The sequence below is a fragment of the Pseudomonas weihenstephanensis genome (genome assembly GCF_016812185.1).
Lineage (GTDB): Bacteria > Pseudomonadota > Gammaproteobacteria > Pseudomonadales > Pseudomonadaceae > Aquipseudomonas > Aquipseudomonas weihenstephanensis.
Genome location: NZ_JAAEBV010000002.1, coordinates 453,326 through 566,309, shown reverse-complemented (window position 1 = coordinate 566,309; position 112,984 = coordinate 453,326). Strand labels below are relative to the sequence as shown.

The 112,984-nt window shown below is 58.4% G+C and carries 108 protein-coding genes and 1 pseudogene (2 of these 109 cut by a window edge); 64 read left to right on the top strand and 45 right to left on the bottom strand.

The genetic code is table 11. The annotated features are described in order from the left end of the window. Window positions 1-358: the 5' end (the start) of an NADPH:quinone reductase gene (locus GYN01_RS10070; protein ID WP_048402117.1), read on the bottom strand. 620 nt of this gene lie to the left of the window's left edge; only the first 358 of its 978 coding nucleotides appear in the window; its start codon is at window positions 356-358; its stop codon lies off the left edge, out of view. Between the two features lie 161 nt (window positions 359-519). On the opposite strand from GYN01_RS10070, the gene hemF reads away from it, so the two are divergent. From hemF to betT, 6 genes are all read left to right on the top strand, one after another. Next, the gene (gene hemF / locus GYN01_RS10065; protein ID WP_048363791.1) at window positions 520-1,434 is read left to right on the top strand and encodes an oxygen-dependent coproporphyrinogen oxidase; all 915 of its coding nucleotides are present in this window, start codon (window positions 520-522) and stop codon (window positions 1,432-1,434) included. Between the two features lie 22 nt (window positions 1,435-1,456). Continuing rightward, window positions 1,457-2,278, top strand: a complete 822-nt coding sequence (gene aroE / locus GYN01_RS10060) for a shikimate dehydrogenase (protein WP_048402116.1) — start codon at window positions 1,457-1,459, stop codon at window positions 2,276-2,278. Between the two features lie 89 nt (window positions 2,279-2,367). Beyond that, window positions 2,368-2,694 (top strand): DOPA 4,5-dioxygenase family protein, encoded by a 327-nt coding sequence (locus GYN01_RS10055; protein WP_048363793.1) that lies wholly within the window; start codon window positions 2,368-2,370, stop codon window positions 2,692-2,694. 412 nt (window positions 2,695-3,106) lie between these two features. Continuing rightward, window positions 3,107-3,313, top strand: coding sequence for a lipid II-degrading bacteriocin (locus tag GYN01_RS22665; protein WP_157395885.1), 207 nt, complete (start codon window positions 3,107-3,109; stop codon window positions 3,311-3,313). 169 nt (window positions 3,314-3,482) lie between these two features. Then, on the top strand, window positions 3,483-3,899 hold the full coding sequence (locus GYN01_RS10045) for a hypothetical protein (RefSeq protein WP_048363794.1): 417 nt from the start codon (window positions 3,483-3,485) through the stop codon (window positions 3,897-3,899). Between the two features lie 391 nt (window positions 3,900-4,290). Then, window positions 4,291-6,294 carry a choline transporter BetT gene (betT, locus tag GYN01_RS10040; RefSeq protein ID WP_048402114.1) on the top strand — a complete coding sequence of 668 codons (2,004 nt, stop codon included), beginning with the start codon at window positions 4,291-4,293 and terminating at the stop codon, window positions 6,292-6,294. A gap of 234 nt (window positions 6,295-6,528) precedes the next feature. Here the strand turns inward: betT and GYN01_RS10035 are convergent, their stop codons facing one another. Beyond that, window positions 6,529-7,173, bottom strand: a complete 645-nt coding sequence (locus GYN01_RS10035) for an HAD family hydrolase (RefSeq protein ID WP_048363796.1) — start codon at window positions 7,171-7,173, stop codon at window positions 6,529-6,531. 22 nt (window positions 7,174-7,195) lie between these two features. Further along, window positions 7,196-7,744: a gamma carbonic anhydrase family protein gene (locus GYN01_RS10030; protein ID WP_048363797.1), complete on the bottom strand. Its 549-nt coding sequence runs from the start codon at window positions 7,742-7,744 to the stop codon at window positions 7,196-7,198. A gap of 102 nt (window positions 7,745-7,846) precedes the next feature. Here GYN01_RS10030 and prlC point away from each other — a divergent pair, with 102 nt between their 5' ends. Together prlC and GYN01_RS10020 are read left to right on the top strand one after the other, a co-directional pair. Further along, complete coding sequence (gene prlC / locus GYN01_RS10025) at window positions 7,847-9,898, top strand: oligopeptidase A (RefSeq protein WP_048402140.1); 2,052 nt, start codon at window positions 7,847-7,849, stop codon at window positions 9,896-9,898. Next, window positions 9,895-10,173: a YheV family putative zinc ribbon protein gene (locus GYN01_RS10020; protein ID WP_048363798.1), complete on the top strand. Its 279-nt coding sequence runs from the start codon at window positions 9,895-9,897 to the stop codon at window positions 10,171-10,173. Before prlC ends, GYN01_RS10020 begins: the two co-directional genes overlap by 4 nt. A gap of 54 nt (window positions 10,174-10,227) precedes the next feature. On the opposite strand, the gene GYN01_RS10015 is transcribed toward GYN01_RS10020, so the two are convergent. The 7 genes from GYN01_RS10015 to oscA all read right to left on the bottom strand — a co-directional run bounded on the left by GYN01_RS10015 (window position 10,228) and on the right by oscA (window position 15,486). Next, window positions 10,228-10,728, bottom strand: a complete 501-nt coding sequence (locus tag GYN01_RS10015) for a hypothetical protein (protein WP_048402112.1) — start codon at window positions 10,726-10,728, stop codon at window positions 10,228-10,230. Between the two features lie 30 nt (window positions 10,729-10,758). After that, on the bottom strand, window positions 10,759-11,196 hold the full coding sequence (locus GYN01_RS10010; RefSeq protein ID WP_048402111.1) for a hypothetical protein: 438 nt from the start codon (window positions 11,194-11,196) through the stop codon (window positions 10,759-10,761). A gap of 238 nt (window positions 11,197-11,434) precedes the next feature. After that, complete coding sequence (locus tag GYN01_RS10005; protein ID WP_048363801.1) at window positions 11,435-12,424, bottom strand: sulfate/molybdate ABC transporter ATP-binding protein; 990 nt, start codon at window positions 12,422-12,424, stop codon at window positions 11,435-11,437. Between the two features lie 3 nt (window positions 12,425-12,427). Then, entirely contained in the window at window positions 12,428-13,300 is an 873-nt protein-coding gene (gene cysW, locus GYN01_RS10000) for a sulfate ABC transporter permease subunit CysW (protein WP_048363802.1), read from the bottom strand. 13 nt (window positions 13,301-13,313) lie between these two features. Beyond that, window positions 13,314-14,132: a sulfate ABC transporter permease subunit CysT gene (gene cysT / locus GYN01_RS09995; RefSeq protein ID WP_048363803.1), complete on the bottom strand. Its 819-nt coding sequence runs from the start codon at window positions 14,130-14,132 to the stop codon at window positions 13,314-13,316. A gap of 91 nt (window positions 14,133-14,223) precedes the next feature. Then, window positions 14,224-15,237, bottom strand: a complete 1,014-nt coding sequence (locus GYN01_RS09990) for a sulfate ABC transporter substrate-binding protein (RefSeq protein ID WP_048402110.1) — start codon at window positions 15,235-15,237, stop codon at window positions 14,224-14,226. Window positions 15,238-15,303: 66 nt separating this feature from the next. Next, window positions 15,304-15,486, bottom strand: coding sequence for a sulfur starvation response protein OscA (gene oscA / locus GYN01_RS09985; RefSeq protein ID WP_047278876.1), 183 nt, complete (start codon window positions 15,484-15,486; stop codon window positions 15,304-15,306). Window positions 15,487-15,887: 401 nt separating this feature from the next. On the opposite strand from oscA, the gene GYN01_RS09980 reads away from it, so the two are divergent. Both GYN01_RS09980 and GYN01_RS09975 read left to right on the top strand, forming a co-directional pair. After that, the gene (locus GYN01_RS09980; RefSeq protein ID WP_203306967.1) at window positions 15,888-16,157 is read left to right on the top strand and encodes a TIGR02647 family protein; all 270 of its coding nucleotides are present in this window, start codon (window positions 15,888-15,890) and stop codon (window positions 16,155-16,157) included. A gap of 183 nt (window positions 16,158-16,340) precedes the next feature. Then, window positions 16,341-19,190, top strand: a complete 2,850-nt coding sequence (locus tag GYN01_RS09975; RefSeq protein ID WP_203306966.1) for a class I adenylate cyclase — start codon at window positions 16,341-16,343, stop codon at window positions 19,188-19,190. Window positions 19,191-19,193: 3 nt separating this feature from the next. Here the strand turns inward: GYN01_RS09975 and rnk are convergent, their stop codons facing one another. From rnk to cyaY, 3 genes are all read right to left on the bottom strand, one after another. Beyond that, the gene (gene rnk / locus GYN01_RS09970) at window positions 19,194-19,607 is read right to left on the bottom strand and encodes a nucleoside diphosphate kinase regulator (protein ID WP_048363807.1); all 414 of its coding nucleotides are present in this window, start codon (window positions 19,605-19,607) and stop codon (window positions 19,194-19,196) included. Window positions 19,608-19,761: 154 nt separating this feature from the next. After that, a complete protein-coding gene (locus tag GYN01_RS09965; protein ID WP_048363808.1) occupies window positions 19,762-19,980 on the bottom strand; it encodes a DUF1289 domain-containing protein in 219 nt (72 codons plus the stop codon). A 2-nt stretch (window positions 19,981-19,982) separates the two neighbouring features. Continuing rightward, on the bottom strand, window positions 19,983-20,315 hold the full coding sequence (cyaY, locus tag GYN01_RS09960) for an iron donor protein CyaY (protein WP_203306965.1): 333 nt from the start codon (window positions 20,313-20,315) through the stop codon (window positions 19,983-19,985). Between the two features lie 203 nt (window positions 20,316-20,518). Between cyaY and lptM the strand changes: the two genes are divergently transcribed. Genes lptM through GYN01_RS09930 form a run of 6 tightly spaced genes read left to right on the top strand, consistent with a single transcriptional unit; the run spans window position 20,519 to window position 25,087 of the window. Continuing rightward, window positions 20,519-20,674 carry an LPS translocon maturation chaperone LptM gene (gene lptM / locus GYN01_RS09955; protein WP_048363810.1) on the top strand — a complete coding sequence of 52 codons (156 nt, stop codon included), beginning with the start codon at window positions 20,519-20,521 and terminating at the stop codon, window positions 20,672-20,674. Window positions 20,675-20,683: 9 nt separating this feature from the next. Then, window positions 20,684-21,931, top strand: a complete 1,248-nt coding sequence (gene lysA, locus GYN01_RS09950) for a diaminopimelate decarboxylase (RefSeq protein WP_048363811.1) — start codon at window positions 20,684-20,686, stop codon at window positions 21,929-21,931. A gap of 4 nt (window positions 21,932-21,935) precedes the next feature. Then, on the top strand, window positions 21,936-22,766 hold the full coding sequence (gene dapF / locus GYN01_RS09945) for a diaminopimelate epimerase (RefSeq protein WP_203306964.1): 831 nt from the start codon (window positions 21,936-21,938) through the stop codon (window positions 22,764-22,766). 13 nt (window positions 22,767-22,779) lie between these two features. Then, window positions 22,780-23,496, top strand: coding sequence for a DUF484 family protein (locus tag GYN01_RS09940; RefSeq protein ID WP_048363813.1), 717 nt, complete (start codon window positions 22,780-22,782; stop codon window positions 23,494-23,496). 2 nt (window positions 23,497-23,498) lie between these two features. After that, a complete protein-coding gene (gene xerC, locus GYN01_RS09935) occupies window positions 23,499-24,395 on the top strand; it encodes a tyrosine recombinase XerC (protein ID WP_048363814.1) in 897 nt (298 codons plus the stop codon). After that, entirely contained in the window at window positions 24,392-25,087 is a 696-nt protein-coding gene (locus GYN01_RS09930; RefSeq protein ID WP_048363815.1) for an HAD family hydrolase, read from the top strand. Before xerC ends, GYN01_RS09930 begins: the two co-directional genes overlap by 4 nt. A 127-nt stretch (window positions 25,088-25,214) precedes the next feature. Here GYN01_RS09930 and sutA read toward each other — a convergent pair whose 3' ends face one another. The 3 genes from sutA to glnK form a co-directional block, all read right to left on the bottom strand. Beyond that, complete coding sequence (gene sutA / locus GYN01_RS09925) at window positions 25,215-25,541, bottom strand: transcriptional regulator SutA (protein ID WP_203306963.1); 327 nt, start codon at window positions 25,539-25,541, stop codon at window positions 25,215-25,217. A gap of 469 nt (window positions 25,542-26,010) precedes the next feature. After that, window positions 26,011-27,348 (bottom strand): ammonium transporter, encoded by a 1,338-nt coding sequence (locus GYN01_RS09920; protein ID WP_048363817.1) that lies wholly within the window; start codon window positions 27,346-27,348, stop codon window positions 26,011-26,013. Between the two features lie 33 nt (window positions 27,349-27,381). After that, window positions 27,382-27,720, bottom strand: coding sequence for a P-II family nitrogen regulator (glnK, locus tag GYN01_RS09915; protein ID WP_002555808.1), 339 nt, complete (start codon window positions 27,718-27,720; stop codon window positions 27,382-27,384). Between the two features lie 415 nt (window positions 27,721-28,135). Here glnK and GYN01_RS09910 point away from each other — a divergent pair, with 415 nt between their 5' ends. From GYN01_RS09910 to GYN01_RS09900, 3 genes are all read left to right on the top strand, one after another. Then, a complete protein-coding gene (locus GYN01_RS09910; protein ID WP_048363818.1) occupies window positions 28,136-28,396 on the top strand; it encodes an accessory factor UbiK family protein in 261 nt (86 codons plus the stop codon). A gap of 239 nt (window positions 28,397-28,635) precedes the next feature. Beyond that, a complete protein-coding gene (locus GYN01_RS09905; protein ID WP_203306962.1) occupies window positions 28,636-32,631 on the top strand; it encodes a DUF8038 domain-containing protein in 3,996 nt (1,331 codons plus the stop codon). A 106-nt stretch (window positions 32,632-32,737) separates the two neighbouring features. Continuing rightward, window positions 32,738-34,231, top strand: a complete 1,494-nt coding sequence (locus GYN01_RS09900; RefSeq protein ID WP_203306961.1) for a YifB family Mg chelatase-like AAA ATPase — start codon at window positions 32,738-32,740, stop codon at window positions 34,229-34,231. Window positions 34,232-34,698: 467 nt separating this feature from the next. On the opposite strand, the gene tssD is transcribed toward GYN01_RS09900, so the two are convergent. After that, window positions 34,699-35,199 carry a type VI secretion system tube protein TssD gene (tssD, locus tag GYN01_RS09895; RefSeq protein ID WP_203306960.1) on the bottom strand — a complete coding sequence of 167 codons (501 nt, stop codon included), beginning with the start codon at window positions 35,197-35,199 and terminating at the stop codon, window positions 34,699-34,701. Between the two features lie 257 nt (window positions 35,200-35,456). On the opposite strand from tssD, the gene GYN01_RS09890 reads away from it, so the two are divergent. The 11 genes from GYN01_RS09890 (at window position 35,457) to GYN01_RS09840 (ending at window position 51,747) form a co-directional block, all read left to right on the top strand. Continuing rightward, a complete protein-coding gene (locus tag GYN01_RS09890; protein WP_203306959.1) occupies window positions 35,457-36,866 on the top strand; it encodes an SrfA family protein in 1,410 nt (469 codons plus the stop codon). A gap of 18 nt (window positions 36,867-36,884) precedes the next feature. Continuing rightward, on the top strand, window positions 36,885-39,956 hold the full coding sequence (locus tag GYN01_RS09885) for a virulence factor SrfB (protein WP_203306958.1): 3,072 nt from the start codon (window positions 36,885-36,887) through the stop codon (window positions 39,954-39,956). After that, a complete protein-coding gene (locus tag GYN01_RS09880) occupies window positions 39,953-42,667 on the top strand; it encodes a virulence factor SrfC family protein (RefSeq protein WP_203306957.1) in 2,715 nt (904 codons plus the stop codon). Before GYN01_RS09885 ends, GYN01_RS09880 begins: the two co-directional genes overlap by 4 nt. Before the next feature lie 3 nt (window positions 42,668-42,670). Then, on the top strand, window positions 42,671-43,726 hold the full coding sequence (locus GYN01_RS09875; RefSeq protein ID WP_203306956.1) for a flagellar basal body-associated FliL family protein: 1,056 nt from the start codon (window positions 42,671-42,673) through the stop codon (window positions 43,724-43,726). Beyond that, complete coding sequence (locus GYN01_RS09870; protein WP_203306955.1) at window positions 43,723-45,711, top strand: vWA domain-containing protein; 1,989 nt, start codon at window positions 43,723-43,725, stop codon at window positions 45,709-45,711. Before GYN01_RS09875 ends, GYN01_RS09870 begins: the two co-directional genes overlap by 4 nt. Window positions 45,712-45,721: 10 nt before the next feature. After that, window positions 45,722-46,426: an ABC transporter ATP-binding protein gene (locus tag GYN01_RS09865; protein ID WP_203306954.1), complete on the top strand. Its 705-nt coding sequence runs from the start codon at window positions 45,722-45,724 to the stop codon at window positions 46,424-46,426. Next, on the top strand, window positions 46,410-47,633 hold the full coding sequence (locus GYN01_RS09860; RefSeq protein WP_048363829.1) for an ABC transporter permease: 1,224 nt from the start codon (window positions 46,410-46,412) through the stop codon (window positions 47,631-47,633). Before GYN01_RS09865 ends, GYN01_RS09860 begins: the two co-directional genes overlap by 17 nt. Then, window positions 47,623-49,170 carry a formylglycine-generating enzyme family protein gene (locus GYN01_RS09855; protein ID WP_203306953.1) on the top strand — a complete coding sequence of 516 codons (1,548 nt, stop codon included), beginning with the start codon at window positions 47,623-47,625 and terminating at the stop codon, window positions 49,168-49,170. Before GYN01_RS09860 ends, GYN01_RS09855 begins: the two co-directional genes overlap by 11 nt. A gap of 32 nt (window positions 49,171-49,202) precedes the next feature. After that, window positions 49,203-49,937 carry a hypothetical protein gene (locus tag GYN01_RS09850; RefSeq protein ID WP_048363831.1) on the top strand — a complete coding sequence of 245 codons (735 nt, stop codon included), beginning with the start codon at window positions 49,203-49,205 and terminating at the stop codon, window positions 49,935-49,937. 4 nt (window positions 49,938-49,941) lie between these two features. Then, window positions 49,942-50,445, top strand: coding sequence for a lipoprotein (locus GYN01_RS09845; RefSeq protein ID WP_048363832.1), 504 nt, complete (start codon window positions 49,942-49,944; stop codon window positions 50,443-50,445). Window positions 50,446-50,508: 63 nt separating this feature from the next. Then, window positions 50,509-51,747: a vWA domain-containing protein gene (locus tag GYN01_RS09840; protein ID WP_203306952.1), complete on the top strand. Its 1,239-nt coding sequence runs from the start codon at window positions 50,509-50,511 to the stop codon at window positions 51,745-51,747. 71 nt (window positions 51,748-51,818) lie between these two features. On the opposite strand, the gene GYN01_RS09835 is transcribed toward GYN01_RS09840, so the two are convergent. Beyond that, a complete protein-coding gene (locus GYN01_RS09835; protein WP_048363834.1) occupies window positions 51,819-52,739 on the bottom strand; it encodes a LysR substrate-binding domain-containing protein in 921 nt (306 codons plus the stop codon). Between the two features lie 152 nt (window positions 52,740-52,891). Here GYN01_RS09835 and GYN01_RS09830 point away from each other — a divergent pair, with 152 nt between their 5' ends. After that, window positions 52,892-54,277 (top strand): NorM family multidrug efflux MATE transporter, encoded by a 1,386-nt coding sequence (locus GYN01_RS09830; RefSeq protein ID WP_048363835.1) that lies wholly within the window; start codon window positions 52,892-52,894, stop codon window positions 54,275-54,277. A 29-nt stretch (window positions 54,278-54,306) separates the two neighbouring features. Here GYN01_RS09830 and GYN01_RS09825 read toward each other — a convergent pair whose 3' ends face one another. After that, the gene (locus tag GYN01_RS09825; RefSeq protein WP_203306951.1) at window positions 54,307-55,986 is read right to left on the bottom strand and encodes a putative bifunctional diguanylate cyclase/phosphodiesterase; all 1,680 of its coding nucleotides are present in this window, start codon (window positions 55,984-55,986) and stop codon (window positions 54,307-54,309) included. Between the two features lie 263 nt (window positions 55,987-56,249). Here GYN01_RS09825 and rep point away from each other — a divergent pair, with 263 nt between their 5' ends. Continuing rightward, complete coding sequence (gene rep / locus GYN01_RS09820; protein ID WP_048363837.1) at window positions 56,250-58,259, top strand: DNA helicase Rep; 2,010 nt, start codon at window positions 56,250-56,252, stop codon at window positions 58,257-58,259. Window positions 58,260-58,316: 57 nt separating this feature from the next. Then, complete coding sequence (locus tag GYN01_RS09815; RefSeq protein WP_048363838.1) at window positions 58,317-58,889, top strand: xanthine phosphoribosyltransferase; 573 nt, start codon at window positions 58,317-58,319, stop codon at window positions 58,887-58,889. A 62-nt stretch (window positions 58,890-58,951) separates the two neighbouring features. Here the strand turns inward: GYN01_RS09815 and GYN01_RS09810 are convergent, their stop codons facing one another. The 7 genes from GYN01_RS09810 to dadA form a co-directional block, all read right to left on the bottom strand. Next, a complete protein-coding gene (locus GYN01_RS09810; protein ID WP_048363839.1) occupies window positions 58,952-60,874 on the bottom strand; it encodes an acetyl-CoA hydrolase/transferase C-terminal domain-containing protein in 1,923 nt (640 codons plus the stop codon). A 105-nt stretch (window positions 60,875-60,979) separates the two neighbouring features. Then, window positions 60,980-61,744: an S-type pyocin domain-containing protein gene (locus GYN01_RS22565; RefSeq protein WP_338053152.1), complete on the bottom strand. Its 765-nt coding sequence runs from the start codon at window positions 61,742-61,744 to the stop codon at window positions 60,980-60,982. Between the two features lie 295 nt (window positions 61,745-62,039). After that, entirely contained in the window at window positions 62,040-62,453 is a 414-nt protein-coding gene (locus GYN01_RS09800) for a c-type cytochrome (RefSeq protein ID WP_048363840.1), read from the bottom strand. A gap of 181 nt (window positions 62,454-62,634) precedes the next feature. After that, the gene (locus tag GYN01_RS09795; RefSeq protein WP_048363841.1) at window positions 62,635-63,183 is read right to left on the bottom strand and encodes a cupin domain-containing protein; all 549 of its coding nucleotides are present in this window, start codon (window positions 63,181-63,183) and stop codon (window positions 62,635-62,637) included. Between the two features lie 127 nt (window positions 63,184-63,310). Beyond that, window positions 63,311-64,384, bottom strand: coding sequence for an alanine racemase (alr, locus tag GYN01_RS09790; protein WP_048402085.1), 1,074 nt, complete (start codon window positions 64,382-64,384; stop codon window positions 63,311-63,313). Window positions 64,385-64,482: 98 nt separating this feature from the next. Continuing rightward, window positions 64,483-64,836, bottom strand: a complete 354-nt coding sequence (locus GYN01_RS09785) for a RidA family protein (protein ID WP_048363843.1) — start codon at window positions 64,834-64,836, stop codon at window positions 64,483-64,485. After that, window positions 64,808-66,109, bottom strand: coding sequence for a D-amino acid dehydrogenase (gene dadA, locus GYN01_RS09780; protein WP_048363844.1), 1,302 nt, complete (start codon window positions 66,107-66,109; stop codon window positions 64,808-64,810). Before dadA ends, GYN01_RS09785 begins: the two co-directional genes overlap by 29 nt. A 156-nt stretch (window positions 66,110-66,265) precedes the next feature. On the opposite strand from dadA, the gene GYN01_RS09775 reads away from it, so the two are divergent. After that, window positions 66,266-66,754, top strand: coding sequence for an Lrp/AsnC ligand binding domain-containing protein (locus tag GYN01_RS09775; protein WP_019828215.1), 489 nt, complete (start codon window positions 66,266-66,268; stop codon window positions 66,752-66,754). 124 nt (window positions 66,755-66,878) lie between these two features. Here GYN01_RS09775 and GYN01_RS09770 read toward each other — a convergent pair whose 3' ends face one another. Beyond that, a complete protein-coding gene (locus tag GYN01_RS09770; protein WP_048363845.1) occupies window positions 66,879-67,232 on the bottom strand; it encodes a YkgJ family cysteine cluster protein in 354 nt (117 codons plus the stop codon). Window positions 67,233-67,379: 147 nt separating this feature from the next. Between GYN01_RS09770 and GYN01_RS09765 the strand changes: the two genes are divergently transcribed. Then, window positions 67,380-68,681 (top strand): NAD(P)/FAD-dependent oxidoreductase, encoded by a 1,302-nt coding sequence (locus GYN01_RS09765; protein ID WP_048402084.1) that lies wholly within the window; start codon window positions 67,380-67,382, stop codon window positions 68,679-68,681. Between the two features lie 45 nt (window positions 68,682-68,726). Here the strand turns inward: GYN01_RS09765 and GYN01_RS09760 are convergent, their stop codons facing one another. After that, entirely contained in the window at window positions 68,727-68,960 is a 234-nt protein-coding gene (locus GYN01_RS09760) for a DUF1127 domain-containing protein (protein ID WP_203306950.1), read from the bottom strand. 179 nt (window positions 68,961-69,139) lie between these two features. Here GYN01_RS09760 and GYN01_RS09755 point away from each other — a divergent pair, with 179 nt between their 5' ends. Both GYN01_RS09755 and GYN01_RS09750 read left to right on the top strand, forming a co-directional pair. Continuing rightward, window positions 69,140-70,561, top strand: coding sequence for an aminotransferase-like domain-containing protein (locus GYN01_RS09755; protein WP_048363848.1), 1,422 nt, complete (start codon window positions 69,140-69,142; stop codon window positions 70,559-70,561). A gap of 58 nt (window positions 70,562-70,619) precedes the next feature. After that, the gene (locus GYN01_RS09750; RefSeq protein WP_203306949.1) at window positions 70,620-72,146 is read left to right on the top strand and encodes a phospholipase D family protein; all 1,527 of its coding nucleotides are present in this window, start codon (window positions 70,620-70,622) and stop codon (window positions 72,144-72,146) included. Between the two features lie 8 nt (window positions 72,147-72,154). On the opposite strand, the gene GYN01_RS09745 is transcribed toward GYN01_RS09750, so the two are convergent. Together GYN01_RS09745 and GYN01_RS09740 are read right to left on the bottom strand one after the other, a co-directional pair. Next, a complete protein-coding gene (locus GYN01_RS09745; RefSeq protein WP_048363850.1) occupies window positions 72,155-73,300 on the bottom strand; it encodes an MFS transporter in 1,146 nt (381 codons plus the stop codon). 173 nt (window positions 73,301-73,473) lie between these two features. Next, entirely contained in the window at window positions 73,474-74,967 is a 1,494-nt protein-coding gene (locus tag GYN01_RS09740; protein ID WP_059765913.1) for an aldehyde dehydrogenase, read from the bottom strand. Window positions 74,968-75,204: 237 nt separating this feature from the next. Between GYN01_RS09740 and GYN01_RS09735 the strand changes: the two genes are divergently transcribed. Both GYN01_RS09735 and GYN01_RS09730 read left to right on the top strand, forming a co-directional pair. Beyond that, a complete protein-coding gene (locus tag GYN01_RS09735) occupies window positions 75,205-75,567 on the top strand; it encodes a cupin domain-containing protein (RefSeq protein ID WP_048363852.1) in 363 nt (120 codons plus the stop codon). A 217-nt stretch (window positions 75,568-75,784) separates the two neighbouring features. After that, window positions 75,785-76,078 carry an I78 family peptidase inhibitor gene (locus GYN01_RS09730; RefSeq protein WP_203306948.1) on the top strand — a complete coding sequence of 98 codons (294 nt, stop codon included), beginning with the start codon at window positions 75,785-75,787 and terminating at the stop codon, window positions 76,076-76,078. A gap of 466 nt (window positions 76,079-76,544) precedes the next feature. Here GYN01_RS09730 and rpmG read toward each other — a convergent pair whose 3' ends face one another. Then, on the bottom strand, window positions 76,545-76,700 hold the full coding sequence (gene rpmG / locus GYN01_RS09725; protein ID WP_003437824.1) for a 50S ribosomal protein L33: 156 nt from the start codon (window positions 76,698-76,700) through the stop codon (window positions 76,545-76,547). 11 nt (window positions 76,701-76,711) lie between these two features. Further along, window positions 76,712-76,945 (bottom strand): 50S ribosomal protein L28, encoded by a 234-nt coding sequence (gene rpmB / locus GYN01_RS09720; RefSeq protein ID WP_019410280.1) that lies wholly within the window; start codon window positions 76,943-76,945, stop codon window positions 76,712-76,714. 515 nt (window positions 76,946-77,460) lie between these two features. Between rpmB and GYN01_RS09715 the strand changes: the two genes are divergently transcribed. Then, a complete protein-coding gene (locus GYN01_RS09715) occupies window positions 77,461-79,047 on the top strand; it encodes an ABC transporter substrate-binding protein (protein ID WP_203306947.1) in 1,587 nt (528 codons plus the stop codon). Between the two features lie 3 nt (window positions 79,048-79,050). Here the strand turns inward: GYN01_RS09715 and radC are convergent, their stop codons facing one another. Then, window positions 79,051-79,725 carry a RadC family protein gene (radC, locus tag GYN01_RS09710; RefSeq protein ID WP_048363855.1) on the bottom strand — a complete coding sequence of 225 codons (675 nt, stop codon included), beginning with the start codon at window positions 79,723-79,725 and terminating at the stop codon, window positions 79,051-79,053. Window positions 79,726-79,848: 123 nt separating this feature from the next. On the opposite strand from radC, the gene coaBC reads away from it, so the two are divergent. The 4 genes and pseudogenes from coaBC (at window position 79,849) to argB (ending at window position 84,151) form a co-directional block, all read left to right on the top strand. Continuing rightward, window positions 79,849-81,057 (top strand): bifunctional phosphopantothenoylcysteine decarboxylase/phosphopantothenate--cysteine ligase CoaBC, encoded by a 1,209-nt coding sequence (gene coaBC / locus GYN01_RS09705; protein WP_048363856.1) that lies wholly within the window; start codon window positions 79,849-79,851, stop codon window positions 81,055-81,057. Between the two features lie 5 nt (window positions 81,058-81,062). Continuing rightward, window positions 81,063-81,518: a dUTP diphosphatase gene (gene dut, locus GYN01_RS09700; RefSeq protein ID WP_048363857.1), complete on the top strand. Its 456-nt coding sequence runs from the start codon at window positions 81,063-81,065 to the stop codon at window positions 81,516-81,518. Between the two features lie 316 nt (window positions 81,519-81,834). Beyond that, window positions 81,835-83,220: pseudogene (locus GYN01_RS09695) on the top strand (phosphomannomutase/phosphoglucomutase); the annotation flags it as partial. A 25-nt stretch (window positions 83,221-83,245) separates the two neighbouring features. Next, window positions 83,246-84,151: an acetylglutamate kinase gene (argB, locus tag GYN01_RS09690; RefSeq protein WP_048363859.1), complete on the top strand. Its 906-nt coding sequence runs from the start codon at window positions 83,246-83,248 to the stop codon at window positions 84,149-84,151. Between the two features lie 60 nt (window positions 84,152-84,211). Here argB and pyrE read toward each other — a convergent pair whose 3' ends face one another. Beyond that, entirely contained in the window at window positions 84,212-84,853 is a 642-nt protein-coding gene (gene pyrE / locus GYN01_RS09685) for an orotate phosphoribosyltransferase (RefSeq protein WP_048363860.1), read from the bottom strand. Window positions 84,854-84,935: 82 nt separating this feature from the next. Here pyrE and GYN01_RS09680 point away from each other — a divergent pair, with 82 nt between their 5' ends. Beyond that, window positions 84,936-85,715 carry an exodeoxyribonuclease III gene (locus tag GYN01_RS09680; RefSeq protein WP_047278759.1) on the top strand — a complete coding sequence of 260 codons (780 nt, stop codon included), beginning with the start codon at window positions 84,936-84,938 and terminating at the stop codon, window positions 85,713-85,715. Window positions 85,716-85,789: 74 nt separating this feature from the next. Here the strand turns inward: GYN01_RS09680 and GYN01_RS09675 are convergent, their stop codons facing one another. Both GYN01_RS09675 and rph read right to left on the bottom strand, forming a co-directional pair. Next, window positions 85,790-86,164: a DUF4870 domain-containing protein gene (locus tag GYN01_RS09675; RefSeq protein WP_048363861.1), complete on the bottom strand. Its 375-nt coding sequence runs from the start codon at window positions 86,162-86,164 to the stop codon at window positions 85,790-85,792. Between the two features lie 35 nt (window positions 86,165-86,199). Continuing rightward, the gene (gene rph, locus GYN01_RS09670) at window positions 86,200-86,922 is read right to left on the bottom strand and encodes a ribonuclease PH (RefSeq protein WP_048363862.1); all 723 of its coding nucleotides are present in this window, start codon (window positions 86,920-86,922) and stop codon (window positions 86,200-86,202) included. Window positions 86,923-87,168: 246 nt separating this feature from the next. Between rph and GYN01_RS09665 the strand changes: the two genes are divergently transcribed. From GYN01_RS09665 to GYN01_RS09640, 6 genes are all read left to right on the top strand, one after another. After that, complete coding sequence (locus GYN01_RS09665) at window positions 87,169-88,032, top strand: YicC/YloC family endoribonuclease (RefSeq protein ID WP_048363863.1); 864 nt, start codon at window positions 87,169-87,171, stop codon at window positions 88,030-88,032. 13 nt (window positions 88,033-88,045) lie between these two features. Next, a complete protein-coding gene (gene gmk / locus GYN01_RS09660) occupies window positions 88,046-88,666 on the top strand; it encodes a guanylate kinase (RefSeq protein WP_048363864.1) in 621 nt (206 codons plus the stop codon). A 168-nt stretch (window positions 88,667-88,834) separates the two neighbouring features. Beyond that, window positions 88,835-89,098, top strand: a complete 264-nt coding sequence (rpoZ, locus tag GYN01_RS09655; protein ID WP_016782707.1) for a DNA-directed RNA polymerase subunit omega — start codon at window positions 88,835-88,837, stop codon at window positions 89,096-89,098. Window positions 89,099-89,158: 60 nt separating this feature from the next. Beyond that, on the top strand, window positions 89,159-91,264 hold the full coding sequence (spoT, locus tag GYN01_RS09650) for a bifunctional GTP diphosphokinase/guanosine-3',5'-bis pyrophosphate 3'-pyrophosphohydrolase (protein ID WP_048363865.1): 2,106 nt from the start codon (window positions 89,159-89,161) through the stop codon (window positions 91,262-91,264). 33 nt (window positions 91,265-91,297) lie between these two features. Beyond that, window positions 91,298-91,678 carry a RidA family protein gene (locus GYN01_RS09645; protein WP_019828190.1) on the top strand — a complete coding sequence of 127 codons (381 nt, stop codon included), beginning with the start codon at window positions 91,298-91,300 and terminating at the stop codon, window positions 91,676-91,678. Window positions 91,679-91,745: 67 nt separating this feature from the next. Next, window positions 91,746-92,489 (top strand): hypothetical protein, encoded by a 744-nt coding sequence (locus GYN01_RS09640; RefSeq protein ID WP_203306945.1) that lies wholly within the window; start codon window positions 91,746-91,748, stop codon window positions 92,487-92,489. 72 nt (window positions 92,490-92,561) lie between these two features. On the opposite strand, the gene GYN01_RS09635 is transcribed toward GYN01_RS09640, so the two are convergent. Next, on the bottom strand, window positions 92,562-93,431 hold the full coding sequence (locus GYN01_RS09635) for an SDR family oxidoreductase (RefSeq protein WP_048402076.1): 870 nt from the start codon (window positions 93,429-93,431) through the stop codon (window positions 92,562-92,564). A gap of 184 nt (window positions 93,432-93,615) precedes the next feature. On the opposite strand from GYN01_RS09635, the gene exbB reads away from it, so the two are divergent. From exbB to GYN01_RS09605, 6 genes are all read left to right on the top strand, one after another. Continuing rightward, window positions 93,616-94,608 carry a tonB-system energizer ExbB gene (exbB, locus tag GYN01_RS09630; protein ID WP_048363868.1) on the top strand — a complete coding sequence of 331 codons (993 nt, stop codon included), beginning with the start codon at window positions 93,616-93,618 and terminating at the stop codon, window positions 94,606-94,608. A gap of 6 nt (window positions 94,609-94,614) precedes the next feature. Next, on the top strand, window positions 94,615-95,043 hold the full coding sequence (gene exbD / locus GYN01_RS09625; RefSeq protein WP_048363869.1) for a TonB system transport protein ExbD: 429 nt from the start codon (window positions 94,615-94,617) through the stop codon (window positions 95,041-95,043). After that, window positions 95,040-95,786, top strand: a complete 747-nt coding sequence (locus GYN01_RS09620; RefSeq protein WP_048363870.1) for a TonB family protein — start codon at window positions 95,040-95,042, stop codon at window positions 95,784-95,786. The genes exbD and GYN01_RS09620 overlap by 4 nt, the downstream gene beginning before the upstream one ends. 162 nt (window positions 95,787-95,948) lie before the next feature. After that, the gene (locus tag GYN01_RS09615) at window positions 95,949-96,869 is read left to right on the top strand and encodes a hydrogen peroxide-inducible genes activator (protein ID WP_048363871.1); all 921 of its coding nucleotides are present in this window, start codon (window positions 95,949-95,951) and stop codon (window positions 96,867-96,869) included. A gap of 8 nt (window positions 96,870-96,877) precedes the next feature. Beyond that, complete coding sequence (gene recG / locus GYN01_RS09610) at window positions 96,878-98,953, top strand: ATP-dependent DNA helicase RecG (protein WP_048363872.1); 2,076 nt, start codon at window positions 96,878-96,880, stop codon at window positions 98,951-98,953. Window positions 98,954-99,032: 79 nt separating this feature from the next. After that, a complete protein-coding gene (locus tag GYN01_RS09605) occupies window positions 99,033-100,433 on the top strand; it encodes an aminoacyl-tRNA deacylase and HDOD domain-containing protein (protein ID WP_203306944.1) in 1,401 nt (466 codons plus the stop codon). Window positions 100,434-100,523: 90 nt separating this feature from the next. Here the strand turns inward: GYN01_RS09605 and GYN01_RS09600 are convergent, their stop codons facing one another. The 4 genes from GYN01_RS09600 to GYN01_RS09585 form a co-directional block, all read right to left on the bottom strand. Continuing rightward, complete coding sequence (locus GYN01_RS09600; RefSeq protein WP_048363874.1) at window positions 100,524-100,904, bottom strand: hypothetical protein; 381 nt, start codon at window positions 100,902-100,904, stop codon at window positions 100,524-100,526. Window positions 100,905-101,111: 207 nt separating this feature from the next. After that, window positions 101,112-101,387 (bottom strand): HU family DNA-binding protein, encoded by a 276-nt coding sequence (locus GYN01_RS09595; protein WP_048363875.1) that lies wholly within the window; start codon window positions 101,385-101,387, stop codon window positions 101,112-101,114. 189 nt (window positions 101,388-101,576) lie between these two features. Continuing rightward, window positions 101,577-102,725 carry an FAD-dependent oxidoreductase gene (locus GYN01_RS09590; RefSeq protein ID WP_048402074.1) on the bottom strand — a complete coding sequence of 383 codons (1,149 nt, stop codon included), beginning with the start codon at window positions 102,723-102,725 and terminating at the stop codon, window positions 101,577-101,579. A gap of 34 nt (window positions 102,726-102,759) precedes the next feature. After that, entirely contained in the window at window positions 102,760-102,927 is a 168-nt protein-coding gene (locus GYN01_RS09585) for a rubredoxin (RefSeq protein ID WP_003437744.1), read from the bottom strand. A gap of 212 nt (window positions 102,928-103,139) precedes the next feature. On the opposite strand from GYN01_RS09585, the gene GYN01_RS09580 reads away from it, so the two are divergent. Together GYN01_RS09580 and ubiA are read left to right on the top strand one after the other, a co-directional pair. Beyond that, window positions 103,140-103,694, top strand: coding sequence for a chorismate--pyruvate lyase family protein (locus GYN01_RS09580; RefSeq protein WP_173427006.1), 555 nt, complete (start codon window positions 103,140-103,142; stop codon window positions 103,692-103,694). Continuing rightward, complete coding sequence (gene ubiA / locus GYN01_RS09575) at window positions 103,694-104,584, top strand: 4-hydroxybenzoate octaprenyltransferase (protein ID WP_203306943.1); 891 nt, start codon at window positions 103,694-103,696, stop codon at window positions 104,582-104,584. The genes GYN01_RS09580 and ubiA overlap by 1 nt, the downstream gene beginning before the upstream one ends. Before the next feature lie 30 nt (window positions 104,585-104,614). Here the strand turns inward: ubiA and GYN01_RS09570 are convergent, their stop codons facing one another. Both GYN01_RS09570 and GYN01_RS09565 read right to left on the bottom strand, forming a co-directional pair. After that, window positions 104,615-106,996: a penicillin acylase family protein gene (locus GYN01_RS09570; RefSeq protein WP_203306942.1), complete on the bottom strand. Its 2,382-nt coding sequence runs from the start codon at window positions 106,994-106,996 to the stop codon at window positions 104,615-104,617. Window positions 106,997-107,026: 30 nt separating this feature from the next. Continuing rightward, a complete protein-coding gene (locus tag GYN01_RS09565) occupies window positions 107,027-107,611 on the bottom strand; it encodes a DUF6436 domain-containing protein (RefSeq protein ID WP_203306941.1) in 585 nt (194 codons plus the stop codon). A gap of 109 nt (window positions 107,612-107,720) precedes the next feature. Here GYN01_RS09565 and bipL point away from each other — a divergent pair, with 109 nt between their 5' ends. Further along, window positions 107,721-108,668: a phospholipase BipL gene (bipL, locus tag GYN01_RS09560; protein ID WP_048402070.1), complete on the top strand. Its 948-nt coding sequence runs from the start codon at window positions 107,721-107,723 to the stop codon at window positions 108,666-108,668. Window positions 108,669-108,700: 32 nt separating this feature from the next. Here the strand turns inward: bipL and GYN01_RS09555 are convergent, their stop codons facing one another. Beyond that, window positions 108,701-109,453 (bottom strand): DUF2059 domain-containing protein, encoded by a 753-nt coding sequence (locus GYN01_RS09555; protein WP_048363882.1) that lies wholly within the window; start codon window positions 109,451-109,453, stop codon window positions 108,701-108,703. A gap of 151 nt (window positions 109,454-109,604) precedes the next feature. Here GYN01_RS09555 and GYN01_RS09550 point away from each other — a divergent pair, with 151 nt between their 5' ends. The 3 genes from GYN01_RS09550 (at window position 109,605) to GYN01_RS09540 (ending at window position 111,531) form a co-directional block, all read left to right on the top strand. Next, window positions 109,605-110,240: a 2OG-Fe(II) oxygenase gene (locus GYN01_RS09550; RefSeq protein WP_048363883.1), complete on the top strand. Its 636-nt coding sequence runs from the start codon at window positions 109,605-109,607 to the stop codon at window positions 110,238-110,240. Continuing rightward, on the top strand, window positions 110,237-110,737 hold the full coding sequence (locus GYN01_RS09545; RefSeq protein ID WP_203306940.1) for a 2-thiouracil desulfurase family protein: 501 nt from the start codon (window positions 110,237-110,239) through the stop codon (window positions 110,735-110,737). Before GYN01_RS09550 ends, GYN01_RS09545 begins: the two co-directional genes overlap by 4 nt. Window positions 110,738-110,799: 62 nt before the next feature. Then, on the top strand, window positions 110,800-111,531 hold the full coding sequence (locus tag GYN01_RS09540; RefSeq protein ID WP_048363885.1) for a carbonic anhydrase: 732 nt from the start codon (window positions 110,800-110,802) through the stop codon (window positions 111,529-111,531). A 15-nt stretch (window positions 111,532-111,546) separates the two neighbouring features. Here GYN01_RS09540 and GYN01_RS09535 read toward each other — a convergent pair whose 3' ends face one another. After that, the gene (locus GYN01_RS09535; RefSeq protein WP_048402067.1) at window positions 111,547-112,182 is read right to left on the bottom strand and encodes a hypothetical protein; all 636 of its coding nucleotides are present in this window, start codon (window positions 112,180-112,182) and stop codon (window positions 111,547-111,549) included. Window positions 112,183-112,513: 331 nt separating this feature from the next. Here GYN01_RS09535 and coxB point away from each other — a divergent pair, with 331 nt between their 5' ends. After that, window positions 112,514-112,984 carry the start of a cytochrome c oxidase subunit II gene (gene coxB, locus GYN01_RS09530; protein ID WP_048363887.1) on the top strand. It continues 657 nt past the right edge of the window, so 471 of the gene's 1,128 nt are visible here — the first part of the coding sequence; its start codon is at window positions 112,514-112,516; its stop codon lies off the right edge, out of view.

The following is a 112,984-nucleotide window of genomic DNA, read 5'->3' as shown; positions in this document are numbered from 1 at the left end:
CTGCTGCTTGCTCAAACGAAATATCGTCGGGTAGCTTCACCACATTTGCGGCGGGCAGCACGTGCAATTCGCTGTACGCCCCCAGTGGGCCGGTGCCATAGGCCACGCGGTCGCCTACTTTGACGTTGTGCACGTCGCTGCCGACCGCGTCGACAACGCCTGCGCCCTCGTTGCCCAGCCCGGACGGCAGTTCAGGCAGCGGGTAGAGGCCGCCACGGTAATAGGTATCGATGAAATTGAGACCGATGGCCTGGTTGCGCACCCGCACCTGTTGCGGGCCCGGCGCGGCGGGTGAGTAGTCAACAAACTCAAGCACTTCTGGGCCGCCGTGGGCCCGAAACTGAATACGTTTAGCCATCTGCACTGTCCTCGCTGATTTCACGAAGGCTACATCCAACGCTTAAGCGTGATCTTCGTCAACTGCGATGAGGCCGGGGGCGGTGTTATGCTAGCCGCCCTTTGCCGCCGGCCCCGCTCTGACGAAGTGCCGCGTAGCTTTGACCTATTCAAGGTGATGTCATGACTACCCGCACCGAGGCTGTAAAAGCCTACTTGCTCGACCTTCAAGACCGCATTTGCAACGCGCTGCAAACCGAAGACGGCGGCACCCGCTTCGTGGAAGACGCTTGGCAGCGTCCGGCAGGCGGTGGCGGTCGGACCCGTGTGATTGAAAACGGCCATGTGATCGAAAAAGGCGGCGTCAACTTTTCCCACGTCTTTGGCAGCGGCTTGCCACCCTCGGCCAGCGCTCACCGCCCTGAGCTGGCAGGCCGTGGTTTCGAAGCGCTGGGCGTGTCGTTGGTGATCCATCCGCACAACCCGCATGTGCCAACGTCCCACGCCAACGTGCGTTTTTTCATCGCTGAAAAAGAAGGCGAAGAGCCGGTCTGGTGGTTTGGCGGTGGCTTCGATCTGACGCCCTACTACGCCGTTGAAGAAGACTGCGTGCACTGGCACCGCATTGCCGAGCAGGCTTGCGCGCCGTTCGGTGCCGATGTCTACCCGCGCTACAAAGCCTGGTGCGACACCTACTTTCACATCAAGCACCGCAACGAGCCGCGCGGCATCGGCGGCCTGTTCTTTGATGACTTGAACGAGTGGGATTTCGACACCTGCTTCGCTTTCATTCGTGCCATTGGCGATGCCTACATCGATGCCTACCTGCCGATCATTCAGCGCCGCAAAAACGACGAATACACCGCCCAGCAGCGCGAATTCCAGGAGTTCCGCCGCGGCCGCTACGTGGAGTTCAACCTGGTCTACGACCGTGGCACCTTGTTTGGCTTGCAGTCCGGTGGCCGTACCGAATCGATCCTGATGTCGTTGCCACCTCAAGTGCGCTGGGGTTACGACTGGAAGGCCGAGCCGGGCAGCCCCGAAGCGCGTCTGACCGATTACTTTTTGCAAGACCGCGACTGGTTGGCCAACGCCTGACATTGCCCGAGGAGCTTGCCTGATGGACCGTTACGTCGTTTTTGGTAACCCGATCGCCCATAGCAAATCGCCGGTGCTGCACCGCTTATTTGCCGAGCAAACCGGTCAGGCCATGCAGTACGACACCCTGCTCGCACCGCTGGATGATTTCACAGGCTGCGCCACCGCGTTTTTCAAAGATGGGCGTGGCGCCAATATCACGGTGCCATTCAAGGAAGAGGCCTACCGCCTGGCCACGCAACTGACCGCGCGCGCGCAGCGGGCCGGTGCGGTGAATACCTTGAGCAAGCTGGCCGATGGCAACGTGTTGGGCGACAACACCGACGGCGCAGGCTTGGTGCGCGACCTGACGGTCAACGCGGGCTTTAGCCTCAAAGGCAAACGCATTCTGATATTGGGCGCGGGTGGCGCGGTGCGGGGTGCGCTGGAGCCATTGCTGGCTGAACAACCGGCCTCGCTCATTATTGCCAACCGTACCGTCGAAAAAGCGGAAGTGCTGGCCGAGCTGTTCAGCGACCTGGGACCGGTCTCGGCCAGTGGTTATGACTGGTTGGCTGAGTCGGTGGACGTGATCATCAATGCCACTTCGGCCAGCCTGGCAGGGGAGTTGCCGCCCATTGCCAGCAGCTTGATCGAGCCAGGCAAAACCCTGTGCTACGACATGATGTATGGCAAAGAACCAACACCTTTCTGTGTGTGGGCCGGCGCGCACGGCGCGGGCACGGTCATGGACGGGCTGGGCATGTTGGCAGAGCAGGCGGCAGAGGCCTTTTACCTGTGGCGTGGCGTACGCCCGGACACCGCACCTGCGTTGGCGCACTTGCGCAAATTGTTGGCCAACTAAACCGGTAGCCGCCAGCGCAGGCGGCGTTTGCTTATTACGACGGCTATGGCGCCGGACGCAGCCTGCGGTTACGGCGGTTGGAGGTTTTTATGCAGCGCATCAAGGGTTACCACGCTCACCTATATTTCGATGCCTCGACCCTCGATCAGGCACGCGCCCTGGCCGAAGAAGCGACCCAGCTATTTAACGTGCAGATGGGCCGGGTCCACCAACGCCCGGTTGGCCCGCACCCGGACTGGAGCTGCCAACTTGCGTTTGGCCCTGAACTGATCGGCGTGGTCTTACCGTGGCTGGCGCTTAATCGGCGTGGATTAGTGGTTTTTCTGCACCCCGATACTGGAAATGACCTGCTGGATCACACGGAACATGCGATCTGGATGGGGGCGATTCGGCCGCTGGATTTGTCTGTTTTTTGAACGCGAACGCAGGCCCTGTGGCGCATAAGTTTGAGTAGATTATTTAAATCGGGATGCGTCTGACAAAAAGTTGGGCTCCTTCCTTATGGTTGTATTTCGTCGTTGAGTCTAGATTTAATAATCTTAGGTAAATATATACGGTTATTAAATGAGCACAACATTGCCTGCTATCGATGTTACGGCTTACCCTGAATGTAATTCTGGAGGCCACTATTCACCGTCGGCCCACGTCTAAATTGTGGGCAAAGTTTCCCCCAGGCAGGTCAGATCCGGTTGCTATGTCGCTGGAGTCTAGAATTCAAAACTCTTCAAAATTTGACTGTATTGCTATTTTTGAAGGGTTTGTGAAACGCAACGGTTGGAGCGTTTATTCAAAAGTCGAATTAAAGGCTTGAGCTGCTGCTGATCAACTGTGTGCCAACAGGTAAACAAAAAATCCAGCGCTGGTTGGTTATTCAATGGAGAGATTTGCGCACTCAACGATAGAGATGATGCGAATCCGTCGAACCCTCGTAATGGGGTGGGCGAAACGCTTGCTTCTATTCTTGGCAAGGTAATGCGATATGACGACACGATAGAAGTGCCAGGCGAGATCCCCATAAACAGGGTGGGTCAATGATTAATATCTGTGACGCTGGAGAGGATAGTTTCAGCGGTTATGCCTTGCTTAAGGCGTTTATTTTTAGCGAAAGGGTGGAGCGGTGTCAGTCTAATATTTGAATAGGCAGCATGTCGTAAATCAACCAAAAGGCCAGACTGCAACTCGTTGAAAAAAATCGAGGTGTTCGATGAGTCGTTCCAAGTTTTTGTTGGCGTCTATTGTTTTTTTTATATTGGCCTGCTTTAGTTTGCACTTGGCCAGCGGTGATATATCCGAGAATCCTTCGAATGTGTTAGAGACGACGGGTGTTCCTGCGCCAGTAATTTACGTTGCAATAATGCTAGGCGTCGGGCTTCTTGCGGTGTTGATGGCAGGTGTGGGAGTGCTGATTTCCACTCAGCTGTCCACGTCCTCCTACCGTTTAAAAATAGCGGTATTTATCATGTTTAATAGCTGGCTGGTGCTGGCTTCGTTGCTGGGTATTTTAATAATCGCTGGGTATGTGCTCGATACATTTTTCAGTGTGGTGGGCGTTGTGCTTTATGCGCTTGTTATCGGTCTTGTGTGGGTGTCGGTACCGAGACGAGTCTACATCCTCAAATAGTGGCGTTGATCGTCGGATTTCTACCGGCACCTATTCCTGATTAAACGCTTCGAAATTGACTGTTTTTCGATCAGTTTCTTGGTGTGAGGATTTTTTTTGAATTTTTTTTCAACGCTGAAATCCAGCCGCTTCTCCCAGCGCCCTCATGGCGCTGATAGCCCCTTGTAGCAACGGCTGAACGTTGATCATGGCCATGTGTCATACCATGCCATGAGCTAACGTATTAGACGTGAAGCCGTGGGCAGCGATTAGTTCTAAAAGGCCATCCATGTTTAACTTGAATACTCGTTCAACTTAAAACGGTGGTCCGCTGCCCGCTCATAACAGGAGGCTAACCTTTGCCGAATCCGCTCTTTTTGCCCGCGTTTTACCTCTATAAGGTGCACATCCAATGAGTGTACCCATGACGTCTGAGACGTCCTCGATCCGCATGAACCCGCCCGTGTTTTACTTCGCAGCGATCTTTATTCTGATCTTTGGCGTGGTAGTGATTTGCATGCCCGCGGAGGCCGGTAAATGGCTGCTGGCTGCGCAAAACTGGGCGGCCAATACGGTCGGCTGGTATTACATGCTAGCGATGACCCTGTATCTGATCTTCGTGGTCGTCACCGCCTTGTCCGGCTACGGCAAGATCAAGCTCGGTGCCGACCACGACGAACCTGAGTTCAGTTACCTGTCCTGGGCGGGGATGCTGTTCGCCGCTGGGATCAGCATCACGCTGTTTTTCTTTTGTGTGTCCGAACCGCTGACCCACATGCTCAATCCGCCTCAAGGCCCGGCCGGTAATGCCGAGGCCGCGCGCCAGGGCATGCAGTTGCTGTTCTTGCACTGGGGTTTGCATGGCTGGGGCGTGTTTGCGTTTGTCGGCATGGCGCTGGCGTACTTCGCGTATCGCCACAACCTGCCGCTGGCGCTGCGTTCGGCGCTGTACCCGCTGATCGGTAAACGAATCAACGGCCCTATCGGCTACGCGGTAGACGGCTTCGGCATCATCGCGACCGTGTTCGGTCTGGGTGCCGACATGGGCTTTGGGGTGTTGCACCTCAACTCCGGCCTCGACTATCTGTTCGGCATGCCGCATACCCAATGGGTGCAGGTGGGTCTGATCACGTTGATGATGGGCGCGGCCATTCTGGTGGCCATCGCCGGGGTCGACAAAGGCGTGCGGGTGATGTCGGACATCAACATGCTGCTGGCCTGTGCGCTGCTGCTGTTTGTGTTGTTCGCAGGGCCGACCCAACATTTGCTCAACACCCTGGTGCAAAACATCGGTGACTACCTGGGCGCATTGCCGACCAAGAGTTTCGATGTGTACGCCTACGACAAACCGAGCGACTGGCTGGGTGGCTGGACCGTGTTTTACTGGGCCTGGTGGATCGCATGGTCGCCGTTTGTAGGTTTGTTCATTGCGCGTATTTCCCGGGGCCGCACCATCCGTGAGTTCGTGTTCGGCGTGCTGCTGATCCCGCTGGGCTTTACCCTGGCGTGGATGTCGATTTTCGGTAACAGCGCCATCGACCAAGTGCTCAACCACGGCATGGTAGCCCTCGGTCAGTCGGCCATCGACGACCCGTCGCGCACCTTGTACCTGCTGTTGGAAACTTACCCGTGGAGCAAAACCGTGATCGCCGTGACGGTGTTCATCAGTTTTGTGTTCTTCGTCACCTCGGCCGACTCCGGCACCGTGGTGCTGTCTACCCTCTCGGCGCGAGGTAATAACGCTGACGAAGACGGTCCGAAATGGCTGCGGGTGTTCTGGGGTGCAATGACGGCGCTGATCACCAGTGCGCTGTTATTTTCGGGCAGCATTGATGCGCTCAAGTCGGCGGTGGTGCTGACATCGTTGCCGTTCTCGCTGATTTTGTTGCTGATGATGTGGGGCCTGCACAAAGCGTTCTATCTGGAATCGCAGAAGCAAATTGCGCAGATGCATTCCTTGGCACCGGTCTCGGCCTCGCGCCGTGGGCGTGGCGGTTGGCGACAACGCCTCAGCCAAGCCGTGCACTTCCCGTCGCGTGACGAGGTGTACCGCTTTATGGACTCCACGGTGCGCCCGGCGATTGAAGAAGTGAGCGCGGTGTTCCGTGAAAAAGGCCTGAACGTTGTCACCCAGCCGGACCCGGCCAATGACAACGTGAGCCTGGAGATCGGTCACGGTGAAGAGCACCCGTTCATCTATCAGGTGCAGATGCGTGGCTATTTCACGCCGTCCTTCGCCCGTGGCGGGTTTGGCAAAAAAGAGCAACTGCGTAACCGCCGTTACTACCGCGCTGAAGTGCACTTGAGTGAAGGCAGCCAGGACTACGACCTGACCGGCTACACCAAAGAGCAAATCATCAACGACATCCTCGACCAGTACGAACGCCACATGCAGTTCCTGCATCTGGTGCGCTGATTGAAACAAGCCCGCCCGCAATGGGCGGGCTTGTTTTCGCAGGGGTTGTGCTGGCGGTACGCGCGGTGCGTGCGCTAAGAGCTGCTGCATCAATTGACCTGCGAAGGGCCTTATCAGCCGCCGGTGCGTGAGCAGATCCGGAATTTGCCGCTGGCGTTTATGGCGTGCTGATACACCTGTCTCGCAGGCTGTGATCTTTAACGATCAAAAGATCGCAGCCTGCGGGGTGTTGTGTCACTTGAAGGCTTGGTGCAACTGCGCCAGCGTGTCGAAGTGGTATTTGGGGGCGAACGCGTTCAGCTCTTCAAAGCTGCCAAAACCATAGCCCACTGCGGCGGCATCCAGGCCGTTGTCCCGCGCCCCGATCAGGTCGTGTTTGCGGTCGCCGATCATCAAGGTTTGCGCCGGGTCCAGCCCCTGTTCGTGCATCAGATGAGCAATCAGCTCGACCTTGTTGGTGCGGGTGCCGTCCAGTTCGCTGCCGTAAATCACCTTGAAGTGCTGTGCGAAGCCAAAGTGACGGGCGATTTCACGGGCATAGACGTGCGGCTTCGAGGTGGCGATAAAGAGCTGCCGACCCTGCGCCACCAGCTCTTGCAGCAACGGCGTGACGCCCTCGAACACTTCGTTTTCATACAGCCCGGTCACCGCGAAACGCTCGCGGTAGAACCCCATCGCTTCCCACGCTTGTGCCTCGTTAAAACCATAGGTGGCCATGAACTGTTGCAGCAATGGCGGGCCGATGAAGTGTTCGAGTTGGGTCAGGTCAGGTTCGTCGATCCCCATTTTGCTCAGGCCATACTGGATCGAGCGGGTGATGCCTTCGCGCGGGTCAGTCAGGGTGCCGTCGAGGTCGAACAATACGTTTGGGTAATGCATGCAAGGCTCCTAAAAAGTGGGCTTAAAGCGGCAGGTGGTAGCCTTCGGCCAAGTGCTGGTCTTTGAGTTTTACGTAGTTACCCGCGCTGTAGGTGAAGAAGGCTTGCTCTTTTTCGGTCAGTTCGCGCACCTGCCTGACCGGGCTGCCGACATACAGAAAGCCACTGGCCAGACGCTTGCCCGGTGGTACCAGGCTGCCCGCGCCGACAATCACGTTGTCTTCAATCACGGCGCCGTCCATCACGATGCTGCCCATGCCGATCAAAACGCGGCTGCCCACGGTACAGCCATGCAGCATGACTTTGTGCGCGATGGTCACATCGTCACCCATCAGCAAGGGGAAGCCCTGGGGGTTGAACGGCCCGGCGTGGGTGATGTGCAACACGCAGCCGTCCTGCACGCTGGTGCGCGCCCCGATGCGGATGCGGTGCATGTCGCCACGGATCACGGTCAACGGCCAGACGGAGCTGTCGGCACCGATCTCGACATCGCCGATGACCACGGCCGAACGGTCGACGAAGGCGCGCTCGCCCAATGAAGGTGTGTGCTGCTGGAACGGACGGATGGACACAAATAGCTTCCTTCTTTAGCAGTAATAGCGGGGCAGAGTGCTGCGCAGAGCGTCGATTGTAATTAAGATGGCCCAATGTTTCTTCCAGCCAAGGTGCCAAACGTGAGCGAGAACAACCCTCTATTGCAGCCCTACGACCTGCCGCCGTTCTCGGCGATCCGTCCTGAGCACGTACAGCCGGCCATCGAGCAGATCCTCGCCGACAACCGCGCCGGCATTGAAGCAATTCTTAAACAACAAGGCCACAACCCGACCTGGGAAGGCCTGGTGTTGGCGATGGATGAGCTGAACGACCGCCTGGGCGCCGCCTGGAGCCCGGTCAGCCACCTCAACGCAGTGTGTAACAACGCTGAACTGCGTGCCGCCTACGAGGCGTGTTTGCCTGCATTGAGCGCCTATTCCACCGAAATGGGCCAGAACCGTGCGCTGTTCCAGGCTTTCGACGCGTTGGCGCACAGCCCGCAGGTGGCCGAGTTTGATCACGCGCAAAAAACCATTCTTGAGCACTCGCTGCGTGACTTCCGTCTGTCGGGCATCGACCTGCCCGCCGAGAAGCAAAAACGCTACGCCGAGGTGCAGAGCAAACTGTCCGAGCTGGGCAGTACGTTCTCCAACCAATTGCTCGACGCCACCCAAGCGTGGACCAAGCACATTACGGACGAAGCCGCACTGGCTGGCCTGACAGAGTCGGCCAAGGCGCAAATGGCCGCAGCAGCCCAGGCCAAAGGCCTCGATGGCTGGCTGATTACCCTCGAATTCCCCAGCTACTACCCGGTGATGACCTACGCCGAGGACCGCGCCCTGCGCGAAGAAGTCTACGCGGCGTATTGCACCCGTGCGTCGGACCAAGGCCCGAATGCCGGTCAGTTCGATAACGGCCCGGTGATGGAACAAATCCTCGACCTGCGTCAGGAACTGGCTCAATTGCTGGGCTTCGGCAGCTTTGCCGAGCTGAGCCTGGCCACCAAAATGGCCGAGACGCCGGATCAGGTTCTGACCTTCCTGCGCGATCTGGCCAAGCGCAGCAAGCCGTTCGCCGAGCGCGACCTTGAGCAGTTGCAAGCCTATGCCGCCGAACAAGGCTGCCCGCAGCTTAAAAGCTGGGACAGCGGCTTTTATGGCGAGAAACTGCGCGAGCAGCGTTACAGCGTGTCGCAAGAGGCCCTACGCGCTTACTTCCCCATCGACACCGTGCTCAAAGGCCTGTTCGACATCGTGCATACGTTGTACGGCATCGACATTGTTGAAACCAAGGGCTTCGACACCTGGCACCCGGATGTACGGCTGTTCGAAATCAAAGAAAACGGCCAGCACATCGGGCGCTTCTTCTTTGACTTGTACGCCCGCGCCAACAAGCGTGGCGGTGCGTGGATGGACGGCGCCCGCGACCGTCGTCGCACGGCGGCGGGTGTGCTGCAAAGCCCGGTGGCCAACCTGGTGTGCAACTTCACGCCTGCAGTTTCCGGTAAACCTGCACTGTTGACGCACGACGAAGTAACCACCCTGTTCCATGAGTTCGGGCACGGCTTGCACCACATGCTCACCGAAATCGAACACGCGGGCGTGTCGGGCATCAATGGCGTGGCGTGGGACGCGGTCGAGTTGCCGAGCCAGTTCATGGAAAACTGGTGCTGGGAGCCTGAAGGTCTGGCGCTGATTTCCGGTCATTACGAAACCGGTGAAGCGTTGCCACAAGACTTGCTGCAAAAAATGCTCGCCGCCAAAAACTTCCAGTCCGGGCTGATGATGGTTCGCCAACTGGAGTTTTCGCTGTTCGACTTCGAACTGCACGCCACCCACGGTGACGGCCGCACTGTGGCGCAGGTGCTTGAAGGCATTCGCGACGAAGTGTCGGTGATGCGTCCACCGTCCTACAACCGCTTCCCTAACAGCTTCGCGCACATCTTTGCCGGGGGTTACGCGGCCGGTTACTACAGCTACAAGTGGGCCGAAGTGCTGTCGGCGGACGCGTTCTCGCGTTTTGAAGAAGAAGGTGTGTTCAACCCGCACACCGGCAAGGCATTCCGTCAGGCTATTCTGGCCCGTGGTGGCTCAAAGGCACCCATGGAGCTGTTCAAGGACTTCCGTGGCCGTGAGCCGTCGATTGACGCATTGTTGCGTCACAGCGGCCTGACCGAAGGCGCGTCAGCATGAGTGATGCACCGGTGAACGTGACCAAAAAACGCTTTATCGCCGGGGCTGTGTGCCCGGCGTGCAGCGAGCCTGACAAGCTGATGATGTGGAATGAAGACGAGGTGCCGCACCGCGAGTGCGTGGCGTGCGGCTACTCGGACACGTTGAATGAGCAAGGTTTGTCGATACCCAAAGAACTGGGTACGCGGGTGAATGTTTCAGCGCTGAAAAAAACCCCGGACCCTAAAGTGCAGGCGGTGCAGTTTTACCCGAACCCGAAGCTGAAAAAACCTTAGTTCCTCCGCCCATTGAGCACAGTGATGCGGTGTTGCACAGACACCGCATCACCCTCATGAGGTGTGAGTGTGGTGGCCTGGCTCTGATGCCAAATCGTCCTGCAAGAGATTAAATTGACCTGTTGCTTTTTTCTCAGTGCTGTCGATCGTGAACGTTGCTTCGAAGGTGGCTTCTACAGTGCCTGCCGAGGGGTCAAGCTTCACTTTCAGCGTGGCACTGTCGGCCTTGTGTTGGCGAACAGTGTGGTACTGCGGTGGCGGTGGTATCGAGTAAGAATAGGAGGCATACAACCCGTCACTGAGTTGGTAACTGCGCTCCAGTGGTTCATTGTTTATATACGGAATCATGAATAAGAAGCCGACATAGTTATCGGTGACGACTTCGCCTATTGAACCGGAGAACACCCACAGCGGTTTGTCTCCCGTGCCCCAGTCACTCAAATAGAAAGTGTGGGCTGTGGCGCGAATGTTCCCCTCATCAAATGCCCATTCAAAATTACCTTCATGGTTATGGGAGTGGGACGTTTTTGGAATTAAAACAATGTGTTCGGACATGGTTTATTTCCTCTGCGTGAGCATGATCAATTATTTGGCCAGTTCGAAAACCCTTGAAATATCAAGCTCCCCATTTGTCACTTTGTATTCATTTTGTTGGCCAGCAACAAAATTGAAGGTCGCCTGGAAATGGTGCCGTTCAGGCGTGATAACCACCTTGATATCGACTTTACCTTCGGTGGCCCTTGTTGTTACCTCCTCATACCGAATGTCCATCTGGACATCCTGATTCGCCTGGGCCAAGTCATAAACGCGATTCGCTATGCCCTTTTTTATCCACAGAAAAATGGTGCTATCGGGTTTACTGCTCACGCCAGACATACGGTAGTGCGAGAAGCTGGGGTTATATAAGTGCGTGACTGAATCCGAACTAAAGGTGTAAGAGGTGCCGTCCACGGTCATGTTGGCCTTTACACTGCCTGTGGCAGGTAGACGAACCGTTGAATCATCATCTTGCTCAGTGTTCATCAAGTGGCGCCTTTGTGACAGTCAATGAGTCGGCACGCGGATAACAGCGCGATGACCACAGGGTATTAACAGAGCGCCGCTTTGCCTACTGTCAATATTGACAGGGGTTAAGGCGTGATGACCAAAGGGTGATAAGTGCACGGGTTTAAACAGTGAATGACGTCTGTTCACCGGCGAGCTGTTCAATAAAAAGGCCTGAGCGTCGTAAGACGTCAGGCCTGTTTGTCACTGCCGACGATTACACGCTGGCGTGTTTTTGCCACACCTTAGGCTTGAAGAACAACGTCTCGCCCCGCACCAAGTCGGTGAGGCTGTCGTGGTCTTTAACCACTTCCACTTCGATCAGCTCGCTCTGACCCTCAACTTTCAACGTCACCCGGGTGGTCGCGCCCAATGGGCGAATGTCGCGTACCTGCGCGGCGTGATGGTCCTCTATCTCATGACGTGACAACGACACCTCATGCGGGCGGAACAGCACATGTTGGTCCTCACCAATGTGCAGGCGGTTAGAGTCACCCAGGAAGTGGTACACAAAATCGCTGGCCGGATGTTCGTACACATCCCCCGGTGAGCCGATTTGCTCGATCACGCCCTTGTTCATCACCACGATGCGGTCGGCCACTTCCATCGCCTCTTCCTGGTCGTGGGTCACGAACACTGAGGTTAGGTTGATGTCTTCGTGCAGGCGCGCCAACCAGCGGCGCAGCTCTTTACGGACCTTGGCATCGAGGGCGCCGAACGGTTCGTCCAGCAGCAGCACTTTAGGCTCTACGGCCAAGGCGCGAGCCAGGGCAATACGCTGGCGCTGCCCGCCCGAAAGCTGCTCGGGGTAGCGATCCGACAGCCAGTCCAGTTGCACCATGTTCAGCAGTTCGTGGACTTTTTCGGCAATGCGCGTTTCGCTTGGGCGTTCTTTTTTCGGCTTCATGCGCAGGCCGAACGCAACGTTGTCAAACACCGTCATGTGGCGAAACAGCGCGTAATGCTGGAACACAAAACCGACGTTGCGATCGCGCACGTCGTGGCCGGAGACGTCTTCGCCGTGGAACACGATGTTGCCTTCGTCCGGGGTTTCGAGGCCGGCGATGATGCGCAGCAAGGTGGTTTTGCCACAGCCCGAAGGGCCAAGCAGGGCCACCAGCTCGCCGCTCTGGATGTCCAGGTTGATGCTGTTCAGCGCCTTGAAGGCATTGAAGTTCTTGCTGACGTTACGGACTTCGATCGACATGGTTTATTCCTCCGCGGCGCTGGCGCGCAGGCGGTTAATACGGGATTCGCTCCACTGCTTGAGCAGCAGGATGAAGAGCGCCAGGATCAGCAACAGGGTGGCCACAGCAAAGGCGGCGACGTGGTTGTATTCGTTGTAGAGGATCTCGACGTGCAGCGGCAGGGTGTTGGTCACCCCACGAATGTGCCCGGACACCACCGACACTGCACCGAATTCACCCATCGCCCGCGCCGTACACAGCACGACGCCGTAGATCAGGCCCCATTTGATGTTGGGCACGGTGACGTGCCAGAACATCTGCCAACCGTTGGCACCCAGCAGGCGTGCAGCCTCTTCTTCCTGGGTGCCCTGCTCTTGCATCAGCGGGATCAGTTCACGGGCCACGAAAGGCACGGTGACGAAGATCGTGGCGAGTACGATGCCCGGTAACGCAAAGACGATTTGAATGTCGTGGTCTTGCAGCCAAGGGCCAATAAAACCCTGCGCGCCAAACATCAATACGTAGACCAGACCTGCAATCACCGGTGACACCGAAAATGGCAGGTCGATCAGGGTCACGAGGATGCTTTTGCCGCGAAAGCTGTATTTGCTCACGCACCACGCCGCGCTGACGCCGAACACCACGTTGAGTGGCACCGAAATGACCACGGCGATGATGGTCAGCTTCAAGGCCGACAGGGCATCGGGTTCAAGGATCGCGTCGAAGAACGCCCCGAAACCCAGTTTCAGGCCTTGGGACACTACGATCAGCAACGGCAGCAGCAGAAACACGGTGAAAAACAACCAGCCGAAACCGATCAGCAGGCGGCGTGAGCGCGGGCTGCCACGGCGCGCCGCGTTGGCGACCGAGGACGTGCTCGAAATGGAGTTGGACATGGTCAGGCCTCCTTCACGGTTTTTCGATGCGGCGCTGAATCAGGTTGATCAGCAGCAGCAAAATGAAGGAAACCACCAGCATCATCACGCCAATGGCGGTAGCGCCGGTGTAGTCGTATTGGTCGAGTTTGACCATGATCAGTAACGGCAGGATTTCTGTTTTCATTGGCATGTTGCCCGCAATGAAAATCACCGAGCCGTACTCGCCGACGCCACGGGCAAAGGCCAGCGCAAAACCGGTCAACCAGGCAGGTAGCAGGGCGGGCACCAGAATGTAGCGGAACACTTGCAGCGGCTTGGCGCCGAGGCAGGCGGCGGCTTCTTCGATTTCACGCGGGATGTCTGCCAGTACCGGTTGCACGGTGCGCACCACAAACGGCAGCGTGACGAAGGTCAGCGCCAGGGTGATACCCATCGGGGTGTAGGCGATTTTAAAGCCCAGGTCGGCAGCAAACTGGCCGATCCAGCCATTGGGGGCGTAGAGCGCCGTCAAAGCAATCCCGGCCACGGCGGTCGGCAAGGCGAAAGGAAGGTCGATCATCGCGTCGATCACTTTGCGCCCTGGGAAGGTGTAACGCACCAGGACCCAGGCCAGCACGGTGCCGATGATGCCGTTGATCAGCGCCGCGACAAAGGCGGTGCCGAAGCTCAACTTGAGCGCGGCCAGCACGCGAGGTGCGCTGATGATGGCCCAAAACTGGTCCCAGGTCAGTTGCGCGGCATGTACGAACATGGCGGCCAGCGGGATCAGCACAATCAGACTGAGGTACACCAAGGTGTAGCCCAGTGTCAGCCCGAAGCCGGGTATGACGGGGGAGATACGACGCGACATAAAAGTCCTTGTTTAACGCACGAAGCCCGCAAACCAATTGCGGGCTTAATGTTCTAGCTTTCAGCGATGCCTAATGGCCCCGCCCCACAAGTTATTGCGCCTGGTAGATCTGGTCGAACACGCCACCGTCATTGAAGAATTTCGGTTGAGCAGTCTTCCAGCCGCCGAAGTCTTTGTCGATAGTGACAAGGTCCAGCTTGGGAAACTGTTGGGCGTATTTGGCCGCGACCTTTTCATCACGCGGGCGGTAGAAATTTTTGGCAGCAATTTCTTGTCCGGCCGGGCTGTACAGGTGTTCGAGGTACGCTTTAGCGATCTCGCCATTGCCCTTTTTGTCGGCGTTTTTGTCGACCACGGCCACAGGAGGCTCCGCCAGAATCGACAGTGAAGGCACGACAATGTCGAACTTGTCAGCGCCGCCGTCTTCTTTCAGCGCCAGGAACGCTTCGTTTTCCCACGCGAGCAATACGTCCCCCTGACCGTTGTTGACGAAGGTAATGGTCGAACCGCGTGCGCCGGTGTCCAGCACCGGGACGTGTTTGAACAGGGTTTGTACGTAGGCTTTGGCCTTGGCTTCGTCGCCACCGTTAGCCTTGAGGCCATAAGCGTAGGCCGCGAGGAAGTTCCAGCGCGCGCCGCCGCTGGTTTTGGGGTTCGGGGTAATCACCGATACGCCGTCTTTGGTCAGGTCGCCCCAGTCCTTGATGCCTTTGGGGTTGCCCTTGCGCACCAGGAACACGATGGTTGAGGTGTACGGGGTGCTGGCCTCCGGCAGGCGGGTTTGCCAGTTTTCCGGGAGCGAGCCTTTGTTCAGTTTGGCGATTTCGTCGATGTCACCGGCCAGCGCCAGGGTCACAACATCAGCACGCAGGCCATCAATCACGCCACGCGCTTGCTTGCCCGAACCGCCGTGTGATTGCTGAATTTTGACGGTGTCGCCCGGATGACTTTGCTTCCAGAAGTTGGAGAATTCGGCGTTGTAATCCTGATACAGCTCACGGGTTGGATCGTAAGAGACGTTCAACAACTCGTAATCTTTGGCCACAGCGGAGCCAGCAAAAATGGCACTGGCCAGCGCGGCCAAAGCGTAACGGCGTAGGGACATAGGTGAGGCTCCAAAACAGCGTGTGTTTTTAGTTGTTATAGGCGGCTCAAATGAGCGCTACGGGGTTCAGCTATTTTTTTGACCGGGGTTTTGCAGGCGGAATTTTTCTTTACGTTCGATCTGAACCACTTGTGCGTTGTGCACTGTGATTTCAACGGCACCGAAGCGCAGGTCTCGTAGCGCGCTCTGGATTTCCCGCAGAATGGTGGCTTCGTCCTGGCCGTCAACGCTACGCAGAGATGCGCTCATGGTGGTGCTCCTGAAAATAGGGGGTGCCGAGGGGGTGCTGGCATGAAGGCAATAGTAGTGAGGCGCGATTATTCTTAAAAATACTATTTAAGAATGTTTATATAACTGAAATGTCATTTTTCATCTGGCTCGCTCGTCGCTGCCCAGGCGCGCAGGCTGCGATCGGCGGCAAAGCGGTTGTAAATCAAACCGTTGGGAAGTGGGCGAGGGGTTCAGAGAGCAGGGTCAAGTGAGACTTGGCACGGTGTCGCAGCCTGCGTGCCTGGGCAGCGACTACAGGTTGCGTCTAGGCTCTCAATGCCCCGCAGGTCCACCATGGCGAGAACTGCCACTGGACAGACCGCCTAAGTAAGCTCACCTTAGAGCCGTTGTCGTCTCTTCCTGCATAGTCTGGAGTCCTTATGTCGTTTACCCCTGAATTGGTTGCCGAACTGGAAGTCCTTGCACTGTTTGATCTGAACAGCACTCAAGAGGGTCTGAAAGTCCATCAAGATGCTGACAAGAACCTGATTGCAGCCGCCAAACGCCTCCACGAAAAAGACCTCATCACTCAAGCTGACGGCGGTTACCTCACCAGTCTGGGGCGTGATGCTGTCGAGCATGTACAAACGCTGTTGTCCATTCTGACCTCCAAGCCTTTTGCTGCCGTTCGACTGGCAGAGCTTGCCTGACGCCACTGATCGCCCACGGAATTGCTCTGCTCATGAATGATTCCGCGGGCATACCTTCTGAGTAAGCAAAAAATCTGACGCCAAAAGAGCTTTCCTCCTAAGGTTTTTCGCCCTCTCGCTGTAGACTCCTTCCTACGTTGCCTCCCTCCTCTTTCTCGCCTGGCGAGCCGGTTTGAGTTCGATATGACGCGCACCCAGGAAATTCAGATCAATCTGAATGAAGGTATAGATCGGCAGACACTCACTCATTTGCGCGAGAGGTTTCTGCGCGTCAATCAGGGTCGACTGCTGCGCGCACTGGAAGGTTTGACCCCGCGTCAGCAAACGGTTTTAAGCCTGCTGCCTCTTTTTTTCCATGTGAACCATCCCTTATTGCCCGGTTATGTGTCCGGTAGCACCCCTGCCGGGGTGGCCGGTTATGAGCCAGACACACTCAGCCTGGCCGAAGCCCAGCGCCTGACCCGCTCCTTTTCATATAAAGCGCGCACGCCCACGACGGCGTTGCCGATTCATGGCCTGTTTTTGATGGGCAGCCTCGGCACGCTGGCCCAGACCGATCAGAGTGATATGGATGTGTGGGTCTGTCATGGGCCTGACCTTGGCGAGTCGGCGCTCGATGAGTTGCGTAAAAAATGCCAATTGCTGGAGGCATGGGCGGCGGGGCTGGGGGCGGATGCGCATTTCTTTTTGATTGACGGGCCACGCTTTGCGCTCGGTGAGCGTGATGCCCGCTTAAGCACGGATGACTGCGGTACGACGCAGCATTACTTGCTGCTGGATGAGTTTTATCGCACCGCCATCTGGCTCGCGGGCCGTACGCCAATGTGGTGGTGGGTGCCCGCGTGTGAAGAATCACACTACGCGCAATTCACTCACACGTTGCTCTCCAAGCGCTTTATTCGAGCCGATGAGGCCGTCGATCTTGGGCATTTGGCGCGCATTCCGCCGGGGGAGTTCGTCGGTGCTGGCTTGTGGCAGTTGTTCAAAGGCATTGAGTCACCCTACAAGTCGGTGCTCAAGCTGCTGCTGATTGAAGTGTATGCCAGCGAACACCCGAAGGTTGAGTGCCTGAGTCTGCGTTTTAAGCAGTCGGTGTACGCCAATCAGTTAGACCTCGATGAGCTGGACCCTTACGTGGTGGTGTACCGGCGCATTGAGCAGTACCTCAAGGCGCGTGGGGATGTGGATCGGCTGGAGCTGGTGCGCCGCAGTTTGTACCTGAAAGTGAACCGTAAGCTGACCGCCAGCATCGCCCAGCGCGGCACACAGTGGCAGCGCCAGTTACTGGCGCGATTGACCAGAGAATGGGGCTGGGACCAGCGCCAATTGGCGTGGCTCGACAGTCGTCCCGTGTGGAAGGCCGAGCAGGCCATTCATGAGCGCCGGGCGTTGGTGCATGAGTTGAATTACAGCTATCGGTTTTTAAGCCAGTTTGCCCGTGATGAACAGGCGGCAGGCTTGACCAATAAGCGTGACTTGAATGTGTTGGGCCGCCGGTTGTATGCCGCGTTTGAGCGTAAGGCGGGCAAGGTTGATCACATCAACCCGGGTATCGCGCCCAACCTGGCGCAAGACCTGCTGACGCTGGTGCACTCCCCCAATAAAAAAGAACCCGGTGAGCACCATTGGGGGGTGTATCGCGGCAATCTGGCGGTGCATGAGTGGGAACATACGCCCGCCATCCGGCGCAGCCCTGCACTGCTGGAGTTGCTTGCCTGGTGCCATCGCAATGGGGTGATCGACAGCAGCACCCGCTTGGCGTTGAACCCGGGCAGTACGGATGTTACTGAATATGAGTTGTTTAACCTGTTGGGCTGCTTGCAGCAGTTGATCGCCTTACCGCTGGCAGCGGTCGATGAAACGCAATTGCTGCGGCCCAGCATCCCGGCGCAGGTGCTGATCGTGGTTAACGTCGGGATTGACCCACTCAAGCACCACCGGGAAATGAACATCGTGATGACTACCGAGCGTACCGACTCGCTGAGTTATGCCGGGGTGCGCGAAAACCTGGTGCTGACGCTGGATCAAGTTACGCTCAACAGCTGGAATGAAGTGATCGTCAGCCGGTTCGACGGCGAGCATGCATTGTTCGACTGCCTGACCGATTACCTCAACGCCCAGCCGCACGGGCGTGAGACGCCTGAGTTGCGGGTGCGCTGTGTGTGCCATAACCGTGCGCAATTTATCGCGCATCGGGTGGAGGGCGTCTTCAACACGGCGCAAGCCTTGCGTTTGAGCGGGCGCGCCGTGAGTTATGTGGTGCAAGTGGAGCAGCGTTTTCACGTCATGGAGCTGGCGAGGGGCGAAGTGCGCCATGTGGCGTTGGCCGACAGCGCCGCGCTGGTGGGGTATTTGAGCCAAAGCGTGCCGGCTTATCGGGCTGTGCATCTGGATGCGATGGCATTGGGCGAGCATGACCTTGGGTTGATGCTGCCCAAAGCAAAACCTGGCGCGATTCAGGTGTTTTACCGGCTCAATGACGGGCGTGCCGAGTTGACCGTGCTGGATGAGTGCAATGTGGTGTGGCAGCAAACAGTCCCTTTCCATGACGAATTGAGCTTGTTGGTGCCGCTGCAACGGTTCGTGCAAGCGTTGTTGTTTCGCCGTGAAGCCTGCCAACCGCTTGAGGACAACAACCCAGCTGCTGCACTTGAAGTGTTGTATTACCAGTTATTGCCTTCAGGCACTGGCCGTGCGCGTAGCATCGAAGCCCGGCGCGCACCGGTCAGCCCGGCGAACAGCGCCTACTACGAGGTGCAGGCGATCATCGGCAAGGGCGCTCATGGTGGGCAATGGGTCACGTTGTATTGCAATCAGCGTGAGTTCAGCCAAATGGACCATGGCGATCAGCTGTATGGCGCGGTGGCGCGGGAGATTATCGGGCAGCGCCGCGAAACCGAGCGCTACCGCTGTTACATCACTGATCTGGATTTGTCGGGGCTGTTGGGCGAAAGCCACAGCCCGAGCCATTTATACCTGCGCTACAAGGCGGATCTGGAGCAGGCGCTCAACGAGGCGCTGGCGCAGGTCTGAGGCTTAGGCCGGGAAAGGGCCGCCGTCTTTGGGTTGGTCTTCAACAGCCAGCAGTTCCATCTTCAGGGTTTTACCGCCCGGTGCTGGCCAATCGATGTGCTGACCGACTTGCAAGCCCAGCAAGGCGCTGCCCACCGGCGCGAGGATCGAAATTTTGCCTTCGTCCGCGTTGGCGTCCTTGGGGTAAACCAGCGTCAGGTGGTAATCCTTGCCGCTGCTCTGTTCGCGGCAGTGCACGCGCGAGTTCATGGTGACGACATCGGCGGGCACTTCATCGTGGCCCACGAGGGTTTCGGCGCGATCAAGTTCGTCTTGCAGGGCAATAACGCCCGGCAACGTGTCATCCAGTTTGTCGATCAGTTGCTCAAGACGTTGCACGTCCAGGCGAGTGAGCGTGATGGCGGGTGAAGTGGTCATGACCTGGCAGACTCCTTTTTTCTGCACGAAAAAGCAAAACCCCGCCAGAAAATGGCGGGGTTTTGACCAACCTCGTTAGTGCGAGGCGAACCCGGACACTACCACAGCAAAATAAATACACAAGCCAGAGGCGGTCGCTGAGACTCGCTCGCACCTATAGCTGAATGTGGTCTTGGCGTTGCCGGGCCTGTTCACAGATGACCCGGCGCCGCTGGTCGTCAGCCGAGCGCCACTCACGGATGTCTTCGACATGGCGAAAGCAGCCCAGGCAGACTTTTTGTTCATCCAGCCGGCAGGTGCTGATGCAAGGCGACGGCACTGCCGGACTGACGTTGCTGTAGAGCGGTTTTGCGGGTTTAGCAGGAGCAGTCACGTTTAGATCTCGTCAAAATCCAGCTCGACGCCGGTGTGTTCCTTGGTCAGGCGCTGAACCATTTCACTTAATAGTTCATCAGAACTGTCGCATTTCCAGCGTGACTCTTCTTCGTCGTACTCGAAGTGAAAGCCACCTGCGCGTGCAGCCAGCCAGAGCTGTCGTAGCGGTTCCTGGCGGCTGAAAATCAGTTGCGGGCCGCCTTCAAACTTGACCGTCAGTACACCGGCCGAGTTCTCAAGGTCCAGGTCCAGACCGCTCTCATCAAAAACGTCTTCCAGGTTTTGCTGGGTTGCATCGACCAGATCGTGGAAACGGGCTTCAGTCAAACTCATGGTGGAACCTCGTAATGTCTAGTCATGCTCGGAGCTCGCAAGATACGGGCGCTCCAGACCGATTGCAAACCCCAACTGAGCGCGGGTCACAGCACCACTGATTATCTACACAGGCGGTTTTGCCCGACCGCTCTGGCGCATAGGCAAGCTGGTAGGTGCTCGGTATACTCGGGCGCAATTAATGCTTTTCAAAGGATTTCGCCATGAAGCGCCTGATCTCTTCTATTGCTGCACTGGTTGCGGTTGCTTGCCTTGTTTCTGCCTGTGGTCAAAAAGGCCCGCTGTATCTGCCAGACGACAGCCAGTCCCCTGATGACCAAGCGAAGTCGTCGCAATCGCAAGCGCACAAGCACCAATAAGGGAACACCATGGACGCTTTTAACTACCGGGACGGCGAGTTATTCGCCGAAGGTGTCGCGCTGACGGCCATTGCCGAGCGTTTTGGTACACCGACTTACGTCTATTCCCGGGCGCACATCGAGGCGCAATACAACGCTTTCGCCGATGCTTTGCAGGGCATGCCGCACTTGGTGTGTTTTGCAGTAAAAGCCAACTCCAACCTGGGTGTGCTCAATGTCCTGGCGCGTGTGGGCGCCGGTTTTGACATCGTGTCCCGCGGCGAACTGGAACGTGTGCTGGCGGCGGGCGGTTCGGCCGACAAAATCGTATTTTCGGGTGTCGGCAAGACCCGCGATGACATGCGCCGCGCGCTCGAAGTGGGCGTGCACTGCTTCAATGTCGAGTCCACCGACGAGCTTGAACGTTTGCAAATGGTTGCTGCCGAAATGGGCGTGCGCGCGCCGATCTCGCTGCGCGTTAACCCGGATGTCGATGCCGGCACTCACCCGTACATTTCCACCGGCCTCAAAGAAAACAAATTCGGTATTGCCATTGCGGATGCCGAAGATGTGTACATCCGCGCCGCGCAATTGCCCAACCTTGAAGTGATCGGCGTCGATTGCCATATCGGTTCGCAATTGACCACGCTCGATCCGTTTATCGACGCGCTCGACCGCCTGCTGGCACTGATCGACCGCTTGAGCGATTGCGGCATTTACCTGCGCCACATTGACCTGGGTGGCGGCCTGGGCGTGCGTTATCGCGACGAAGAGCCACCGTTGGCCGCCGATTACATCAAGGCGGTGCGCGAGCGTATCGAAGGCCGTGAGCTGGCGCTGGTGTTTGAGCCGGGGCGCTTCATCGTCGCTAACGCAGGCGTGCTGTTAACGCAGGTCGAATACCTCAAGCACACCGAACACAAAGACTTCGCCATTGTCGATGCGGCGATGAACGACTTGATCCGCCCGGCGCTGTATCAAGCCTGGATGGACGTGACCGCGGTTCGCCCGCGTGACACCGCAACCCGTGCCTACGACATCGTGGGTCCGATCTGCGAGACCGGTGACTTCCTGGCCAAAGACCGCCCGTTGGCGCTGGCCGAAGGTGACCTGCTGGCAGTGCATTCGGCCGGGGCTTATGGCTTTGTCATGAGTTCGAACTACAACACCCGTGGTCGTGCTGCCGAGGTTCTGGTGGACGGCGATCAGGCGTTGGAAGTGCGTCGTCGCGAGACCGTTGCCGAGTTGTTTGCTGGCGAAAGCCTGCTGGCGGAGTGAACCCATGTTGCTGCGTTTTACCAAAATGCACGGCCTGGGCAATGACTTCATGGTTCTCGACCTGGTCAGCCAGCACGCGCACATCCTGCCCAAGCACGCCAAGCAATGGGGTGACCGGCACACAGGCGTCGGCTTCGATCAATTACTGATCGTTGAAGCGCCCAGCAACCCGGAGGTGGATTTCCGTTATCGGATCTTCAACTCCGACGGTTGCGAAGTGGAGCAGTGCGGTAACGGTGCGCGCTGCTTTGCGCGTTTCGTGCTCGACAAGCGCCTGACCACCAAGCGCCAGATCAAGGTCGAAACCAAAAGCGGCATCATTGAACTGAACGTGCGCAGTGACGGGCAAATCAGCGTCGACATGGGCCCGCCGCGTCTGGTGCCGGCCGACATCCCGTTTGTGGCCGATGCGCAGGCGTTGAGCTATGACGTGGACGTTGACGGCCAGACCGTGCAATTGGCCGCCGTCTCAATGGGCAACCCGCATGCGGTGTTGCGCGTCGACGACATCAATGCCGCGCCCGTGCACGAATTGGGCCCCAAAATCGAACATCACCCGCGCTTCCCGGCCCGGGTCAACGTCGGCTTTCTTCACGTCATTGATCGTCATCGCGCGCAATTGCGTGTGTGGGAACGTGGCGCCGGGGAAACCCAGGCCTGCGGCACCGGCGCCTGCGCGGCAGCGGTGGCCGCGATCAGCCAGGGCTGGATGCATTCGCCCGTGACGCTGGACCTGCCCGGTGGTCGCCTGACCATTGAATGGGAAGGCCCGGGGCGCTCGGTGATCATGACCGGCCCGGCGATGCGTGTTTACGAAGGACAAGTCCGTTTATGAGCGAGCGCATACGATGACCGACCAGCCACAGCCAGCAGACCTCGACATTCTTGATCAAAGCCCTGAGGCTGCGGCCGTGGCGGCCTACCTCCAGGCGCATCCAGACTTCTTCAGCCAGCGTGAAGAGTTGTTGCTGACGCAGCGCATTCCTCACCAGCGCGGCGATACGGTGTCGCTGGTCGAGCGCCAACTGGAACTGTTGCGCGGTCGCAATATCGAGATGCGCCATCGTTTATCGCAGTTGATGGACGTGGCCCGCGACAACGACCGGCTCTTCGAAAAAACCCGTCGCCTGAACCTGGCGTTGATGGATGCCACCAGCCTTGAAGACTTAGTGATCGCCGTCGAAGACAGTTTGCGTCAGGACTTTCAGGTGCCTTTCGTAAGCCTAGTGCTGTTTGGCGACAACCCGATGCCGGTTGGCCGTTGGGTGAACAGTGCCGACGCCCAGCGCGCCTTGGGTGGCTTGCTGACCGAAGGCAAGGCGGTGAGCGGCAGCTTGCGTGAGCACGAGCTGGACTTCCTGTTTGGTGAAGAGCAGCGCAAACAAATCGGCTCGACCGCGGTGGTCGCACTCAATCATCTGGGCTTGCATGGCGTTCTGGCGGTTGCCAGCCGCGACCCGCAGCATTACAAAAGCTCGGTAGGCACCTTGTTCCTCAGCTACGTCGCGCAAGTGCTCGGCCGTGTGTTACCGCGCTTTACCAACGCCCTGCGCTCGGTGCGCTAGGCATGGAACGGCAACTGGACGCTTACTGCACCCACCTGCGCAGTGAGCGCCAAGTGTCGCCTCACACGCTTGAAGCCTACCGCCGTGACTTGGGCAAGGTGTTGGCGTTTTGCAATAAAGAATCAATCTCCAGTTGGTCAGCACTGGATATCCAGCGCCTGCGCCAGTTGGTGTCCCGCCTGCATCAGCAAGGGCAGTCTTCACCCAGCATTGCGCGGCTGCTGTCGGCGGTGCGCGGGCTTTATCACTACCTCAACCGCGAAGGCCTGTGCGACCACGACCCGGCCAATGGCCTGGCACCGCCCAAGGGTGAACGCCGCCTGCCCAAAACCCTCGACACCGATCGTGCCTTGCAACTGCTGGAAGGCGCGGTGGAGGAGGATTTTCTGGCATTGCGTGATCAGGCCATTCTGGAGTTGTTTTACTCCTCCGGGCTGCGCTTGTCGGAGCTGACAGGTCTGAATATGGATCAACTGGATTTGGCTGACGGGCTGGTGCAAGTGTTGGGCAAGGGCAGCAAGACGCGTGTGCTGCCGGTCGGTAAAAAGGCCCGCGAGGCCTTGCATGCCTGGTTACCCCTGCGGGCCTTGGCCAACCCGCATGACGACGCGGTGTTTATCAGCCAGCGTGGTCGACGGCTTGGGCCGCGCGCGATTCAAATGCGGGTCAAGGCTGCGGGTGAGCGTGAGTTGGGACAAAACCTGCACCCGCACATGCTGCGCCATTCCTTTGCCAGCCATTTGCTAGAGTCCTCTCAGGATTTGCGGGCGGTGCAAGAACTGCTCGGGCATTCGGACATCAAAACGACGCAGATCTATACCCATCTGGACTTCCAGCATCTGGCTTCGGTCTACGACAGCGCCCACCCGCGGGCCAAACGCAGTAAGGGCAGTGAATGACAATTGAACTGGTTACCTTCGATCTTGACGACACCTTGTGGGACACCGCGCCGGTGATCGTACGGGCCGAAACGGTATTGGGTGAATGGCTCGCCGCCAATGCACCAAAATTGGGCGTCATTGAAGCTGTGCACTTTCAAGCCCTGCGGGAGCGGATTTTGGGCGCGCAGCCGCAGTTAAAGCACCGTATCAGTGCGCTGCGCCGTCGGGTGTTGTTTCACGCGCTGCACGAGGCGGGTTACCCGCAGGCGGATGCGCAGGCGTTGGCAGATCAAGCCTTTGAGGTCTTCCTTGAGGCGCGGCATGCGCTTGAGGTGTTCGCCCAAGTTGAACCGACCTTGAGCGCGTTGGCCCGCGATTACGCGTTGGGCGTGGTCACCAATGGCAATGCGGACGTCCGCCGTATAGGCCTGGGGCACCACTTTAAATTTGTGCTCTGTGCCGAGGACATTGGCATTGCCAAGCCCGATGCACGGTTGTTCCATGAAGCATTGTCGCGAGGCGGCGTGGCAGCCCATGCGGCCGTGCACGTGGGTGATCACCCGGGCGATGATATTGCCGGTGCGCAGCAGGCAGGTTTGCGCGCGGTGTGGTTCAACCCTGGCGGCAAGTCGTGGGACGGTGATAAGCGCCCGGATGCCGAAATTGGCTGTTTGAGCGAGTTGGCACAGGTGCTCAACCACCTGAAGTGAACGCCTTGCAAGGCTATTGTCGTCACTCGTCAGCGGTTACATGTCAGGTGCCCGCCAGGAAACGCTTCTCGCGCTCACAAAAAAGCCCGCAGCGACGGCGGGCTTTTTTCAAGCAAGCATCACACCCTTAGATAGGGCGGCTGCCGTACTTGTTATCAGGCTTCTTGGGCGGGTCTGCCACCACATTGGCCTCAACTTCCTGCACTTTGCCGCCACGGGAAAGAAACTCCTCCATGGCGCGAGCCAGAGCATCACGCTCTTTATTTTTGGCTTCTACGCTGGGCAGGTCATCAACGGACACCGCAGCCTTGGATTTACTCTTGGCGGCCGGAACCGGTGCATCTTCGCCACCGTCGTCGTCAGCCACGTCATCCGCAGCAACTTCCAGACCTTCTTCGGTTTCGTCTTCGTCACCTACTTCGAGGTCATCATTTTCCAGATCATCGTCGCTCATGTTCTACCCCATGACTTACGTAAAGCAGATTAGTTATAGACCAGCTACGGCCACTGTCGACTGCCGCTGGTGCAAAAGTAGCCCTGGATTACCCGGGGCTTACGCCTCGACGCCTTTGACGGCGGTAGGACTTTACAAGTGCCGTTGTAAGCATGGCGCTCGTTATATAAACACCTTGCCAAGTGTCCAATTAATAACTTGCAACACTGGCCTTGAAGGCATGTGGAGATGCTCCGTGCCTTCGTCGTTCGTGGGGCGTTTTACTTCGCCCTTCGGCGCGCATTCTAGCGTGCTCAAGGAAAAAGCAAAGCAGCTAATAGTCGAGTTGTGCTGTAAGTCTTCGTCGCCTATTTCATCGTAGAACTGATCTCTCCTTAACGGTGTAGGAAAAATCATTCTCTTGGTGCGAATACCGCCACATTTCAGGCAAAAAAATACCCGGCATGCCGGGTATTTTTTTCAAAGATTTTTACAAGTTGTAGCCACGCTCGTTGTGTTGCGCGAGGTCGAGGCCAACGGCCTCTTCTTCTTCCGTTACGCGCAGACCCATCACAGCATCCAGCACTTTGAGAATGACGAAGGTGACGATTGCGGTGTAGATCACCGTGAAGGCGACCCCTTTGCACTGGATCCAGACTTGGGCTGCGATGTCGGTCACGGCCCCGAAGCCGCCCAGTGCGGGCGCTGCGAACACACCCGTAAGGATCGCGCCGACAATACCGCCCACACCGTGGACACCAAAGGCGTCCAGCGAATCGTCATAACCCAGCTTGCGTTTGAGGCTAGTGGCGCAGAAAAAGCAGATCACACCAGAGGCCAAGCCGATCACGATTGAACCCATTGGGCCGACAGTGCCCGCTGCCGGGGTGATGGCCACCAGGCCCGCGACCACGCCTGACGCGATGCCCAGTGCGCTTGGCTTGCCGTGGGTGATCCACTCGGCAAACATCCAGCCCAGTGCGGCGGCGGCGGTGGCGATTTGGGTCACGAGCATTGCCATGCCCGCCGTGCCGTTCGCTGCGGCAGCAGAGCCTGCGTTGAAACCGAACCAGCCGATCCACAGCATTGCAGCGCCGACCAGGGTGTAACCGAGGTTGTGCGGCGCCATTGGGGTGGTCGGGTAGCCTTTACGCTTGCCCAGCACGATGCACGCTACAAGGCCGGCAACACCTGCGTTGATGTGCACCACCGTGCCACCCGCGAAATCGAGTACACCCCAATCCCACATCAGGCCGCCGTTGCCGCTCCACACCATGTGTGCAATGGGCGCATACACCAGGGTGAACCACACACCCATGAAAATCAGCATGGCCGAGAACTTCATGCGCTCAGCAAACGCCCCGACGATCAGCGCTGGCGTGATGATGGCGAACGTCATCTGGAAGGTGATAAACACAGCTTCGGGAAACAGTGCGGTGGGCGAGGTCAGGCTGGCCGGCGTGACACCCGCGAGGAAGGCTTTGCCGAACCCGCCGATGAACGAGTTGAAGTTGGTGACGCCCTGCTCCATACCGGTGGTGTCGAACGTGATGCTGTAGCCATAAATGACCCACAGGATGCTGATCAGGCCGGTAATGGCGAAGCACTGCATCATCACAGAAAGAAGGTTTTTGGAGCGCACCATGCCGCCGTAGAACAGCGCCAGGCCGGGAATGGTCATAAACAGCACCAAAGCCGTTGCAGTCAGCATCCAGGCGGTGTCGCCGGAGTTGAGGGCTGGCGCAGCCACTTCGTCTGCCGCCATGGCCAGGCCAGGCATTACGACAGACAGCAGGGCTGCGAGCCCTGCGAATTTACGCAGAGTCATAGTGTTTTCTCCTGGGGCGTTGGGTTTGGCGGCTTAGATGGCGTCGGTATCGGTTTCGCCGGTACGGATGCGGATAGCCTGTTCCAGATTGACCACGAAAATCTTGCCATCACCGATCTTGCCGGTGTTGGCAGCCTTGGTTATCGCCTCGATAACCCGGTCAAGATCTTTGTCGTCGATGGCGACATCAATCTTCACCTTTGGCAGAAAATCGACCACGTACTCCGCGCCACGGTACAGCTCGGTGTGGCCTTTCTGCCGGCCGAAGCCTTTGACCTCAGTAACGGTAATGCCCTGTACGCCGATCTCGGACAGCGACTCGCGCACGTCGTCTAACTTGAACGGTTTGATAATGGCGGTGACTAGCTTCATGAAACTTCTCCCGAATTGGTGGACTTGCCCCAGGAAAACAAACCCGGGCCAAGTCTAAGCGCAGTGTCTGGCTTTGTAACGCGCCGTCAGCCTTCTTCAGGCCGCACTGCGCGAGTAAATCGCTGGCGACGAAAACATGCCTTGAACCACTTGGCGCACTGCCTTCGTCACAGCGACTGCATCAGTGCATGAGTCATAGGCGTCTAAGCAGAAACCTTGCCATGTCTAGAAATTTCAGCAATTACAGGTGGTTAGAGACACTAGGTGGCGTTTGGCCTGTTTATAGGCGGGTTTTGCGCACAAAAACAGTGCGCGTGCGGCGCAGCCAGTGCTCAAAAATGTGCAGCGGCCCCTGCGCCGTGAGCGTCGAAACCCCGTGATACACTCGCCGCCATCAGTTTTAAGGACCTTATCCATGCTCGCGCCCAAAGATTTTCTCGATGCCCTGAGTGGCCATGCATCACGTTTATTCAGCGGCGACACCGCGCTGCCGCGCAACGAAATCGAAAGCCAGTTCAAAGCGCTGCTGCAAAGTGGCTTCAGCAAACTCGACTTGGTAAGCCGTGAAGAATTTGACAGCCAAATGGTTGTCTTGGCCCGTACTCGGGCGCGTCTTGAAAGCCTGGAAGCGAAAGTCGCAGAGCTGGAAGCCCGCTTGCTGCCACCCGCGCAGTAACACCCAGGTGCAGGCGGTCTATTGGATCCTTGCGCGCTGCACGCTCTAAACCCTGCTTAGCGAGAAAGGTGACGCCCGTCCCTGTTCTCAAGCAGGTCAGCCCGGAGTCAGGAAAAAGCCAGTAGCGTTTGTCTGGCATGCGGTTCGGAACCGTCGTGAGTCTATTGGGTACACAGGATTACACCGCAAGGGCTAGCGCCCATTACCGCGGCGTCCTGTGAACCCATTCAGAGCTACTCATGACTATCACCTTCGCGCACTTTCGTCCCTCATCTCAGTTGCCAGAACATGCGGTTCCTAAGCGCCCTGAACTGAGTAAACCAAGTGCTGGCGAGGTAAAGAGCGGTTTGGCAGTGTCGCGTTTACCCACGTTTGGTAGCACTCGAACAAGTGGCAGCAGTCGTCAAGTTGAGTTTGACGTACTAACGCCACGCTCAGCAGATACAGCCCGAAGCGTGACTCCACAGGTGTCAGAGGAGGCTGAGCCTCAACGGCCTTTGGTCCGCAGGCCTCGAGCGGTCAATCCCCAGAGCACCACGCCGGTATTGGTTGAAGCCACGCTGGACGATCCCCGCAAGCGTGGCGACAGCCAAATGGCTGCCCTTGTTGCGCAAGCGCTGCGCGTTGGCGAAAGCACCGGACACCTTCCAGAGCGTATTGACAATATTGTGCCGACCTCGACATTTGGTCAGTGGTGGGCGCATTTGCATCAGGCCGTGCAGTCTCCGGCTTTTTTGCATTGGGCCGCCGCGCAGAAGCTGGATTTGTCAAAACCCATTCAGTTGTACCCCAACACCGAACCGCCTCAACAGGATTACATAGCAGGCATGGTCGCCGGTGAGCGCACCTTGTTTGTAGCCTCGGACCGTGGCAATCGATGGACCCTGGAGCCTATTCTGCAAGCCGCTAGAATTATCAGCCCGACCGTGGGTACGACGAATCTGTTTGAGTCACCCACTCTTAGTACGTCAGCTCCCTACAAGGTCGTGGCAAACTTTTATAGTGAAAGGATTGACCCGCAACCCCCAGAGGACATGGGGAGTCGCGCGGAACAACTCGAACAGGTCAAAGCGTTTGTGCATCTCCCGCCCACAGATCCCATGCGCTCTAGTGCGGCGCGATCCGAAAAGGCGCTTGAAGAGGCACGCAGCAAACTGATCGAAAACCATGACGCGCACCAGCTCTACGTTCAATTGGCGGACATCATCAAGCGAAGCGAGGAGCGTGCCACTGCGTTCAAACGGCGTTCGGCATTGCCTGTGAGTGACAGTGAACACATTCCACCAGCGCAGCTTGAAAACCAACTTTCGCAAGCCATTCTCAGCGACGTCAGCGGCGCGAGCATCACACTACATCCCGATTCGCCTTGGCGGGCATTGCACACAGACTCCACCATGACGCTGGACAGATTCATTTCTGAGAACGGTTGGTTAGCGCCCAGCAGTCACGATGCACTGACCAGCCTTGCTCAGGTTCTGACCCAGCCGTTACTCGCCACACCGCCACACGGTAATTTCGGCGGTGCATTGTGCTGGTCCATTCCGTTGAGCGACGAAGATCAAAGCCGTGTACTGGCCGCCATTACCCAGAACGGTCTGGGTTTGGGGGGCCTGCCGAGCGATGAACAAGGTGTACTGAGCTATCTGACGCGCAACCTGGAACTGACGGCAGACGAGCGTCAAAATCCGCGAGCGGTCATCCAGGCTCTTTTGGCCACGCCCAAGGCTCAAGCGCTTGGGTTGGCCCTGGAGAGAAAATTCAAAGGCTTCAGCACCCCGGACAGTATTAATGACTGGGTGCTGGCCGCGCTGGGCGCCTCCCTTGAACGGCCCAGCGTCGCGATAAGCGCGTTGAACCCTGTCAGGACGGGTGTTGCGGGTTTTAATCTGGCGTCAGAGGAGCACTGGGGCAAACCCCCGGCGACGGTTGTCAAAGGTCTGACTAACCACTTGATTGCCAACAGGTCCATAAGCGCTGTCATGGCGCCCGCTGCCGCGCACTTGTTGCTGTCTCGCAAGGCACCGGAGTTTTTGGTCAGGGACATTCCGTCCCAAGTGGTTTATGGGTCGCATACCTGGATGAACTTCACCACCGCCGTTGCGCGTATCGAAGCCCAAGCGCCAGGCGCATCCTCCCTCATGACATTTGCCCAAGTGCTAACCCACGCAACAACAAGTCCGATCACGGCTCGAGAACAAATGATGGACTACGCCGCACAGCGTGATGCACTGGTTGATTGGGGGGTGGTCAACGGTTTTATGCCCGCAAGTGCAGAGGATGTTTATACCGATGTTCAAATGAGTAACGTCTCTCAGGCCTTCAATAACCAAGTTACGGAATTAAGTGCTGCGTCCTGGGTGTATGCGACCCCTTTGCCCGAGCGCAAGAAAATGGCGTTGCGGGTATTAACATTAGCCTTCGGTGATCGCATTCCGTTTGAGAAAAAATGCATCACGACCGTTCCTCCTCAGCGTAATTTTCCAGGGCCTTATTCGGTCCTTGATCTCTACTTACAAGAAAGATTCAATGGAGCGCATTGGTTCTCATCCAGCGAAGATGTTCCAATCCGCGGGATCAAGCACCATAGCGGAAAACTGCCTGACATCAATAAATACTTCTCGGCTTATTTGGCCGCTTTTTTCACAGCGATGGAGAAAGGGATTGCAGCTCAAGTTAAAAGTTTGATAAGTAATCTGCCCCTTGAAGATCGAAAAAATATTGAAGCAGGAAAATTAACAGTCATTAAAGAAACCACGGTAGGCACCACCCATGGGGGGTGGAGGGTGCAAGAAACCACGGTACCGAATGCATTACTCCTTCGAACTCTGCGCGAGGGCGTTACTCATACCTATGAAATAAAGATACGGGACAATACGGTCAGTAAACGCAATGAGTTAAATGCGCTGGCGTTAGGCGCTCAATTTACCAGCCATAGCCATGGCAGTGTCAGTGGGCGTGTTCGCACATCGCCTACCCTAGATGCTGTTACACCTTCGGGTGCCTGGTCAGCGAAGCTAACCGATGAAAAGAAAGGCACGGCGCTCGTCAACATGTTTACCCATGAGCGCGCGCAGTACATCGCTGCTGCCATGGTAGAAAATGTGGGCATCAGGCGCCTGGCTGCCGAAGCCCGGGGCCTTACAACGTTCGAAACTGAAGTGCCTTTCCACAAGAAAGTGAGGGAGTTCCTTCTAAATCTTATCCCGCTGCGGTCTGCCATCCAGAACTTCAGGCAAGGCAATATAGGAGAAGGGGTGGTTGATTTAACACTGGACGTCTTCTGCTTTGCAATGGGGCTTGGGGTGGCGGCTAAAGGTGCGAAGGCGCTTCATGTGGGTCTTTCCACTGCCAGTAAAGTTGCGCACAGTGTCAGAGTGCTCGGCCGTGTTGCCGTCAGCACGCTAAACCCCTTGAGTGGGGTCGATGATTTGGCGCGTGGAATCATAAAAGGGGGCGCTAAAGCATTAAGGACCCTCGGGCACGGCCTAAATAAAATGCGGGGTGTCGACCTCGCCTCAATTATACGAAAGCCGGGAATTGCGCAAGGCGCCTACAGGGCGGCCAGTGCCAGCGAAGAGATAAAGCTGCTGGCAAAGCTCGATGAAAAAACCGGCCGCTGGTATGCCATCCACCCCCGTACCAAAACGCCGTTTGGGCTGCCACTGGAAAACTTTAAACCCAACGTCTTTTCCAGCAGTGAGCTTAAAAAAAGTATTGATACGTTATATTCAAGTTTTGGAAAGACGCCTCCGATTGATATTTGCTATGCCACCGCATTGCTCACCGCTCAAGCGGATAAAAAAATAACAGCGTCGGTCTTCAAGGCCCTGATCGTGGACACTATGAATGGTGTGTCCCCTGCGTTTTATCAGCGCATGAATATTAACTCAGGCACGTTGAAAAACGCCTTTAATATTGCCGACATCAATGAATCCGGCCTCCTCTCGTTCGTCAGTAAAAATGGATACAACAAAGATAAGATCACGCATATGGCCTATCTTCACAAAGCCAGTGACAACCAGACGTACTTGTATCATTCCAACTCACATATATTGGACAAGTATTTGGGGGGCATAGAAAACCTCCCTTCAACGGCCGGTAAAGCCAATGTGTACACGCTGGATGTGCAAAGACAGCGTGGATTGCAACAGTTTATGGAAGAAGGTGCAGGGTCTACGGTCGCTTTTACTCCTGCGAGCATTCTGAATGCGCGGGTACTGGCGCCCGCCGCTTAGACACCGTTGGATCCGGGTGCATATTCACATCCCGTATCCATTCAAATGCTCCCCCTGCGCCTCAACACGTGCAGGATGCGTTTTTTGCGCACTCAAGGAATGAGTCATGTCACTGGCAATTGTTCACAGCCGCGCCCAAGTGGGCGTCGAGGCACCCGTTGTGACGGTGGAAGCGCATTTGGCCAATGGATTACCGGCGCTGACCTTGGTCGGGCTGCCAGAAACAGCCGTCAAGGAAAGCAAAGACCGAGTGCGCAGCGCGATCCTTAATTCAGGTTTTGAATTCCCGGCGCGTCGCATCACCTTAAATCTGGCGCCCGCTGACCTGCCCAAGGACGGCGGGCGTTTTGATTTGGCCATCGCATTGGGCATTTTGGCCGCCAGCGGGCAGTTGCCAGCGGGGGCGTTGGAGCACGTTGAAGTGCTGGGGGAGCTGGCGTTATCCGGCGCGATTCGCCCGGTACAAGGCGTATTGCCGGCGGCATTGGCGGCGCGGGCTGCCGGTCGCGCATTGATGGTGCCGCTCATCAACGCCGAGGAAGCGTGCATGGCCTGCGGGTTGACGGTGATTGCGGTGGAGCACTTGTTGCAGGTGGTGGCACATTTTACGGGTCGTGCAGTGATGGCGCCTTACGTTGCCAGTGGTCTGTTGCACGAGAGCCAACCCTACCCGGACTTGAGCGACGTGCAAGGCCAACTGTCAGCCAAACGCGCGTTGCTGGTGGCGGCGGCGGGCAGGCATAACCTACTGTTCACAGGCCCGCCTGGCACCGGCAAAACGTTGTTGGCCAGTCGCTTGCCCGGTTTGCTACCGCCGCTGGATGAACAAGAAGCACTGGAAGTGGCGGCCATACAATCGGTGGCCAGTCACATGCCGTTGAGGTGTTGGCCGCAGCGCCCGTTTCGTCAACCCCACCATTCCGCTTCCGGGCCTGCGCTGGTGGGGGGTGGGTCCAAACCGCAGCCTGGAGAGATTACGCTGGCTCACCACGGGGTGCTGTTCCTTGATGAACTGCCCGAATTCGATCGCAAAGTACTCGAAGTGTTAAGAGAACCGATGGAGTCGGGTTTTATCGTGATAGCCCGCGCGCGGGATCGCATGCGCTTCCCGGCCCGCTTTCAACTGGTGGCGGCCATGAACCCGTGCCCCTGTGGCTACCTTGGCGAACCTACGGGCCGCTGCCGTTGCACACCGGAGCAAATCCAGCGCTATCGCAACAAACTCTCCGGCCCCTTGCTCGATCGCATTGACCTGCACCTGACCGTGGCACGAGAAACCACCTTGCTCAACCCTCCCCCTCAAGACGGTGGTACCACGGCCAAGGCAGCGGCGTGGGTCGCCTTGGCGCGTGAGCGGCAGTTGCAGCGTCAGGGCTGCGCCAATGCCTTTCTCGATTTGCCTGGTGTACGCAGCCATTGCCAATTGAGCGCGGTCGACAACCGTTGGCTGGAAAACGCCTGCGAACGGATGACGTTGTCGTTACGCGCAGCACACCGCTTACTGAAAGTGGCACGCACACTGGCGGATCTGGAAGGCGATGTAGACATCGCACGGCGGCACTTGGCGGAGGCGTTGCAGTATCGGCCGGCGAGTGGGTGAAGGACTGGGCTGCGGTTACGCGCGTAGGGTACTGCTTGTTAAGTGACGGATTTATAGGCGCGACAAGGAGTGCGCGTAGTAAAAGAGCGGCATTACCTGGCGGGGTATAGGAAGGCATCAGCGCAGTCGATACAGTGACTGGCGACAGAGGTATTTGATTAAGGCAATTAAATAGGAAGTTTGAAGACTTTCGCTGTTATGACCGCCGTCACCGTCTTGGTCGGTAGTTGTTCACTCGCCTATAGCGGGCTTGTGGTGTGGTTTATCACTGAGTTTTTATCATTGAAGGCCTCATGTTAAAAGTGGGTCGCCTTTTACAGGGTCCCTAAAAATAGACGCATACATGTCGTGCATAGGCCCCTGTGCCACACCATCGTTGAGATGGGCTGCACTGGCTGTGCACCCCCCCAACGCCACCACTTGGTCGGCAGCGTGAACGAGGTTCGTGCTATCACAAAGTACGGTGTTCATCGGCCGGTTTGCCTCGCGTCCTTGGGGTAGGGCCCCCCCGCATGGTGCAGCCAGCTGATATGCCGATAGCGGATGGACACGGCCTCTATCGGTAAGGCCAACGATGAGCGCGAGGGAGGGGCCATTTGCAGGGAGATTTGCACAATGCGCGCGCCCTCCAGGCACATCGCGTAATAGTGATCTTGACCACTCGCATCGGCGCTGTAATAGAACTCGATCGTGCATACCAGCTCTTCGCCCTCATTGAGGGCTATGGCCAGTAATGGGGTTGATTTGTCCTGGTACTTGGTGAAGACCACCGGCAAGTGCTGCTCCTTGTCGCCTGAGGAGCCGACCCTGTTGCCGGAAAAAGGGGTGTGGGACACCGACAACGCCATGATTTTGTCTTGATGAGTGGACGGGTACAGATGGCCGATCGAGGCTTGTGAGGAGCAGCCCGATGACAGGAGGGAACCGGTCTTTTTGCCTTTGATAATGACGTAGCTGAGGTCGTTCATAGTCGAAGATCTTGAATGAAGATCGCAGTCTAGGAGCGCTTATCGCTGTAGTCTGTAGGCTGTTTCTGAATTATTCAGATTCATTCGGAGCGGCCCTGTCACGTAGTACGCACCGGATGTGCCACAAAAATGACACCCATCAGCCAATGGCTAATTGACGCCGATGTCTATTAGCCATTACTGTCGCACGTTCATCAGGGAAGCGGTTCGGGCATAAGTCCGGGTTTAACCGCGCGAACTTAAAAAACGGAGAACGGATGCGCGGCGCACTTCTACGCAGTGGCAAAAGCGGTGATTTCACAGCCCTTGGCGAAACCGGACAACCGGTTTACCGGGCCGCACTGCAATTGCGTGAAGCCATTGCGCGCAATAATCCTGAGATGGCCCTGCATCTGGCCATTGCGCAAAGCGATGAGCATGGCAATAACATTGACTGGTACAGCGAGCTGCCAGGCGATGTGATCCCCTGGTGCAGTGCCACCCCTCAAGAGCGGGCCAACGCGCTCGTTGAGCTGGAAAAGCTCCAGGCCGATCTCAACCAGTTGAGCGTCACTTACCTGGACCCGGACCATAACGGTAAACCGTCGGTCGACCGCACCGTATTCGGCAAATTGCTGGCACACGTGCTGCCCTTCCCGGATGAAAACTACGTTTACCTGGTCAACGGCAAACCAGTCCTGACGTTCTGGGGCTTTCGCCGCCCTGGCGCCGATCACAACGCAGACCCGCTGCATTGCCTGCGCCCGCAACCCGCGCCCGTGACCCCCGCGCCAGTCATCGCGCCAATTGCCGAGCCGGTGCCGCCTGCGCCTGTGCCTGCACCATTGCCGGTGGTTGCGCGCCCTTGGTGGCGCCGTTGGTGGTGGCTGTTGCTGCTGCTTTTACTGCTGCTGTTGCTGTTGTTCGGCTTGCGCGGTTGTGGGCCACAGTTGGGCTTGACGCTGCCGACCTGGCCCAACGTTGACCCCAAGCCGGATGTGACCGAGCCTTACCCCGATGCCAATTGGCAATTGCCCAACGCCGACGGCTCGACGACGGTGCCCGGCAATGGCCAAGGCACGTCGACCACGCAAGTGCCGACTACCGGCACAGGCGCGGCCCTGCCACCTGACGCACAGCCGAATCAGACGCCTGCGACTGAGCCACAACCCGAGCCTGGTAGCGCGCAGCCACCGGTGCCCGATGAGTCGCCTGCGCCGGACGGGGGCGAACACCCCGCCACAAAACCGCCTGAACCGCCACAGATCCCGCAAGAGCCGCAGCCCGCGCCAGGGCCAACGCCGCAGGTACCGGGCGAGCCTCTGACCATTCCGGCGGACAGCCCCGACGGCCAGGCGGACTTCCTGAACGGGCACTACCGTGCGGGTGCAGGTATTCAAGACAAAAACACCGGCAAGTCACTGCGCCTTGAGTATCAATTCAAGGATGGCAAAGGCGAGGTGATTGTGCGCAAGGCCAATGGCATCAACTGCACCGGCCCGGTGTCCGCCGCCATGCAGAGTGGCAGCCTGGCAATCACCAGCCAGGGCCAGGCGGCATGCAGCGATGGCAGCCGTTACGACATGCCGCAAGTCGATTGCCGTCAGGGTGCGCAGAGCATTGCTGACTGCACCGGCGTTTATGAAGACAAAAAATTCCCCATCTCCATGCGCCAGACGGGCGAATAATGACTGGAAGACTCTGACATGCTGCCTCAAGTTACCCAATTTGAAGACACCGTCATCCTTGTGGGTGACACCGGCATCCAGTTCATGGATTTCGCCCTGCGTCTGGACCCGCGCAAGTTGCCTGCGGGCGACTTTGCGCCGCTGACCAACGGCTTGCTGTGCCGCCTTGAAGAAGGCGATCGCAACGGCATGACCAGTTACTTTTACGAAAGTGAGCCAGGCAAAACCGTTGAAGCACGCAGCACGCTCAACATCGGCATGGATGCCAGCCTCAAGCTGTTTGACGGGCTTTGGCTGCCACTGCCGGTGTTCCGTCATCGCCCCCCGTTCAGCTTTGACCAAGGCCCGATCAACTGGTCGCGGATGCGCCTGGTACGGCTGGCCGAGCCGGACATCGATGGCAACACCCATCGCCTGACCGTTGCATTCGACACCCGCACGCGCACTGAGGAAGAGAACAGGGGCTGTCTCTACTTGGGGCCGATGGACACCGATGCCAGCTCCGGCGTGTCATTCAAGCTGGCCTGCAAGCCGCAACAGGCGCGCTGGTTTCTGGATCAGATCTGGGTCAAGGAGTGGCTGCTGGAGGTCTTCAAGGAAGGCCATCCCAAAACCCCGCGCGATGAGCTGGACAAGGACATCAAGGAGGGCCATCCCGAAGCCCACTACTTGAACCTGCTCAGTCTGTTTATGGAGCCGTGCACCACGCGCGACAGCACCACCCCGCCGCCGCAAGTCAAACTGCCGGAAATGAAAATCGTGGCCAGCCACGGCAGCGGCGTCACCCCGCCGATTCCGGTCGACTTGGTGCTCGATGTCGGCAACTCGCGAACCTGCGGGATCTTGATCGAGAACCACGGCCAGTCCGGCTCCGGGCTTAAAGACAATTACGTGCTTGAGCTGCGGGACTTGATGACCCCCGAGCACGTGTACAACGATGCCTTTGAAAGCCGCGTCGAGTTCGCCCAGGCCGCCTTCGGCAAGGACGAAAGCTCGACCAAAAGTGGTCGCGCCGATGCCTTCCAGTGGCCGACGATGGCGCGCGTGGGTCGCGAAGCAGGCCGTCTGGCCAGCCGCCGTCGCGGTACCGAAGGCTCCACCGGGCTGTCCAGCCCCAAGCGCTATCTGTGGGACGAAAACCCCTACGATCACGGCTGGCGTTTCAGTCACGCCTACGTCAAAACCGATAAAGAGCCGTTTGCAACCGCCCCGCCCTTTTCGCTGTTAATCAACGAAACCGGCGACGCGCTGCACAGTTTTGAGTGGATGGAGCTGCCGGTATTCGTCCCGCGCTATTCGCGCAGCTCACTGATGACCTTCATGCTCGCCGAAGTGCTGACGCATGCGCTGATGCAAATCAACAGCCCCGCGCAGCGTTCGCGCCAAGGCCATACCCGTGTGCCGCGCCGCCTGAACAGCATCACCCTGACCGTGCCGCCAGGCATGCCGCAAGCCGAGCGCAGCATCCTCGAAAAACGCATGCGCCACGCCATTGGCCTGGTGTGGAAAGCGTTGGGCTGGCAGGTCGACAAAAAAGACCCGTTCGATCCGGACTCGGCCCCGGCCACCACCCCGCTGCCCAACGTGCGTGTGGAATGGGACGAGGCATCGTGCGGGCAGTTGGTGTACCTCTACACCGAAGTGAACGAAAACTTTGCCGGTCACCCGGAAGAATTCTTCGATGCCATTTCGCGCCCCGGCAAGACCGACCGTGAACGCATCACGCTGGCCACCATCGACATTGGTGGCGGCACCACAGACCTGGTGATCACCGACTACCGCCTCGACCGTGCTGGCAATGCCACCAGCGGCAGCAACGTGCACATCGTGCCGGAGCAACGCTTCCGTGACGGCTTCAAGGTGGCGGGCGATGACATCCTGCTGGACGTGATTCAAGACTTCATCCTGCCCAGCTTCGACAGTGCCTTGCTGCACGCCGGGGTTAACGTGCCGGCCTCATTGATGTCGCGTTTGTGCGGCGCCGAGTCGGGCAGCGCGCAAGACCAGGTGCTGCGCCAGCAACTGAACCTGCAAGTGTTCACCCCGCTGGCGCTGGAGCTGTTACGCCGCTACGAGCTGTTCAACCCCGAGTTCGCCGGGGCCGCCACCGACCACACGTACCTGGAGTTGCTGGGCAACGAGACCGTGAGCAGCAACGTGCTGGACTATGTGAACAGCGCCGTGCGCCGTGAGCTGGGGATGCAGACCGATTTCGATCTGCTCAAAACCGCCATCACATTCGACCTGCAAGCCCTGCATGTGGCGTTCACCAGTGGGCGCATCAACATCACCAAAATCTTGTCCGGGCTGTGCGAAGTCATCGCCCATTACCCGTGCGACATGCTGCTGCTGACCGGGCGCCCTTCGCGCCTGCCGGGTATTCAGGCGTTTATCCGCAAAATGCTGCCGCTGCCGCCGGGGCGCATTCTGGCGTTGCAAAACTACCGCACCGGCAACTGGTACCCGTTCCATAAAAACGGCTTGATCGACGACCCGAAAAGCACCGCTTCGGTGGGCGCCATGCTGTGCCTGCTGTGCGCCAACCACAGCGTGCCGAACTTCTATTTCCGCACCTCGGCGCTCAAGCCGTACTCGACCATCAAGCACATCGGCAAGATCGACCAGGCCAACATCATCACCGACTCGGACGTGCTGTACCGCGACCTGACCTCGGACAACGGCCGCATCGTGCTGCCTGAAATTGGCGAAGGGCTGGACGCTCGCCCACCGGCGCTGCAAATGCGCGGTGACATGCGCCTGGGCTTTCGCCAGTTGGCCGCCGAGCGTTGGTCTGCCACGCCGCTGTACACCTTGCACTTCACCCCGCAGGGGCGCCAGCGCTTTACCGAAGCCAAGTCTGAGAACAACGAAATGCCCGTGGTCAACGTGTACTTCAAGGTCCTCGAAGCCACCGAGAAGATGAAGCGCCAAGGTCAACTGAGCGACCTGCTGGAGATCGATCAGGTGGAGTCCAACACGGACAAAACCTTCAGCAAAAAAGACCTCTCGCTGCAACTCAACACCACCTTGGTCGAGGGCTTGAGCGGCAACAAATATTGGCTGGACAGCGGGAGCGTAAAACGCAAATGAGCAACCAGACCCCAGAACAAATCGCCCTCACCCACGGGTGGAACGCAGTCTACGACGGTGCCGGTCAGGCCCTTGAGTGGGTCGACAAAACCCGCGTCACCGCGCCCAAGCTGGAGCGCGATGCCTACGACTTGAAGCTGGGTTTGTATCAGGCGCGCAACCTGGCCCGCAACCTGGGGCGTGTGGCAGGCACACCGATGACCACCGGTTTTTTCGGCCTGTCGCAAGCGGGCAAGTCGTACCTGATTTCGGCGCTGGCAGCCGGTGTCAATGGCGCACTCGAAACTAAGTTCGGTGAAGAGCGCCTGGACTTCATTCAAGACATCAACCCCAGTGGCGGCGGTACCGAAGCCACGGGTCTGGTGACGCGTTTCAGCCGTTTGGCCAAGCCCAGTGAAGACCCCGCTTATCCGGTTGAGCTCAAGTTGTTCCGTGAGGTCGAGCTGGCCAAGATCTTTGGCAATACCTGGTTCAAGGACTTCGATCAGGAAAAAATCGCCTTTGAGATCGACGAGGCGATGGTGCGCCAGGTGTTGCAGCCTTTTGAAGGCCGTGAGTCAGGCCCGGTTCAGTCGGGCTTCAGCGCCGAAGATGTCGTCTCGCTGATGGATTACCTGAACCAGAGTTTTGAAAAATCACTGAAAATTCTGACTCACCATTATTGGCCCAAAGTGATCGAACTGGCGCCGCGCCTGACGGCGCAAGAGCGCGGCGAAGTGTTCTCGATCCTGTGGGGCAAGCAAGACGGCCTGACCCAGGTTTACCAACAGTTGGGCGCCTCGCTCAATCGCTTGGGCATGCCCGACACCGTGTTCGCGCCGCTGTCGGTGCTGGCTGAGCGGGTCGGCACCGAATACGACCGCCGCAACAGCATCATGAACGTCGACATTCTGGAGCGTTATGGCTCGGCCATTGACGTGCCCGTGTCGGTGCGCCCGTGGATCGACGGCAAATTGCACAACGCTAGCAGCATTTCACTGGTGCAATTGGCGGCGCTGACGGCCGAAATGACCTTCCGCCTGGTCGAAGTGCCCGCTGCCCAGATCGTTGAACAAATGGACCTGCTGGACTTCCCCGGTTATCGCGGGCGGTTGAACGTGACGGCCATCGCCAAAGAAAGCGGTCAAACCAACTCCATCTCCCAGTTGATCCGTCGCGGCAAGGTGGCGTACCTGTTCGAGCGTTATGTCGAAGATCAGGAAATGAACGCGTTGGTGATCTGCACCAACAGCACCAAGCAGAGCGACGTCAACGATGTCGGCCCGGTGCTGACGCGCTGGATCAACGCCACGCAGGGCGACACCCCGCAAGAACGCGGTGGCCGTGCCACGGGCCTGATCTGGACCCTGACCATGTTCGACCTGTGCATCTCCCAGTCGCTGAACAAGCAGTCGCGACTGGCGCTGGAGGAAGAGTGGGACGGCATGATGACGCGCACCATGCTGGAGCGCTTCAAGGACTACCCGTGGATGTCGAACTGGCAAGCTTCGCAGCCGTTCAACAACACGTATCTGGTGCGCAAGCCGCGTCATCAGACGGCCTTCATCGGGCGCACCGACGGCAGCGAAACTCACTTCACCGACGACAGCCTCGACACGCTGGAGATGATGGCCAGCACCTTTGTCGAGCGGCCCACGGTCAAAAAACACATCAAGGATGCGCAGCAGGCATGGGATGCCATGCTCACCCTCGACGATGGCGGTATCACCCGTTTCAGCGAGAGCTTCACGGCGCTGGCCAGCGTGGACTTCAAGCTCAAGCGCATCCGTGAACAGCTCGATAAAGTCTTGAACGGCAAAGCCAAAAACACCTTGAGCAGCCTGTACGTGGCAGATGGCGCCGACATGGTGGCGATCAAACGTGCGCAGGCTCAGATGATTCTGGGCCAGCTCAAGCGCCGGGGTTCGGCGTTGGGCGAGTTGATCAACGCGTTGCAACTGCCCAGCGAGGAGATTCGCGAGCTGTACCTCAACGGCGTGTACGAAGAAGACACCGACGCCGCGCCCGGTGACACCGCGCAGGACGGCACCCAGCAGTCCATCGTTTATGCCTCCAGCAACGAATTCGATTTTGGCGATGACTTTGGCGACTTGTCGCTGAACTTCGATGCGCCGCCCAGCGCGTCTTCCCCTGCCCCGACCGCGGCCCCGGCGCTGCAAAGCAATGAGCACAAGTTTGCCCGTGCGGTGTTTCGCAACTGGGTGACCTACCTGCGGGCAGTGCCTGAGCGCGACGGCCTGATGCGCGCGCTGGAGCTGGATAAAGCGTCGATTGAGGCGCTGATTCAGGAGTTGATCGTCAGTGGCGATCGCCTTGGCCTGCAAGACCAGTTGATCCGCGTCGTGCTCAAGCGCGCGCAAAGCGGCTCGCGCCGCGACCAAATGGTTGAACGCCAAGTGCTCGAAGTGCAGCGCGTGCTCAGCGATTTTGTGGCGTGGTTCGGCTACACCGCCGCGCCGGTCGAGACGCGGCCAAAAAGCCATACAGGCAACCGTGAAGCGCTGTTTTCGTTCTACGGCGACGTCGCCCGCGATGCCTTGCCGCAACTACCGGCGCAGCCGATCAATCAGGCGCAGCAGTTCCTCGGCGATTGGTTGTCCGGTGTGGCGTACATCACCATGGACAACGCCAGCCACGGCACCGGCAGCGAAATTACCCCTGAACAAAATGAACGCCTGGGCCACGTGCTCAGCGCGTTTGAAGCGAGATAAGACATGTCAATTTTCGTCGAGCTGGTCACCCTGCAACCCCACATTGCCGGTCAGGGATGCCTGATCGTCAAGAACTGGACCGGTGGTCACGAGCGTCTGGAGTTCTCTATCCAGCGCAATCAGGACGGCTACTTCCTGCAAGGCGACCAGCACTGGAGCAACAGCCAGTACTGGTTCAAGGTCGCGCATTTCAGCGTCGCCGCCAACGGCGACGAGCTGGAAACCGTGGTCGGCCCGCAGTTGGTCGACCCGTTGCTCGACGTGGGCGGCATGGCCACGTTTCGTATTGTCTTGCGCGAGCAAGGCGGCGAGGGGCATACCCAAGTCGGCATGTTAAGCCCTGCGCCCAACCTGCAATCGTCCGTAGCGGCCAGTGATGAAAAACAGGTTGCGCACGAAGACACCGGTCAGTTGAAAACGCCGGTGTCGCCACCGGCAGTGGTTGCGCCAGAACCCGAGCCAGAACCTGAGCCTGAGCCAGTCCCTGAGCCGGTCGTGGAACCCGTGGCGCCTGAACCTGTGCCAGCGCCACCCCCTGCGCCCGCGGCTGCCAAAAAGAAAGGCTGGCTGATTGCATTGATCATCGCCTTGCTGGTGCTGGCGGCGATCGCCGTGGGTGCCTGGTTTTGGCTGAACAAAACGCCGGCAGTGGATGCACCGGTGGGCGACAAAACACAGATGCCAGAACCCAAGCCCGAGCCACCTGGCGATAACCAGGCTTGCACTCTGGACAGCATGACTACCCTGCCTGAGCTGGCCTTCGTGCAGGCATGCATCAAAAAAGCACCCGGCAGCGCCGAACTGCTGGAAATCATCAAGGTGGCCAAAGCCAACAACCACTGTGGCGTGGCCCAGCGTTTGTATGCCAACCGTGCACAAGCGGGCGACCTGCAAATCGCCGCCGCATATGCCCACGAATACGACCCAAAATTCCATCAGACCAGCACCTGTTTCGCTGAGCCGGACAAAGCCACCGCCGCGTACTGGTACGAAACCATCCTCACCCAAGAGCCTGAGAATGCTGAAGCCAAGGCCCGTTTTGAGGAATTGAAACCATGAGTCGTTTTGCTCTGGCCGCCAGCGCGGTGTTGGCTTTGTGCATCGGCAGCTCGCTGGCCCACGCCGCCGACAAGCCGCTGATTCAGGAAGGCAAGAAAACCCTGTTTCAACGGGTCCTGACCACGCCCGGTTGCACACTCAGCAGCAGCGCCGGTGGCGAACCCGGCGCCGCGCAGCCCACCTTCAGCCGCTTTTACGTGTACGAGCGGGCGCAGGCAGCGAATGCGCAATGGCTCAAAGTCGGTCCTGACAGCTACGGCAAAACCATCGGCTGGCTACCGGCCAGTTGCACCACCGACTGGAAGATGCAGCTTACGCTGGCCTTCACCAACCCGGCCAACCGCGACCGGCTGATGTTCTTCAAAGACCGCGCCACCCTCGAAGGCATCCTTGATGCCCCGGACCCGGTGAGCCAGGTCGCCCCGCTGCGCGCCAAGCTCAAGCAAGGCACGCTGGCGCCAGGTGTGTTGGCGCAAGAGCCGGAATACTTCGTCGACCTGCACAAGCAGTTCTACCTGCTGCCGGTGCTCAGCGGCGAAGAAGTCATGACCGAAGAAGGCTTTCGCACCCGCTTGCTCAACGTGGCCTCGGTGAGTAAAGCCGAAGACAAGCCGATGCAGGCCGGCGCAGCCAATGCGCCCGATGCCGGCGCGGTGAAAACCAGTCAGTTGAAGGAATTCAGCGCGGCGGTGGTGTTCGTCATCGACTCCACCATCTCGATGGACCCGTACATCGACCGCACCCGCGAAGCGATTCGCAAGGTCTACAAGCAAATCGAAAGTGAGAACCTGGGCAATCAGGTCAAGTTCGGTCTGGTCGCGTTTCGCTCCAACACCCAGGCGGTGCCGGGGCTTGAGTACGTGACCAAAATGTACGCAGACCCGAACAAGGTCACGGGCAGTGACGACTTTTTGGCCAAAGTGGCTGACCTCAAACAAGCCAAAGTCTCCAGCAAAAGCTTCGACGAAGACTCGTATGCGGGCGTGATGCACAGCATCGAGAAGGTGGACTGGTCGCAGTTCGGTGCCCGTTACGTGGTGCTGATCACCGACGCGGGCGCCCTTGAGGGGGACGACAAACTCAGCAGCACCGGCCTGAGCGCCGATCAGGTGCGGATCGAAGCGGCCAACCCTGGCGTGGCGATTTACACCCTGCACCTCAAAACCCCGGCCGGTATCAAAGACCACGGCAAAGCCGAGGCGCAGTACCAGAACCTGTCGACTTACCCCGGCACCAACACCTCGCTGTACTACCCGGTCAATGCCGGTGACGTGCAAGCGTTCGGGCAGAAAGTCGATGCGCTGGCAGGCGCTATCACCGCGCAGGTGAAAGCCGCTTACATGGGCGACGACGCCATCGGCAGCGCGCTGAATGCCAAGCAGGACGTGGTCGCCAAAAAAGACCCGGCTGAACAGAAAATGCTCGCTGACGCAGCGCTGATCGGCCACGCCATGCAGTTGGCGTATCTGGGTGAAAAAACCAACAGCCAGGCACCGCCGGTGTTTAAGGCGTGGATCACCGACCGTGACTTGATCAAGCAAAACATCCCCACCACCGATGTGCGGGTGCTGCTGACCAAGGCCCAGCTCAGCGACTTGAGCGACGTGATGAAACAGATTCTGGACGCCGCCAACGAGGGGCTGATCTCTCCCACCGAGATGTTTGATCGCTTGCGTTCGGTGGCCGCGACGATGGGCGCCGATCCTAATCAGCTCAAGCAAAACGGCAACGCCAAACTGGCTGACATGGGCGTGCTCGGCGAATACCTCGAAGACCTGCCCTATCAGAGCGAAGTGCTCAACCTGGACGAAGAAACCTGGAAGAGCTGGGACGGTCTGGCCCAAGAGCGTTTCATTCGTAACCTGAGCACCAAGCTGCGCCACTACCAGCGTTACAACGCGGACGTGGACCGTTGGGTGGCGTTGGCCAAAGACAGTGATGCACGGGACAACGTGTACCCGGTGCCACTGGAAATGATGCCGTAACGGGGCGCGCATGCTCGATATTCAAGACATGCTCGTGCGCCGTGGCAGCGGCGCGCAGGCGCACAGCGTGCGCTTGGCGACCTTGCAGGTGAAGCCCGGAGAAATTCTGGCCATCACCGGTGAAAGTGGCTGCGGCAAAAGCACCTTGCTCGAAGCCATCGGCCTGTTGCTGCAACCGGTTGAGCTGGGACGTTTCAGCCTCGGCCCGCCGCGCGCCACGCTGGACATCGCGCAGATGCTGGCGGGCAACGACCAACCGGCGCTGTCGCAGGTGCGTTCGCGGCACTTGGGTTTCATCTTGCAAAGTGGCGGCCTGCTGCCGTTTTTGAGCGTGCGCGACAACATCAGCCTGCCCCGGCGTTTGTTGGGCATGCCAGCAGAGAGTGCGCAGGTAGATCGCGCGATCCACGCCCTGCGCCTCGACGGCTTGCTCGGCAAACTGCCGCAGGCCTTGTCCATCGGTGAGCGCCAGCGTGTGGCGTGTGTGCGGGCCATCGCCCATGAACCGCAATTGCTGCTGGCTGACGAACCCACGGCCTCACTCGATCCGCACAGCGCCAAGCGTCTGTTTGAGTTGTTGCTCAGCCTGGTTAACGAGTTGGGCTTGAGCGCGCTGGTGGTGTCCCACGACTGGGCGCTGGTGCGCGACTTTGGCTTGCCGCGCCTGGGCGCAGTCAGCCGTCAGGGAGAAACACTGTTTGAAGCGATGGATTAGCCGCCTCGGCCTGCTCGGTTCGCTGGCGGTCCAGGACCTCTGGCACGACCGCAAAGTGTCATTCTGTATCGCCGCCTCGCTGGTGGCGGTGATCGCGCCGCTGTTGCTGCTGTTCGGACTCAAACACGGGGTGGTCAGCCAGTTGCAGAACGAACTGCTGAGCGATCCGCGCAACCTTGAAGTGAAAATGCTCAGCAGCGGCAATTACGACACGGCGTGGATCGAGCGTTTGCGCCTGCAACCTGAGGTCGGTTTTGCCATCGGCCAGACCCGCTCGCTTAATACGCAGGCTGACCTGTTGGTGGGCATGCAGCGTTTTGTCGAAAACGCCGAAATCATTCCCAGCGATGCGGGCGACCCGCTGCTTAACCTGCCGCAGATCCGCCTCGACGGCCAGCAAGTGATTCTCAGTGATCGCGCCGCCCAGCGTTTGCAGGCCAAGGTCGGTGATAACGTGCGTTTGCGCGTCTCGCGGCGTCTAGACGGGATCAATGAGCGCGGCGAACTGAATGTGCAGGTGGTGGCCGTGCTCGATGCCGCACGCTTTGGCCGCGCCGCAGGTTTTGTCGCGCCGCCGTTGCTGCTGCAACTTGAGCGTTTTCGCGACGGCTATCAGGTGCCCGCGTTTGGCCTTGACACCGGTAAGCCGCAGGGGGAGCTGCAACCGCTTTACGCCCGTGCTCGCGTGTATGCCCGCGACATCGATGCGGTCGCGCCGCTGGAGCGCTGGCTCAACCAACAAAACATCGAAACCGCCAGCCGTTTGGCCGATATCGACAACGTTAAAGCCATCAACCATGTGCTGGGCCTGATCTTCGGCGTGATTGCCGCGGCGGCGCTGATCGGCTGTATTGCCTCGATGATCGGCGCCTTTTTGGCCAACATCGACCGCAAGCGCAAAAGCCTCGCGGTGCTGCGCTTGCTCGGTTTTACCAGCCCGGCGGTGGCCGGATTCGTCATCGCCCAAGCGTTGTTGTTGAGCCTGGTGGGCTATGTCGGCGGTCTCGCATTTTATGGGGTCGGCAGCCTGCTGTTCGACCACTTGCTCGGCAGCAGTCAGGCCACCGGCACCTTTGTTTGTCACATCACTGTCTGGCACGGGCTGGCAGCCCTGCTGATTGCTTTATTGGTCGCAGCACTGGTCGCCATTATCGGCGCGCTACGGGCCATCAGCATCCAACCTGCGGAGAGTCTGCGTGAGCTATAAACGTGTTGTGTTGATCGCATCCTTGAGTCTTGGCTACCTGCTCAACGCCTCGGCGGCGGGCTGGGACGAGAAGTATTACAACCCCGCGCCCGACGCCAATGACGTGGTGCTGCCAATGCCGTGCGACGGTGCAATGGTGTTTCGCAAGGTGTTCATCCCGGTGACCGGTCCGCTGGACGACTACCCGATCAACATTGGTCAGGACAGCCCGGAGTGGGGTTACGTCGAGCAAAAGCGCCCCTCGTTCATTGCGGGTAGCTTTACCGGCGCCAAGAGCGACAAGTCGCGTTACTACTTGATGGCCAAGTACGAAATGAGTCAGTTGCAATACCAGGCACTGACCGCCGAGACCTGCCCCGCACCGTCCAACAAACTGCGCTTGGCGCAAGTGGCCGTGAGCTGGGTGCAAGCCATCGACGCCAGCGACAAATACAACCTGTGGTTGCGCAAACATGCGGCCGACAAGTTGCCCAAAGAAGACGGCGCGCTGGGCTTTTTGCGCCTGCCGACTGAAACCGAGTGGGAGTTTGCTGCCCGTGGCGGGCTGGAAGTCGGCGCGGCTGAGTTCAGCGACACGCGCTACCCGATGCCCGAGGGCCTGAACGCCTACGAATGGTTCGGCGGCGCGCAATCGTCCAACGGCAAGTTGCAACTCACGGGCCTGCAAAAGCCCAACCCGCTGGGCCTGCATGACATGCTCGGCAACGCCGATGAAATGATGTTTGAACCGTTCCGCCTGAATAAACTCGACCGCCAGCACGGTCAGGCTGGCGGCTACGTGGTGCGCGGCGGCAACTACCTGACGCCGCAAGCGGACCTGCGCACAGCGCTGCGCAAGGAAGAGCCGTACTACAACGCTGACGGCCAGGTTAAAAACAAAACCACTGGCCTGCGGCTGGTGCTGGTCTCGCCCACGCTGACCTCGCGCGAACGCGTGGGCAGCATCGAGAAGAGCTGGAAAAAACTCGGCACCGGGACTCAAGAAGGCGATCAAGCCAAAGACAAAGGCGCTGTTCAAGAATTGAACAACTTGGCGTCGGCGGTCGAAGACAAGGCCCTCAAAGAGAAGCTGCAAGCCTTGGAGAACCAGCTGCGTGCCAGCAACCAGCAGCAGGAAGAAACCCGCGATCAGGCGATTCGCGCCAGCCTCAACCTGGGCGCCTTTTTGTGCACCAAGATGCTCGACGACGGCCAGTACCTGGACTTCTTGCAGAAAAACTACGCGCTTAACTGCGAATCCGAAGACAAAGACCCCAGCTGCGACATGCGTAAAGGCAAGCTGGAGGAGCAAAAAGACCGTCTGCACAAGCTCAGCCGCTACTACGCCAGCAGCCTGGTGGAATCCGCCTCGTTGTATGGCCAGCCGCTGCTGGAGCCACAAGTGCCGGTGATGGAAGAAATCATCAGCCAGAACAAACAACTGCAAGAACTCAAACCTTACCTGCGCACCCACTGGGCGAATCAGAAGACCTACCTGCAAAAGCAGAAGATCGACACTGACGCCTGGCTGAAAAGCTGCAAGTCGGTCACCCAATAAGCCCAACACCTGTTTCAACAAGGAGCAATACGATGATGCGCAGCCTGTGGTCCTCATCCAAATTACTGATCAGTTTTGTACTCACAGGCAGCCTGCTGCTGGGGGGTTGCGCCAGCACCGGCAGCGGCATGTTGGGGGCGGGCGCTCCGGCACCGGACCCACGCCTGACTCAGGGCACCGATGCCGAGTTCTTCAGCAAGTCCGGTTATCAGGCGTGCGCGATGGGCGCGGGCGCGGCGATTCTGGCCTGCACCCTGTCCAACTCCGGCAACAAAGCAGTGTGCATGGTGGCCGCCGGTGTGGCGGCGTGTGGTGTGGCGATGGGCGCCAACTACTACGTGGATCAGCGTCGCAGCGAATACGCCAACACCTCGCAGCGTTTGCAGAAGTACAACAGCGACGTACAACTGGACACGCAAAAAGTCGTGACCCGTACCGCCACGGCCCAGCAAGTGATCAACGATGACAAGCAGCAGATCGCTCAGATCAAACGCGACCTGGCCAGCAAGAAAATCGACAAGGCCCAGGCACAGCAGCAGATTGCGGTCATCGACAGCAACATCGCGCAGTTGCGTAACGAAGTGAACAACATGAAGACCAAAGTCGCAGGCTACAACGACGTGGTGAAAGTCGAGCGCGCCCAGGGCAATGCGCCTGAGCTTAAGCAAATGGATGCCAACATTTCGAAGATGAACCAGAAAGTGGCCAGCCTGCAAAAAGAAGTCGATGGTTTGTACAGCCAGCGCTCCGCGATCACGTTGGGTTAAGACCATGAACACACGATTGATTCTGGGTTTTGCTGCTTTATTGGCGCTGTCTGGCTGCGCCACCCAACCGGGTGAATGTGACGCCAACAACCGCGACGCGAGCCTGTTCACCAAAGTGAACTGCGACGCGGGCGGCGGTTACAGCGAGCAGATTCGCCAAAACGAAACGGAGCTGGCCAAGTCGCAGCAAGAAAACGCGATGTTCCATCAGGTCTATCAAGACATTGCCGCGCAACAAGCGGCCTCGCGCACTGACCTGCAAGCGCAGCAAAAATCTCAGGCGGCGTTGAACCAGTCGCTGAGCCAATTGCTCGGCTCGCTCAAGGCCCGCAAAGGTAACAAGGCGCAGGTTCAGCAGCAGATCGCCAGCCTTGAACAGCAGCTCAAGGCCGCGCAAGCCAAACCTGCCAGCAGCACTAACCCCAAGCAATTGGCGGCCAAGCAGGCAGAACTCAAAGCGCTGCAAAAGAAGGTTAACCAGCTGCAATTTAGCCTCGGTTACGAATAACCCCTTCGGGTGCATTCAGTCGGCGGCCTTGCGCCGCCGACGTCATTTTCAGGAACTCACTGCATGCAGCGCATTACCCGGGACGAGCACGCCACCTCAGCAGGGCTGGACGCGCTCAAAGCCAAGATCGCCTTGATCCTCAAGCACTTTCCACCCTCGGTGGCGAGTGTCTACGCGATCCCGCGGCTGGGCAGCGGCGATGTGGTGGAGTGGTGGACCGAGTTGGGCGGCCAGCCCACGCGTTTTCATGAGCTGGACGAAGACCGGCAGGTCGCGTTGCTGGAGCGTTACCACCAGCGCCAGGAAACCCTGGGGCTGTTGGCCGATGAGTTGGTCACCCGTGGCCAGCCCGAGCAGGCGGCCAGTTTGCGCACGCTGATTGGCCCGCCAGACCTCAACAATCTTTACAGCATCAATGGCGATCCGGTGGTGGTGCGCTGGGGCCTGGCGCCGGAGCCGGTGGTCGCGCCGCCGCCCGCGCCCACCCCGCCGCCTGTGCCGCGCCCGGTGGTGGTGCGCCGCGTGTGGCGCGGCTGGCTGTGGTTGCTGCTCGGGTTGTTGTTGCTGGGCCTGTTGCTGTGGGCGTTATGGCATTGGCGTCTGCCGGCGATGAACCTGTTGCCGAGCCAGAACAACCACGTTTGCCGCGCCAAAACGCCGGTGGGCAGCGAGTTGCCGCCAGAGTTTGTGGTCATCCTCGACACTTCGGGGTCGATGAACCTCAACATCGACGCCACCAAGGACGATGAGGACTGGTACTTCAAGAGCCGTCCGCAACCCGAAGACGATGACCCGCGCACGGTCAAAATTTTCGCGGCGCAAACCCGTCTGGATGTGGCCAAGGCGTCGCTGAGCGGGATGATCAACAACTTGCACCCGGACATCGACACGCGGTTGATGACGTTTGCCGGGTGTTTCCGTCAACCGGATCACGGCGTATTTAACGCCGCGCAGCGCCCGCAACTGATCGCGGGCATTCAAGGATTGACCGCCAATGAAGGCACGCCGTTGGCGTCGAGCCTGAAAAAAGCCGCCAGGCAGGTCAATGGCCGAGACCGCGATGCGGTGATCGTGATGTTTGTCGACGGCGACGATGGCTGCAACGAAAACGTCTGCAAAGTGGCGCAAAACATCGCCATCGAACAACCTCGTCTGCGGGTCAACGTGGTCAATATCGGCGACAGCTCGTTGTCCAACTGCATTGCAGAAAACACCGGTGGCAGCATCTACTCCAGCCGCAACGCCAGCGACTTGGCCAACGCCCTGAAAAACGCGACCGAGGCCGTTTCAGAATGTGATTAACGCGCAGGCGCTGCCGCCCACTGCGAGCGTTTGATTTAAACGCTCACAGCCTGCGCCAGCGCCTGCTGTGGTTACGTCAAGCGCTGTACCTCAGGCAGGTGCATGGCCTGGACTTCCTGTTGCAAAAAGTCACTCAGGCGGCGCAAGCGCTCACCGCCGGGTCGGGTTTTAGGCCACACCAAGTAGTAATTTTCGCCACTGGCCACCGCCGTGCGGAACGGCAAACTCAGACGGCCCTGCGCCACGTCTTCGGCCACCATCAGCAAGTCGCCCATCGAAATGCCGTACCCGCGTGCGGCCGCGATCATGCCCAGTTCCAGGGTGTCGAACACCTGTCCGCCTTTGAGCGATACCTGCCCGGTCAAGCCCTGGCAGTCGAGCCAGCGGCGCCAGTCACGTCGGTCGGGGGTCGGGTGCAGCAACTCGGTGGTGGCCAGACGTTGAATATTCCAGGGCTGATCTGTGAGCAAATGGGGCGCCCCCACCGGAATCAACATTTCAGGAAACAGCAACGTTGCTTCCCAGTCAGGCGGGAAATGCCCGTTGCTTAGCAGCACGGCGCAGTCGAACGGTTCCTGATTGAAGTCGACGTGGTCGATGTCCATCCACGCGCTGGTCAGCTGCACTTCATTGCCCGCCTGCAAGTGCCGAAAGCGGCTCAGCCGCGCCAGTAACCAGCGCATGGTCAGGGTCGAAGGCGCCTTCATGCGCAAGATGTCATCTTCGGCGCGCAACGTGGTGCAGGCGCGTTCCAGCGCGATAAACCCTTCACGCACCCCCGGCACCAGCAAACGGGCGGCTTCGGTCAGTTGCAAGTGGCGGCCATTGCGCTGAAACAACCGACAGGCAAAGTGCGCTTCGAGGGTTTTGATATGGCGGCTTACCGCACTTTGTGTGATCGACAATTCGTCTGCCGCACGGGTAAACGAACTGTGGCGGGCTGCCGCTTCGAAGGCGCGCAAGGCATACAGAGGAGGAAGGCTACGCGACATGAGGAATATTCCTTGAATACACCGGATCAGGACTTATATGACGGCATCAGGTATGAGTTTTTATCATGTTATGGATCGTTTTTATCCCTTTGCTTAAAACACGCAAGGCGCCGAGAATCCAGCCTTTGAACGTATCTTAAGAAATCGAACCGATGACCAAACAGCATTCTGCCGCTATTGAACTCAAGGCCATCATGCGGTTGGCCGGGCCGCTGATCGCCTCGCAGTTGGCGCACATGTTGATGGTGCTCACCGACACGCTGATGATGGCGCGCCTGAGCCCCGAGGCTTTGGCAGGCGGCAGTCTGGGGGCGGCCAGCTACTCGTTTGTGTCGATCTTCTGCCTGGGGGTGATTGCGGCGGTGGGCACGCTGGTGTCGATCCGCCAGGGCGCGGGAGATATCGAGGGCGCTACCCGTCTGACCCAGGCCGGTGTGTGGCTGGCGTGGGGGCTGGCGCTGGGCGCGGCGCTGATCCTGTGGAACATCAAGCCGGTGTTGCTGTTATTCGGGCAAACCCCGAGCAACGTCGAGATGGCCGGGCAGTTTCTGTTGCTGCTGCCCTTCGCCCTGCCCGGCTACATGACATTCATGGCCTTGCGCGGCTTCACCAGCGCGATGGGTCGGCCGATGCCGGTCATGGTCATCAGCGTAATCGGCACGGTGGCGAACTTTTTACTCAACTACGCGCTGATCACCGGGATGTTCGGCTTGCCCAAGTTGGGTTTGATGGGCATCGGGCTGGTCACGGCCATTGTGGCGACTTGCATGGCGCTGGGCCTTGCCTGGCATATTCACCGGCATCCGGCCTACGACGCGTATCCCCTTCGCAAGGGGTTGTCGCGTATTAACCTGACCTACCTGCGCGAGCTGTGGCGCCTGGGTTTACCGATTGGCGGCACCTACGCCGTCGAAGTCGGCCTGTTTGCCTTCGCAGCGTTGTGCATGGGCACGATGGGCAGCACGCAACTGGCAGCGCATCAAATCGCGTTGCAGATCGTGTCAGCGGCGTTCATGGTCCCGGCGGGCATGTCGTATGCCATCACCATGCGCATTGGCCAGCATTATGGGGGCGGCGACTTGCTACGGGCGCGACTCGCAGGCCGGGTGGGCATCGGTTTTGGCGCGGCGACCATGTTGTGCTTTTCGTTTGTGTTTCTGGTGTGGCCTAAAGAGTTGGTCGGTTTGTTGCTCGATTACGACAATCTGGCGTTCCGCCCGGTGTTTGAACTAGCCATGAGCCTGTTGGCGGTGGCCGCGTGGTTCGAACTGTTCGACGGTGCACAAACCATTGCTATGGGCGCCATTCGCGGGCTTAAAGACGCCAAGACCACTTTTTTGGTCGGCCTGTTTTGCTATTGGGCGATTGGCGCACCGCTGGCCTGGGTGTTGGCGTTCACCTTCAATTGGGGGCCTGCGGGCGTGTGGTGGGGGTTGGCGGTGGGCCTGGCGTGCGCCGCCATCAGTCTGACGCTGGCATTTGAATGGAAGATGCGGCGCATGCTCAAGCGTGCGAGCAATGCCGCCATCACCGTGTAGTCACTGCCGAGTAATGCGGCTATGCGGTTTTACGGGCGCGATGCGTGGCCGGCAACAGCGTATCGGCCGCTGTCTTGAGTCAGGAACGTGACCAATTCGGCCAGTGGTAACGGCTTGCTGATCAAATAGCCTTGCACCTGATCGCAGCCAAAACTGCGCAGCAGTGCCAATTGCTCAGGCGTTTCGACGCCCTCCGCGACCACTTCCAGCTTGAGGTTATGCGCCAGGTTGATCATGGCAGGCACCAACTGGCGGTTTTCTTCGCGGCTTTCAATACCGCCAACGAAGCTTTTATCAATCTTGAGCAGGGTGATCGGCAGGCTGTTGAGGTGCACAAAGGACGAAAATCCAGTGCCGAAGTCGTCCAGCGAGAAGCGCACGCCCAAGCGTCCCAGTGCATCCATCGTTTGCTTGACCAGGTCGCTGCGCCGCATCACGGCGGTCTCGGTCAGCTCAAATTCCAGCCATTGCGCTTCAACCCCGCGCTCGGTGATCAAGCGGCTGAGGGTGGAGAGCAACTGGCTGTCCTGAAACTGGCGAAACGACAGGTTGACCGCCATGTGCAACGGCGCCAGCCCGCGTTCGCGCAGGGCCTGCATGTCACGCAATGCGCGCGAAATCACCCAGTAACCCAAGGGCACGATCAGCCCGCTTTGCTCGGCCAGCGGCACAAATTCGCTGGGGGCCAACAAGCCGCGCTCGCTGTGACGCCAGCGCACCAGCGCTTCGAGGCCGACAATTTGCCCGCTGGCCAAGTCCAGGCGCGGCTGGTAGTGCAGTTCCAGTTCGTCACGGCGCAACGCCCGGCGCAGCTCGCTTTCGAGATCGGCCAGGCTGCGTGCGTTGCGATTGATGCGCTCATTGAACAGGTGATACGTGCAGCCCTGGGTGCTTTTGGCTTGCTGCATGGCGATGTGTGCGTGCCACATCAGCGGGTCAGCCCCGGCATTGGCCCGAGCGTGGGCGATGCCCAGACTGCAACCAATCAGCAGGCTTTCGCCGTCGACCCAATACGGTTCGGCCAGCGCTTCGGTGATGCGCTCAGCGATCAGTTCCGCGCGTTCGGGGGCGCGGCGAGTGTCGATCAACAGCGCAAACTCGTCGCTGCCCAGTCGTGCCAATTGATCGCCCGCCTCTAGCTGGCTTTTGAGTCGCGCCACCACTTGCAGGATCAGGCGGTCGCCCGCTTGATGCCCAAGGGCGTCGTTGGCATGACGAAAGTTGTCCAGATCAAGGTGCCCGAGGGCAATGCCGCGCCCTTCGCTTTCGGCCAGCCGCACCGCCAGCAAGGTCTGAAAACCCTGGCGATTGGCGATACCGGTCAGCGGGTCTTCTTCGGCCAGGCGCTGCAAGGTGTGTTCGAGCACGCCACGCTCGCGCACATGGCGCAAGCTGCGGCGCAGCGAATCAGCGTTCAGTTGGGGGGCCACTAACCAGTCGCTGACCCCTTGGGGCGTTGCCTCGGGTTCGGTGTCCAGCAACAAAATCGTCGACAACCGGCAGCGACCCGGTGCGGGCTGTAGCGTGGGGGTGGTCAGCAACAACGCGTGGCGGTCGTTCTCGAACAGATAGCTGACAGCTTCCCAATTGGGCGCGCACACCAGCACGGCTGCGCCTTTCATTGGCGCCAGACACTCGCGCAATAACGCTGCCCAAGAAGGCTCTTGGGCCAGTAGCAGCAAACGCAAGGGTTCGACAGGCGTAGACAAGCTGGCTCCCTAGACTCTGCAATAATTTCAGGCGGTGGGCATTATGACGCGCCGCCGACCAATGGCAAATGACACTGGTTATCAAATACATATTTGCAGTCATAACAGAACGGTAGCCGCCAATTTGGCCGGCATCCTGCGCGAAGGTAACAAAAGCAGAAAATTTAGACAGAGTGTTACGTCACACTGTCGCAGAGTGGCAGCAATATTTGCTCAGCCTGTTAAAATGCCCGCCCTTTTCAGATACGACCCCCTGACCCGTCATGTCCCGACTCAATCCCCGGCAGCAAGAAGCCGTGAGCTACGTCGGCGGCCCTCTTTTGGTGCTCGCCGGCGCAGGCTCCGGCAAAACCAGCGTGATTACCCGCAAAATCGCGCACCTGATCCAGAACTGTGGCGTGCGCGCTCAGTACATTGTCGCCATGACCTTTACCAACAAGGCCGCGCGCGAGATGAAGGAGCGGGTGGGCACGTTGCTCAAAAAGGGCGAAGGCCGGGGCCTGACTGTGAGCACCTTTCACAACCTGGGACTCAATATCATCCGCAAGGAACACGCGCGGCTGGGCTACAAACCGGGGTTTTCGATCTTTGACGAAGCGGACGTCAAAGCGCTGATGACTGACATCATGCAAAAGGAATACTCGGGCGACGACGGGGTCGACGAAATCAAGAACATGATCGGCTCGTGGAAAAACGACCTGATCCTGCCGCCTCAGGCGCTGGAAAACGCCCGCAACCCCAAAGAGCAAACGGCCGCGATCGTTTATACCCACTACCAGCGCACTCTCAAAGCCTACAACGCCGTGGACTTTGACGACTTGATCCTGCTGCCGGTGAAGCTGTTCGAAGAACACGCCGACATCCTCGAAAAGTGGCAGAACAAGGTGCGCTACCTGTTGGTGGATGAGTATCAGGACACCAACGCCAGCCAGTATTTGCTGGTCAAGTACCTGATCGGTACACGCAATCAGTTCACCGTGGTGGGCGATGACGATCAGTCGATCTACGCCTGGCGCGGCGCCCGCCCGGAAAACCTGATGCTGCTTAAGGACGATTACCCGTCCTTGAAAGTGGTGATGCTGGAGCAAAACTACCGCTCCACCAGCCGTATTTTGCGTTGCGCCAACGTGCTGATTTCTAACAACCCGCATGCCTTTGAAAAACAGCTGTGGAGCGAAATGGGCCACGGCGATGAGGTGCGGGTCATTCGTTGCCGCAACGAAGACGCCGAGGCCGAGCGGGTGGCGGTCGAGATCCTCACCTTGCACCTGCGCACTGACCGGCCGTACAGCGACTTTGCGATCCTGTACCGCGGTAACTATCAGGCCAAACTGATTGAGCTGAAGTTGCAGCACCATCAGATTCCTTATCGTCTGTCAGGCGGCAACAGCTTCTTCGGACGTCAGGAAGTGAAAGACCTGATGGCCTACTTCCGTTTGATTGTGAACCCGGATGACGACAACGCGTTTTTGCGCGTGATCAACGTCCCACGCCGGGAGATCGGTTCTACGACACTGGAAAAGCTCGGTAACTACGCGACCGAGCGCAAAATTTCGATGTACGCCGCCACCGACGAAATCGGCCTGGGCGAGCACCTCGATGCGCGCTACACCGACCGCCTGGCGCGGTTCAAACGGTTTATGGACCGTGTGCGCCAGCAATGCTCGGGCGAAGACCCGATCTCGGCGTTGCGCAGCATGATCATGGACATCGACTACGAAAACTGGCTGCGCACCAACAGTTCCAGTGAGAAGGCGGCGGACTACCGCATGTCCAACGTCTGGTTCTTGGTCGAGGCGTTGAAAAACACCCTCGAAAAAGACGAAGACGGCGCCATGACCGTCGAGGAAGCCATCGGCAAGCTGGTGTTGCGCGACATGCTCGAACGCCAGCAGGAAGAGGAAGACGGCGCCGAAGGCGTGCAGATGATGACGTTGCACGCGTCCAAAGGGCTGGAATTCCCTTACGTGTTCATCATGGGCATGGAAGAAGAAATCCTGCCGCACCGTTCCAGCATTGAAGCCGACACCATCGAAGAAGAACGGCGTCTTGCCTACGTGGGTATTACCCGCGCCCGTCAGACACTGGCGTTTACCTTTGCAGCGAAGCGTAAGCAGTACGGCGAAATCATCGACTGTGCGCCGAGTCGCTTCCTGGATGAGTTGCCGCCGGACGATCTGGCCTGGGAAGGCAACGACGACACCCCTACCGAAGTTAAAGCGGTTCGCGGAAATACAGCATTGGCCGATATACGCGCCATGCTTAAACGCTAAAATCGACTATTTTTTCATTCTACCTTCAGCGCATAAGCGCTATTTGAGGACGTTACGTTGGAAGCACTGCACAAGAAAATTCGCGAAGAAGGCATCGTGCTTTCCGATCAGGTTTTGAAGGTCGACGCCTTTTTGAACCATCAGATCGATCCGCAACTGATGAAAGAGATCGGCGACGAGTTCGCGCGTTTGTTCAAGGATGCGGGCATCACCAAGATCGTCACCATCGAAGCGTCGGGCATTGCCCCGGCTGTGATGACGGGCTTGAACCTGGGCGTACCGGTCATTTTTGCCCGTAAGCACCAGTCGTTGACCCTGACTGAAAATCTGCTGACGGCCACGGTGTACTCCTTCACCAAGCAGACCGAAAGCACCGTTGCGATCTCGCCGCGTCACCTCAAAAGCACCGACCGCGTGCTGGTGATCGACGACTTCCTGGCGAACGGCAAAGCCTCGCAGGCGCTGATTTCGATCATCAAACAAGCGGGCGCGACTGTTGCAGGTCTGGGCATCGTGATCGAGAAGTCGTTTCAGGGCGGCCGTGCCGAACTGGACGCGCAGGGTTATCGCGTTGAGTCGCTGGCCCGGGTTAAATCCCTGGCAGACGGCCACGTGACCTTTATCGATTAAGTCCGCTTGCCCCTGCTTTCGTAGCAGCCGCCTTCGCCAGCTGCTACGAAGAGCGGTGTCTGCTATTTGGCCGTGGCCTGTAACCCTGCCAGCAGCAAGCGCTGATACAGCTCTTCGCGCAGGCCACTGGGGTGTGCCAGTTGCATGCGTTCCAGGTGTTGCGCGAAGGCTTGCGGCGACGGTGCGTCGAGGGTGGCTTTGCCCAGTTCGTAGATTTGCGTGAGTTTGAATTTGCTCTTGAGCCAGTTCAAGGCTCGCAGCAGGTCTTGTTCCTGTGCGCTGAAATCACTCCCCAGCGGGTATTCGGGAAATAAGTGCGGGTGGCGCGCCGCTATCGCCTGCAAGCGTTCTGGGCTGTTGTCGGCAAAGCGCGGATCAAGGCAGAAGTCCTTGGGCAATTTGCCGATCTGCTGTGCCTGCTCGATCAGTTCGGTCTGGAAACGCGAGTCGGTGATGTTGAGCAAGGCTTCGATGACCTTGCGGTCGGTCTTGCCACGTAGATCGGCAATCCCGTATTCGGTGATCACGATGTCGCGCAAGTGCCGCGGGATGGTGCAGTGGCCGTACTCCCAGACGATGTTGGAACTCACCTCCCCGCCCGACTCGCGCCAACTGCGCAGAATAATGACCGAGCGTGCGTCATGCAGCGCGTGGCCCTGGGCGACGAAGTTGTATTGCCCGCCCACGCCGCTGAGCACGCGGCCGTCCTGTAACTGGTCGGCTACACCGGCGCCGAGCAGGGTCATGGTGAATGCGCTGTTCACAAACCGTGCATCACGCCGTTGCAGGCGCTTGAGTGCTTCCTGGCCGTACAGCTCGTTGATAAAACTGATAGCCGTCATGTTGAATTCACAGCGTCTGCTGTGGGGCAGTTCTCTTAAGCGCTGGTAAAAACTGGCGGGGCCGAGGATGAAACCGCCATGCACGCAGACGCCATCGGTGTGCAGGCTTTCGTCCAGCGTGCCGGCATTGGCCTGCGCCTGACGCTCCTCATCGGCATACACCTTGCGCCGCACAATGCCTGCGTCCGCGAGCACCATCAGCCCGTGCACGAACATTTCACTGCATCCGTACAGGCCCTGAGCGAAAGGATTGAGCCCGCCTTCGCGCTCGATGAGCGTGCCCCAGGGCGTGACGTCCACCTCATCGAGCAACGCGCGATAACCCGCGTTATCGGCCTGACGCGCCAACAAAGCCGCCACCAGAGCATCGCCCATTGCGCCAATGCCGATCTGTAAGGTGCCGCCGTCGCGTACCAGGGTACTGGCGTGCAACCCGATGAAGTGGTCTTGCGTGCTCACCGGCATGTTGGGCGTCGAAAACAGTGTGGTGCGTTCATCTTCGTCGATCAGCAGGTCAAAATCCTCGGCCTGTAACTCTGAGTCGCCGGGCATGAAGGGCAAGTCTGCGTGCACATGGCCGAGCAGCAAAATGGTTTCACCTGCGGCGCGGCGTTTGGCGATCATCGGCAGTAAATCGAGGGTGATGTCGGGGTTGCAGCTCAGGCTCAGGCGCCTGGCATCCTGCGGGTCGCGGGCGATGAGTTGCGCCACCAGGTTCAGGCCGCTAGCGTTGATGTCGCGGGCGGCATGGCTGTAGTTGCTGCTGACGTAATCTTGCTGGGCGGGCGGGCTGTTGAGCAGGCTGCCCGGTTGCATGAAGAACTGTTCGACATGGATGTTGTGGGGCAAGGTGTTGCGGTGCAAGTCGCCAAGGAAATCCAGTTCGATGTAATCGCCGAAAACCCGTTCAATGAAGGGCTCCAGAAATTGGCGCTGCAACCCTTCACCCAACGCCGGCCGACCCAGGCTGAGTGCGGTGTAGATCGTCAAATGCCGCTCGGGCAGTTGCCTGATGCGCTGATACAGCGCGTTGACGAAACGGTTGGCCTTGCCCAGGCCCAGCGGCAAACCCAGGTGGATATGCGGGGGCAGCCGCGCCAGCACGTCATCCACTGCGCATTCGATTGAACAGGACTGCACCATCTGATCCTCCTAAACCATCCATGTGTAGAGATGTGACTGAGCGTGACGGGTGTTGGTTGCACTGTAACCCTGCCTTCACTGATCAGAACAGGAACAGCGCGTTTATCAGGCGCTGGGGTCGTCTTCACGTTTGAGCATGCGGGTGTTGATTGATAAATAGAAGGGTGCCCTGTGCGGGTGCTCAGGGAACCAGACAATCGCATCCTGATAGTCCGGTGGATGCACTGGGTTGACCAGAATCTTGTTGGCCTGTTCGGTTGGCGGGAATACCCAGGCCGTCGGGTTCAGCGTGACGCCTTCGAGCGCCGGGATACTCATGACTGACGCGGGGTCTGCGGCCGGCGTCCAGATGACTTCGATGCCGCGGCCCATGTCTGCAACCCGTTGATCGCCGCGTGCTTGCGCGGCAATCACCGGTACGCGCTGCCATTGGGATTGGGTGCCCGTATAAAAACCGTAGGCGCTCACCGAACCGTCTGACAGGCGTTTGACGTTCAAGCGCACGCGGGTGTTGCCATCGGTGAGGTGGGCGTATTGCTCGGCGCGATAAAAGGCGCTGTCGCCTGAATTGGTGCTGGGCATCAACACGGTAACGATGACGTTGGTTTGTGGCAGTGCCGTGGCCGATAGCGTTCCCTGCAGGCGTGCGCCAAAGATCCTGGCGCTGGTTGAGCCGCCAATCCATTGCAAGGGTGTGTCTGTATGGCTGGCCTTGACGGTGGTGCCCAGTACGGCATAGGCGCCGTACTGGGTCAGCGCTTCGACGGGTACAAAGTCGTTGTAGTTGTTGAAGTCCATCAGCCCGTCAGGCAATGCACATGACTTGGCGAACACGCAGCCCCGGGTCAGCCTGACGGGTGCTTTGGCCACGGCTGTATGCGTTTGTGCGGCCTTGTGTTGTTGGCGGCACGCGGCACATGGGCAACGCGGGTGAAGGGTAGCGACGCAGGTTTCGTACACAAGCGTGATTCACTGGCTGGAGGTTGTCGTGATGCTAGCCAAGCGCCGGTACGGGGCATGTAGGAGGATTCTGAGATGCTTAAGTGGGTTTGTAACCGGGCATTTCAATTGTTCGGAGGGGGGCGGGGATAAAGGCGCACAGTGGTGACCTGGAAAACAGGCACAAAAAAGCCGCCCATCAGCGGCTTTTTTGCAGGAGATCGGTTTATTTCAAACCAGACATCTTCTCGATGGCGCCTTTCAGGTCTTCATCGGAGCACGTCATGCACGTGCCTTTTGGCGGCATGGCGTTGATACCGGTGATGGCCTTGGCCAGGATGCCGTCGAGGCCGCCCTGGTGATCAGCACGTTCTTTCCAGGCAGCGGTGTCACCGATTTTCGGTGCGCCCAGCAGCCCGGTACTGTGGCAAGCGCTGCAATGCTTGGCGATGATGTCATCAGCCGACATACCACCGCCGCCGCCCACAGAGGCCGTCACTTCCATCCCTTTACATTCTTGCCCTTGAATGCAGACCTTACCGACCGGTTCAAGGCGTTTTGCAATGTCATCGTTCGTTGTTGCCTGAGCGTTGACTGCCCATAGGGCCACTACTGTTGCTGGTACGGCCAGCATTTTCATAATTAGGTTCACGCGTTCACCCTCAATGGTGGCTAGTCACGCCCACAACCACGGTTTCGCGGGCGGCGAAAGTATAACGGTTAGCCCGCCACTCTGAAACAACCCTAAAGTAGAAGGGGTCTTATAAGTGGCGAAATGCAACGCGGGCGGCCTCTGCAAGGCGTGCAGGGCGCCTCAGTTCTTAGAAGTTCGCCGGGGTGGCTGCGCTGATTAGTCGCGCCGCGACGTCGAACGGATTACGGAAACGGTGCGGCTTGGCGCTTTCGAAATAGTAGCTGTCACCGGCTTCAAGCACGAAGGTCTCAAGACCTACGGTCAACTCAAGGCGACCTTCCACCAAAATGCCGGTTTCTTCACCTTCGTGGGTCAGCATCTCGTCGCCAGTGTCGGCGCCCGGCGGGTAAATTTCGTTCAGGAAGGCAATGGCGCGACTGGGGTGGGCGCGGCCGACCAGCTTCATGGTCACGGCACCGTCCGAAATGTCGATCAGCTCATTGGCTTTGTAGACAATCTGCGTGGGTTTTTCTTGAAGTATTTCTTCGGAAAAGAACTCGACCATAGACATGGGGATGCCACTCAGCACTTTTCTCAGCGAACTGATCGAGGGGCTGACGCTGTTCTTTTCGATCATTGAAATGGTGCTATTGGTGACGCCCGCCCGTTTGGCGAGTTCACGCTGAGATAGCCCTTTCAGTTTGCGGATGGATTGCAGTCGTTCACCGACGTCCAATGCGGGAGCCTCCTAGGGTTCAGATTCAGGTCGAATTGGCGCCATCATGGCGATAGCGTTCAGTATTTACAACACTTCGACTTCAATCCTGTGCGCCCGTTTGGCCCCGCACCTTGCACGTAGCCCATCAGCTCCCGGAATAGAGGCGTGGCACGCGTTTTAAGTTACAAAAGATCTGGTAAGGAATGGTTTCAGCGTGGGCCGCCACTTCACTGGCGAGGATGTTTTTACCCCACAGTTCAACGGTCGAACCCAGCCCTGCGTGTGGCACATCGGTGAGGTCGATGCACAACATGTCCATCGACACGCGGCCCAGCAACCGGCTACGTTGACCGGCCACCCACACGGGGGTGCCCGTAGGTGCCTGACGCGGATAACCGTCGGCATAACCCATGGCCACAACGCCGATACGCATGGGACGGTCGGTGACGAATTTGGCGCCGTAGCCCACGGGTTCGCCTACGGGTAGTTCGCGCACGCAAATCACTTTGGATTCCAGCGTCATGACCGCCTGCAAGCGCTCGGCAAGCACCTGCGACTCTTCAAACGGCGTGCTGCCGTAAAGCATCAATCCAGGGCGTACCCAATCGCTCGGGACCTGGGGCCAGCCGAGCACGGCGGGGGAGTTACGCAAGCTGACTTCAGCCGACAACTCGGCGCGGGCGGCCTGAAACACCGCCAGTTGTTCATCACTGCGGCCGCAGCCCAGCTCATCGGCCCGCGAAAAGTGGCTCATCAGGACGATTTTTGCGACGTTGGCACAGGCTTGCAGGCGCTGATAAGCAGCCTTGTAGTCCGAGGGATGCAGGCCCACGCGGTGCATGCCGGAGTCGAGTTTGAGCCACACGTTGATCGGTTTGGCGAGGCGGGCCTGCTCGATGTCGTCCAGTTGCCACAACGAATGCACCACACACCACAAATCGTGTTCAACGATCAGCGGCAGTTCATCGGCAGTGAAAAACCCCTCAAGTAGCAGGATCGGGGCGCCAATACCAGCCGCACGCAACTCCAGCGCTTCTTCAATGCACGCGACGGCGAACCCGTCGGCCTGCGCTTCAAGCGCTTGGGCGCACCGCACGGCACCGTGGCCATAAGCGTCGGCCTTGATCACGGCAAGGGCTTTGGCGCCCGTCACTTCGCGGGCCAGTTGGTAGTTGTGACGCAGGGCTTGAAGGTCGATCAGGGCACGGGCTGGGCGCATGGCGGGCTTCTAACGGCTGTTGAATAAAAAACCGGCGCTCACCCGCAGCGTTCACTGCGTGCTGCACCGGAAGAGGGACTGTTACAGGAGCAAAAAACCTACGGCAGCGCTGCAATCACCGACAGCTCGACCAGAATTTCGGGTTCGCACAGCTTGGCCTCAACCGTGGCACGAGCGGGCTGCACGCCTTTTGGCAGCCATTTGTCCCATTCACTGTTCATGCCCGCAAAGTCGGCATCAATGTCTTTGAGGTAAATGGTGACTGACAAAATGTGGTTTTTGTCGGTGCCCGCGATATCCAGCAAATGCTCAATATTTTTCAGGGTTTCGCGGGTTTGCTGCTCTACGCCCGCATTCATGTCGTCACCCACTTGCCCTGAGAGGTAAACCGTCCCGTTATGGGCAACGATTTGGCTCATGCGTTCATTGGTGAGCTGGCGCTGGATTGCCATGTTTTGCAGTCTCCTGTGGGTTGCCGTAACGGGAAATATCGAGGCCTTCGGTGCTGATTTGCGGCGTTTTCTTCGCCATGACGTCCGCCAGGTAGCGGCCGGAACCACACGCCATCGTCCAACCGAGTGTGCCGTGACCGGTGTTCAGGAACAGGTTCTTGAACGGGGTCGCGCCCACAATCGGGGTGCCATCGGGGGTGGTTGGACGCAGGCCGGTCCAGAAGCTGGCCTGGCTCAAATCGCCGCCCAAAGGATAAAGGTCGTTGACGATCATCTCCAGGGTTTCGCGCCGACGCGGGTTAAGCGACAGGTCAAAACCGGCGATTTCAGCCATGCCACCGACGCGGATGCGGTTATCGAAGCGGGTGATCGCGACCTTGTAGGTCTCATCGAGAATCGTCGACGTCGGCGCCATGTTCGGGTCAGTGATCGGAATGGTCAGCGAGTACCCTTTGAGCGGGTAGACCGGCGCCTTGATGCCCAGCGGCTTGAGCAACTGTGGAGAGTAGCTGCCCAGTGCCAGCACATAGCGGTCTGCGGTTTCGAGCTTGCCGTCGATCATTACGCCGTTGATACGGTCGCCTGCGTAGTCCAGGCGCTGAATGTCCTGACCGAAGCGGAATTCGACGCCAAGGTTTTTTGCCATTTCGGCCAGGCGAGTGGTGAACATCTGGCAATCGCCGGTTTGATCGTTCGGCAGGCGCAGGGCACCCGCCAGAATGTCGGTCACATTGGCTAGCGCCGGCTCAACGCGGGCAATGCCAGCGCGGTCGAGCAGTTCGTAGGGCACGCCAGACTCTTTGAGTACGGCGATGTCTTTGGCTGCGCCATCCAATTGCGCTTGGGTGCGGAACAGTTGAGTCGTACCCAGGTTACGGGCCTCGTAGGCAATGCCGGTTTCGGCGCGCAGTTCGTCGAGGCAGTCACGGCTGTATTCAGACAGGCGCACCATGCGCTCTTTGTTCACGGCATAACGGCTCGCGGTGCAGTTGCGCAGCATCTGCGCCATCCACAGGTATTGGTCGATATTGGCGGTGGCCTTGATCGCCAAAGGCGCGTGGCGCTCCAGCAACCATTTGATGGCCTTGAGCGGCACGCCCGGTGCGGCCCACGGCGAGGCATAGCCTGGCGAGACCTGGCCTGCGTTGGCAAAACTGGTTTCCATTGCTACGGCTGGCTGACGGTCGACCACGACCACTTCAAAACCGGCTCGGGCCAGATAATAGGCGCTGGCAGTACCAATAACGCCGCCACCCAATACCATAACTCGCATATTTATATCCCTCATCGCGGCCAGCCGCAGACGTTTATTGTTCAAAGCGAAGATGGGCGCAGTATAGGAACCATTGGCTAGTGGAATTCACTGTATAAACGGCTATATTTGGCGACAATTCTCGGCCAAAACGCTTTTGACAAAGGAGATTCTCCTATGCGTACAAATCATCAAACAAAGCGTGAGCTGGACAAGATTGATCGCAACATTTTGCGCATCTTGCAGGCCGATGGCCGGATCTCGTTTACCGAGCTGGGAGAGAAGGTCGGGCTGTCTACCACGCCCTGTACCGAGCGGGTGCGCAGGCTGGAACGCGAAGGGATCATCATGGGCTACAACGCCCGGCTCAATCCGCAGCATTTGCAGGGCAGTTTGCTGGTGTTCGTCGAGATCAGCCTCGATTACAAATCTGGCGATACATTTGATGAGTTCCGACGGGCCGTGTTGAAGCTTCCCCATGTATTGGAGTGCCATTTGGTGTCGGGGGACTTTGACTATCTGGTGAAGGCGCGCATTAGCGAAATGGCGTCCTATCGCAAACTGTTGGGCGATATCTTGTTGAAATTGCCCCATGTGCGCGAGTCCAAAAGCTACATCGTGATGGAAGAAGTGAAAGAGAGCCTGAATTTGCCGATTGCGGATTAACAGCGGCCCTCACCCCAGCCCTCTCCCTGCGGGATGGGAAGCGGATGGGGGGGGAGCTGAGCTGCTTTTGCTTTTACTCCCCTCTCCCTCCGGGAGAGGGTTAGGGTGAGGGGCTTTGGGGGTTTTAGACCAATACCTGCCGCGTACTGGCGATGTATTCATGCACCAATTTTTCAGCGCTGGGGTGGATCAACTCCACCGGTCTGCGCCCGTTGGGGCAAGGCAAGGTTGGTGTGGTGCCGAACAGGCGGCAAATCAGCGGGCGTTCTTCGTACACCGTGCAGCCGTTGGGGCCCAAATGCACACAGTTCAGCTCGTCCATGGCCGCTTCCTGCTCGGCGGCGGTCTTGCGCGGCAAGCGCGCCATTTCTTCAGACGAGGTGGTCACCGGTCCGCAGCAGTCATGGCAACCCGGTACGCACTCAAACGATGGTATTTGCTGGCGCAGAAAGCGGATTTTATGGCTGTTGCAGCTCATCCAGGGCGTACCGATTTTTAAAAGGCCGCAGAGTCTGCCTGAAAACCCCTGCCCTAGACAGCGCCGTCCAGCTGTTCTTGCCCCATGTGAATGGCACGGCTTATGCTCCGTCAAATTTTCCAAACACAAATAATCAGGATCACGCACATGAACGCCCCTGTTCAGCGCAGCCAGCACACCGCCTCTTATTACGCCGCCAGCAGCTTGCCGCAGCCCGATCATCCGGTGCTGCAAGGCGAACATGTGGCCGATGTGTGCGTAGTGGGCGGGGGCTTTACCGGGTTGAACACGGCGCTGGAACTGGCCGAGCGCGGTATGAGCGTGATCTTGCTTGAAGCGTACAAGATCGGCTGGGGTGCCAGTGGGCGTAACGGCGGGCAACTGATACGTGGCGTGGGGCATGGCCTTGAGCAGTTTGAAGGCATCATCGGCAAGGACGGTGTGCGTCAGATGAAGCTGATGGGGCTGCAAGCCGTGGAAATCGTGCGCCAGCGTGTTGAACGCTTCAATATCGCCTGTGACCTGACCTGGGGATATTGCGATTTGGCCAACAAGCCTCGCGACCTCGAAGGCTTTGCCGAAGAAGCAGACGAATTGCGCAGTTTGGGTTATCGCCATGAGACGCGATTGTTGCAGGCCAACGAAGTGCGCAGTGTGGTGGGGTCTGATCGTTATGTGGGCGGGTTTGTCGACATGGGCTCGGGGCACCTTCACCCGCTCAATCTGGCGTTGGGGGAAGCGGGTGCAGCGGCACAGTTGGGCGTCAAGCTGTTCGAACACAGCGCAGTGACGCGCATTGATTACGGCCCGCAAGTGCGCGTGCACACCGCTCAAGGTTCTGTGCGCGCCAACAGCGTGGTGCTGGGCTGTAACGCCTACCTTAAAGACCTCAACCCTCAATTGAGTGGCAAAGTGCTGCCGGCTGGCAGTTACATCATCGCCACCGAACCGTTGAGCGAAGCGCAGGCCCACGCCCTGTTGCCGCAAAACATGGCGGTGTGCGATCAGCGCGTGGCCTTGGACTACTACCGCCTTTCGGCCGATCGGCGCTTGTTGTTCGGTGGTGCTTGCCATTATTCAGGACGTGACCCACAGGACATTGCGGCTTACATGCGGCCGAAAATGCTCGAAGTATTCCCTCATCTAAAAGACGTGAAAATCGACTATCAATGGGGCGGCATGATCGGTATTGGTGCCAACCGCTTACCGCAGATTGGCCGTTTGCCCGATCAGCCGAACGTGTACTTCGCTCAGGCTTATTCCGGGCATGGGGTGAATGCCACGCATTTGGCGGGCAAGCTATTGGCCGAGGCCATCAGCGGCCAGCACAGCGACGGCTTCGACCTGTTTGCCAAAGTCCCGCACATCACCTTCCCTGGCGGCAAGTACCTGCGCTCGCCCCTGCTGGCGCTCGGCATGCTGTGGCATCGGCTGAAAGAGCTGCGCTAAATAGGGTGTAGTCGCGGCCGTAGGCAGCGACTACACGACGTGTGTTCAAGAGCGCCAGAACGGTTTGCAGCCTTCACGCAGGGCCATCGCCCGGCTCAACCCCACGTCGCGCAATTGTTGCTCGTCCAGTGCGAGCAGTGCGCGACGCGTACGAGAGCGGTGCCACATCAGGCCCCAGCCACTCAGGCCCGCCGGGGCTTTAATCAGCTGAAACACGTGCTGCTCATCCTGCAATTGCGGGGCGTGCAGCGTCAGGCGTACATCGCTTAAACCATTCATGACCAGGCTCCTTGTTGACTCGTTGGCTCAGAGCAAAATGATGGCCTTGTCGTGAAAACCATGACAGATTCAGCAAACTGTTTTTACGTGCATACAGATGATGCTTTTCGGGGGCTGAATCCCCGTTTTGCGCCCCATCTGTCATGGTTTTTGTTCGCTACCTTGCCCAGAGTGCTGCCATGACCCTTTACGTCAACCTCGCTGACTTACTTGGCACGCGTATCGAGCAGGGTTTTTATCGCCCCGGTGACCGTCTGCCTTCCGTGCGTGCCTTAAGTGCCGAGCACGGGGTGAGTTTGAGCACCGTTCAGCAGGCGTATCGGCTGCTGGAAGACAACGGATTGGCTTCGCCGCGGCCCAAGTCTGGCTACTTTGTGCCTATGGAACGTGAGCTTCCCGCCTTGCCGGGGATGGGCAAGCCGGCTCAACGCCCGGTGGAAATTTCGCAGTGGGAACAAGTGCTGGAGTTGGTGCGGTCGGTGCCGCACAAAGATGTGATCCAGCTGGGGCGCGGTATGCCGGACGTCACCACGCCCACCCTCAAGCCGCTGTTGCGCAGCCTGGCGCAAATCAGTCGTCGTCAGGACCTGCCCGGCCTGTATTACGACAATATTCACGGCGTGCTTGCCCTGCGCGAGCAACTGGCGCGGTTGCTGCTCGACTCGGGTTGCCAGTTAGGCCCTGACGAGCTGGTGATTACCACCGGCTGCCACGAGGCGCTGTCGTGCAGCATCCGCGCCGTGTGTGAGCCGGGCGACATTGTGGCGGTCGATTCGCCGAGTTTTCATGGCGCCATGCAAACCCTCAAGGGGTTAGGCATGAAGGCGCTGGAAATTCCTACAGACCCGCTCACCGGCATCAGCCTTGAGGCGCTCGAACTGGCGCTTGAGCAGTGGCCGATCAAGGCAATCCAGCTCACCCCCAGTTGCAACAATCCGTTGGGCTACATCATGCCCGAGGCGCGTAAGCAGGCTTTGGTCGCATTGGCGCAGCGCTTTGATGTGGCCATCATTGAAGACGATGTTTATGGCGAGTTGGCCTACACCTACCCTCGCCCGCGCACGATCAAGTCGTTCGACGACGATGGCCGGGTGTTGCTGTGCAGCTCGTTTTCCAAGACCCTGGCGCCGGGTTTGCGCATTGGCTGGGTCGCACCGGGGCGTTATTTGGAACGGGTGCTGCACATGAAATACATCTGCACCGGTTCCACCGCGCCGCAGCCACAACTGGCCATTGCCGACTTTTTGAAGAATGGGCATTTCGAGCCACATTTGCGGAAAATGCGCACCCAATATCAGCGTAATCGCGACTTGATGCTGGGTTGGGTAAGTCGCTACTTTCCAGCCGGCACGCGGGCCAGTCGGCCCCAAGGCAGTTTCATGCTGTGGCTTGAGTTGCCAGAGGGTTTTGACAGTTTGCGACTCAATCGCGCGCTGTTAGAGCAAGGCGTGCAGATCGCGGTGGGCAGTATCTTTTCGGCGTCGGGCAAGTACCGTAATTGCTTGCGCATGAACTACGCGGCCAAGCCTGCGTACCAGATCGAGGACGCCGTGCGCAAGGTCGGGCTGGCGGCCACTAAGCTGTTGGCCGGCGCCCTTTAACTTCTTTGCAACGTTTGGTCCGAGGCGCTCCCCGTTGAAATCACTGTGTGTATTAATCATGAGTGTTGTGCTGGGAGGCTGCGCCAGCATGGACGTCCCTCGCGAACCGAGCCAGGCCATGCCAGCTGCGAATTCGTCCTTTGGTCGCTCGATCCAGGCGCAGGCAGCGCCGTATCAGGGGCGCTCGGGGTTTCGCCTGTTACCCAACAGCGGCGAGGCATTTCGCGCGCGGGCCGAGCTGATTCGCAACGCGCAAACCAGCCTCGACTTGCAGTACTACATTGTCCACGACGGCTTGAGCACGCGCATGCTGGTGGACGAGCTGCTCAAAGCGGCTGATCGCGGGGTGCGTGTGCGGCTGTTGCTCGATGACACCGCCAGTGACGGGCTGGACGAATTACTGGCCACCTTGGCCGCGCACCCCAATGTGCAGATCCGTCTGTTCAACCCTTTGCAGTTAGGTCGAGGTACTGGCGTAACGCGGGCAATGGGGCGGCTGTTCAATTTGTCGCGTCAACACCGGCGCATGCATAACAAGCTTTGGTTGGCGGATAACAGTGTCGCAATTGTCGGTGGGCGTAATTTGGGCGATGAGTATTTCGATGCTCAGCCCGACCTGAACTTCACAGATATCGACTTATTGAGCGTTGGCCCGGTGGCTGAGCAATTGGGGCACAGTTTCGACCAGTATTGGAACAGCGCATTGAGCCAGCCGATTGGCGATTTTGTCTCGTCGCGGTTGTCCAGGCGCGAACTGTCCAAGGCGCGCAAAGAGCTGGAGGCGTCTTTGCAAAAGGCGCAGCGACGCAACCCCGGCTTGTATCAGGAGTTGGCTGCGTATGAGACCCGCCCGCAAATGGAGGTATGGCGCAACGAGCTGATCTGGGCCTGGAATCAGGCGTTGTGGGACGCACCGAGCAAGGTGCTGGCCAAGGATGAGCCAGATCCGCATTTGCTGCTGACCACTCAACTGGCCCCGGACCTTGCCGGTGTGAGCAAAGAGTTGATTTTGGTGTCGGCCTACTTTGTGCCGGGTGAAATCGGGTTGGTTTACCTGACCGGCAGAGCCGACGCCGGGGTTGATGTGCGTTTATTGACCAACTCGCTGGAGGCCACGGACGTGCCCGTGGTGCACGGTGGCTATGCGCCGTACCGTAAGGCGTTGCTTGAGCATGGGGTCAAGCTGTTTGAGCTGCGTCGTCAACCGGGCAGCACCGGCGGCAGTGGCCCGCACTTGTTCAAGACCAGCCTGAGTTCGGATTCGAGCCTGCACAGCAAGGCGATGATTTTTGATCAGCGAAAATCCTTTATCGGATCATTCAATTTCGACCCGCGCTCGGGCTTGTGGAACACCGAAGTCGGGGTGCTGGTGGACAGTCCCGCACTCGCTGCGCAGGCCCGAGAGCTTGCGCTGCAAGGCATGTCCCCGGCATTGAGTTATCAACCGGTGCTGCGCGAAGGCTCGATTGTGTGGCAAACCGAAGACAACGGGCAATTGCACACCTTGACCCATGAGCCGGGCAGTGGGTGGCGCCGGCTCAATGCGTGGTTCAGCACGCGCGTGGGTTTGGAAAAAATGCTCTAGCGACGGGGTCAGGCGGGTGATTGTTCGGCGCCAAACGCGCCTTGGCGCAGCACCAATATCACCAAGCCCAATGCGCCGACGGCCATGAACAACGGCAGCGCATGCCCACTGATCCACTGGCTGCCCGCCCCTGCCGCCAGCGGCCCGATCAGACAGCCAATGCCCCACAACTGGGCCACGTGCGCGTTGGCACGAACCAGCGCGTCGTCGCGGTAGCGTTCACCGATCAGGATCAGCGACAGCGTGAACAAGCCTCCCGCACTGGCGCCGAAAATCACCCACAGCGGCCATATCAGCAAGGTATTGAGCAGCAACGGCACCGCAAGGCTCGATAGCATCAACAGCACCGCGCAGCCGGTGAACAATGTACGGCGTGAGAGTTTGTCGGCGAGTGCACCAATGGGCAGTTGCAGCAAGGCATCGCCCACAACCACGGTGCTGACCATCGCCAGCGCGATATCGGCCGTAAACCCCTGGCGCAGACAGTAGATGGGTAGCAGGGTCAGAATCATCGCTTCAAACGCGGCGAACAGCGCGACGGCCCAGGCGATAGCGGGTAAGCCGCGGCAGAAAACCAGCAGATCCTTGAAGGTGACGCTGCATGACTCGGTTGTGGGTGCGCCATCGCGCCCCATCAGCAGCAAGGGCGCAAGCGTAAGCAAACCCACGCCGATCCAGAAACCGTAGTCGTTTTGCGAACCCACCAGACCCAAAAGTAGCGGCCCGGACAGCTGGCTCAGGGCGTACGCGCAGCCATACAACGCCACCAAACGGCCTCGCCATTGCTCGACCACCAGTTGATTGATCCAGCTCTCGCCGAGAATAAAAATCACCGTAAGCACTACGCCGATCAGCAATCTGAGCACCAGCCAGACCGGATAGCTGGGCAGCAACCCCAACAAACCGATGGACAGCGCGCCACACCACAGGCAAAGACGCATCAGGCCCGGCGTGCCAAAGCGCGCTGCCAGTTTGCTGGCGATGCTGGCACCGACCAATACGCCAATGGCGGGCATGGCGGCCATCACACCGATGGCAAAGCCGCCGTAGCCCCAGCTTTCAAGCCGCAACGACACCAGCGGCATGCTGACGCCCAGCGCCAACCCGACGCTCAGGACTGAGGCGAGTACGGCGAAATAAGTCGCCCAACGCATGGGTGTGCTCCTGTGGATAACGTGAACTCAAAGGTGCAAAACAGCTGTGGGAGCGAGCTGGCTAACGATTTACATACCTTTCGGTACGTTCATCGCCAGCCAGCTCGCTCCCACAGGCGTTTTACCGGACGTAGCCGTTGCTCAAAGCGGGCAACAGCTACGGGGCTTGCGTGTTACAGCTTGATCCAGGTGGATTTCAGCTCGGTGTATTTGTCGAACGCGTGCAGCGATTTGTCACGACCATTGCCCGATTGCTTGAAACCGCCAAACGGTGCCGTCATGTCGCCGCCATCGTATTGGTTAACCCACACGCTACCAGCGCGCAGGGCTTTGGCGGTCAGGTGAGCCTTGGAGATGTCGGCAGTCCAGACCGCTGCCGCCAGGCCGTATGGCGTGTCGTTGGCGATCTGTACAGCTTCCTCAGCCGTGTCGAAGGTAATCACCGACAGCACGGGGCCAAAGATTTCTTCCTGGGCGATTTTCATCGCGTTGCTCACACCGTCAAAAATGGTCGGTTCGACGTAAGTGCCGCCTGTTTCTTTCAGGATTTGGTTACCGCCCGCCACCAGCTTGGCGCCCTCGGAGTGGCCCGACTTGATGTACGACAGCACGGTGTTCATTTGCTGCGTGTCGACCAGCGCACCCACGTTAGTGGCGGGGTCCAGCGGGTTGCCCGGTTTCCAGCCTTTCAGGGCTTCGATCACCAGTGCCAGGAAAGTGTCCTTGATCGAACGCTCGACCAGCAGGCGCGAACCGGCGGTGCAAACCTCGCCCTGGTTGAAGGCGATAGCGCTGGCGGCTGACTCGGCGGCGGCTTGTAGGTCCGGGGCATCGGCGAACACGATGTTCGGGCTTTTACCGCCCGCTTCGAGCCACACGCGTTTCATGTTGGATTCGCCGGAGTACACCATCAACTGCTTGGCAATTTTGGTCGAGCCGGTGAACACCAGTGTGTCGACGTCCATGTGCAGCGCCAGTGCTTTACCCACCGTGTGGCCATAGCCCGGAAGGACGTTGAGCACGCCAGCCGGAATACCGGCTTCGACGGCCAGTGCGGCGATGCGGATTGCAGTCAAAGGCGATTTTTCGGACGGTTTGAGGATCACCGAGTTACCGGTGGACAGCGCCGGACCAAGCTTCCAGCAGGCCATCATCAGAGGGAAGTTCCACGGCACGATAGCCGCAACAACACCCACGGGTTCGCGAGTCACCAAGCCCAGTTGATTGTGCGGGGTCGCGGCCACTTCGTCGTAAATCTTGTCGATGGCTTCGCCGCTCCAGCTCAGCGCATTGGCGGCGCCCGGGACGTCGATGCCCAGTGAGTCAGAAATCGGTTTGCCCATGTCCAGGGTTTCAAGCAGCGCCAGCTCTTCAGCGTTTTGCTTGAGCAGACCTGCAAAGCGGATCATGGTGGCCTTGCGTTTGGCGGGTGCCAGGCGCGACCAAACGCCGGAATCGAATGTTTTGCGCGCATTTTCGACGGCGCGTTGCGCATCTGCGCTATCGCAGCTGGCAACCTTGCCCAGCAAACGGCCATCGACCGGGCTGAGGCACTCGAATGTTTCATTGGAGACCGCGGCGGTGTATTCACCGTTGATGTAAGCGCGACCTTCGATTTTCAGCTGTTGGGCACGTTGTTCCCAGTCAGCACGCGTCAGGGTGGTCATTCGAGTGTCCTCCTCTTATTAATAAAAAAGCACCACGGCTTTCACGTGGCACGTCAGGAATGCTGTCCGATCCACCAATGTGATCGGCACAAGACATGCGCCACCCTAAACCAGTGGCTGTGGGACTTTCAATATATTTGACACAGGTGCCGTAAACGGCATGGCTTGTTCGTTTTAATAAACATAGACTTTGGTCTTTCTGATCACACATGCCGCAATTTCGGGGGGACAAACACCATGAGCATCGAAAACATCGTCGATTTCAGCACGACCAACACAGAGGCCGAACGTTTTCGTCCGGCACCTGAAAAGGTGCTCAAAGGAGATCCCGAACACGTTATCCACAACCATTACGACAGCCCTTGTGGGCAAATGAATGCCGGGGTGTGGGAAGGAGCTGTGGGGCAGTGGACAGTCAATTACACCGAACATGAATATTGCGAAATCTTGCAGGGCGTTTCTGTTCTGCGTGACAAGGAAGGTAACGCTAAGACACTGAGAGCGGGTGATCGCTTTGTCATCCCAGCTGGATTCAAAGGGACGTGGGAAGTGCTGGAGCCATGTCGGAAAATTTACGTAGTGTTTGAACCAAAAGCCTGAACTCATTGATTTAGAGCTATTTAAAGCCCCGGTATCGATTGATTACGGGGCTTTTTTTGTGTTCGTCATTTACGTGTATCGGTACAAATTTAGACATACGTCGGCAACACCGTCAGCGTTGATCTGGGCCAGTCTTTGAGGTGCGCAGGGTGTGAATGGAACGTACGGCCCGAGCGTGAACCCAAATCTCTGAAGTGTTTAAACAAGGAAGCTTTATATGTTCAATTTCAACGCAGTTACTCGTTTAGTTTTGGCGATCAGTCTTGTTCTGGGCGCTTGCTCCATGCCTGCAATGGCTGCCCAGGCAGGCCAGTGCAAAGCGTTCACCGTTAACTTTTTAGTTGCCCCTGAGGTCACGCCAGCGCTGCTGGAAATGCTGCGCAAGGAGTCCGGCGCAACATTGGCACGGGTCGAGAAGCCGGGTGACATATTCACCCAGGAGGTGAACCCGAACCGCCTGCGCGTGATCGTAGATAAAAACAATATCTTGGTGCGATACCTGTGCGGCTGAGGATAACGCTGCGCATTGATCGGTAAGCCCAATGCTGAGCGGGAAGTTCCATATGGATATGGAGTACACGCAGGGTTACAGCTCCAGGGCATAGCTTTACTGGCGCGACACCCGGATGTTCAAGCATCGGATCGGTGCGGGTCTGGATGACTCAACGATCTTTAAAGCCAACGATGGCTGGTAAGCCCACACATTTAGCCCAAGCGGATTGGCTCAACAGCATAATCTTGCGCAGCCTCAGGGGGCGTGCGATTAAGCGGTTGTACGAAAAGGGCTTCCCGTATCTGAGTGAAAGCAGCTCGGGTGAGGACGGCATCTTGATGATAAAAGTGGTTCAGGTTGGGCAGGGGTATCCGTTCCCCTGAATCATCGGCACCTGTTACCGAGCTTCAAAGCCTTGGCAGATAGATACAAAAAAGGCCCGTATCGTGAGATACGGGCCTTTTTCGTAAAGAAGAAAAACCAATTACTTGATTTTGGCTTCTTTGTAGATCACGTGCTTGCGAACCCGCGGATCGAATTTTTTGATTTCGATTTTGTCCGGAGTGGTGCGCTTGTTCTTATCAGTGGTGTAGAAATGGCCTGTACCAGCGCTCGACACCAAACGGATCAATTCACGCATGATTAGCTCCTTTAGATCTTGCCAGCACGGCGGATTTCGGCCAGCACGACAGTAATGCCACGCTTGTCGATGATACGCATGCCTTTGGCAGATACGCGCAGACGCACGAAACGTTTCTCTTCTTCAACCCAGAAGCGGTGATGCTGCAGGTTCGGCAGGAAACGACGACGGGTTTTGTTATTTGCGTGGGAAATGTTATTCCCAGTCACCGGACCCTTACCGGTAACTTGACAGACTCTCGACATGCCTCAGCCCTCTAAAACCACATGCCCAACCCGGCATGGGTTGGCCGCTTAATCTCTCAGTCATTTGGCGCCAGGCGCCGCGTTTCTTTAAGGGTCTTACCGGTTACGCCTACAAACGAAGGAACCGGGCCCCTAGAAAAGAGCGCTGCTTTATACCAGAAAGACTAAAGAGCAACAACATGCAGTGTGATTTGCATCGATTAATAAAGGCGGCATTCTAACGGCAATCCGCCCTGATGCCTATGCCAGACTGGGTCTTGCCGCTCGTCGCAAGATGAAAGGTTTCAGGGGGCGGATACCCGTGCAATTGGCTCAGAGGCCTCGCCGGTGGATGCCAGGGTCATCCTTGAGCGAGCAGAAAAGGAGGGTTGCGCGGCCCTGAAAGGGTGTTTTCGAAGTGATTAAAGGGAACGGGCTACGCTTAAAAGTAGTCATTTGGTCACCAGAACACTAGGGTAGGCCCTTTTCCAGACTGCATACGCAGATGGGCCAACGACTTGCAAAGGAAACCGACTATGCGCCTCGCTGCCGCCTCGTTATTGCTCACTTTTTGTTTGGCGCCGTTGGCGCACGCTGCCACATTGAGCGTGTGCACCGAGGCAAGCCCTGAAGGGTTTGATGTGGTGCAGTACAACTCGCTCAGCACCACCAATGCGTCGGCAGACGTGCTGATGAACCGCTTGGTGGACTTTGACGCCCAGGCCGGGAAGTTAGTGCCCAGCCTGGCGCAAAGCTGGTCAGTGTCCCCTGACGGCCTTGAGTACACCTTCAAGTTGCGCCCTGGGGTTAAATTTCACACCACCGCGTATTTCACCCCGACGCGTGAGTTGAGCGCCGAGGATGTGCGTTTCAGCTTTGAGCGCATGCTCGACCCGGCCAATGCGTGGCACAAAATTGCGCAAAGTGGCTTCCCGCATGCGCAGTCCTTGCAGTTGCCCCAACTGATCAAAAAAATCGAAACCCCGGACGCGCAAACTGTTCGCTTTACGCTTGCGCACCCGGACTCCACGTTTCTGCCTGCGCTGAGCATGGGCTTTGCCTCGATTTATTCAGCGGAGTACGCCGACAAGTTGCTCAAGGCCGGCACGCCCGAGTTGATGAACAGTCAGCCGATTGGTACGGGGCCGTTTGTGTTCACGCGTTTCCAAAAAGATGCCGTGGTGCGTTACAAGGCCAACCCGGACTACTTTGCGGGCAAGCCTGCAGTGGACGGGCTGATTTACGCGATTACCCCGGATGCCAACGTGAGGCTGCAAAAGCTGCGGCGTAATGAGTGCCAGATTGCACTGTCGCCCAAGCCACTGGATGTGGACGCGGCGACGAAAGACCCGGCCTTGAAAGTCACTCAAACACCCGCGTTTATGACCGCTTTTGTGGCCATAAACAGCCAGCACCCGCCGTTGGACAAACCTGAGGTGCGTCAGGCCATTAACTTGGCGTTTGATCGCGACACTTACCTCAAGGCAGTCTTTGAAAACAGCGCGCAAGCGGCCAACGGTATTTACCCGGCGACCACGTGGGGGTATGCCAAACAGTTGCCGGGCTATGCCCATGATCCGCAAAAGGCCCGCGATTTGCTGGCTAAAGCAGGTCTTAAGGACGGTTTCAGTACCACCATTTGGACCCGACCCATGGGCAGTGTGCTGAACCCTAACCCGAGCCTGGGCGCACAGTTGTTGCAGGCGGACTTGGCCAAGGTCGGGATCAAGGCAGATATTCGCGTGATCGAATGGGGCGAATTGATTCGCCGGGCCAAAGCGGGCGAACACGATTTGCTGTTTATGGGCTGGGCGGGTGACAACGGTGACCCGGATAACTTTTTGACGCCGCAGTTCTCGTGTGCAGCGGTGAAATCCGGGACCAATTTTGCGCGCTATTGCGACAAGACGCTGGACAGCCTGATCAGCGAGGGCAAAACCCTGAGCGACCAGGACAAGCGCAGTGCGCTGTATCAGAAGGCTCAGGGACTGATTCAGCAGCAAGCGGTGTGGTTGCCGCTGGCGCATCCAACGGCCTACGCACTTACCCGTAAAGACGTACAGGGTTATCAGGTGAGTCCGTTTGGTCGCCAGGACTTTTCGACAGTGAGTGTTAAGCCTTAAGCCTCACATCCAGCCGTGCTCGACCATTGAGAGCGGCTCGCCGTCACCGACAATGAAATGGTCGAGCACCCGCACCTCGATCAGATCCAGCGCCTCTGTGAGGCGTTGGGTCAGGGTGCGGTCGGCCTCGCTGGGGTCTGTGATACCCGAGGGGTGGTTGTGACAAAAAATCACCGCTGCTGCGTTGTGCACCAGGGCGCGCTTGACCACTTGGCGGGGGTACACGCTGGCGCTGTCGATAGAGCCTCGAAACAGCACCTCAAAGGCCAGCATGCGATGTTTTGAGTCCATAAACAGGCAGCCAAAGACTTCGTGGGGTTCGTGGCGCAGCAGTGCTTTGAGGTAGTCGCGCACCGCTTGCGGGCTCTCAAGTGCTGAGTCGCGACGCAGCCGTTCTGCCAGGTGTCGGCGACCCATTTCCAGCACTGCCTGCAACTGGCTGAACTTGGCGGGCCCCAGTCCAAGTTGGCGACTGAACGACCCCAGGTCGGCTTCAAGCAATGCGCGCAGGCTGCCGAACTCAGCCAGCAAATGGCGGGCTAAATCCACGGCACTTTTGCCCGAAACACCGGTGCGCAGGAAGATTGCCAGCAGTTCTGCGTCTGAAAGACTGGATGATCCCAGCGCTAAAAGTTTCTCCCGCGGACGCTCCGCTGCGGGCCAGTCTTTAATGCTCATAACCACTCCATGTTCTGTGAGCGCCGCTGTTCCATAGCAGGCGCTGTGTTATCTTAGCCCATCATTTTTGCGTGGCATTTGGCCATTTTCCGCGCAGTCCTCATCGAACTAAAAGGCAGGCCTATGCAGCGGCTGTATCGAAAACGCATCGTTTTGGGCGTCGGCGGCGGCATTGCTGCCTACAAGAGTGCAGAGCTGGTTCGCCGCTTACTGGATCAAGGCGCTGAAGTGCGGGTGGTGATGACCCAAGGCGGCAGCGAGTTCATCACCCCTTTGACCATGCAAGCGTTGTCCGGGCACCCGGTTCATCTGGACCTGCTCGACCCTGCGGCTGAAGCCGCGATGGGGCATATCGAGCTGGCCAAATGGGCTGATCTGGTGCTGATCGCGCCTGCAACGGCCGACTTGATCGCCCGCCTGGCTCAAGGCATTGCCAATGACCTGCTGACCACCGTGGTGCTCGCCACAGACGCTACCGTGGCCATCGCGCCGGCGATGAACCAGGCCATGTGGCGTGATCAGGCTACCCAAGCCAACACACAGTTGCTCCAGAGCCGTGGGGTGAAGGTCTTCGGGCCAGCCTCTGGCAGCCAGGCCTGTGGCGACGTGGGTTTTGGTCGCATGCTTGAAGCTGGCGATCTGGTCAGTTGTGCGGCTGAGTGCTTCCAGCGTCAGATTCTGACCGGCAAGCATGTGCTGATTACGGCGGGGCCGACGCAGGAAAACATCGACCCGGTGCGTTACATCACCAACCACAGCTCGGGGAAAATGGGCTTTGCTCTGGCCGAAGCTGCCGTAGAAGCGGGTGCTCGCGTCACGTTGATTACTGGCCCGGTACATTTGCCTACGCCGGACCGCGTCACCCGTATTGATGTCGTCAGTGCGCGCGACATGCTGGCAGCGTGTGAAGCCGCGATCCCGTGCGACGTGTTTATCGCGTCCGCAGCCGTCGCGGATTACCGCCCGGAAGTAGTAGCCCCGCAAAAACTCAAGAAAGACCCTACGAGTGGTGACGGCCTGTTGCTGCAAATGGTGCGCAATCCAGACATTCTGGCCACCATTGCTTCACGTCCTGATCGCCCTTTTAGTGTCGGCTTCGCTGCCGAAACCGAGCACTTGCTTGATTACGCGGCACGCAAGCTGAAAGACAAAAACCTCGACCTGATTGTGGCCAACGATGTGGCTAACCCCAGCATTGGTTTCAACAGCGAGGAAAATGCGTGCAGCGTGATTGATCGCCAGCTACACGCCACCGTATTTGCTCAGACCAGCAAGGGCAAAATTGCCCGTCAGTTGGTTACTTTTATCGCCGAACGTCTGAACCAGGTTTAACTCGTATGCACGCTTTGCAAGCCAAAATCCTTGATCCACGCATTGGAAACGAATTCCCGCTGCCGCAATACGCCACGCCCGGCTCGGCCGGTCTGGACCTGCGCGCCATGCTTGAACAAGACACCGTTCTGGAACCGGGCCAAACCCTGTTGATCCCCACCGGTCTGTCTGTCTACATCGGCGACCCTGGCCTGGCGGCGCTGATTTTGCCGCGCTCGGGCCTGGGCCATAAGCACGGTATTGTGCTGGGCAACCTGGTGGGCCTGATCGACTCGGACTATCAAGGTGAGTTGATGGTGTCGTGCTGGAACCGTGGCCAGACGGCTTTCAATATCGCAGTGGGCGAGCGTATTGCTCAGCTGGTGCTCGTGCCGGTGGTGCAAGCGCACTTTGAATTGGTTGAGGAATTTGACGAAAGTCAGCGCGGCGCAGGTGGTTTTGGCCATTCCGGCAGCCTCTAACTATGCTGCATCAGGTCGGGCGCCCTGCCCGACCTGAACTGATCGCGTGGTAATTCAGGATGAAGCTCGCGCCCTTGTTGTCTCCGTTTTCATTGCCTGCACCCATGGCGGCCCTCTGCCATGCGGCCCGTGATGCCAATTGGCCTCTCGAACTCTCGCGTCAAAACACCGTCCAAACCTTCAGTTTGTGTTCGACCCCGTGTGTCGCAGGGGCGTTTTTACGCCGTGTGGCGCGGTCGACTTTTGTATGGCTGAGCACTTCAGCGCATGCCCCAAATTCCCTGAAAGTGGAGTACCTCTTGTAATGACTAGCCCATCTGCGGTCGCACCTGCATTTCCTGACAGCATTTTTCGCGCATACGATATCAGAGGCGTAGTGCCGAAGACGCTGACCGCAGAAACCGCCTACTGGATCGGGCGTGCCATCGGCGCTGAGAGCCTGTCCAAGGGTGAGCAGAATGTGTCGGTGGGCCGTGACGGGCGGCTTTCCGGGCCTGAGCTGGTGGCGCAATTGATTCAAGGCGTGGCCGACAGTGGTTGCCATGTCAGCGACGTGGGGCTGGTGCCGACGCCGGCGCTGTATTACGCGGCCAATGTGTTGGCCGGCAAGTCCGGGGTGATGCTTACGGGCAGCCATAACCCTTCGGATTACAACGGTTTCAAGATCGTGATTGCAGGCGATACGCTGGCCAATGAGCAAATTCAGGCCCTGCACACACGTCTTAAAACCCATGATCTGACGTGGGGCCAAGGCAGCATTGCCCAGGTCGAGATTCTTGAGCCGTATGCCAAGCACATTACGGGCGATATCCAGTTGGCCAAGCGTTTGAAGGTGGTGGTCGATTGTGGCAACGGCGCTGCGAGTGTGATCGCGCCACAACTGATCGAAGCGCTGAACTGCGAAGTGATCCCGTTGTTTTGCGAGGTGGATGGCAACTTTCCCAACCATCACCCGGACCCTGGCAAGCCGGAAAACCTGGTGGACTTGATCGCCAAGGTCAAGGAAGTGAACGCCGACTTGGGCCTGGCGTTTGACGGCGATGGCGACCGTGTCGGTGTCGTGACCAACACGGGCACTATGGTGTTCCCGGACCGCTTGCTCATGCTGTTTGCGCAGGACGTTTTGGTGCGCAACCCGGCGGCTGAAATCATCTTCGACGTGAAATGCACGCGTCGCTTGATCCCGCTCATCAAGGAATATGGCGGCCACCCACTGATGTGGAAGACCGGTCATTCGTTAATCAAAAAGAAAATGAAAGAAACCGGCGCGTTGCTGGCCGGTGAAATGAGCGGGCACATCTTTTTCAAAGAGCGCTGGTTCGGTTTTGATGACGGTATTTACAGCGCGGCACGCCTGCTGGAGATCCTCAGCAAGCGTGAAGAGCGCGCCGAAGAGCTGTTTGCCGCATTCCCCAACGATATTTCGACCCCTGAGATCAATATCGATGTGACGGATGAGAGCAAATTCAGCATTATTAGCGCCCTGCACGACGCCCAATGGGGTGAAGCCGCCGAGCTGACCACCATTGATGGTGTGCGGGTCGACTACCCACACGGCTGGGGCCTGGTTCGCGCATCCAATACCACGCCGGTGCTGGTGCTGCGATTTGAGGCCGATACCGAGGCCGAACTGCAACGCATCAAGGATGTTTTCCACGCTCAACTCAAGCGTGTGGCACCTGATCTCCCTCTACCGTTTTGATCGACTTGTTCTACCGGAGCCCTGAATGACCCTCGAACGTGATGCCGCCTCCAACGTCGCCAAGGTATTGTCCGAAGCGCTGCCCTACATTCGCCGTTACGTCGGCAAGACGCTGGTGATCAAGTACGGCGGCAACGCAATGGAGAACGACGACCTGAAAACCGGGTTTGCCCGTGACATCGTGCTGATGAAGGCGGTGGGCATCAACCCGGTCGTCGTACACGGTGGCGGGCCGCAAATCGGTGATTTGCTCAAGCGTTTGTCCATCGAGAGTCATTTCATTGATGGCATGCGCGTAACTGACGCGCAAACCATGGACGTGGTGGAAATGGTGCTGGGCGGTCAGGTCAACAAAGACATCGTGAACCTGATCAACCGTCACGGCGGTAGTGCGATTGGCCTGACCGGTAAAGATGCCGAGCTGATCCGTGCGAAAAAGCTTACGGTAACGCGTCAGACGCCGGAAATGACTTCGCCGGAAATTATCGACATTGGTCATGTGGGTGAAGTGGTGGGCATTAACACCGACCTGCTGCACATGCTGACCAACGGCGATTTCATCCCCGTCATTGCGCCGATTGGCGTGGGGGCCAATGGTGAGTCTTACAACATCAATGCGGATTTGGTTGCCGGTAAAGTGGCTGAAGCGCTCAAGGCCGAGAAGCTGATGTTGCTGACCAACATTGCAGGTTTGATGGACAAGCAGGGCAACGTGTTGACAGGGCTGACCACCACCCAAGTGGATGAGCTGATTGCCGATGGCACTATCTATGGCGGCATGCTGCCTAAGATTCGCTGCGCATTGGAAGCGGTGCAAGGCGGCGTCACCACGGCGCATATCGTGGATGGTCGCGTGCCGAATGCGGTATTGCTGGAGATTTTCACCGACACAGGTGTGGGCACGCTGATTACTAACAGCAAGCCGGTTTAAACCGTATTAAAAAGGCCCCGTGCGCAGATTCCGCACGGGGCCTTTTTTGTGGGCGGCGGGTTAGATCCCGTACTGCGCCCGATACGCTTCAACGGCAGGAAGGTGTTGCTTGAGCTGGTCGTCGTCGGCCAGAAATTGCAGAACCTGGGTCAACGAAACGATGCTGACAACAGGAATGCCGAAGTCGCGCTCGACTTCCTGAATGGCTGAAAGCTCGCCATTGCCACGTTCCTGGCGGTTAAGTGCGATTAGCACGCCCGCTGCTTTGGCGTTTTGCGAGGCAATGATTTGCATGACTTCGCGGATAGCGGTGCCAGCAGTAATCACGTCGTCGATGATCAAAATGTCGCCTTCGAGCGGGGAGCCTACGAGGCTGCCACCTTCGCCGTGGGCTTTCGCTTCTTTGCGGTTGAAGCACCACGGCACGTCACGTTCGTGATGTTCGGCCAGGGCTACAGCGGTTGTTGCGGCCAAAGGAATACCTTTGTAAGCCGGGCCAAACAGCACGTCGAAAGGAATACCGCTGTCTGCGATGGCGGCAGCATAAAAGCGCCCCAGTTGAGCCAGCGCAGAGCCGGTGTTGAACAGGCCGGCATTGAAGAAGTAAGGACTGGTGCGTCCGGACTTCAAGGTGAACTCGCCGAAGCGCAAAACGCCGCGATCGATGGCAAAACGGATGAAATCGCGCTGATACGCTTGCATGAAAAAAGCCCCTGATACCGCGGATTTAGCTAAATAGTAAGACGGCGTGTATCATACACGCACGTGATTTTTGGGGCCATTTATGCGGATCATCAGTGTGAACGTTAATGGCATTCAGACGGCAGTCGAGCGCGGTTTGCTCAGTTGGCTGCAAGCTCAGAATGCCGACGTTATTTGCCTGCAGGACACCCGCGCCTCCGCCTTTGAATTGGACGATCCGGCCTACCAGCTGGATGGCTACTTTCTTTATGCCTGCGAAGCTGAAGTCCCTGCCCAAGGCGGTGTGGCTTTGTATTCGCGGTTGCAACCGAAAGCGGTCATTACTGGGCTCGGCTTCGAAACCGCCGATCGCTACGGGCGCTACCTGCAAGCCGATTTCGATAAGGTCAGCATCGCGACCTTGCTGCTCCCTTCGGGGCAGAACGGCGATGAAGACTTGAATCAAAAATTCAAGTTGATGGACGACTTCGCACGCTACCTGGACAAGCAGCGTCGCAAGCGTCGTGAGTACATCTACTGCGGTTCGCTGTATGTGGCGCAGCAGAAGCTCGATATTAAAAACTGGCGTGACAGCCAGCAGTCTCCTGGTTTCCTGGCGCCTGAGCGGGCCTGGATGGATGAGATTGTCGGCAACATGGGCTATGTCGATGCCCTGCGTGAAGTCAGCCGTGAAGGTGATCAGTACAGCTGGTGGCCGGATAACGAACAGGCTGAAATGCTCAACCTTGGCTGGCGTTTTGACTACCAGTTGCTCACACCCGGCTTGCGCCGTTTTGTGCGCAGTGCGCGTATGCCGCGCCAGCCACGCTTCTCGCAGCATGCGCCATTGATCGTGGACTACGACTGGACACTGACGATCTAAGTGTCTTGTTCGCCTTAAAAAAATGCCCGTATCCAAGGATACGGGCATTTTTTTTGCTGCAAGCGACAGGCTGCTTACTTGATCGGGCGCCAGGTGAAGGGGTAACGGTAAGTCACCCCGTCATTGGCCTTGACGCCGGCAATCACCACCAGCACCACCGCACCGATAAATAACAGTCCGATCAGGGCAAAACCGATCAGGACGAACATCAGTACGTAGCAAATAGCCGAAGCTATCGCCACGGTGATCTGGAAGTTCATGGCTTCCTTGCCTTGGTCGTCAATGAACGGGTCGCTTTCGCGCTTCATTTGCCACAGGATCAGCGGGCCGATCAGGCTGCCAAACGGAAACCACATTCCCAGGAACGCCGAGAAGTGGCAGAACATGGCCCATTGCCGAGCTTCGCGGCTCGGGCCTGGCTCGGGTTTTGAAAGGTCCAGCTCACTCATGGTGTTCTCCAGGTGGTCAGCGAAAGCGCAGGTAATCAGTCAGCCAGCGCAGTTTGTTGCAGTGCAAAAATGTCGGTCATGCCTTTTTGAGCCAGTGCCAGCATGGCGTTCAGCTCGTCCGGCTGGAACGGCGCGCCTTCGGCGGTGCCTTGAACTTCAATGAAACCACCGGTGCTGGTCATCACCACATTGAGGTCGGTTTCGGCTGCTGAATCTTCAGGGTAGTCGAGGTCAAGCACAGGTACGCCCTGATACATGCCCACCGACACGGCTGCGATCATCTGCTTGATCGGGTCGCCGTTTTTGAGGCCGCCACGTTTTTTGATCACTTTCAGGGCGTCGACCAAGGCAACCATTGCGCCCGTAATCGATGCAGTGCGAGTGCCGCCATCGGCCTGAATCACATCGCAGTCAACATAAAGGGTGATGTCACCCAGTTTGGACATGTCCAGTGCGGCGCGCAGGGAACGGCCGATCAGGCGCTGGATTTCAAGGGTGCGGCCGCCTTGCTTGCCACGGCTGGCTTCACGCTGGTTACGGTCACCTGTGGCGCGCGGCAGCATGCCGTATTCGGCGGTCAGCCAGCCTTGGCCCTGGCCTTTAAGGAAACGTGGCACGCCGTTCTCGACGCTGACGGTGCAGATGACTTTAGTGTCACCGAACTCGACCAGTACAGAACCCTCTGCGTGTTTGGTGTAGTTGCGGGTGATGCGGATCGGGCGTAGCTGATCGGCAACGCGACCACTTGGACGTTTCATGTGGGATACCTGTACGGGACGGAAAACTGTCGAGCATTATAAAGGCCATAGACCGTCAGGGGCACACCTAAAACTGCGTTGTGTTTTGTAGGAGCAAGCTGATAACGAAGCCTGTCGCCGCTGCCGCGGGGGCTTAACATTGCGCGTGATTACGACAGACGTCATTTGGGACGTTCGCTGCACTGCGCTACAATCCGCCGCCTTAGTAGCCGTTTGGCTTAACTCATCAGATCGCGAGGTACCTCCATGGTGCATAGCATGACCGCCTTTGCCCGCGTTGAAAGCGCTGGCACTCAAGGCACCCTTAGCTGGGAGCTGCGTTCGGTCAACAGCCGCTACCTGGAGCCGCACCTGCGTTTGCCCGAGTCATTTCGCGACCTTGAGGGTGCGGTGCGTGAAGCGCTGCGCCAGGGTATTTCGCGGGGCAAGCTGGAATGCACGTTGCGCTTTACCGAAGAAACCACCGGCAAGCCGCTGCAAGTCGATCGCGAGCGCGCTGCGCAACTGGTGGCAGCCGCCGAATCGATTGCCAGCCTGATCAAGCAGCCTGCGGCACTCAACCCGCTGGAAGTGCTGGCCTGGCCAGGCGTCCTGGTGGCGGATGCGAGCGACCCACAAGCCCTCAATACGCAGGCGCTGGCCTTGTTCAAGCAAGGTCTGCAAGAGTTGAAAGACGGCCGCGAGCGCGAAGGTGCAGAGCTGGCTCGCTTGATCAGTGAGCGTCTGACCTCCATCGAAAGTGATGTCGATACTTTGCGTGAGCTGGTGCCGCAAATGCTTGCGACTCAGCGTCAAAAGGTGCTCGACCGCTTCAACGACATGAAGGCTGAGCTAGACCCGCAGCGTCTTGAGCAAGAGATGGTGATGCTGGCGCAGAAAAGCGATGTGGCCGAAGAGCTCGACCGGCTGAGCACCCATATCCTTGAAGTGCGACGTGTGCTCAAGTCTGGTGGGGCGGCGGGGCGTCGCCTCGATTTCCTGATGCAAGAGCTCAACCGCGAAGCCAACACCTTGGGCTCCAAAGCTTTCGATCCACGCAGCACTCAAGCGGCGGTCAACCTCAAAGTGTTGATCGAGCAGATGCGCGAACAAGTACAGAATATTGAGTAAGGCTCCCCCTGACATGACCCACAGCACTGGCACCCTTTACATCGTTTCTGCCCCTTCGGGCGCAGGCAAGACCAGCCTGGTCAATGCGCTTACCGATCTCGACAAGCAAATTCGCGTTTCGGTTTCGCACACCACCCGGGCCATGCGCCCCGGTGAAGTGAACGGCGTGAACTATCACTTCGTCGAGCGCGAAGAGTTCGTGAAAATGATCGAGCACGGTGATTTTCTGGAGCGCGCCGAGGTGTTCGGCAACCTCTATGGCACCTCGCAAAGCCACTTGCTGCAGACCCTGGATGAAGGTCATGACCTGATTCTGGAAATCGACTGGCAAGGTGCTGAGCAGGTTCGCAAGTTGATGCCTCAGGCGCGTTCGATCTTTATCCTGCCGCCTAGCCAGCAAGCATTGCGTGAGCGTCTGGATAACCGCGGGCAGGACAGCGACGAAATCATTGATGGCCGTATGCGCGAAGCTGTGAGTGAAATGAGCCACTACGTCGAGTATGACTACCTGATCATCAATGATGATTTTGCGGTTGCGCTTGAGGATTTGAAGGCGATTTTTCGCGCCAATCGCTTGCAGCACAATCGTCAGCAGCAGCGTTATGGCAAGTTACTGGCCGAATTACTTGGCTAAAAGCTTCTTCCCAAAACCCCTGCAAGGGCTTTACATTGGCGCTTACAGAGGCTTTTGGGGCAGGGCTTGAAAAATCAGCGCTTCCCTAATGGCTGGTGATTTTTTAAACTGTTCAGTCCGCTCGCCCATCCGGGCAGCGCGCATATTGCATTTGCTACGAGGAAGACCATGGCCCGCGTAACCGTTGAAGACTGTCTAGAACACGTGGATAACCGCTTTGAGCTGGTCATGCTGTCTACCAAGCGTGCCCGTCAACTGGCCACCGGTGGTAAAGAGCCTCTGGTTCAGTGGGAAAACGACAAGCCTACCGTTGTTGCCCTGCGTGAAATCGCTGAAGGCCTGATGAGCTACGAGTTTATCGCCAACGCTGAAATCGTCGAAGACGAACCGCTGTTCGCAGCGTTCGAGGACGAGTCCAACGAGGCGAACTAAGCCTATGCCCGGTCGACGTAGCACGGCGAAGGGTTCACAGTTTTGGCAGGAGGCTCCCTCTTGCCGAGCATAGACGCCCTCGCCGATCGCTTGTCGGCGTACCTCGGCCCGGACCAGGTTAATCTGGTCCGCCGAGCGTACTACTACGCAGAACAAGCCCACGACGGCCAACGCCGACGTAGCGGCGAACCTTATGTCACGCATCCGCTGGCAGTCGCAAATATCCTTGCCGATATGCATATGGACCATCAAAGCCTGATGGCAGCCATGCTGCATGACGTGATCGAAGACACCGGTATTGCCAAGGAAGCGCTGGTTGCGCAGTTTGGCGAAACCGTGGCAGAACTGGTTGATGGTGTCAGCAAGCTGACCCAGATGAACTTCGAAACCAAAGCCGAAGCGCAAGCCGAAAACTTCCAGAAGATGGCCATGGCCATGGCGCGGGACATCCGCGTGATTTTGGTCAAGTTGGCTGACCGCCTGCACAACATGCGCACCCTCGAAGTGCTGTCCGGCGAAAAGCGCCGGCGGATTGCCAAGGAAACCCTGGAAATCTACGCGCCCATCGCCAATCGGCTGGGCATGCACAGCATTCGCATCGAATTCGAAGACCTCGGTTTCAAGGCGATGTACCCGATGCGCTCAGCGCGCATCTACCAGGCCGTCAAACGCGCCCGGGGCAATCGCAAAGAAATCGTCAACAAAATTGAAGAGTCGCTGAGCCACTGTCTAGCCATTGATGGCATTCAGGGCGAAGTCAGCGGGCGTCAAAAGCATATCTACGGCATCTACAAAAAGATGCGCGGCAAGCGCCGGGCTTTCAACGAGATCATGGACGTTTATGCGTTCCGCATCATCGTCGACAAGGTAGATACCTGCTACCGCGTGTTAGGCGCTGTGCATAATTTGTACAAGCCGCTGCCGGGCCGCTTCAAAGACTACATCGCGATTCCCAAAGCCAACGGCTATCAGTCGTTGCATACCACGCTGTTTGGCATGCATGGCGTACCGATCGAAATTCAGATCCGTACCCGTGAAATGGAAGAAATGGCCAACAACGGGATCGCGGCGCACTGGCTCTACAAATCCAGTGGCGATGAGCAGCACACCGGTACGCATGCCCGGGCGCGGCAATGGGTCAAGGGCGTGCTGGAAATGCAGCAACGCGCAGGTAACTCCCTCGAATTTATCGAAAGTGTGAAGATCGACCTGTTCCCGGACGAGGTCTATGTCTTCACGCCCAAGGGCCGGATCATGGAGCTGCCCAAAGGCTCCACGGCGGTCGACTTTGCTTACGCCGTACATACCGACGTCGGTAACAGTTGTATCGCCTGTCGGATCAATCGCCGTCTCGCACCGCTGTCCGAGCCGCTGCAAAGTGGCTCCACGGTCGAGATCGTCAGTGCTCCGGGTGCACGCCCTAACCCGGCCTGGCTCAACTTTGTGGTCACCGGTAAAGCCCGCACGCATATCCGTCACGCGCTCAAGTTGCAGCGTCGTTCCGAGTCCGTGAACCTGGGCGAGCGCCTGCTGAACAAAGTGCTCAACGGCTTCAACAGCTCGCTGGACAAAATTGCGCCCGAACGCGTTCAGGCCATGCTCAGCGAGTACCGCCTGGAGCACATTGAAGATCTGCTGGAAGACATCGGCCTGGGTAACCGCATGGCCTATGTGGTCGCCCGCCGCTTGATGGGTGAAGGTGAGCAATTGCCAAGCCCCGAAGGTCCGTTGGCCATTCGCGGTACCGAGGGCCTGGTGCTCAGTTATGCCAAATGCTGCACGCCTATTCCGGGCGATCCGATTGTGGGTCACCTGTCGGCGGGCAAAGGGATGGTTGTGCATTTGGACAACTGCCGCAATATCAGTGAAATCCGCCACAACCCCGAAAAATGCATCCAGCTTTCGTGGGCCAAAGACGTTACCGGCGAATTTAACGTCGAGTTGCGCGTCGAGCTGGAACACCAGCGTGGCTTGATTGCGCTGCTGGCCAGCAGCGTGAACGCCGCCGACGGCAACATCGAGAAGATCAGCATGGACGAACGCGATGGTCGTATCAGCGTGGTCCAACTGGTGGTCAGCGTGCACGATCGTGTGCATCTGGCCCGCGTGATCAAAAAACTGCGTGCCCTTACCGGGGTTATCCGCATCACTCGGATGCGTGCATAGGCCGTTACAAATGGCCATTACAAGGAGTCACACATGACCAAGACTGTTATCACCAGCGACAAAGCACCTGCTGCCATCGGTACTTATTCCCAAGCGATCAAAGCTGGCAATACCGTCTACATGTCCGGTCAAATCCCGCTGGACCCAAAAACCATGGAGCTGGTTGAAGGCTTTGAAGCCCAGACCATCCAGGTATTTGAAAACCTGAAGTCGGTAGCTGAGGCCGCGGGTGGTTCGTTCAAAGATATCGTCAAGCTGAACATCTTCCTGACCGACCTTAGCCATTTCGCCAAGGTTAACGAGATCATGGGCACCTACTTTGAGCAGCCGTACCCGGCGCGTGCAGCCATTGGCGTAGCAGCCCTGCCAAAGGGTTCGCAGGTTGAGATGGACGCGATTCTGGTCATCGAGTAACACCCTCGGCGCAGCGTCTTCATGCTGCGCCAACCCTCGCTTTTCCCCGTTTTAAAAGGATTCCACTATGCGCAAAGCGCTAGTCTTGTCACTGCTCACCGTTTTTCTGGGTGGCTGTGCCAGCGAACCCGCCCACCGCGATATCAGTGGTATCTGGATCAACCAAGCAGCGATTGATGCGGCGGCCAAAGGTGGCAACCTGCGTGAAGCGTTGCTGGCGTATGGCCCTAACCTTGAGTGGGACATCGACACTCAAACTGCTCAAGCCCGCTACACCAATGGCTTTGAGCGGGTGGAGGGCAAGCTGCAACCCGAAGACAAGGGCGTGTGGCAAGTCGACTTCTATGGCAGTTCGGCAACGGCTTTGAGCCTTGCAGGCGAAGAGCTGGTACAAGCGGCGGCAGACGCCGATCCTCAACAGGTATTTGCCCGCTCGTCAGTAAATGTGGCGGCGCAAGACCCGCTGGGCACCAGCTTTGAAAAAGCCCTCAAAACGGCTTACTTGGGTGGCCAATGGCGTATTGCCGAGGGTGCAGGCCAAGGCACCAACGTGACCTTTTTGGCTGGCGGGCAGCTCAAGGGCTTGCCGGGCATGAACGCCTACGCCCTGTGCCTGGCAGGTGATTGTGCGTCGATGAGCGGCGAATACGACAGCCTTTGGCTCCAGCAAGGTGAGACCGGTGCGGCTCACATCTTTGTGCGCAATGGCAAACAGCTCGAAATTTTTGAAGCGCTGGATGCCTCTCAGCCAGACGAAATGCCTCAGTTGTACCCCGGCAAGCGCGAATGGGTGCTTGAGAAGCAGCACTGATCACGCCCAACGCCCCGCAGGCTGCGAGCCTTTAAGGTCAAAAGCGCGCAGCCTTCGCCAGTTCCTGCGTACTCAGTGTGCTTTGCCAGGCTGCCCCGCCAAAATCGCCGCATAACCTTCGCGATAGCTTGGGTAGCGCGGCTCCCATCCCAGGGCCTTGGCGCGTGCATTGCTGCAACGCTTGCTCCCCGCCCGCCTTACGCTTGCCTCTTCAGACCACTCGGTCACGCCCAATTGCTCACGGAGCCAGTTCACAACCTCTGACAATGGCGCGGGAGTATCGTCGACCCCGATATAGCAGTCCTCCAACGTTTTGCCGTGTTGATGAGCCTCAAGCAGATAGGCCAGCAGTCCACCCGCGTCATCGGCGTGGATGCGGTTGCCATAAAGAGGCGGTTCAACAGCCACGCGATAGCCTTTGCGTACCTGCCCCAGCAGCCACTCCCGGCCAGGTCCGTAGATCCCGGTCAAGCGCACTACGCTGGCGGGAATGCCGCTGTTCAAGGCGATCTGCTCCGCGTCCAGCATGATGCGCCCCGAGTAATTGGTAGCCTCGGCCGGTGAGGTTTCATCGACCCACTCACCTGCCTGCTGCACATAAACACCGCTGCTGGAAACGAACAGCAGGTGCTTGGGTTGTTGATTGTGTTGCTTGAGCCAGCTGAGCGTGCGTTTGAGCGCATCGACATACGCGGCTTGGTAACCCGCTTCGTCGTGCTCGGTGGCGGCGACGCTGTACACCACATAGTCGATTGGGCCCGTGGGCCATTGCGCCGGGCACGGGTCTTTAAACAGGTCGGCCGCGACGCCATTCACGCCTTCAGGCAGTTGATCGATGGATCGCCTTAATCCGTAAACCTTCCATTCGTCCTTCAGTAACTGAGTGGCGAGTCGACTTCCGACATCGCCACAACCGACGATCAAGACAGAGGCGTTGGGCATCTCAAACTCCTAATGAAAAGCTGCAAAGCGGCCAAAAAAGGTCAGACGTTGGTCGTGACCTGGGAAAAAAACAGGTGCTATTGCTTTTGTTAACAAGAATTACTTGCAATAATAACGCATCATTTGTCCTTGGTCTTACACCCGTTGTAGGGCAAAACCTCAAAACTTCTCAGGTCCGGCTAGCATGACACGCAATCATTCCACCGCTTCGCCAACCCAGCTGTTGAGCCCTGCACGCCTTTGGCGTGGTGTGGCGGCGCTGATGTTCAGCCTGTTGCTTGCTCCGGCTGCGGCATTTGCCGATGAGCCCGCGAACGCTGCCGTACCTCCTGCAACCGTTACTGCTGCTGCCGCTGATGCCTCCGCGCCTGTTCCAGCGCCGGGTGCTACAGATCCAGCCCAAGCTGAGGGTGTGGTTGCCCCTGCGGATGACGCACCACAAATCGTCGCAGAAGAAGACAACAGCCTGGGCATGGCCCATGACCTGTCGCCGTGGGGCATGTACAAAAACGCCGACATCATCGTCAAAATTGTCATGATCGGTTTGGCAATCGCTTCGATCATCACTTGGACCATCTGGATCGCCAAAGGCTTCGAAGTGCTGGGCGCCAAGCGTCGTCTGCGCTCCGAAATCGCCAGCCTGAAAAAAGCCCGCACCCTTAAAGAGGCCAGCGAATCGGCCACTAAAGAGGGCACGCTGGCTCACCTGCTGGTGCAAGACGCCCTTGAAGAGATGCGTCTGTCGGCCAATAGCCGTGAAAAAGAAGGCATTAAAGAGCGCGTCAGCTTCCGTCTTGAGCGTCTGGTTGCGGCTTGCGGTCGCAACATGAGCAGCGGCACAGGCGTGTTGGCCACCATTGGTTCGACAGCGCCGTTCGTGGGTCTGTTCGGCACCGTGTGGGGCATCATGAACAGCTTTATCGGCATCGCCAAAACCCAAACCACTAACCTGGCCGTTGTGGCGCCGGGTATTGCCGAGGCGCTGTTGGCCACGGCATTGGGTCTGGTAGCGGCGATCCCTGCGGTTGTGATTTACAACGTTTTTGCCCGCTCCATCACCGGCTACAAAGCTCAGGTGGCGGACGCATCGGCTGAAGTGTTGCTGCTGGTTAGCCGTGACCTCGATCACCTGCCGCCTGAGCGCAGCTCGCAACCGCACATGGTGAAAGTGGGGTAATCGGCCATGGGCCTGCATTTAAAAGAAGGCGCAGACGACGATCTGGCCGAGAACCACGAAATTAACGTCACCCCCTTTATCGACGTAATGCTGGTACTGCTGATCATCTTCATGGTGGCCGCACCGCTGGCCACCGTGGATATCAAGGTTGACCTGCCCGCGTCCAGCGCCAAACCGGCGCCGCGCCCCGAGAAACCGGTGTTCCTTAGCGTCAAGGCGGATCAGCGCCTGTACCTGGGCGATGATCCCGTCACCGTTGAAGCGTTGGGCCCGACTCTGGACGCCCGTACGCATAACAACAAAGACACGACGATCTTCTTCCAGGCCGACAAGGGTGTGGACTACGGTGACTTGATGAGCGTCATGGATGCATTGCGCGCAGCCGGTTACTTGAAGGTCGGGTTGGTCGGACTTGAGACGGCAGCCAAGAAATGACCATAGCGCGCCAAAAGATGACGCGTTACGCAACCAGCCTGGCCGTGGTGTTGGGTGTCCATGCAGTGGCGGTAATTCTCGCCCTGCAATGGTCTAACCCGCGCGCAATCGAACTTCCGCCCCAGGCGATGATGGTCGATCTCGCGCCGCTGCCGGCACCGCCTCCTCCTGCTCCGCCGAAAGTGGTAACGCCACCACAACCGCCGGCGCCCGTAGAAGAGTTGCCGATCCCCAAGCTGGCCGAAGCGCCCAAGCCGAAGATTTCTGTTCCCAAGCCGGTCAAACCCAAGCAAAAGCCTCAACCGCCCAAGCCTGTGGAAAAACCTGACCCGGTCAAAGAGAAACCTTCAGAAGAGAAACCGAGCGACGCGACGCCGACCAAGGCGCCCAGCGAGAAGTCCGCCGCACCGGCCCTTAGCCCTTCGGCGCAACAACTGGCAGCCAAAGCCAGTTGGGAAGGCGCTTTACTGGCTCACCTGGGCAAGTACAAAAAGTACCCGGCTGCGGCTCAATCGCGGGGCAAGGAAGGTCTGAACCGTCTGCGCTTTGTGGTCGATGCGCAAGGCAAGGTGCTGTCCTACGAATTGGTCGGGCGCTCAGGCAATGCTGATCTGGACCGGGCCACCCTGGAAATGATCCGTCGGGCACAACCTCTGCCCAAGCCTCCGGCTGACATGCTGACCAATGGCAGCATCGAGATCGTGGCACCCTTCGTGTATTCCATCGATAAACGTCGACGCTGACAGCAGAAAGGGCACCGTAAGGTGCCTTTTTTGCACCTGCTGTATAGATAAAAACCGGCAAACGCGTGATTAGCGACTGTAGCTCTGTGGGTAATGTCTGATAACGTGCGTCTATCGATTGCAGCCGTTATGCTTCGGCCCGCAGCCTTATGGACGCCCGCTATGACCCTTACAGAATTGCGCTACATCGTTACGCTTGCCCAAGAGCAGCACTTCGGCCACGCGGCCGAGCGTTGCCACGTCAGCCAGCCGACCCTGTCGGTGGGCGTGAAAAAACTGGAAGACGAACTCGGTGTGCTGATTTTTGAGCGCAGCAAAAGTGCCGTGCGCCTGACGCCTGTCGGTGAGGGCATTGTTGCCCAGGCCCAGAAGGTACTGGAGCAAGCTCAAGGCATCCGTGAATTGGCGCAGGCGGGCAAAAACCAGCTCACCGCACCGCTCAAGGTCGGCGCGATCTACACCGTAGGTCCTTACCTGTTCCCGCATCTGATTCCACAACTGCATCGGGTTGCCCCGCAAATGCCGTTGTACATCGAAGAAAACTTCACTCACATCCTGCGCGACAAGCTGCGTAACGGTGAGCTGGATGCGATCATCATCGCCCTGCCGTTCCATGAGGCTGATGTGCTGACCCTGCCGCTCTACGACGAGCCGTTCTACGTGCTGATGCCGAGCGAGCACCCGTGGACCAAAAAAGACACCATCGACGCCAGCCTGCTCAACGACAAGAGCTTGCTGTTGCTGGGTGAAGGTCACTGCTTCCGCGATCAGGTGCTTGAGGCGTGCCCGACCCTGACCAAGGGCAATGACGGCGCCAAGCACACCACGGTCGAATCCAGCTCACTGGAAACCATCCGGCACATGGTGGCTTCAGGCCTGGGCATCTCGATCCTGCCGCTCTCTGCTGTCGACAGTCACCATTATTCCCCCGGTGTGCTGGCCGTACGCCCGCTGACCCCGCCAGTGCCGTTCCGCACGGTGGCGATTGCATGGCGCGCCAGCTTCCCTCGGCCTAAAGCGATTGAGATCCTCGCGGACTCGATCCGTCTATGCTCGGTGGCCAAGCCGCCTGCGGCGACGTAAGAACTGTTATGACCGAGTTGTCGAATGTGCCGGTCACGGCGCTTAAGGGCGTGGGAGAGGCGATGGCCGAGAAATTGGCCAAAGTCGGGCTGGAAACCGTGCAAGACGTGCTGTTTCATTTGCCGTTGCGCTACCAGGACCGCACCCGCGTTGTGCCGATCGGCGCGTTACGCCCCGGTCAGGATGCGGTGGTCGAAGGGCGGGTGATTGGCACCGATGTGGTCATGGGCAAGCGACGCAGCTTGCTGGTGCGCATCAATGACGGCACGGGTGGCCTGAGCCTGCGTTTCTACCACTTCAGTAATGCGCAAAAGGAAAGCCTGAAGCGCGGCACTGAAGTGCGTTGCTATGGCGAAGCGCGTCCCGGCGCCTCGGGGCTGGAAATCTACCACCCGGAGTACCGTGCCATTACGGGCGATGAGCCACCGCCGGTCGACACCACGCTGACCCCGATCTACCCCACCACTGAAGGTCTGACTCAGCAGCGCTTGCGCCAACTGAGCCTGCAAAGCCTGGCGATGTTGGGGCCACGCAGCCTGCCGGACTGGTTGCCGCGCGAGCTGGCCAAAGACTATCAACTGGCACCTTTGGATGAGGCGATTCGCTATCTGCACCAGCCACCGGCCGATGCAGACGTGGAAGAACTCGCCTTGGGCCATCACTGGGCACAGCACCGCCTGGCATTTGAAGAACTGCTGACCCATCAGCTGTCTCAGCAGCGTTTGCGCGAAAGCTTGCGCTCTCAACGGGCGCCCGCCCTGGCTAAAGCTCAAACGTTGCCTGAGCAGTTCCTGCGCAACTTGGGCTTTTCCCCGACCGGGGCGCAAGTGCGTGTCGGCAACGAAATTGCCTACGATCTCAGTCAGCCCGAGCCTATGTTGCGCCTGATTCAAGGGGATGTTGGTTCGGGTAAAACGGTGGTGGCGGCGATGGCCGCCTTGCAGGCGCTGGAGGCGGGTTATCAAGTGGCGCTGATGGCGCCCACCGAAATCCTCGCCGAGCAGCACTTCATCAGCTTCAAGCGCTGGCTGGAACCGTTGGGGCTTGAGGTGGCATGGCTGGCGGGCAAACTTAAAGGTAAGGCGCGTATCTCTGCACTCGAGCACATCGCCAACGGCGCGCCGATGGTGGTGGGCACTCACGCCTTGTTTCAGGATCAAGTGCAGTTCAAGCGCCTGGCGCTGGTCATCATCGACGAGCAGCACCGTTTCGGTGTGCAACAGCGCCTGGCCCTGCGTAATAAAGGCGTGGGCGGAGTCATGTGCCCGCATCAATTGATCATGACCGCCACGCCGATCCCGCGCACCCTGGCCATGAGTGCCTACGCCGACCTCGACACCTCGATCCTCGACGAACTGCCGCCAGGCCGAACCCCGGTTAACACGGTGCTGGTGGTCGATACGCGGCGTTTCGAAGTCATAGAGCGAGTGCGTGCGGCCTGTGCCGAAGGGCGTCAGGCGTACTGGGTGTGCACGCTGATTGAAGAGTCTGAAGAGCTGACCTGTCAGGCGGCTGAAACCACCTTTGAAGACCTCTCCAGCGCCTTGGGTGAATTGCGCGTCGGGTTGATACACGGGCGCATGAAAGCCGCTGAAAAGGCTGAGGTCATGGCCCTGTTCAAAGCCGGCGAGTTGCAATTGCTGATTGCCACTACGGTGATTGAAGTCGGCGTGGACGTGCCCAATGCCAGCCTGATGATCATCGAAAACCCCGAACGACTGGGCTTGTCGCAGTTGCACCAATTGCGCGGACGCGTCGGTCGAGGCAGCGCGGTGAGCCATTGCGTGCTGCTGTATCACCCGCCGCTGTCGCAAATTGGCCGTCAGCGTTTGGGCATCATGCGCGAGACCAACGATGGCTTCGTCATCGCCGAAAAAGACCTCGAACTGCGCGGCCCCGGCGAAATGCTGGGCACCCGGCAAACCGGGCTTTTGCAGTTTAAAGTTGCCGATTTGATGCGTGACGCCGACCTGCTTCCTGCTGTTCGCGACGCGGCACAAGCCCTGCTGGAACGCTGGCCCACCCACGTCAGCCCTTTGCTGGACCGCTGGCTGCGCCACGGTCAGCAATACGGGCAGGTTTAAAGGCGCGTTCAGTAAATAGATCAGCGGCCGATTAACTGTCTGATTACCACATTTGAGTTGTAAGAACCGGACACACACCATGACTGAAGTTGCCAGCGCCCCAACTGTTCCGCACACGCCGTCGGTTATTCGACAGCTGCTTGGCGAGTTGGCCATCCCGTACCGGGAAGTCATTGACCACCCCGGTCTTAACCCCGCACGCAAAGTTCAAGCCGCGTTGCTCGACGACACGGTCGGCGCGCTCATGGTGCTGTTTCCGCAGAGTCACTTGCTTGACCTCAATCGTCTGGCCGAGCTGATCGGGCGGCGCATGACGGCTGTCGCCCCCGTCCACCTTGAGCGCATGCTCGGCAAGCATGAGCTGACGCTGCTGCCAGGCTTGCCAGCTCTCACCAGTTCGCCTTGCCTGTATGAAGAACAGCTGCTGCAACAGCCCTTGCTGTTGATTAACGCCGGTGAGCCGGGGCTGTTGCTGGAGATTTCTCAAGAACACTTCAAAAGCATGCTGACCAAGGCCAGCGCAGGGCGTTTTGCCGAGCCGCTGGAAGCCATCAAGCTCAATCTGGACCGCCCGGATGAAGACGGTGAAGCCATCACCCAAGCGGTGCACGCGTTTACTGCGCGCCGTATTCAGCAGCGTCTTGAAGCGACAATCGAAATCCCGCCGTTGGCCGAAACCGCACGCAAAATCATCCGCCTGCGCGTAGACCCCAACGCCACCATCGACGACATCACCGGTGTTGTCGAAACGGACCCGGCGCTGGCGGCACAAGTCATGAGTTGGGCGGCGTCACCGTACTACGCCTCGCCGGGCAAGATCCGTTCTGTTGAAGACGCGATCGTGCGCGTACTGGGCTTTGATCTGGTGATTAACCTGGCACTGGGGCTGGCGCTGGGTAAAACCCTGAGCCTGCCCAAGGATCACCCGCAATCGAGCACGCCTTACTGGCAGCAGTCGATTTACACCGCGGCGGTCATTGAGGGGCTGACCCGTGCCATGCCCCGGGCCGAACGCCCTGAAACCGGTCTGACGTACCTGGCGGGGCTGCTGCACAATTTTGGCTATCTGCTGTTGGCCCACGTGTTTCCGCCGCACTTCTCGCTGATTTGCCGTCACCTTGAAGTCAACCCGCATGTCAGTCACAGCATGGTTGAACAGCATTTGCTGGGTATTACCCGTGAGCAAATCGGCGCCTGGCTGATGCGCTATTGGGACATGCCGGACGAACTGGCGGCGGCCCTGCGGTTTCAACATGACCCGCTCTATGCGGGCGAACATGCGCAGTACCCCAATCTGGTGTGCGTGGCGGTGGGGCTGCTGCGCAGCCGTGGCATTGGGCACGGCTCGTACGACCCGTTGCCTGACGCGCTGTTTGAAAGCCTGGGCGTCACTCGCGAAAAAGCCGAAGACGTCGTCAGCAAAGTGCTGGAGGCCGAGGTGTTGTTGCGTGAGCTGGCCGCCCAATTCGGTCAGGCCTGACCTACGGGGCAAGGTTGGCCGAAGAGCAGCGCGCAGCGCTACCCCCTCCTCGTAGAGGCTGGCAAAGGCTGTCTCGGTCGTTGTCCGGCTTTAAGCCTTTGGTTTTTTACGTGGTTTCAGGTACTTGGTCAGTCCCTGGAACCAGATCACCAGTGCAGGGTTGCCCTTGATCTGGATCGACTTGTCCTGAATCCCGGTCATGAACGCCAGTTGTTTGTTCTTGGCCTGCATGGTCGCGAAACCGTAGGCTGCATCTTTGAAAGCGATAGCAAACGCAGGCTCGGGGTATAGCCCTGAGTGGCTGGTGATGCGCTGGTTTTTGACTTTGAAGTGACGGGCGACGCTGCCGTCCAGGGTTTGCAGCTGGAACACCAGGTCTTTGTCGACCAGTTGTTGGGCAAACGCCGGGTTTTTTCGGCTGGCCCTGCTCATCATGAAGCCCAGCATCCAGAGCAGAAAACGAAATTTCATGTACGCGGCCTCAAGAGAAAAATAAATGGCCGGCGCAGTGTAACGATTTGTTCAAAGAACGCCATATATCTGCATGGATAGGCGTAGATGGGGGGCGTTTTGCCACTTATGGCCGCACGATTGTCCTGTCGCTATCAAGAATGGGCCGCCAGCCGGGCCAGCTTGCCCATTCTTCAAGGCCTCATGTGACTAAAGGCCGGTGTGTCACTAAGGGTTGACGCTGTCTTTCAAGAACTTGCCCGGCTTGAACGCAACGGTGTTGCTGGCCTTGATCGTGACTGGCTGACCCGTTTGTGGGTTTTGGCCGGTGCGGGCACCGCGGTGGCGTTGAACAAAGGTGCCGAAGCCAACCAGTGTGACGCTGTCTTTGCGATGCAGGGCTTGGGTGATTTCTTCGAGCACGGCATTGAGCACGCGGCTGGCTTGCTCTTTGGTGAGGTCAGCCTTTTCCGCGATAGCGGCGGCGAGATCGGGTTTACGCATGATGAAGCCTCTTTGACGGTTTTTTGTTGTTATGTCCGTGCTGCTCTCCAGGGAGCAACGCCTAAGGCGCCGCAGGCTCTACTCTGCGGCAGACCGGTGTGAGAATGGCATGCGGCCAAGGCCGGCGCCAGCTTCGATCCGGCCTTTGTTGAGCCAAGGCAAAGGCATATGCGACAGAGTTGCCAGTGTTTACGCCAAAAGTGCGGGCAGCTCTTTGTTGAGGGCGAGTTTTTCGCGGACGGCCTCGCCGGTCAGTGCATAACCTAGCAATTTGCCATCTGCGTCGCGGCACACCGCCTTGATGTCTGGGCCGCTGCCTTCGACCGACCAAACGCCCTCATACCCTGGGGGTACAGGCGACACCACCAACGGGCACACCGGTGTTTTTACCGTGATGGGCATGGCGCCATAGCTGACAGCAGTCGGGTTGCCAGCCAGGGTTTTGGCCAGTGCGCGGGCGCAGCTCATCAGCGGCATGACATACAGCAAACTCAGGCCCTCAACCTGTGCGCAGTCACCCAGCGCAAAAATGTTGGCGTGGGAGGTCTTGAGCAGGCGGTCCACTTCAATCCCGCGATTGACCCGAATCCCGGCCGCGGCGGCCAAATCTGTCCGTGGGCGCAAGCCAATGGCTGACACCACGACGTCACAACGTAGGACGCTACCATCAGACAAATGCGCTTCAACCCCGTCCGCACTGTGTTGCAGACGCGTGAGTATCGGGCCTAGATGCAAGCGTGCGCCGATACCTTCAAGGGCGGTTTGCACCGCTGCTGCTGCCGCAGGATGTAATAACGTGGGCATGACTTGCTCGCACGGGGCGACCAGATCCACGTCATAGCCGCCTGCGATCAGGTCATTGGCAAACTCGCAGCCGATCAGGCCGGCCCCCAGTATCAGTACGCGGCGCTTGCCTGCGGCGGCGGTGCGAAAGCGTGCGTAATCTTCCAGGTCGTTGATGGGGTAAATAGCGTCCTGCGCATCGCCTTCCACGGTCACCTGCACCGTTTGCGCGCCCCACGCCAGAATCAGGTCGCGATACGGCACGGCTTCTTCACCGATCCACAACTGCTTGTGGCCGGGATCAATCCCGCTGATGCGCGTGTGGGTGCGCACTTGGGCGTTCAGTTGCTCAGCCATCGCTCCGGGGCTGGCCATGCTCAGGCCGTCGGCGTCTTTGTTTTTACCGAAACCGGTGGACAGCATGGGTTTGGAGTAGGAACGCCCGTCATCGGCGGTGATCAACAGCAGCGGCGTTTCGCTGTCCAGCTTGCGAAATTCCCGGGCCAGGTTGTAGCCAGCCAGCCCGGTGCCAACGATCACGACAGGTGCGTTCATTCCAATCTCCCTAAAGGCGAAACTCAAAAAGGTATCAGTTGATTTCGATCATTTCGAAATCCATTTTGCCTACGCCGCAGTCTGGGCACAGCCAGTCTTCGGGCACGTCCTGCCACAGCGTGCCGGGGGCGATGCCATCATCCGGCCAGCCATCGGCTTCGTTATAAATCAGTCCACATACGATGCATTGCCACTTTTTCATGGGGGGTATTTCCTTGGGTTCAGGCTTTGGCGAGGGCACAGACTTTTGCAGTGACGCTGTGTCGCTCGTCGAGTTCAGGGCGTTTTGTACGGATCAAAACCGGTAGATGCAAGCGAGATTGCAGCCAATCGGCACTCAAGCGCTCATTCGGGAGGCAGCGTGATAAGCTCGGCGCCCTCAATGGCTGCCAATTATGACCGACTGTGCCGCACATGACTTCCCCGTTGATCTCCCCCGTCTGGCGTGAACAAAGCCGCCTTCCTGCGTTGCCCGACGAACACACCCTAGACTGGTTGTTCGATCAAGGCTCGTTGACCCTTCGTCTCACAGCCCTTTCTGACGATAACTTCAGTGTCTTGCCTTTGTTTGAAGGCTGGCAGACCTTGCGCGAGGACGAATGCGCCGCGCTCGACCTGCCTGGCAACAGCCGGGGCTGGGTGCGCGAAGTGTATTTGTGTGGGCACCAGCAGCCCTGGGTGTTTGCGCGCAGCGTAGCGTGCCAAAGCGCACTTGAAGCGGGCGGCTTGCACATGGACGAGCTGGGCACGCGTTCATTGGGGCAATTGCTGTTCAGCGATCAGGCGTTTAAGCGCGGCGCGTTGCAGGTGTGCCATTACCCGCGCGAGTGGCTGCCCCAGGCCGATCAGGTCGATACGCTCTGGGCGCGACGGTCGCGCTTTGTACGAGGAGAGCTGAGCGTGCTGGTGGCTGAGGTGTTTTTACCCAAACTGTGGGCCGCCGTGAGTGCCCGGTCGGAGAACAACTGATGTACGTGCGTCTGCTTAAATCACTCAACCGTTTGAACCCTCGCGCATGGGACTTTATTCAGTTAACGCGCATGGACAAGCCCATCGGCATTTACCTGCTGTTGTGGCCGACCTTGTGGGCGCTGTGGGTTGCGGCCAAAGGTGTGCCGTCGCTGAGCAACCTGCTGATCTTCGTCTTCGGCGTGATCCTGACCCGCGCCGGTGGCTGTGTGATCAATGACTTTGCAGATCGCAAGGTCGATGGCCACGTCAAACGCACAGAACAACGGCCGTTGGTGAGCGGAAAAATCAGCGGCAAAGAAGCGTTGGTGTTTTTTGCCGTGCTAATGGGGATCAGCTTCCTGCTGGTGCTGTGCACCAATGCGCCTACGATCTGGCTGTCATTCGGCGGTTTGGCGTTGGCCGCCAGCTACCCGTTCATGAAGCGTTACACCTACTACCCGCAAGTGGTGCTGGGCGCAGCCTTCTCGTGGGGCATGCCGATGGCGTTTACCGCCGAGACGGGCAGCCTGCCAGCGGCGGCGTGGTTGCTGTACATCGCCAACCTGCTGTGGACGGTGGCGTACGACACCTACTACGCCATGACGGACCGCGAGGACGATCTGAAAATCGGGGTTAAGTCGACCGCTATCCTGTTTGGCGACGCAGACCGGGTGATCAACCTCAGCCTGCAAGGGTTGGCGCTGGGTTGTCTGTGGCTGGCCGGCACCCAGTTTGAACTGGGTGACTGGTTCCATATGGGGCTGCTGGTGGCAGCGGGCTGCTTCGTGTGGGAATTCTGGTACACCCGCGACCGCGATCCACAACGCTGCTTCAAGGCCTTCTTGCACAACCATTGGGCGGGTTTGGCGATCTTTGTCGGCATCGTCCTCAACTACGCGTTGGCGTGATCCCACGCCACCCGTAGTCGTTGCCCGCCTCTATAGCTTGGGCATCAATCGCAACGTGCTGCGGGTATTGAGCTGCACGTCGGCGTCCTCCATGTACGGTTTGTCGTAACGCCCCTCGATGTAGCTTTGCGCCTGATCCTTGTAGTGTTTGTCGAACGGCACGCCGCTCTGGCCCACCGGGTTGATGCTCAGCGTGTGGGTGGGCTCGGCAAAGTCGATCAGGCGCCGCGTAGACGGTCCGTAACCCACCGCCCAAGGGGCAGGGCCGAGTTTTGCGGACAAATTGTTGGGGACTTCATGGCTACCCGGCGCTGCGAAAGGTCCGACATTGAACAACCAGTCCAGTGGTTTTTGTTTACCCAGCGGATGCTCGTGGGTCAGGGTGTGCGCCCGGCCCCATTGCCACTGCGCGGGGTCGTCGCCCAAGGTGGCCTTGAGTTGAACGAGGCTGTTGCGCCAGGCAACGTTGACCGTGTCCGCCCGAGTCTCATTGGCCAACGTGTGACGATTGTCCCACCACGGCGAGTCCGGGCTGGCGACCAGACGCGGCAGCGCCTCATCGATCACGCGGGTGGTCAGCAGGATGTCAAAAAACGCATCGCCCAACTCGTCGTGCATGGCGGCATCCGCCAGGCTGAACAGCAATTGGTTGAACAGCGTGGCACTGGTTGAGTCCAGCGGGTAATCGCCCTTCCACTGCGCCAATTGTTCAACCAACTTAAGCTCGGCCGGGTCGCTGACACCCTTGCGCAGTACCGGCAACAGAGGCTTGAGTACGCGCTGCGCATAGCCGGTGGTGGTGCCCAACTGCAACGCCTGGCTGTTTTTCAGGTTCCATTTCACGCTGGCGTCGCTCAGTTGGCGATTGAGCTGTTGACCACGATCGGCCAGGTTGTAATAACCGGGAATCTCCAGCCCGGTGGGCGATACCGGCTGGAAATTGGCCGACACGATGTAGCCGCGCGACGGGTTGACCTCCTGCGGGTTGGCACTGAAAGGGTAGAAGCCCAATTTGTCCGCCTGCGCGGTGCTGCCGTCCAGAATGAACGCCGGGTTGACCCCGGCCGGGCGCCTAGGCAGTTGCGCCGCCGCCCACCAGCCGATGTTGCCGTGGGCATTGGCCCACACCACATTCAACCCCGGCGCCTGAATATACGTGGCAGCCTTGCGCGCCTTGCTCACGGTGTTAGCGCGGTTGAGTTGGTAGAAGCCTTCCAGGATTGGATTTTTGGTCTCCAAAAAGCCCCACCACATGGCAATCGGCGTATTGCCTGCAATATCGCCCAGCACATCGTTAACAATCGGCCCGTGTGGCGATTGACGCAGCACCAGCGTCACCGGCGACTCGCCTTTGACGGCAATCTCTTGCTCGGTGCGAGTCATGTCGACCCACTGGCCGTGGTACCAGACCTGATTGGGATTTTTGGGGTGGGTCTTTTCGGCGATCAGGTCCAGGTCATCGTTCTGGAACATGGTCAGGCTCCAGCCGAACTCGCGGTTGTTGCCCAAAAAGGCGAACGGCACCAGCGCCTGATGGTAGCCGTACAGCTCAAAGTCGGGCGCAGACAGCTGCGCTTCGTACCACACCGAGGGCACTGAAAAGCGAATGTGCGGGTCGCCCGCCAGCAACGGCTTGCCGTTTTGCGTGCGCCTGCCGGACACGGCCCACGCGTTGCTGCCTTCAAACTGCGGCAAGCCAGCCTGACTCAAAGCACTGTCGCTGAGTTGCGCCAGAGCACCCAGGGTTTTCCAATCGTTGGCCGCCAGCGCCGGAGGCAAGACGCCCTTGGGTTGCCATTGCAGATCGAAAACCTTGAGGTAGTCGCTGCCCAATTGATCACGTACGTAGGTGAGTAAGGGTTCAGTGCGAAACGCCGCCGCAAAGCTGTAGGCCATGTAACCGGCGATGCTGATGGTGTCTTCGGCGGTGAAGGCCCGCGGGGGGATACCCAGCACGTCGAACTCCACGGGTTTGGCGTGGGTGGCCTGATATTGATTGATGCCGTCCAGGTAGGCTTGCAGCGCCTGCCACGCGGGGGACTGCTGATCCAGCTCGTTCACATAGGTGGCTGCGCGTTCGCGGATGCGCAGGCTGCGAAACAGCTTGTCAGTTTCTACCAGCTTGGGCCCGAGGATTTCGGCCAGTTCACCGCGGGCCAAGCGGCGCATGATTTCCATCTGAAACAGCCGGTCTTGCGCCTGCACATAACCCAGCGCGCGGTACATATCGAGCTGATTACCGGCGCGAATATGCGGCACGCCGCGCTCGTCGTAACGCACGGTGACAGGCTCTTTGAGCGTATACAGCTCGACCTGGCCCTGACGCGTGGGCAACTTGCTCTGTACGTACCAGACCCCTCCCCCGGCCGCTGCTGCAACGACAAGGGCGATGATGGTCAGACTGCGTTTCATGGGGTGAACTCCTTGTTCTTTAAGGCGCCATCACGGGGTGACGTGATCGGCCTGCCACGGGCAATAACAGCCCACAGCCATAGTGTGAGTGGCTCTTACCGGGCGGCCTGCGCTCAGCGCTTGCAGGATGGGTTCGATAAAACTGTTGCTGGCATTGCAGGTGGCGCCTTCGCTGTACGGCCCGAAATAAGCCAATTGGCCACTGTGGTCCCAGATCGCCACGGCCGGGCTGGCGCTCAGGTGCTCAGCGCCGGGCAGGTTGGTCAACGGCTTGATCGCCCCCAAGGTGGCTGGCAGTTGGCCGTGGGTGCCGGGTTTTTGCACTGAATAGAAGGCGACGCCCAGCGGTCCGTAATGCGCGAGCAGTTCGCTCAGGTGCTGCTGATTACCCACATTGCACGGGCAGGCCGGGTCCCAAAAGTGCACCACGCGAATCGGCCCCGGCCCGGACAGTTCGGCGGGCAGGCTTAATACATCGCCGGCAAATAGCGCGGTTTGATCACTGAACGCACGAATGTAACGCCCCTGAAACCAGTCATACGCGGCCCACAAATTGAGCGCACAGGTAAGGGTGAACGCGCAGGCAAGCAGGGTTTTGAAGGTGGGCAGGCGCATGCAAAAAGATCCTCGAAGGCCGCGTAGCTTGCCATGCTTGACCTGACAGATGAATATCGACGGTCTATAAAGCCTGTTTTGCGCGCACGCGCCCTGTTTGGAAGCCCTTATGCCTGCCCCGTTTTCCCCCGACACCTTACGCGCCAGTTTGCAGCCTTTAGCCGCAGCCCGGCCGTTATCGAGCGAGGGGCTGGCGTACCAGCGGTTTTACGGGTTGGACTTTGCGCATCACGCCGCGCCCGTGCAACGGCAACTGGGGTGTTACCGCGCCGGTGGTTACGATCTGGTCAGCCAAGTGTGGTGGCCCGAGGGTGCGCCAGTGGCGACGTTGTTTGTGATCCACGGGTTTTACGATCACATGGGGTTGTATCGGCATGTGATCGAATGGGGGCTGAGCCGCGGTTTTGTGGTGATTGCCTGTGATTTGCCGGGGCATGGCCTGTCCAGCGGCGAACGGGCCAGCATTGGCGATTTCAACCAGTATCAGGAAGCGCTCCAGGGGTTGTTCATCGAGGCGCAATCGCTTGGGTTGCCGCAGCCGTGGCATTTGTGCGGGCAAAGCACCGGCGGCGCGATTGTGATTGATCACCTGTTGCATCAGGGCACCCACAGTCCGGCCCAAGGGCAGGCCATCTTGATGGCGCCGCTGGTAAGACCCAAAGACTGGCGTTGGTCAAAATTGAGCTATTACCTGCTGCGCCCGTTCGTCAAAGGCATTGCCCGACGCTTTAGCGAAAACACCAATAACCCTGACTTCATGCCTTTTTTGCTGGCCGATCCGTTACAGCCGCTGCGTTTGCCCACGGCCTGGGTCGGCGCATTGGCGCGCTGGATTGGGCGTATTGAAGAGGCTGCACCGAGTGCGCGCGCGCTGCTGATCATTCAAGGCGAGGCTGACAGAACGGTGGATTGGCGGCACAACCTGGGGGTGTTGACAGCCAAATTCACGCGGCCCGAGGTGCTGTTATTGCCTGAGGCCCGCCACCATCTGGCCAACGAAACAGACGAGATACGTGCGCGCTACTTCGCGTTTCTGGATCAGCACTTCAACGACTAACCCCAGGCTGCGATCTTCAGGTCCTAAAACGCCTACGGGGCCAGGCTCGACGCGCTTTGCCCGACAGCAAGGCCTGCGCGCACCGCCGTCAGCGCTGCCTGGTAATACACTTTGCCGTCTTGGGACTCCGCGAAAGTCACGAACTCTTCCAGTTCAGGGTCAGACAAATCGCGATAGACGAAGAGCAAGGTGTTATCCAATTCGCCGCCAATTTGCTCCATCAACCGTTGGCGCTGACCATTGAGCATGCTTTGCGCCTGACCGCCGCCGAGCAAACCGGGGATCATTGAACTCAAGCTGTCTGCGGCTACGCCGGCAATGGCCAGGCTCACTTCTGCACCGGCCTCACGCGCTGGCAGCGCATTGGACAAGTGATTGATCAACAGCTGGCGAGTGGCGCTGGCCTCGATACGCGGCAAGCCCTGTGCATGCTTGGCCAACTGGTCGCGACGTGTGGCCAGCAGTTCGGCGGCCACGATCTTGCTTCCCAGCGGGGACTGAAAAAAGGCCAGCGCCGGGGCCGGATCAGGCAAGTTCTTGCGCATTTGATCTTTGGCCCGCTTGTCCATTGCTTGCGGGTTGAAACGCTGGCTGCTGTTGGTCACTAACGCTTGATAAACAGCAGGCGGCAAGTTGCTGCGATAGCGCTCTTGGGCGGCATTCAGGGCGTCATTGAAATGCGCACGTTGGTCTGACCAGCCAGCCACCTTGAACAAGTCATCCAGGTTGTCAGCCCATGCGGGTAATGAACAAAAAATAAGTAACGATAAAAACAAGCGGCGCATGAAGGACTCCTGTCAGCAGGTCGCTATTGTCCGGGTGTGGCGTAGGACTTGTCGAGATATCGTCTCTCCCAACCCGCTTTAAATGTGCGAGCGGTATTTATTTCAGAACACCGCTCTGCGGCTCTGTCAGATTTTGAGGCGTATGGATACTATGCGCGCCATGCAAATACCTTCTGATCATCCGCTGCTGCTGCGCATTGTCGACGACCTGTATGCACAGGGATGGTCGCAGCAAAACATCTTTCTGCCCCAGGGTTTGACCCAGGAGCTGGCGGCCGAGTGCCATAAGCGTTCGGTGCAGGGTGAGCTGTCCCCGGCAGCGGTCGGGCGTGGGCCCAATCAGGAGGTCCGCGAAGGTATACGCGGTGACCATATCCAATGGCTGGAGCCCGGTGAAGCACTGGCTTGTGACAGTTATCTCGGCTTAATGGAAAGCCTGCGAATCGCCATGAATCGCAGGCTTTTTTTGGGCCTGGAGGACTTCGAAAGTCACTTTGCGATGTACCCGCCCGGCGCGTTTTACCTCAAGCATCTAGACCGTTTTCGTGACGATGACCGACGCATGGTATCGGCGGTGGTGTACCTCAATGACGCCTGGCTGCCTGAGCACGGCGGGCATTTGCGTATGTACCTCGACGATCGGGGTGAGTACGACGTGTTGCCGACCGGCGGGTGTCTGGTGGTGTTTTTGTCGGGCGAAGTCCCTCACGAAGTGATGCCCGCGACCCGCGACCGCCTGTCGTTGACGGGCTGGTTTCGGCGGCGTGCCGCGCAGGTGCTGTTATGAGCCAAAAAGTGTTGGTCAGCCGCTGCCTGTTGGGCCATCGCGTGCGCTATGACGGCGGGGCCAGCGGGCCTTATCCACAGCTGACGAAATGGCAGGCCGAAGGCCGAGTGATTGCGCTGTGCCCCGAAGTCGCCGGTGGGTTGCCCACACCGCGAGCCGCCGCTGAAATTCCCGGCGGCCAAGGCACGCAAGTGCTCAGCGGCAAGGTGCCGGTCATGACCACGGACGGCGAAAATGTCACTGATGCTTTTGTGTCCGGCGCGCAGCAGGCGTTGGCGCTGGTCGAAAAACACGGCATTAAAATTGCCATTCTCAAGGCCAACAGCCCTTCATGCGGTAACCGCTTGACCTACGACGGCAGCTTCAGCGGGATCAAAGTCGAAGGCCAGGGAGTGACGGCAGCGTTACTGACCCAGGCCGGGGTGCAGGTGTTCAGTGAACTGGAGCTGGAAGAGGCCGCCAGCGTGCTGGAACGGGTGTGGGCCGCCCGCTTTTGAACGTAGAGCCAAAATTTGAGTTCAGGTAACATCGCGTGCCACTTTGCCTTGGGGAATACGCGATGAGTGATAAACAAAAACCGCAGCCTGCTGCCTCGGCCACAGCTCCTGCTACCGCTGACAGCGCCGATGCAGCCTTGCACCACATTGTTGATGGCTTTCTGCATTTCCATCACGAAATCTTCCCCGAACAAGAAGCCTTCTTCAAAAAACTGGCCACCGCACAAAGCCCGCGCGCCATGTTTATCGCCTGCGCAGATTCGCGCATCGTGCCTGAGCTGATTACTCAAAGTGCGCCGGGTGATCTGTTCGTGACCCGTAACGTGGGCAACGTTGTGCCGCCGTACGGTCAAATGAACGGCGGTGTTTCAACCGCTATCGAGTACGCCGTGCTGGCCTTGGGCGTGCAGCACATCATCATTTGTGGGCATTCGGATTGCGGCGCGATGCGGGCCGTGCTCAACCCCGCCAGCTTGAAAAAAATGCCGACCGTTAAAGCCTGGTTGCACCACGTGGAAGTGGCCAAAACCATGGTGCAGGACAACTGTAACTGCGCCAACGAAGCCGAAAGCATGCACGTATTGACCGAAGAAAACGTGATTGCCCAGTTGCAGCATTTGCGCACGCACCCCTCAGTTGCATCGCGCATGGCCAGCGGGCATCTGTTCATTCACGGCTGGGTGTACGACATCGAAACCAGCGCCATTAAAGCGTATGACGCGGACAAAGGCGCCTTTCTGCCACTTGATGGCACCAGCCCGATCCCGAGTGCGACACCCAAGGCGCGGTTTTAACCACCGCCTATCAGGTTACAACGTCAGCCCGACGCCCAACTGCTTGGACAGGCACGGCCAGCGTTTCCAGGCAGCACCGGTTTCTGGGCTGATCAGCTTCTCGCGGTAGGCTTCGACCGACTCCAGGGCAAAGCTTTCGTCGTTGAGCATCTCGTCAACGGCGTGGTGCACCACCTCGTCCAATTGGTTGGCGAACGTTTCGCCGATCAATTGGTGCGCGATCAGGTTGGCCACGGTGGTGTCCAGCGGGATCAGCGGCTGTTTGAAGTGCTTGATGTACAGGTCGTTGACCTCTTCCACCAGGCGGTGCGCCAGGTACGCTTCATCCAGCAAACTTTCCAGCCCGACGTGCCCGGCCATCAGTGCAGGTGGCTGAAGAAAAAACTGCTCGGCTATCTTCAGCACCGGCTTGATTTGCGATTCGATACCCGCCTCGCGGGCGACTTCGTAGGCCGCGTCCAGCAAGTCAGGCACCTGAGCGATGTAGGCACTGACAAACCGGGTCATGACCGCATTTTTGTCGAGTTCAGGCAGATGAATGGCTGTGTGAAGGTGTGGCAGTGTGGCTTCCAATTGGCGGGCGAGCAGGCCTGTATCGGCCTCATGCTGTTGGGCACGCAAGATCTGCTCGCGCAGGGCAGCGGTATTCATGGGCACTCCAGGGGAACGCTAGACAGGGAATATCGTTAAAAATAGCCCATGTGAAACCCAGGGCCTTTTTCAGAGGGCGCGTATTGTTATTCATTTTGTGACCCGGCAGTGAGTGCCATTTGTCGTTGGAGTCAGTTTTTCGCTGTTTTGCCCCCTCACATTGCGGGGTTTAAGGCGCTGGCTATACTCGATTCTGTAAACGTTTTCTGATGATGCCCGACTGCCTGAGCAGGCGAGGCTCGGCGGTCAAGGTTCACTGGTTTGAAAACCGCCCCCTTGTAACGCAGGTACACACCGGCGCCATAACAAGAAAAATAAAGGGGAACCCGCAATGAAGCGACATCCACATCTATGGATGGGCCTGTTGTTGTGGTCTGTTTTCAATCAGGCGCATGCCGCCTGGACCGTGAACATGACGCCCGGTGCGACCGAAGTCAGCCATGCGGTGTTCAACCTGCACATGACCATTTTCTGGATCTGTGTGGTCATCGGCATTTTGGTCTTCGGTGCCATGTTTTGGTCGATGATTGTTCATCGTCGCTCCACGGGGCAGGAACCGGCCAAGTTCCATGAGAGCACCACGGTTGAAATCCTCTGGACGGTCGTGCCTTTGCTCATCCTGGTCGCAATGGCGGTGCCGGCCACCAAAACCCTGATCAACATCTACGACAGCAGTGAATCGGATGTCGACATCCAGATCACGGGCTACCAGTGGAAGTGGCATTACAAATACCTGGGCCAAGACGTCGAGTTCTTCAGCAATCTGGCCACCCCCGCCGATCAAATCCACAACAAAGCGCCC

What these genes read in the sequence shown, in the direction of transcription:
- GYN01_RS09885 (WP_203306958.1), top strand. Translation starts at nt 36,885, where the DNA reads ATGCTGCCTCAAGTTACCCAATTTGAAGACACCGTCATCCTTGTGGGT.
- GYN01_RS09865 (WP_203306954.1), top strand. Translation starts at nt 45,722, where the DNA reads ATGCTCGATATTCAAGACATGCTCGTGCGCCGTGGCAGCGGCGCGCAG.
- GYN01_RS09835 (WP_048363834.1), bottom strand. Translation starts at nt 52,739, where the DNA reads ATGTCGCGTAGCCTTCCTCCTCTGTATGCCTTGCGCGCCTTCGAAGCG.
- GYN01_RS09830 (WP_048363835.1), top strand. Translation starts at nt 52,892, where the DNA reads ATGACCAAACAGCATTCTGCCGCTATTGAACTCAAGGCCATCATGCGG.
- GYN01_RS09565 (WP_203306941.1), bottom strand. Translation starts at nt 107,611, where the DNA reads ATGCGCCTGCCCACCTTCAAAACCCTGCTTGCCTGCGCGTTCACCCTT.
- ubiA (WP_203306943.1), top strand. Translation starts at nt 103,694, where the DNA reads ATGTACGTGCGTCTGCTTAAATCACTCAACCGTTTGAACCCTCGCGCA.
- bipL (WP_048402070.1), top strand. Translation starts at nt 107,721, where the DNA reads ATGCCTGCCCCGTTTTCCCCCGACACCTTACGCGCCAGTTTGCAGCCT.
- GYN01_RS09940 (WP_048363813.1), top strand. Translation starts at nt 22,780, where the DNA reads ATGACCGACCAGCCACAGCCAGCAGACCTCGACATTCTTGATCAAAGC.
- argB (WP_048363859.1), top strand. Translation starts at nt 83,246, where the DNA reads ATGACCCTCGAACGTGATGCCGCCTCCAACGTCGCCAAGGTATTGTCC.
- rnk (WP_048363807.1), bottom strand. Translation starts at nt 19,607, where the DNA reads ATGACCACTTCACCCGCCATCACGCTCACTCGCCTGGACGTGCAACGT.
- exbB (WP_048363868.1), top strand. Translation starts at nt 93,616, where the DNA reads ATGACACGCAATCATTCCACCGCTTCGCCAACCCAGCTGTTGAGCCCT.
- GYN01_RS09775 (WP_019828215.1), top strand. Translation starts at nt 66,266, where the DNA reads ATGCGTACAAATCATCAAACAAAGCGTGAGCTGGACAAGATTGATCGC.
- xerC (WP_048363814.1), top strand. Translation starts at nt 23,499, where the DNA reads ATGGAACGGCAACTGGACGCTTACTGCACCCACCTGCGCAGTGAGCGC.
- GYN01_RS09810 (WP_048363839.1), bottom strand. Translation starts at nt 60,874, where the DNA reads ATGGTGCAGTCCTGTTCAATCGAATGCGCAGTGGATGACGTGCTGGCG.
- GYN01_RS09765 (WP_048402084.1), top strand. Translation starts at nt 67,380, where the DNA reads ATGAACGCCCCTGTTCAGCGCAGCCAGCACACCGCCTCTTATTACGCC.
- GYN01_RS09870 (WP_203306955.1), top strand. Translation starts at nt 43,723, where the DNA reads ATGAGTCGTTTTGCTCTGGCCGCCAGCGCGGTGTTGGCTTTGTGCATC.
- GYN01_RS09585 (WP_003437744.1), bottom strand. Translation starts at nt 102,927, where the DNA reads ATGAAAAAGTGGCAATGCATCGTATGTGGACTGATTTATAACGAAGCC.
- GYN01_RS09890 (WP_203306959.1), top strand. Translation starts at nt 35,457, where the DNA reads ATGCGCGGCGCACTTCTACGCAGTGGCAAAAGCGGTGATTTCACAGCC.
- dut (WP_048363857.1), top strand. Translation starts at nt 81,063, where the DNA reads ATGCACGCTTTGCAAGCCAAAATCCTTGATCCACGCATTGGAAACGAA.
- cyaY (WP_203306965.1), bottom strand. Translation starts at nt 20,315, where the DNA reads ATGAGTTTGACTGAAGCCCGTTTCCACGATCTGGTCGATGCAACCCAG.
- GYN01_RS09580 (WP_173427006.1), top strand. Translation starts at nt 103,140, where the DNA reads ATGACTTCCCCGTTGATCTCCCCCGTCTGGCGTGAACAAAGCCGCCTT.
- GYN01_RS09930 (WP_048363815.1), top strand. Translation starts at nt 24,392, where the DNA reads ATGACAATTGAACTGGTTACCTTCGATCTTGACGACACCTTGTGGGAC.
- tssD (WP_203306960.1), bottom strand. Translation starts at nt 35,199, where the DNA reads ATGAACGACCTCAGCTACGTCATTATCAAAGGCAAAAAGACCGGTTCC.
- GYN01_RS10015 (WP_048402112.1), bottom strand. Translation starts at nt 10,728, where the DNA reads ATGTCCGAACACATTGTTTTAATTCCAAAAACGTCCCACTCCCATAAC.
- GYN01_RS09910 (WP_048363818.1), top strand. Translation starts at nt 28,136, where the DNA reads ATGCTCGCGCCCAAAGATTTTCTCGATGCCCTGAGTGGCCATGCATCA.
- GYN01_RS09615 (WP_048363871.1), top strand. Translation starts at nt 95,949, where the DNA reads ATGACCCTTACAGAATTGCGCTACATCGTTACGCTTGCCCAAGAGCAG.
- GYN01_RS09640 (WP_203306945.1), top strand. Translation starts at nt 91,746, where the DNA reads ATGCGCAAAGCGCTAGTCTTGTCACTGCTCACCGTTTTTCTGGGTGGC.
- oscA (WP_047278876.1), bottom strand. Translation starts at nt 15,486, where the DNA reads ATGAGCGCATCTCTGCGTAGCGTTGACGGCCAGGACGAAGCCACCATT.
- GYN01_RS09800 (WP_048363840.1), bottom strand. Translation starts at nt 62,453, where the DNA reads ATGAAAATGCTGGCCGTACCAGCAACAGTAGTGGCCCTATGGGCAGTC.
- GYN01_RS09730 (WP_203306948.1), top strand. Translation starts at nt 75,785, where the DNA reads ATGTTCAATTTCAACGCAGTTACTCGTTTAGTTTTGGCGATCAGTCTT.
- lysA (WP_048363811.1), top strand. Translation starts at nt 20,684, where the DNA reads ATGGACGCTTTTAACTACCGGGACGGCGAGTTATTCGCCGAAGGTGTC.
- radC (WP_048363855.1), bottom strand. Translation starts at nt 79,725, where the DNA reads ATGAGCATTAAAGACTGGCCCGCAGCGGAGCGTCCGCGGGAGAAACTT.
- GYN01_RS10005 (WP_048363801.1), bottom strand. Translation starts at nt 12,424, where the DNA reads ATGTCGATCGAAGTCCGTAACGTCAGCAAGAACTTCAATGCCTTCAAG.
- GYN01_RS09675 (WP_048363861.1), bottom strand. Translation starts at nt 86,164, where the DNA reads ATGAGTGAGCTGGACCTTTCAAAACCCGAGCCAGGCCCGAGCCGCGAA.
- gmk (WP_048363864.1), top strand. Translation starts at nt 88,046, where the DNA reads ATGACCCACAGCACTGGCACCCTTTACATCGTTTCTGCCCCTTCGGGC.
- GYN01_RS10055 (WP_048363793.1), top strand. Translation starts at nt 2,368, where the DNA reads ATGCAGCGCATCAAGGGTTACCACGCTCACCTATATTTCGATGCCTCG.
- GYN01_RS09880 (WP_203306957.1), top strand. Translation starts at nt 39,953, where the DNA reads ATGAGCAACCAGACCCCAGAACAAATCGCCCTCACCCACGGGTGGAAC.
- GYN01_RS09845 (WP_048363832.1), top strand. Translation starts at nt 49,942, where the DNA reads ATGAACACACGATTGATTCTGGGTTTTGCTGCTTTATTGGCGCTGTCT.
- GYN01_RS09750 (WP_203306949.1), top strand. Translation starts at nt 70,620, where the DNA reads ATGAGTGTTGTGCTGGGAGGCTGCGCCAGCATGGACGTCCCTCGCGAA.
- rpoZ (WP_016782707.1), top strand. Translation starts at nt 88,835, where the DNA reads ATGGCCCGCGTAACCGTTGAAGACTGTCTAGAACACGTGGATAACCGC.
- GYN01_RS10020 (WP_048363798.1), top strand. Translation starts at nt 9,895, where the DNA reads ATGAGTGATGCACCGGTGAACGTGACCAAAAAACGCTTTATCGCCGGG.
- GYN01_RS10035 (WP_048363796.1), bottom strand. Translation starts at nt 7,173, where the DNA reads ATGCATTACCCAAACGTATTGTTCGACCTCGACGGCACCCTGACTGAC.
- GYN01_RS09745 (WP_048363850.1), bottom strand. Translation starts at nt 73,300, where the DNA reads ATGCGTTGGGCGACTTATTTCGCCGTACTCGCCTCAGTCCTGAGCGTC.
- GYN01_RS09770 (WP_048363845.1), bottom strand. Translation starts at nt 67,232, where the DNA reads ATGAGCTGCAACAGCCATAAAATCCGCTTTCTGCGCCAGCAAATACCA.
- GYN01_RS09600 (WP_048363874.1), bottom strand. Translation starts at nt 100,904, where the DNA reads ATGAAATTTCGTTTTCTGCTCTGGATGCTGGGCTTCATGATGAGCAGG.
- GYN01_RS10010 (WP_048402111.1), bottom strand. Translation starts at nt 11,196, where the DNA reads ATGAACACTGAGCAAGATGATGATTCAACGGTTCGTCTACCTGCCACA.
- betT (WP_048402114.1), top strand. Translation starts at nt 4,291, where the DNA reads ATGAGTGTACCCATGACGTCTGAGACGTCCTCGATCCGCATGAACCCG.
- GYN01_RS09595 (WP_048363875.1), bottom strand. Translation starts at nt 101,387, where the DNA reads ATGCGTAAACCCGATCTCGCCGCCGCTATCGCGGAAAAGGCTGACCTC.
- GYN01_RS09975 (WP_203306966.1), top strand. Translation starts at nt 16,341, where the DNA reads ATGACGCGCACCCAGGAAATTCAGATCAATCTGAATGAAGGTATAGAT.
- GYN01_RS09645 (WP_019828190.1), top strand. Translation starts at nt 91,298, where the DNA reads ATGACCAAGACTGTTATCACCAGCGACAAAGCACCTGCTGCCATCGGT.
- GYN01_RS09665 (WP_048363863.1), top strand. Translation starts at nt 87,169, where the DNA reads ATGGTGCATAGCATGACCGCCTTTGCCCGCGTTGAAAGCGCTGGCACT.
- GYN01_RS09535 (WP_048402067.1), bottom strand. Translation starts at nt 112,182, where the DNA reads ATGAATACCGCTGCCCTGCGCGAGCAGATCTTGCGTGCCCAACAGCAT.
- coaBC (WP_048363856.1), top strand. Translation starts at nt 79,849, where the DNA reads ATGCAGCGGCTGTATCGAAAACGCATCGTTTTGGGCGTCGGCGGCGGC.
- GYN01_RS09875 (WP_203306956.1), top strand. Translation starts at nt 42,671, where the DNA reads ATGTCAATTTTCGTCGAGCTGGTCACCCTGCAACCCCACATTGCCGGT.
- GYN01_RS09570 (WP_203306942.1), bottom strand. Translation starts at nt 106,996, where the DNA reads ATGAAACGCAGTCTGACCATCATCGCCCTTGTCGTTGCAGCAGCGGCC.
- GYN01_RS09620 (WP_048363870.1), top strand. Translation starts at nt 95,040, where the DNA reads ATGACCATAGCGCGCCAAAAGATGACGCGTTACGCAACCAGCCTGGCC.
- GYN01_RS09850 (WP_048363831.1), top strand. Translation starts at nt 49,203, where the DNA reads ATGATGCGCAGCCTGTGGTCCTCATCCAAATTACTGATCAGTTTTGTA.
- GYN01_RS10045 (WP_048363794.1), top strand. Translation starts at nt 3,483, where the DNA reads ATGAGTCGTTCCAAGTTTTTGTTGGCGTCTATTGTTTTTTTTATATTG.
- sutA (WP_203306963.1), bottom strand. Translation starts at nt 25,541, where the DNA reads ATGAGCGACGATGATCTGGAAAATGATGACCTCGAAGTAGGTGACGAA.
- dadA (WP_048363844.1), bottom strand. Translation starts at nt 66,109, where the DNA reads ATGCGAGTTATGGTATTGGGTGGCGGCGTTATTGGTACTGCCAGCGCC.
- GYN01_RS09980 (WP_203306967.1), top strand. Translation starts at nt 15,888, where the DNA reads ATGTCGTTTACCCCTGAATTGGTTGCCGAACTGGAAGTCCTTGCACTG.
- GYN01_RS09550 (WP_048363883.1), top strand. Translation starts at nt 109,605, where the DNA reads ATGCGCGCCATGCAAATACCTTCTGATCATCCGCTGCTGCTGCGCATT.
- lptM (WP_048363810.1), top strand. Translation starts at nt 20,519, where the DNA reads ATGAAGCGCCTGATCTCTTCTATTGCTGCACTGGTTGCGGTTGCTTGC.
- cysT (WP_048363803.1), bottom strand. Translation starts at nt 14,132, where the DNA reads ATGTCGCGTCGTATCTCCCCCGTCATACCCGGCTTCGGGCTGACACTG.
- rpmB (WP_019410280.1), bottom strand. Translation starts at nt 76,945, where the DNA reads ATGTCGAGAGTCTGTCAAGTTACCGGTAAGGGTCCGGTGACTGGGAAT.
- GYN01_RS09590 (WP_048402074.1), bottom strand. Translation starts at nt 102,725, where the DNA reads ATGAACGCACCTGTCGTGATCGTTGGCACCGGGCTGGCTGGCTACAAC.
- glnK (WP_002555808.1), bottom strand. Translation starts at nt 27,720, where the DNA reads ATGAAGCTAGTCACCGCCATTATCAAACCGTTCAAGTTAGACGACGTG.
- GYN01_RS09840 (WP_203306952.1), top strand. Translation starts at nt 50,509, where the DNA reads ATGCAGCGCATTACCCGGGACGAGCACGCCACCTCAGCAGGGCTGGAC.
- GYN01_RS09920 (WP_048363817.1), bottom strand. Translation starts at nt 27,348, where the DNA reads ATGACTCTGCGTAAATTCGCAGGGCTCGCAGCCCTGCTGTCTGTCGTA.
- GYN01_RS09635 (WP_048402076.1), bottom strand. Translation starts at nt 93,431, where the DNA reads ATGCCCAACGCCTCTGTCTTGATCGTCGGTTGTGGCGATGTCGGAAGT.
- GYN01_RS09540 (WP_048363885.1), top strand. Translation starts at nt 110,800, where the DNA reads ATGAGTGATAAACAAAAACCGCAGCCTGCTGCCTCGGCCACAGCTCCT.
- GYN01_RS09545 (WP_203306940.1), top strand. Translation starts at nt 110,237, where the DNA reads ATGAGCCAAAAAGTGTTGGTCAGCCGCTGCCTGTTGGGCCATCGCGTG.
- GYN01_RS09760 (WP_203306950.1), bottom strand. Translation starts at nt 68,960, where the DNA reads ATGAATGGTTTAAGCGATGTACGCCTGACGCTGCACGCCCCGCAATTG.
- GYN01_RS09740 (WP_059765913.1), bottom strand. Translation starts at nt 74,967, where the DNA reads ATGACCACCCTGACGCGTGCTGACTGGGAACAACGTGCCCAACAGCTG.
- rph (WP_048363862.1), bottom strand. Translation starts at nt 86,922, where the DNA reads ATGAAACGTCCAAGTGGTCGCGTTGCCGATCAGCTACGCCCGATCCGC.
- pyrE (WP_048363860.1), bottom strand. Translation starts at nt 84,853, where the DNA reads ATGCAAGCGTATCAGCGCGATTTCATCCGTTTTGCCATCGATCGCGGC.
- GYN01_RS09785 (WP_048363843.1), bottom strand. Translation starts at nt 64,836, where the DNA reads ATGGCAATCCAGCGCCAGCTCACCAATGAACGCATGAGCCAAATCGTT.
- alr (WP_048402085.1), bottom strand. Translation starts at nt 64,384, where the DNA reads ATGCGCCCAGCCCGTGCCCTGATCGACCTTCAAGCCCTGCGTCACAAC.
- GYN01_RS09905 (WP_203306962.1), top strand. Translation starts at nt 28,636, where the DNA reads ATGACTATCACCTTCGCGCACTTTCGTCCCTCATCTCAGTTGCCAGAA.
- rpmG (WP_003437824.1), bottom strand. Translation starts at nt 76,700, where the DNA reads ATGCGTGAATTGATCCGTTTGGTGTCGAGCGCTGGTACAGGCCATTTC.
- recG (WP_048363872.1), top strand. Translation starts at nt 96,878, where the DNA reads ATGACCGAGTTGTCGAATGTGCCGGTCACGGCGCTTAAGGGCGTGGGA.
- GYN01_RS09900 (WP_203306961.1), top strand. Translation starts at nt 32,738, where the DNA reads ATGTCACTGGCAATTGTTCACAGCCGCGCCCAAGTGGGCGTCGAGGCA.
- GYN01_RS09735 (WP_048363852.1), top strand. Translation starts at nt 75,205, where the DNA reads ATGAGCATCGAAAACATCGTCGATTTCAGCACGACCAACACAGAGGCC.
- GYN01_RS09555 (WP_048363882.1), bottom strand. Translation starts at nt 109,453, where the DNA reads ATGCGCCGCTTGTTTTTATCGTTACTTATTTTTTGTTCATTACCCGCA.
- GYN01_RS09680 (WP_047278759.1), top strand. Translation starts at nt 84,936, where the DNA reads ATGCGGATCATCAGTGTGAACGTTAATGGCATTCAGACGGCAGTCGAG.
- cysW (WP_048363802.1), bottom strand. Translation starts at nt 13,300, where the DNA reads ATGTCCAACTCCATTTCGAGCACGTCCTCGGTCGCCAACGCGGCGCGC.
- GYN01_RS09990 (WP_048402110.1), bottom strand. Translation starts at nt 15,237, where the DNA reads ATGTCCCTACGCCGTTACGCTTTGGCCGCGCTGGCCAGTGCCATTTTT.
- dapF (WP_203306964.1), top strand. Translation starts at nt 21,936, where the DNA reads ATGTTGCTGCGTTTTACCAAAATGCACGGCCTGGGCAATGACTTCATG.
- exbD (WP_048363869.1), top strand. Translation starts at nt 94,615, where the DNA reads ATGGGCCTGCATTTAAAAGAAGGCGCAGACGACGATCTGGCCGAGAAC.
- hemF (WP_048363791.1), top strand. Translation starts at nt 520, where the DNA reads ATGACTACCCGCACCGAGGCTGTAAAAGCCTACTTGCTCGACCTTCAA.
- aroE (WP_048402116.1), top strand. Translation starts at nt 1,457, where the DNA reads ATGGACCGTTACGTCGTTTTTGGTAACCCGATCGCCCATAGCAAATCG.
- GYN01_RS09715 (WP_203306947.1), top strand. Translation starts at nt 77,461, where the DNA reads ATGCGCCTCGCTGCCGCCTCGTTATTGCTCACTTTTTGTTTGGCGCCG.
- GYN01_RS09755 (WP_048363848.1), top strand. Translation starts at nt 69,140, where the DNA reads ATGACCCTTTACGTCAACCTCGCTGACTTACTTGGCACGCGTATCGAG.
- GYN01_RS09605 (WP_203306944.1), top strand. Translation starts at nt 99,033, where the DNA reads ATGACTGAAGTTGCCAGCGCCCCAACTGTTCCGCACACGCCGTCGGTT.
- rep (WP_048363837.1), top strand. Translation starts at nt 56,250, where the DNA reads ATGTCCCGACTCAATCCCCGGCAGCAAGAAGCCGTGAGCTACGTCGGC.